This window comes from Sporosarcina sp. FSL K6-1540 (genome assembly GCF_038620285.1).
GTDB lineage: Bacteria > Bacillota > Bacilli > Bacillales_A > Planococcaceae > Sporosarcina > Sporosarcina psychrophila.
The window spans coordinates 4320386-4435728 of the sequence record NZ_CP152018.1 but is presented as its reverse complement, the minus strand read 5'-3'; the positions used below and the strand labels follow the sequence as shown (position 1 = coordinate 4435728).

General features: G+C 41.4%; 135 protein-coding genes and 1 other RNA gene (2 of these 136 running past the window's edge). 107 read left to right on the top strand and 29 right to left on the bottom strand.

Annotated features, from left to right (window positions below):
• From aroB to MKY15_RS21275, 13 genes are all read left to right on the top strand, one after another.
• Window positions 1–1031, top strand: partial view of a 3-dehydroquinate synthase gene (gene aroB, locus MKY15_RS21335; protein WP_342538531.1) — the 3' portion only. Its footprint begins 76 nt before the window's first position; 1031 of the gene's 1107 nt are visible here — the last part of the coding sequence; the start codon falls outside the window, past its left edge; its stop codon occupies window positions 1029–1031.
• Entirely contained in the window at window positions 1031–1393 is a 363-nt protein-coding gene (aroH, locus tag MKY15_RS21330; protein WP_067213969.1) for a chorismate mutase, read from the top strand. Before aroB ends, aroH begins: the two co-directional genes overlap by 1 nt.
• A gap of 28 nt (window positions 1394–1421) precedes the next feature.
• Window positions 1422–2522 carry a histidinol-phosphate transaminase gene (hisC, locus tag MKY15_RS21325; protein WP_342538530.1) on the top strand — a complete coding sequence of 367 codons (1101 nt, stop codon included), beginning with the start codon at window positions 1422–1424 and terminating at the stop codon, window positions 2520–2522.
• Window positions 2519–3619, top strand: a complete 1101-nt coding sequence (locus MKY15_RS21320) for a prephenate dehydrogenase (RefSeq protein ID WP_342538528.1) — start codon at window positions 2519–2521, stop codon at window positions 3617–3619. The genes hisC and MKY15_RS21320 overlap by 4 nt, the downstream gene beginning before the upstream one ends.
• Window positions 3620–3636: 17 nt before the next feature.
• The gene (aroA, locus tag MKY15_RS21315) at window positions 3637–4944 is read left to right on the top strand and encodes a 3-phosphoshikimate 1-carboxyvinyltransferase (RefSeq protein WP_340742313.1); all 1308 of its coding nucleotides are present in this window, start codon (window positions 3637–3639) and stop codon (window positions 4942–4944) included.
• Between the two features lie 38 nt (window positions 4945–4982).
• A complete protein-coding gene (locus MKY15_RS21310; RefSeq protein ID WP_067210357.1) occupies window positions 4983–6248 on the top strand; it encodes a tetratricopeptide repeat protein in 1266 nt (421 codons plus the stop codon).
• 1 nt (window position 6249) lies between these two features.
• Window positions 6250–6801, top strand: a complete 552-nt coding sequence (locus MKY15_RS21305) for a ReoY family proteolytic degradation factor (protein ID WP_187045126.1) — start codon at window positions 6250–6252, stop codon at window positions 6799–6801.
• Between the two features lie 57 nt (window positions 6802–6858).
• The gene (locus MKY15_RS21300) at window positions 6859–7308 is read left to right on the top strand and encodes a YpiF family protein (protein WP_342538527.1); all 450 of its coding nucleotides are present in this window, start codon (window positions 6859–6861) and stop codon (window positions 7306–7308) included.
• 147 nt (window positions 7309–7455) lie between these two features.
• Complete coding sequence (locus MKY15_RS21295) at window positions 7456–7959, top strand: ubiquinol-cytochrome c reductase iron-sulfur subunit (protein ID WP_067210351.1); 504 nt, start codon at window positions 7456–7458, stop codon at window positions 7957–7959.
• A gap of 23 nt (window positions 7960–7982) precedes the next feature.
• Window positions 7983–8657: a cytochrome b6 gene (locus MKY15_RS21290; RefSeq protein WP_067210348.1), complete on the top strand. Its 675-nt coding sequence runs from the start codon at window positions 7983–7985 to the stop codon at window positions 8655–8657.
• A gap of 41 nt (window positions 8658–8698) precedes the next feature.
• On the top strand, window positions 8699–9463 hold the full coding sequence (locus tag MKY15_RS21285) for a menaquinol-cytochrome c reductase cytochrome b/c subunit (protein ID WP_067210345.1): 765 nt from the start codon (window positions 8699–8701) through the stop codon (window positions 9461–9463).
• A gap of 248 nt (window positions 9464–9711) precedes the next feature.
• Window positions 9712–10311: a DUF1405 domain-containing protein gene (locus MKY15_RS21280; protein ID WP_338656369.1), complete on the top strand. Its 600-nt coding sequence runs from the start codon at window positions 9712–9714 to the stop codon at window positions 10309–10311.
• A gap of 71 nt (window positions 10312–10382) precedes the next feature.
• Entirely contained in the window at window positions 10383–11051 is a 669-nt protein-coding gene (locus MKY15_RS21275; RefSeq protein ID WP_342538525.1) for a zinc metallopeptidase, read from the top strand.
• A 712-nt stretch (window positions 11052–11763) separates the two neighbouring features.
• On the opposite strand, the gene MKY15_RS21270 is transcribed toward MKY15_RS21275, so the two are convergent.
• Complete coding sequence (locus MKY15_RS21270) at window positions 11764–12636, bottom strand: YitT family protein (protein WP_067210339.1); 873 nt, start codon at window positions 12634–12636, stop codon at window positions 11764–11766.
• Between the two features lie 106 nt (window positions 12637–12742).
• Between MKY15_RS21270 and MKY15_RS21265 the strand changes: the two genes are divergently transcribed.
• From MKY15_RS21265 to MKY15_RS21195, 15 genes are all read left to right on the top strand, one after another.
• Entirely contained in the window at window positions 12743–13081 is a 339-nt protein-coding gene (locus tag MKY15_RS21265; RefSeq protein ID WP_067210336.1) for a nucleotide pyrophosphohydrolase, read from the top strand.
• The gene (gene dapB, locus MKY15_RS21260) at window positions 13078–13878 is read left to right on the top strand and encodes a 4-hydroxy-tetrahydrodipicolinate reductase (RefSeq protein WP_067210334.1); all 801 of its coding nucleotides are present in this window, start codon (window positions 13078–13080) and stop codon (window positions 13876–13878) included. Before MKY15_RS21265 ends, dapB begins: the two co-directional genes overlap by 4 nt.
• A gap of 41 nt (window positions 13879–13919) precedes the next feature.
• Window positions 13920–15053, top strand: coding sequence for an N-acetyl-alpha-D-glucosaminyl L-malate synthase BshA (bshA, locus tag MKY15_RS21255; protein ID WP_338656373.1), 1134 nt, complete (start codon window positions 13920–13922; stop codon window positions 15051–15053).
• Complete coding sequence (locus MKY15_RS21250) at window positions 15050–16240, top strand: CCA tRNA nucleotidyltransferase (RefSeq protein WP_338656375.1); 1191 nt, start codon at window positions 15050–15052, stop codon at window positions 16238–16240. The genes bshA and MKY15_RS21250 overlap by 4 nt, the downstream gene beginning before the upstream one ends.
• The gene (locus MKY15_RS21245; RefSeq protein ID WP_067210327.1) at window positions 16218–17201 is read left to right on the top strand and encodes a biotin--[acetyl-CoA-carboxylase] ligase; all 984 of its coding nucleotides are present in this window, start codon (window positions 16218–16220) and stop codon (window positions 17199–17201) included. Before MKY15_RS21250 ends, MKY15_RS21245 begins: the two co-directional genes overlap by 23 nt.
• A 232-nt stretch (window positions 17202–17433) precedes the next feature.
• Window positions 17434–18279, top strand: a complete 846-nt coding sequence (gene panB, locus MKY15_RS21240) for a 3-methyl-2-oxobutanoate hydroxymethyltransferase (RefSeq protein ID WP_342538524.1) — start codon at window positions 17434–17436, stop codon at window positions 18277–18279.
• A gap of 1 nt (window position 18280) precedes the next feature.
• Entirely contained in the window at window positions 18281–19159 is an 879-nt protein-coding gene (panC, locus tag MKY15_RS21235) for a pantoate--beta-alanine ligase (protein ID WP_340742619.1), read from the top strand.
• Window positions 19134–19514, top strand: a complete 381-nt coding sequence (gene panD, locus MKY15_RS21230; RefSeq protein ID WP_187045118.1) for an aspartate 1-decarboxylase — start codon at window positions 19134–19136, stop codon at window positions 19512–19514. Before panC ends, panD begins: the two co-directional genes overlap by 26 nt.
• Window positions 19515–19766: 252 nt before the next feature.
• The gene (dinG, locus tag MKY15_RS21225; protein ID WP_338656379.1) at window positions 19767–22544 is read left to right on the top strand and encodes an ATP-dependent DNA helicase DinG; all 2778 of its coding nucleotides are present in this window, start codon (window positions 19767–19769) and stop codon (window positions 22542–22544) included.
• Window positions 22545–22614: 70 nt separating this feature from the next.
• Window positions 22615–23094 carry a DUF5590 domain-containing protein gene (locus MKY15_RS21220; RefSeq protein ID WP_067210318.1) on the top strand — a complete coding sequence of 160 codons (480 nt, stop codon included), beginning with the start codon at window positions 22615–22617 and terminating at the stop codon, window positions 23092–23094.
• 13 nt (window positions 23095–23107) lie between these two features.
• The gene (locus tag MKY15_RS21215) at window positions 23108–24301 is read left to right on the top strand and encodes a pyridoxal phosphate-dependent aminotransferase (RefSeq protein WP_255428446.1); all 1194 of its coding nucleotides are present in this window, start codon (window positions 23108–23110) and stop codon (window positions 24299–24301) included.
• A gap of 233 nt (window positions 24302–24534) precedes the next feature.
• Window positions 24535–25830 (top strand): asparagine--tRNA ligase, encoded by a 1296-nt coding sequence (gene asnS, locus MKY15_RS21210; RefSeq protein ID WP_067210314.1) that lies wholly within the window; start codon window positions 24535–24537, stop codon window positions 25828–25830.
• A 28-nt stretch (window positions 25831–25858) separates the two neighbouring features.
• A complete protein-coding gene (locus MKY15_RS21205) occupies window positions 25859–26572 on the top strand; it encodes a DnaD domain-containing protein (protein WP_067210312.1) in 714 nt (237 codons plus the stop codon).
• A gap of 10 nt (window positions 26573–26582) precedes the next feature.
• Window positions 26583–27236, top strand: coding sequence for an endonuclease III (nth, locus tag MKY15_RS21200; RefSeq protein WP_067210310.1), 654 nt, complete (start codon window positions 26583–26585; stop codon window positions 27234–27236).
• The gene (locus MKY15_RS21195; RefSeq protein ID WP_342538521.1) at window positions 27226–27573 is read left to right on the top strand and encodes a YpoC family protein; all 348 of its coding nucleotides are present in this window, start codon (window positions 27226–27228) and stop codon (window positions 27571–27573) included. Before nth ends, MKY15_RS21195 begins: the two co-directional genes overlap by 11 nt.
• 55 nt (window positions 27574–27628) lie before the next feature.
• On the opposite strand, the gene MKY15_RS21190 is transcribed toward MKY15_RS21195, so the two are convergent.
• The 3 genes from MKY15_RS21190 to MKY15_RS21180 form a co-directional block, all read right to left on the bottom strand.
• Window positions 27629–30274, bottom strand: coding sequence for a PBP1A family penicillin-binding protein (locus tag MKY15_RS21190; protein ID WP_187045114.1), 2646 nt, complete (start codon window positions 30272–30274; stop codon window positions 27629–27631).
• Window positions 30271–30906 (bottom strand): Holliday junction resolvase RecU, encoded by a 636-nt coding sequence (recU, locus tag MKY15_RS21185; RefSeq protein WP_067210303.1) that lies wholly within the window; start codon window positions 30904–30906, stop codon window positions 30271–30273. Before recU ends, MKY15_RS21190 begins: the two co-directional genes overlap by 4 nt.
• A gap of 369 nt (window positions 30907–31275) precedes the next feature.
• Window positions 31276–32124: a DegV family protein gene (locus MKY15_RS21180; RefSeq protein ID WP_067210300.1), complete on the bottom strand. Its 849-nt coding sequence runs from the start codon at window positions 32122–32124 to the stop codon at window positions 31276–31278.
• 885 nt (window positions 32125–33009) lie between these two features.
• On the opposite strand from MKY15_RS21180, the gene MKY15_RS21175 reads away from it, so the two are divergent.
• The 8 genes from MKY15_RS21175 (at window position 33010) to MKY15_RS21140 (ending at window position 43523) form a co-directional block, all read left to right on the top strand.
• On the top strand, window positions 33010–33381 hold the full coding sequence (locus tag MKY15_RS21175; RefSeq protein WP_067210295.1) for a YppE family protein: 372 nt from the start codon (window positions 33010–33012) through the stop codon (window positions 33379–33381).
• A complete protein-coding gene (locus tag MKY15_RS21170; RefSeq protein ID WP_342538520.1) occupies window positions 33378–35660 on the top strand; it encodes a DEAD/DEAH box helicase in 2283 nt (760 codons plus the stop codon). The genes MKY15_RS21175 and MKY15_RS21170 overlap by 4 nt, the downstream gene beginning before the upstream one ends.
• Complete coding sequence (locus tag MKY15_RS21165; protein WP_187045111.1) at window positions 35650–36936, top strand: ribonuclease H-like domain-containing protein; 1287 nt, start codon at window positions 35650–35652, stop codon at window positions 36934–36936. The genes MKY15_RS21170 and MKY15_RS21165 overlap by 11 nt, the downstream gene beginning before the upstream one ends.
• Window positions 36937–37017: 81 nt before the next feature.
• Complete coding sequence (gpsB, locus tag MKY15_RS21160) at window positions 37018–37314, top strand: cell division regulator GpsB (RefSeq protein ID WP_067210288.1); 297 nt, start codon at window positions 37018–37020, stop codon at window positions 37312–37314.
• A 48-nt stretch (window positions 37315–37362) separates the two neighbouring features.
• Window positions 37363–37747, top strand: an RNA gene (gene rnpB / locus MKY15_RS21155) — RNase P RNA component class B.
• Window positions 37748–37917: 170 nt separating this feature from the next.
• Window positions 37918–39045, top strand: coding sequence for a class I SAM-dependent RNA methyltransferase (locus MKY15_RS21150; protein WP_067210287.1), 1128 nt, complete (start codon window positions 37918–37920; stop codon window positions 39043–39045).
• Window positions 39046–39108: 63 nt separating this feature from the next.
• Window positions 39109–41019 (top strand): ATP-dependent DNA helicase, encoded by a 1911-nt coding sequence (locus tag MKY15_RS21145; RefSeq protein ID WP_342538519.1) that lies wholly within the window; start codon window positions 39109–39111, stop codon window positions 41017–41019.
• Window positions 41020–42023: 1004 nt separating this feature from the next.
• Window positions 42024–43523: a carboxypeptidase M32 gene (locus tag MKY15_RS21140; RefSeq protein ID WP_338656396.1), complete on the top strand. Its 1500-nt coding sequence runs from the start codon at window positions 42024–42026 to the stop codon at window positions 43521–43523.
• Window positions 43524–43586: 63 nt separating this feature from the next.
• Here MKY15_RS21140 and MKY15_RS21135 read toward each other — a convergent pair whose 3' ends face one another.
• Complete coding sequence (locus MKY15_RS21135; RefSeq protein WP_067210278.1) at window positions 43587–44042, bottom strand: chemotaxis protein CheX; 456 nt, start codon at window positions 44040–44042, stop codon at window positions 43587–43589.
• Window positions 44043–44206: 164 nt separating this feature from the next.
• Here MKY15_RS21135 and MKY15_RS21130 point away from each other — a divergent pair, with 164 nt between their 5' ends.
• From MKY15_RS21130 to MKY15_RS21120, 3 genes are read left to right on the top strand one after another with little or no spacing between them, the layout of a single operon-like run.
• Window positions 44207–47797: a dynamin family protein gene (locus tag MKY15_RS21130; RefSeq protein ID WP_342538518.1), complete on the top strand. Its 3591-nt coding sequence runs from the start codon at window positions 44207–44209 to the stop codon at window positions 47795–47797.
• Complete coding sequence (locus tag MKY15_RS21125; protein ID WP_342538517.1) at window positions 47798–48619, top strand: sulfurtransferase; 822 nt, start codon at window positions 47798–47800, stop codon at window positions 48617–48619. It begins immediately after the preceding gene.
• Between the two features lie 18 nt (window positions 48620–48637).
• Window positions 48638–49228, top strand: a complete 591-nt coding sequence (locus tag MKY15_RS21120; protein ID WP_342538516.1) for a metallophosphoesterase family protein — start codon at window positions 48638–48640, stop codon at window positions 49226–49228.
• 25 nt (window positions 49229–49253) lie between these two features.
• Here MKY15_RS21120 and MKY15_RS21115 read toward each other — a convergent pair whose 3' ends face one another.
• Window positions 49254–49643, bottom strand: coding sequence for a ribonuclease HI family protein (locus MKY15_RS21115; RefSeq protein WP_067210269.1), 390 nt, complete (start codon window positions 49641–49643; stop codon window positions 49254–49256).
• Between the two features lie 90 nt (window positions 49644–49733).
• On the opposite strand from MKY15_RS21115, the gene MKY15_RS21110 reads away from it, so the two are divergent.
• Complete coding sequence (locus MKY15_RS21110) at window positions 49734–49922, top strand: zinc-finger domain-containing protein (protein WP_067210267.1); 189 nt, start codon at window positions 49734–49736, stop codon at window positions 49920–49922.
• Between the two features lie 40 nt (window positions 49923–49962).
• Here MKY15_RS21110 and MKY15_RS21105 read toward each other — a convergent pair whose 3' ends face one another.
• A complete protein-coding gene (locus tag MKY15_RS21105; RefSeq protein ID WP_067210265.1) occupies window positions 49963–50172 on the bottom strand; it encodes a cold shock domain-containing protein in 210 nt (69 codons plus the stop codon).
• Window positions 50173–50317: 145 nt separating this feature from the next.
• Between MKY15_RS21105 and MKY15_RS21100 the strand changes: the two genes are divergently transcribed.
• Window positions 50318–50947: an HD domain-containing protein gene (locus MKY15_RS21100; RefSeq protein WP_067210263.1), complete on the top strand. Its 630-nt coding sequence runs from the start codon at window positions 50318–50320 to the stop codon at window positions 50945–50947.
• 216 nt (window positions 50948–51163) lie between these two features.
• Here the strand turns inward: MKY15_RS21100 and MKY15_RS21095 are convergent, their stop codons facing one another.
• On the bottom strand, window positions 51164–51733 hold the full coding sequence (locus MKY15_RS21095; RefSeq protein WP_067210260.1) for a YkoF family thiamine/hydroxymethylpyrimidine-binding protein: 570 nt from the start codon (window positions 51731–51733) through the stop codon (window positions 51164–51166).
• A gap of 187 nt (window positions 51734–51920) precedes the next feature.
• Complete coding sequence (locus MKY15_RS21090; RefSeq protein ID WP_187047908.1) at window positions 51921–53300, bottom strand: glycine--tRNA ligase; 1380 nt, start codon at window positions 53298–53300, stop codon at window positions 51921–51923.
• A 434-nt stretch (window positions 53301–53734) separates the two neighbouring features.
• Between MKY15_RS21090 and MKY15_RS21085 the strand changes: the two genes are divergently transcribed.
• The 9 genes from MKY15_RS21085 (at window position 53735) to MKY15_RS21045 (ending at window position 62927) form a co-directional block, all read left to right on the top strand.
• Window positions 53735–54373: a helix-turn-helix transcriptional regulator gene (locus MKY15_RS21085; RefSeq protein WP_067210255.1), complete on the top strand. Its 639-nt coding sequence runs from the start codon at window positions 53735–53737 to the stop codon at window positions 54371–54373.
• Window positions 54374–54383: 10 nt separating this feature from the next.
• Window positions 54384–55199, top strand: coding sequence for a pyruvate, water dikinase regulatory protein (locus tag MKY15_RS21080; protein ID WP_067210252.1), 816 nt, complete (start codon window positions 54384–54386; stop codon window positions 55197–55199).
• 269 nt (window positions 55200–55468) lie between these two features.
• A complete protein-coding gene (gene dnaG / locus MKY15_RS21075) occupies window positions 55469–57283 on the top strand; it encodes a DNA primase (protein WP_067210250.1) in 1815 nt (604 codons plus the stop codon).
• A gap of 34 nt (window positions 57284–57317) precedes the next feature.
• On the top strand, window positions 57318–58436 hold the full coding sequence (rpoD, locus tag MKY15_RS21070) for an RNA polymerase sigma factor RpoD (protein WP_067210248.1): 1119 nt from the start codon (window positions 57318–57320) through the stop codon (window positions 58434–58436).
• A 109-nt stretch (window positions 58437–58545) separates the two neighbouring features.
• A complete protein-coding gene (locus MKY15_RS21065) occupies window positions 58546–59097 on the top strand; it encodes a hypothetical protein (RefSeq protein ID WP_187045105.1) in 552 nt (183 codons plus the stop codon).
• A 92-nt stretch (window positions 59098–59189) separates the two neighbouring features.
• Window positions 59190–60329 (top strand): acyl-CoA dehydrogenase family protein, encoded by a 1140-nt coding sequence (locus tag MKY15_RS21060; RefSeq protein ID WP_067213966.1) that lies wholly within the window; start codon window positions 59190–59192, stop codon window positions 60327–60329.
• Between the two features lie 197 nt (window positions 60330–60526).
• Complete coding sequence (gene cccA, locus MKY15_RS21055; protein WP_067210244.1) at window positions 60527–60895, top strand: cytochrome c550; 369 nt, start codon at window positions 60527–60529, stop codon at window positions 60893–60895.
• 218 nt (window positions 60896–61113) lie between these two features.
• Complete coding sequence (locus tag MKY15_RS21050) at window positions 61114–61812, top strand: tRNA (adenine(22)-N(1))-methyltransferase TrmK (protein WP_187045104.1); 699 nt, start codon at window positions 61114–61116, stop codon at window positions 61810–61812.
• The gene (locus MKY15_RS21045; protein WP_342538515.1) at window positions 61809–62927 is read left to right on the top strand and encodes a Nif3-like dinuclear metal center hexameric protein; all 1119 of its coding nucleotides are present in this window, start codon (window positions 61809–61811) and stop codon (window positions 62925–62927) included. Before MKY15_RS21050 ends, MKY15_RS21045 begins: the two co-directional genes overlap by 4 nt.
• 112 nt (window positions 62928–63039) lie before the next feature.
• Here the strand turns inward: MKY15_RS21045 and MKY15_RS21040 are convergent, their stop codons facing one another.
• Window positions 63040–64017 carry a 4-hydroxy-3-methylbut-2-enyl diphosphate reductase gene (locus tag MKY15_RS21040; RefSeq protein ID WP_067210236.1) on the bottom strand — a complete coding sequence of 326 codons (978 nt, stop codon included), beginning with the start codon at window positions 64015–64017 and terminating at the stop codon, window positions 63040–63042.
• Between the two features lie 64 nt (window positions 64018–64081).
• The gene (gene vrrA / locus MKY15_RS21035) at window positions 64082–64597 is read right to left on the bottom strand and encodes a VrrA/YqfQ family protein (protein ID WP_340742241.1); all 516 of its coding nucleotides are present in this window, start codon (window positions 64595–64597) and stop codon (window positions 64082–64084) included.
• A 112-nt stretch (window positions 64598–64709) separates the two neighbouring features.
• On the opposite strand from vrrA, the gene MKY15_RS21030 reads away from it, so the two are divergent.
• Together MKY15_RS21030 and MKY15_RS21025 are read left to right on the top strand one after the other, a co-directional pair.
• Window positions 64710–66005: a DEAD/DEAH box helicase gene (locus tag MKY15_RS21030; protein ID WP_338656415.1), complete on the top strand. Its 1296-nt coding sequence runs from the start codon at window positions 64710–64712 to the stop codon at window positions 66003–66005.
• A complete protein-coding gene (locus tag MKY15_RS21025; RefSeq protein ID WP_067210228.1) occupies window positions 66002–66907 on the top strand; it encodes a deoxyribonuclease IV in 906 nt (301 codons plus the stop codon). Before MKY15_RS21030 ends, MKY15_RS21025 begins: the two co-directional genes overlap by 4 nt.
• 62 nt (window positions 66908–66969) lie before the next feature.
• On the opposite strand, the gene MKY15_RS21020 is transcribed toward MKY15_RS21025, so the two are convergent.
• Entirely contained in the window at window positions 66970–67218 is a 249-nt protein-coding gene (locus MKY15_RS21020; protein ID WP_067210225.1) for a hypothetical protein, read from the bottom strand.
• A gap of 102 nt (window positions 67219–67320) precedes the next feature.
• On the opposite strand from MKY15_RS21020, the gene MKY15_RS21015 reads away from it, so the two are divergent.
• From MKY15_RS21015 to MKY15_RS21005, 3 genes are read left to right on the top strand one after another with little or no spacing between them, the layout of a single operon-like run.
• Complete coding sequence (locus tag MKY15_RS21015; protein ID WP_067210223.1) at window positions 67321–68091, top strand: metal ABC transporter ATP-binding protein; 771 nt, start codon at window positions 67321–67323, stop codon at window positions 68089–68091.
• Complete coding sequence (locus MKY15_RS21010) at window positions 68088–68954, top strand: metal ABC transporter permease (RefSeq protein ID WP_338656420.1); 867 nt, start codon at window positions 68088–68090, stop codon at window positions 68952–68954. The genes MKY15_RS21015 and MKY15_RS21010 overlap by 4 nt, the downstream gene beginning before the upstream one ends.
• The gene (locus MKY15_RS21005) at window positions 68951–69367 is read left to right on the top strand and encodes a Fur family transcriptional regulator (RefSeq protein ID WP_067210219.1); all 417 of its coding nucleotides are present in this window, start codon (window positions 68951–68953) and stop codon (window positions 69365–69367) included. Before MKY15_RS21010 ends, MKY15_RS21005 begins: the two co-directional genes overlap by 4 nt.
• Window positions 69368–69714: 347 nt before the next feature.
• Here MKY15_RS21005 and MKY15_RS21000 read toward each other — a convergent pair whose 3' ends face one another.
• From MKY15_RS21000 to MKY15_RS20985, 4 genes are all read right to left on the bottom strand, one after another.
• Window positions 69715–70302, bottom strand: a complete 588-nt coding sequence (locus tag MKY15_RS21000) for a hypothetical protein (protein ID WP_067210218.1) — start codon at window positions 70300–70302, stop codon at window positions 69715–69717.
• Window positions 70299–71423 carry a flavodoxin-dependent (E)-4-hydroxy-3-methylbut-2-enyl-diphosphate synthase gene (gene ispG / locus MKY15_RS20995; RefSeq protein WP_067210215.1) on the bottom strand — a complete coding sequence of 375 codons (1125 nt, stop codon included), beginning with the start codon at window positions 71421–71423 and terminating at the stop codon, window positions 70299–70301. Before ispG ends, MKY15_RS21000 begins: the two co-directional genes overlap by 4 nt.
• 82 nt (window positions 71424–71505) lie before the next feature.
• On the bottom strand, window positions 71506–71844 hold the full coding sequence (locus MKY15_RS20990; protein WP_340742238.1) for a hypothetical protein: 339 nt from the start codon (window positions 71842–71844) through the stop codon (window positions 71506–71508).
• Between the two features lie 45 nt (window positions 71845–71889).
• Window positions 71890–72393, bottom strand: coding sequence for a DUF1189 family protein (locus tag MKY15_RS20985; protein WP_342538514.1), 504 nt, complete (start codon window positions 72391–72393; stop codon window positions 71890–71892).
• A gap of 199 nt (window positions 72394–72592) precedes the next feature.
• Between MKY15_RS20985 and MKY15_RS20980 the strand changes: the two genes are divergently transcribed.
• From MKY15_RS20980 to MKY15_RS20965, 4 genes are all read left to right on the top strand, one after another.
• The gene (locus tag MKY15_RS20980) at window positions 72593–74224 is read left to right on the top strand and encodes a Na/Pi cotransporter family protein (protein ID WP_338656430.1); all 1632 of its coding nucleotides are present in this window, start codon (window positions 72593–72595) and stop codon (window positions 74222–74224) included.
• Window positions 74225–74248: 24 nt separating this feature from the next.
• The gene (locus MKY15_RS20975; RefSeq protein ID WP_067210206.1) at window positions 74249–74731 is read left to right on the top strand and encodes a DUF456 family protein; all 483 of its coding nucleotides are present in this window, start codon (window positions 74249–74251) and stop codon (window positions 74729–74731) included.
• A gap of 98 nt (window positions 74732–74829) precedes the next feature.
• Window positions 74830–75432, top strand: a complete 603-nt coding sequence (locus MKY15_RS20970; RefSeq protein WP_342538513.1) for a superoxide dismutase — start codon at window positions 74830–74832, stop codon at window positions 75430–75432.
• A gap of 108 nt (window positions 75433–75540) precedes the next feature.
• Entirely contained in the window at window positions 75541–77688 is a 2148-nt protein-coding gene (locus MKY15_RS20965; RefSeq protein ID WP_067210201.1) for a penicillin-binding protein 2, read from the top strand.
• A 25-nt stretch (window positions 77689–77713) separates the two neighbouring features.
• On the opposite strand, the gene MKY15_RS20960 is transcribed toward MKY15_RS20965, so the two are convergent.
• Both MKY15_RS20960 and MKY15_RS20955 read right to left on the bottom strand, forming a co-directional pair.
• The gene (locus tag MKY15_RS20960) at window positions 77714–78205 is read right to left on the bottom strand and encodes a hypothetical protein (RefSeq protein ID WP_342538512.1); all 492 of its coding nucleotides are present in this window, start codon (window positions 78203–78205) and stop codon (window positions 77714–77716) included.
• Window positions 78202–78564 (bottom strand): hypothetical protein, encoded by a 363-nt coding sequence (locus tag MKY15_RS20955; protein ID WP_187045098.1) that lies wholly within the window; start codon window positions 78562–78564, stop codon window positions 78202–78204. Before MKY15_RS20955 ends, MKY15_RS20960 begins: the two co-directional genes overlap by 4 nt.
• A gap of 170 nt (window positions 78565–78734) precedes the next feature.
• Between MKY15_RS20955 and rpmG the strand changes: the two genes are divergently transcribed.
• From rpmG to MKY15_RS20930, 5 genes are all read left to right on the top strand, one after another.
• A complete protein-coding gene (rpmG, locus tag MKY15_RS20950) occupies window positions 78735–78884 on the top strand; it encodes a 50S ribosomal protein L33 (RefSeq protein ID WP_067210194.1) in 150 nt (49 codons plus the stop codon).
• Between the two features lie 61 nt (window positions 78885–78945).
• Window positions 78946–79509 (top strand): 5-formyltetrahydrofolate cyclo-ligase, encoded by a 564-nt coding sequence (locus MKY15_RS20945; RefSeq protein WP_342538511.1) that lies wholly within the window; start codon window positions 78946–78948, stop codon window positions 79507–79509.
• Window positions 79506–79694 (top strand): YqgQ family protein, encoded by a 189-nt coding sequence (locus tag MKY15_RS20940; RefSeq protein WP_338656436.1) that lies wholly within the window; start codon window positions 79506–79508, stop codon window positions 79692–79694. The genes MKY15_RS20945 and MKY15_RS20940 overlap by 4 nt, the downstream gene beginning before the upstream one ends.
• A 139-nt stretch (window positions 79695–79833) precedes the next feature.
• Window positions 79834–81732, top strand: a complete 1899-nt coding sequence (locus MKY15_RS20935; RefSeq protein WP_342538510.1) for an LTA synthase family protein — start codon at window positions 79834–79836, stop codon at window positions 81730–81732.
• Between the two features lie 235 nt (window positions 81733–81967).
• Window positions 81968–83065 carry a hypothetical protein gene (locus tag MKY15_RS20930; protein WP_342538509.1) on the top strand — a complete coding sequence of 366 codons (1098 nt, stop codon included), beginning with the start codon at window positions 81968–81970 and terminating at the stop codon, window positions 83063–83065.
• Window positions 83066–83246: 181 nt separating this feature from the next.
• Here MKY15_RS20930 and MKY15_RS20925 read toward each other — a convergent pair whose 3' ends face one another.
• Window positions 83247–83423, bottom strand: coding sequence for a DUF2759 family protein (locus MKY15_RS20925; RefSeq protein ID WP_082786602.1), 177 nt, complete (start codon window positions 83421–83423; stop codon window positions 83247–83249).
• Window positions 83424–83636: 213 nt separating this feature from the next.
• Here MKY15_RS20925 and MKY15_RS20920 point away from each other — a divergent pair, with 213 nt between their 5' ends.
• The gene (locus MKY15_RS20920; protein WP_067210180.1) at window positions 83637–84275 is read left to right on the top strand and encodes an MBL fold metallo-hydrolase; all 639 of its coding nucleotides are present in this window, start codon (window positions 83637–83639) and stop codon (window positions 84273–84275) included.
• 70 nt (window positions 84276–84345) lie between these two features.
• On the opposite strand, the gene MKY15_RS20915 is transcribed toward MKY15_RS20920, so the two are convergent.
• The gene (locus tag MKY15_RS20915; RefSeq protein WP_067210178.1) at window positions 84346–84588 is read right to left on the bottom strand and encodes a DUF2626 domain-containing protein; all 243 of its coding nucleotides are present in this window, start codon (window positions 84586–84588) and stop codon (window positions 84346–84348) included.
• A 321-nt stretch (window positions 84589–84909) separates the two neighbouring features.
• Between MKY15_RS20915 and comGA the strand changes: the two genes are divergently transcribed.
• Genes comGA through MKY15_RS20900 form a run of 3 tightly spaced genes read left to right on the top strand, consistent with a single transcriptional unit; the run spans window position 84910 to window position 87116 of the window.
• Window positions 84910–85917 carry a competence type IV pilus ATPase ComGA gene (gene comGA, locus MKY15_RS20910; protein WP_338656441.1) on the top strand — a complete coding sequence of 336 codons (1008 nt, stop codon included), beginning with the start codon at window positions 84910–84912 and terminating at the stop codon, window positions 85915–85917.
• Entirely contained in the window at window positions 85910–86965 is a 1056-nt protein-coding gene (comGB, locus tag MKY15_RS20905) for a competence type IV pilus assembly protein ComGB (protein WP_342538507.1), read from the top strand. Before comGA ends, comGB begins: the two co-directional genes overlap by 8 nt.
• A 13-nt stretch (window positions 86966–86978) precedes the next feature.
• Window positions 86979–87116, top strand: coding sequence for a hypothetical protein (locus tag MKY15_RS20900; protein WP_342538506.1), 138 nt, complete (start codon window positions 86979–86981; stop codon window positions 87114–87116).
• Between the two features lie 19 nt (window positions 87117–87135).
• On the opposite strand, the gene MKY15_RS20895 is transcribed toward MKY15_RS20900, so the two are convergent.
• The gene (locus MKY15_RS20895; RefSeq protein WP_342538505.1) at window positions 87136–88290 is read right to left on the bottom strand and encodes a tyrosine-type recombinase/integrase; all 1155 of its coding nucleotides are present in this window, start codon (window positions 88288–88290) and stop codon (window positions 87136–87138) included.
• 106 nt (window positions 88291–88396) lie between these two features.
• On the opposite strand from MKY15_RS20895, the gene MKY15_RS20890 reads away from it, so the two are divergent.
• Window positions 88397–88618 carry a hypothetical protein gene (locus MKY15_RS20890; RefSeq protein WP_342538504.1) on the top strand — a complete coding sequence of 74 codons (222 nt, stop codon included), beginning with the start codon at window positions 88397–88399 and terminating at the stop codon, window positions 88616–88618.
• On the opposite strand, the gene MKY15_RS20885 is transcribed toward MKY15_RS20890, so the two are convergent.
• From MKY15_RS20885 to MKY15_RS20865, 5 genes are read right to left on the bottom strand one after another with little or no spacing between them, the layout of a single operon-like run.
• Window positions 88587–89000 (bottom strand): hypothetical protein, encoded by a 414-nt coding sequence (locus MKY15_RS20885; protein WP_342538502.1) that lies wholly within the window; start codon window positions 88998–89000, stop codon window positions 88587–88589. The two genes, MKY15_RS20890 and MKY15_RS20885, sit on opposite strands and share 32 nt — an antisense overlap.
• Window positions 88990–89445: a hypothetical protein gene (locus MKY15_RS20880; RefSeq protein WP_342538501.1), complete on the bottom strand. Its 456-nt coding sequence runs from the start codon at window positions 89443–89445 to the stop codon at window positions 88990–88992. The genes MKY15_RS20885 and MKY15_RS20880 overlap by 11 nt, the downstream gene beginning before the upstream one ends.
• 53 nt (window positions 89446–89498) lie before the next feature.
• Window positions 89499–90248, bottom strand: coding sequence for an SHOCT domain-containing protein (locus tag MKY15_RS20875; protein ID WP_342538500.1), 750 nt, complete (start codon window positions 90246–90248; stop codon window positions 89499–89501).
• Between the two features lie 45 nt (window positions 90249–90293).
• On the bottom strand, window positions 90294–90740 hold the full coding sequence (locus MKY15_RS20870) for an ImmA/IrrE family metallo-endopeptidase (protein WP_342538499.1): 447 nt from the start codon (window positions 90738–90740) through the stop codon (window positions 90294–90296).
• Window positions 90741–90761: 21 nt separating this feature from the next.
• A complete protein-coding gene (locus MKY15_RS20865) occupies window positions 90762–91193 on the bottom strand; it encodes a helix-turn-helix domain-containing protein (RefSeq protein WP_342538498.1) in 432 nt (143 codons plus the stop codon).
• A 142-nt stretch (window positions 91194–91335) separates the two neighbouring features.
• On the opposite strand from MKY15_RS20865, the gene MKY15_RS20860 reads away from it, so the two are divergent.
• The 3 genes from MKY15_RS20860 (at window position 91336) to MKY15_RS20850 (ending at window position 92169) form a co-directional block, all read left to right on the top strand.
• Window positions 91336–91563 (top strand): helix-turn-helix transcriptional regulator, encoded by a 228-nt coding sequence (locus MKY15_RS20860; protein ID WP_342538497.1) that lies wholly within the window; start codon window positions 91336–91338, stop codon window positions 91561–91563.
• 147 nt (window positions 91564–91710) lie between these two features.
• Complete coding sequence (locus tag MKY15_RS20855) at window positions 91711–92001, top strand: helix-turn-helix domain-containing protein (protein WP_156476052.1); 291 nt, start codon at window positions 91711–91713, stop codon at window positions 91999–92001.
• A gap of 36 nt (window positions 92002–92037) precedes the next feature.
• Entirely contained in the window at window positions 92038–92169 is a 132-nt protein-coding gene (locus MKY15_RS20850) for a hypothetical protein (RefSeq protein WP_342538495.1), read from the top strand.
• On the opposite strand, the gene MKY15_RS20845 is transcribed toward MKY15_RS20850, so the two are convergent.
• Window positions 92166–92375, bottom strand: a complete 210-nt coding sequence (locus MKY15_RS20845) for a hypothetical protein (protein ID WP_342538494.1) — start codon at window positions 92373–92375, stop codon at window positions 92166–92168. The two genes, MKY15_RS20850 and MKY15_RS20845, sit on opposite strands and share 4 nt — an antisense overlap.
• Before the next feature lie 75 nt (window positions 92376–92450).
• Between MKY15_RS20845 and MKY15_RS20840 the strand changes: the two genes are divergently transcribed.
• The 21 genes from MKY15_RS20840 (at window position 92451) to MKY15_RS20740 (ending at window position 104573) form a co-directional block, all read left to right on the top strand.
• Window positions 92451–93158, top strand: a complete 708-nt coding sequence (locus tag MKY15_RS20840) for an ORF6C domain-containing protein (protein WP_342538493.1) — start codon at window positions 92451–92453, stop codon at window positions 93156–93158.
• A 197-nt stretch (window positions 93159–93355) separates the two neighbouring features.
• Window positions 93356–93631: a helix-turn-helix transcriptional regulator gene (locus MKY15_RS20835; RefSeq protein WP_067210138.1), complete on the top strand. Its 276-nt coding sequence runs from the start codon at window positions 93356–93358 to the stop codon at window positions 93629–93631.
• Window positions 93632–93641: 10 nt separating this feature from the next.
• Window positions 93642–93824 (top strand): hypothetical protein, encoded by a 183-nt coding sequence (locus MKY15_RS20830; protein WP_342538492.1) that lies wholly within the window; start codon window positions 93642–93644, stop codon window positions 93822–93824.
• Window positions 93825–94259: 435 nt separating this feature from the next.
• Window positions 94260–94511: a hypothetical protein gene (locus MKY15_RS20825; RefSeq protein WP_342538491.1), complete on the top strand. Its 252-nt coding sequence runs from the start codon at window positions 94260–94262 to the stop codon at window positions 94509–94511.
• A 101-nt stretch (window positions 94512–94612) separates the two neighbouring features.
• Window positions 94613–95620: a hypothetical protein gene (locus MKY15_RS20820; protein ID WP_342538490.1), complete on the top strand. Its 1008-nt coding sequence runs from the start codon at window positions 94613–94615 to the stop codon at window positions 95618–95620.
• On the top strand, window positions 95620–97776 hold the full coding sequence (locus tag MKY15_RS20815; RefSeq protein WP_342538489.1) for a hypothetical protein: 2157 nt from the start codon (window positions 95620–95622) through the stop codon (window positions 97774–97776). Before MKY15_RS20820 ends, MKY15_RS20815 begins: the two co-directional genes overlap by 1 nt.
• Window positions 97757–99568, top strand: coding sequence for a UvrD-helicase domain-containing protein (locus MKY15_RS20810; protein ID WP_342538488.1), 1812 nt, complete (start codon window positions 97757–97759; stop codon window positions 99566–99568). Before MKY15_RS20815 ends, MKY15_RS20810 begins: the two co-directional genes overlap by 20 nt.
• Before the next feature lie 34 nt (window positions 99569–99602).
• Window positions 99603–100430 (top strand): conserved phage C-terminal domain-containing protein, encoded by an 828-nt coding sequence (locus MKY15_RS20805; RefSeq protein WP_342538487.1) that lies wholly within the window; start codon window positions 99603–99605, stop codon window positions 100428–100430.
• Entirely contained in the window at window positions 100369–101217 is an 849-nt protein-coding gene (locus MKY15_RS20800; RefSeq protein ID WP_342538486.1) for an ATP-binding protein, read from the top strand. Before MKY15_RS20805 ends, MKY15_RS20800 begins: the two co-directional genes overlap by 62 nt.
• A gap of 11 nt (window positions 101218–101228) precedes the next feature.
• Window positions 101229–101465, top strand: a complete 237-nt coding sequence (locus MKY15_RS20795; RefSeq protein WP_342538485.1) for a hypothetical protein — start codon at window positions 101229–101231, stop codon at window positions 101463–101465.
• A complete protein-coding gene (locus tag MKY15_RS20790) occupies window positions 101462–101614 on the top strand; it encodes a pilus assembly protein PilO (protein ID WP_342538484.1) in 153 nt (50 codons plus the stop codon). Before MKY15_RS20795 ends, MKY15_RS20790 begins: the two co-directional genes overlap by 4 nt.
• Entirely contained in the window at window positions 101584–101757 is a 174-nt protein-coding gene (locus MKY15_RS20785; RefSeq protein WP_342538483.1) for a hypothetical protein, read from the top strand. The genes MKY15_RS20790 and MKY15_RS20785 overlap by 31 nt, the downstream gene beginning before the upstream one ends.
• Window positions 101754–101981 (top strand): hypothetical protein, encoded by a 228-nt coding sequence (locus MKY15_RS20780; protein ID WP_342538482.1) that lies wholly within the window; start codon window positions 101754–101756, stop codon window positions 101979–101981. The genes MKY15_RS20785 and MKY15_RS20780 overlap by 4 nt, the downstream gene beginning before the upstream one ends.
• Window positions 101978–102334, top strand: coding sequence for a YopX family protein (locus MKY15_RS20775; protein WP_342538481.1), 357 nt, complete (start codon window positions 101978–101980; stop codon window positions 102332–102334). The genes MKY15_RS20780 and MKY15_RS20775 overlap by 4 nt, the downstream gene beginning before the upstream one ends.
• Window positions 102331–102489 (top strand): hypothetical protein, encoded by a 159-nt coding sequence (locus MKY15_RS20770; RefSeq protein WP_342538480.1) that lies wholly within the window; start codon window positions 102331–102333, stop codon window positions 102487–102489. Before MKY15_RS20775 ends, MKY15_RS20770 begins: the two co-directional genes overlap by 4 nt.
• Entirely contained in the window at window positions 102486–102956 is a 471-nt protein-coding gene (gene ssb, locus MKY15_RS20765) for a single-stranded DNA-binding protein (protein ID WP_342538479.1), read from the top strand. Before MKY15_RS20770 ends, ssb begins: the two co-directional genes overlap by 4 nt.
• A gap of 14 nt (window positions 102957–102970) precedes the next feature.
• Window positions 102971–103342 carry a hypothetical protein gene (locus MKY15_RS20760; RefSeq protein WP_342538478.1) on the top strand — a complete coding sequence of 124 codons (372 nt, stop codon included), beginning with the start codon at window positions 102971–102973 and terminating at the stop codon, window positions 103340–103342.
• 57 nt (window positions 103343–103399) lie between these two features.
• On the top strand, window positions 103400–103741 hold the full coding sequence (locus MKY15_RS20755) for a hypothetical protein (protein WP_342538477.1): 342 nt from the start codon (window positions 103400–103402) through the stop codon (window positions 103739–103741).
• Window positions 103728–103889 carry a DUF6011 domain-containing protein gene (locus tag MKY15_RS20750; RefSeq protein WP_342538476.1) on the top strand — a complete coding sequence of 54 codons (162 nt, stop codon included), beginning with the start codon at window positions 103728–103730 and terminating at the stop codon, window positions 103887–103889. The genes MKY15_RS20755 and MKY15_RS20750 overlap by 14 nt, the downstream gene beginning before the upstream one ends.
• Window positions 103886–104368: a DUF1064 domain-containing protein gene (locus MKY15_RS20745; protein WP_342538475.1), complete on the top strand. Its 483-nt coding sequence runs from the start codon at window positions 103886–103888 to the stop codon at window positions 104366–104368. The genes MKY15_RS20750 and MKY15_RS20745 overlap by 4 nt, the downstream gene beginning before the upstream one ends.
• A 4-nt stretch (window positions 104369–104372) precedes the next feature.
• On the top strand, window positions 104373–104573 hold the full coding sequence (locus MKY15_RS20740) for a hypothetical protein (protein ID WP_342538474.1): 201 nt from the start codon (window positions 104373–104375) through the stop codon (window positions 104571–104573).
• A gap of 974 nt (window positions 104574–105547) precedes the next feature.
• Here the strand turns inward: MKY15_RS20740 and MKY15_RS20735 are convergent.
• Both MKY15_RS20735 and MKY15_RS20730 read right to left on the bottom strand, forming a co-directional pair.
• On the bottom strand, window positions 105548–105766 hold the full coding sequence (locus MKY15_RS20735) for a hypothetical protein (RefSeq protein ID WP_342538473.1): 219 nt from the start codon (window positions 105764–105766) through the stop codon (window positions 105548–105550).
• A gap of 69 nt (window positions 105767–105835) precedes the next feature.
• On the bottom strand, window positions 105836–106216 hold the full coding sequence (locus tag MKY15_RS20730; protein WP_342538472.1) for a hypothetical protein: 381 nt from the start codon (window positions 106214–106216) through the stop codon (window positions 105836–105838).
• A gap of 97 nt (window positions 106217–106313) precedes the next feature.
• Here MKY15_RS20730 and MKY15_RS20725 point away from each other — a divergent pair, with 97 nt between their 5' ends.
• From MKY15_RS20725 to MKY15_RS20660, 14 genes are all read left to right on the top strand, one after another.
• Window positions 106314–106478, top strand: coding sequence for a DUF6877 family protein (locus tag MKY15_RS20725; protein ID WP_342538471.1), 165 nt, complete (start codon window positions 106314–106316; stop codon window positions 106476–106478).
• A gap of 263 nt (window positions 106479–106741) precedes the next feature.
• Window positions 106742–106984, top strand: a complete 243-nt coding sequence (locus tag MKY15_RS20720) for a hypothetical protein (protein WP_342538470.1) — start codon at window positions 106742–106744, stop codon at window positions 106982–106984.
• 5 nt (window positions 106985–106989) lie between these two features.
• Window positions 106990–107280, top strand: a complete 291-nt coding sequence (locus MKY15_RS20715) for a hypothetical protein (protein WP_342538469.1) — start codon at window positions 106990–106992, stop codon at window positions 107278–107280.
• A complete protein-coding gene (locus MKY15_RS20710) occupies window positions 107244–107582 on the top strand; it encodes a helix-turn-helix transcriptional regulator (RefSeq protein ID WP_342538468.1) in 339 nt (112 codons plus the stop codon). The genes MKY15_RS20715 and MKY15_RS20710 overlap by 37 nt, the downstream gene beginning before the upstream one ends.
• 119 nt (window positions 107583–107701) lie before the next feature.
• Window positions 107702–107845 carry an XtrA/YqaO family protein gene (locus MKY15_RS20705; RefSeq protein WP_231885838.1) on the top strand — a complete coding sequence of 48 codons (144 nt, stop codon included), beginning with the start codon at window positions 107702–107704 and terminating at the stop codon, window positions 107843–107845.
• A complete protein-coding gene (locus MKY15_RS20700) occupies window positions 107842–108867 on the top strand; it encodes a DUF5677 domain-containing protein (protein WP_342538467.1) in 1026 nt (341 codons plus the stop codon). Before MKY15_RS20705 ends, MKY15_RS20700 begins: the two co-directional genes overlap by 4 nt.
• Before the next feature lie 151 nt (window positions 108868–109018).
• Window positions 109019–109750 (top strand): hypothetical protein, encoded by a 732-nt coding sequence (locus MKY15_RS20695; protein ID WP_342538466.1) that lies wholly within the window; start codon window positions 109019–109021, stop codon window positions 109748–109750.
• A 180-nt stretch (window positions 109751–109930) separates the two neighbouring features.
• Complete coding sequence (locus MKY15_RS20690) at window positions 109931–110449, top strand: sigma factor-like helix-turn-helix DNA-binding protein (protein ID WP_342538465.1); 519 nt, start codon at window positions 109931–109933, stop codon at window positions 110447–110449.
• A 143-nt stretch (window positions 110450–110592) separates the two neighbouring features.
• Entirely contained in the window at window positions 110593–111261 is a 669-nt protein-coding gene (locus tag MKY15_RS20685) for a hypothetical protein (RefSeq protein WP_342538464.1), read from the top strand.
• A 194-nt stretch (window positions 111262–111455) separates the two neighbouring features.
• A complete protein-coding gene (locus MKY15_RS20680; protein WP_342538463.1) occupies window positions 111456–112322 on the top strand; it encodes a terminase small subunit in 867 nt (288 codons plus the stop codon).
• Entirely contained in the window at window positions 112303–113613 is a 1311-nt protein-coding gene (locus MKY15_RS20675; protein WP_342538462.1) for a PBSX family phage terminase large subunit, read from the top strand. Before MKY15_RS20680 ends, MKY15_RS20675 begins: the two co-directional genes overlap by 20 nt.
• Before the next feature lie 12 nt (window positions 113614–113625).
• A complete protein-coding gene (locus MKY15_RS20670) occupies window positions 113626–115119 on the top strand; it encodes a phage portal protein (protein ID WP_342538461.1) in 1494 nt (497 codons plus the stop codon).
• Window positions 115120–115125: 6 nt separating this feature from the next.
• Window positions 115126–115305 (top strand): hypothetical protein, encoded by a 180-nt coding sequence (locus MKY15_RS20665; RefSeq protein ID WP_342538460.1) that lies wholly within the window; start codon window positions 115126–115128, stop codon window positions 115303–115305.
• 13 nt (window positions 115306–115318) lie between these two features.
• Window positions 115319–115343, top strand: the start of a protein-coding gene (locus tag MKY15_RS20660; RefSeq protein WP_342538459.1) for a hypothetical protein. The gene runs 194 nt beyond the window's last position; the window shows 25 of its 219 coding nt (coding positions 1–25); its start codon is at window positions 115319–115321; its stop codon lies beyond the right edge, outside the window.

The following is a 115343-nucleotide window of genomic DNA, read 5'->3' as shown; positions in this document are numbered from 1 at the left end:
CCACAGAATATGCTGAACTTCTAGGTACAGTCGACCGAATTGCTATCATTGCGGATGAGCGGGTAGCAGCTATCTACTTGCCGCTGCTACAAAAGTCGTTGCAGTCTGTAAACTGTGAAATTAGTGTAAAAACAGTCCCAGCTGGAGAAAGCTGTAAAACATCCGCTGTGTATGTCGATTGCCTATCTTTTTTGTTAAATGAAAAATTCACCAGGGATTCTCTCCTTATCGCATTTGGTGGAGGCGCATGCGGTGATCTCACTGGGTTCGTCGCTGCGACATTCATGAGGGGGATTAGGTACTTGCAATGTCCTACAACAATCTTGGCTCATGACAGTGCAGTGGGGGGCAAAACGGCAATCAATATGCCGGAAGGGAAAAATATGGTAGGCTCTTTTCATCAGCCAGTCGGAGTTCTATTCAACACAAGGCTCTTCGAATCGCTTCCGCCTCGAGAAATCAGATCGGGTATGGCAGAATTGTTGAAACACGCGCTTATTTCAAATGAGGAATGGACGCTTGAGCTATTGTCTACACCTTCCTTTTCTCAACCAAGCATTGAATGGTTATCACGCGAATTGTTACGGGGAATCGAAGTTAAAGCGAAAATTGTCTCAGAAGACGAATTTGAGCATTCGACTCGAAAGTATCTAAACTTCGGTCATACATTCGGCCATGCTGTAGAAGGTGTATGTGGTTTCGGTGGTTTAAGCCATGGAGAGTCGGTTATGATTGGCATGGTATATAGTCTTATTTTAAGTGAAGACACTGGCGCGGTTGATGAAGCGTTGACAATTCGATTCATCCAATTTGCAAATACGCATGGCTATACATTCCAACCGGTTCATGAACATGGAATCGATGTATTTATGAATTATATGGAAAAAGATAAAAAAGTCTCTTTCGGAAAGCTTAATTTTGTTTTGCTTGATGGGATAGGAAGACCCTATGTAAAAGAACTGTCAAAAGCACAATGCGAACAAGCATTCGATCAATTGAGACAAAGAACGAAAGGGGATGTGAAGAAATGATGGTAAGAGGATTAAGGGGAGCAACGACAGTCGAGAACGACGAAGAACAAGCTGTTCTTGAAGCGACGCAAGCGTTGGTCGAAGAAATGGCGAAAGAGAACAGTGTTTTACCTGGGGATATCATTTCGGTACTTATCTCTACTACGACGGACATCAAATCGACCTTTCCTGCAAAAGCAGTTCGGTCGATTGATGGATGGATATACGTACCGGTTATGTGTACGCATGAGATGGACGTCCCGGGAGCAATGCCATTATGCATCAGAGCGCTTATGCATGTGAATACTGATATTCCGCAACGTTATGTAAAACATATTTATCAAAAAAATGCAGTTAAGTTACGACCGGATTTACAAAAATAACCCATATCTATTGACCGGAGGGAATTTTATGAACTGGAAAAAAGCGCTTGATAGTATGCAACCTTATAAACCAGGTAGATCGATTGACGAAGCAAAACGAATATACGGTCTGGATGATGTTGTAAAACTTGCTTCAAATGAAAACCCGTATGGCTGTGCACCATCCGTCAGAGACTATTTGACATCAGCCGCAATCCAACATGAATTGTATCCAGACGGCTATGCGGGGGGACTACGGAAGAAACTTGCGGAGAAACACGGAGTTGACGAAACCTCTTTGTTATTCGGAAATGGCTCAGATGAAATCATTATGATCATTTCAAGAGCGCTCCTTGGCAAAGGAGTAAATACTGTTATGGCGACACCGACATTCCCTCAATATGCTCATAATGCAAGAATAGAAGGTGCCGAAATCCGGGAAGTACCGCTGAAGGATGGTCATCATGATTTGGATGGGTTCTTGGGAGCTATCGATGGTGAGACTGCGGTTGCTTGGCTATGCAATCCGAACAATCCGACTGGTAACTTGATTCCTAGCGACACGTTAAAAGGATTCCTTGAACAAGTTTCAGAAAATATCCTAGTCGTTCTTGACGAAGCGTATTTCGAATACATTACTGGCTCTGAGCATATCGACTCGATTTCATGGCTGGAAAAATTCCCGAATGTCATTATTTTACGGACGTTTTCCAAAGCGTACGGATTGGCTGCATTCAGAGTTGGCTATGCAATTGGTCACCCGGAGGTCATTTCTAATCTCAATAAAGTGCGGAGCCCGTTCAACAATAACTCGCTTGGTCTAGCAGTTGCGGAAAAAGCGCTCGAAGATGAAGCATTCATCGAACATTGTCGTAACCTGAATCATGAACAAAGGCTACGGTTTACACAGTATGCTTCGGACAATAAACTGCATTTATTCGATTCCGAAACAAATTTCGTTTTAATTGCAGTGCCAGGTGATGCAGATGATGCTTCAGAAAAGCTGTTGCAGCAGGGATTCATCATTAGAAGCGGAAATGCACTTGGAACCCCCGGTTATATAAGGGTGACAATTGGGTCAGAAGAACAGACTAGTAACTTCTTCAAAGCATTTGATACGTTGTTGCAATCCGAGGGTTCAGCCGTATGAAACCGAATATCGCGATAATTGGACTTGGCCTGATTGGTGGTTCGCTCGGGCTTGCTTTGAAACGTAACCCCGGTCTGCAAGTAACGGGGTACGACCGATCCTTCAGTACGTTGGAACAAGCCTTCCGTAGGGGGATCATTGATACAATTGCCACATCTATTGAGAATGCATGTGAACATGCGGATGTCATCATCTTTGCAACGCCGGTCAATACGACGGTTGCAATGATGCATCAAGCGGTCAACTGGAAATTGAGAACTGACGTTATTATGACGGATACGGGCAGTACAAAAGGTCCAATAATGGATGCTGCAAAACATTTGCTTGAACGTGGAATTACATTTATCGGTGGCCATCCAATGGCGGGTTCTCATAAAAGTGGAGTAACTGCGGCTAAAGAGCATCTATTTGAAAATGCGTATTACATATTGACACCAGATTCACAAACAGACAGTGCAAAGGTCGAACAGCTCCGCGTTCTACTTGGTCCAACGAAAGGGAAAATTGTCGTGCTCGATTCTGAAGAACATGATCGGATGACGGCAATCGTTAGCCATTTTCCACATCTCGTCGCTTCTTCGCTCGTTGGAAGGCTATCAGCACAACAAGAAGAGCAACCGTTTGTTAAAAAACTTGCGGCGGGCGGGTTTCGTGACTTGACTCGAATTGCATCTGCAGATCCCATCATGTGGCGTGATATTACGACGCAGAACAGGGAAGAGTTGTTAAAGCAACTGGACGGATGGCTTGAAGAGATGGAAAATGTTCGAAATATGCTAAAATCGAATGACCCCGACGAAATATATAATTATTTTGCAGGGGCGAAACAGTTCCGAGACGACTTACCGATTACGTCTCAGGGTGCATTCTATATGACATTCGATTTGCATATTGATATTCCTGATCACCCTGGTATCATTTCGGAAATCACAAAAAAACTTGCGGATGAACGGATCAGTTTAACAAATATCCGAATCGTTGAGACGCGGACGGATGTCTTTGGAATACTTGTTATCAGCTTCCAAACTACTGATGACCGGGAACGAGCAAAATCCGCTCTTTCCAAAACAATGAATTTTAGCATGTACATAGTTTGAATGGGGGGCTTTTCTTGGTGGAGACGAAACTAGTGGCGTTCAATAAACCAGAATTGAAGGGTAATGTGGTAGTTCCAGGTGATAAATCGATATCGCACCGGGCCGTGATGCTCGGTTCCATCGCCGAAGGTAAAACAAAAATTACCGGATTCCTGGACGGAGAAGATTGCCTACGAACAATTGATATTTTTCGACAACTCGGCGTATCAATTGAAAGGGATGGTACTAACGTCACGGTAGATAGCCCTGGAATGCAAGGGTGGCAAACGCCGTCTGAGGAACTTTATGCAGGTAATTCTGGGACAACAGCACGTCTAATTCTTGGAATACTTGCGGGCTCAACTATCAAGTCTGTTCTGACAGGCGATGAATCACTATCAAAGCGTCCAATGAATAGAGTTACACTACCCTTGTCGTCCATGGGAGCTTCTGTAGTAGGAGAACCAGATGGCAATCTCCTGCCACTCACAATTACGGGTGGACCGCTCTCTGCAATTGAATACGACATGCCTGTTGCCAGTGCCCAAGTTAAATCGGCTATTCTGTTTGCTGGTTTGAATGCGGAAGGGACAACTGTTATTAGTGAGGAGACAGTTTCGCGCGACCATACTGAACGTATGCTGCAGCAATTTGGAGCAGAGGTTCAGGTGGACGGAACTAAAGTTAGTGTCAAGGGCGGGAATGTGCTCCGGGGCAAAGATGTGTTAGTTCCAGGTGATATTTCATCAGCGGCATTTTTCATGGTTGCAGCTGCAATGATTAAGGGAAGTTCCGTTACGTTTACGAATGTCGGGCTTAATCCGACAAGGACGGGGATATTGGACGTGCTTACGAATATGGGTGCTTGTGTTGAAATCCTTGAAGAAGTTAACGGGGCTGGCGAACCGTATGGTACTGTAAAAGTATCCTACGAAGGTTTGCATGGTACTGAAATCAGTGGGGACTTAATACCAAGGCTTATCGATGAGCTGCCTGTTATCGCATTGCTCGCAACGCAGGCCGAAGGAACAACAGTTATCAAAGACGCCGGGGAACTACGGGTCAAAGAGACAGATAGAATTGCTGCGGTAACAACAGAGTTGAAAAAATTGGGTGCAAATATCGAAGCGACGGACGATGGGATGATCATTCATGGACCTACGGAACTCTCGGGTGGCACACTTGTTTCGTACGGCGATCATAGATTGGGTATGATGGCTGCAATTGCAGCACTTGTCGCCTCAGCTCCAATCCAAATCGAAGATCCGTCATGCATAGCTATTTCATATCCAGGATTTTTCACAGACTTGGAAAAGCTCGCTGTTTCTATAAATACAAAAGGATAACAGCTTGATGTATACATTTTGAAAGTTCAGGTGAAAATATGGGACAGTTAGAAGAAATTGAACGAACTATTTTAGAAGGTGATGTAGAAGTACTCACCGGTGTTATTGATCAGTTAACGGGGTCGACCGATTTCGATTTGCTCTATGAAGCGGCAGATTTATTTGCTAGTTATGGATTTATGGGGGAGGCTGATCGCCTTTTTGAAACGTTGCGCCTTCATTTACCGGATGAAGCCCAGTTGAAAATTGATCGCGCCGGTACATTACTGGAGCTCGGGGAAGAGGACGAAGCGCTTCTTCTTCTCACGGATGTGGGGCCGGACGACGAAGAATATGTCCAAGCCCTTTTAGCGTTAGCGGATTATTATCAGATGTCCGGAATGGCGGAAGCAGCTCTTGCGAAGATTAAGGAAGCTCATGAACTTGTACCTGATGAGCCCGTCATTCGGTTTGCGTATGCGGAATTGCTCCTTGATTCTGGGAAGTACGGAGAGGCTACACGGATGTATCTTGATTTGAATGATGAAACGGAAGAAATTGGCGGCATTCGTATTGTTTCAAGACTTGCGGAAACATATAGCGCTGGTGCTGCTTATGAAGAAGCAATACCTTACTACGAAGAAATGCTACAGGATAACGCCTTGCCAGATACACTTTTCGGGGCGGCATTTGCTTACTTCCAAAGTGGCAATGCAGAAAAAGCAGTCACATTGCTAGACGATTTAATTGAAATGGATCCAGATTACTTTTCTGCTTATATGCTGGCAGGACAGTCTTTGTCAGTTTTAGGTGATGATCAAAGAGCATACGATATGTTCAAAGATGGAATCCGCAGGGACGAATTTGATAAGGAACTGCAATTGACCGCTGGGAAATCAGCATTGAAATTAGGTATTCCAGAAAAAGCAGAAGAACATTTGAAAGAAGCATTGGCACTCGATCCAGAATACATTGAAGCACTTATTACGCTTGCCTCGCTGTACAATGAGAGAGAACAGAGCCCTGAGTTGCTCGATCTACTTACGTACTCACAAGATAATCAAGTTGACATACCTTTATTGGATGCGTTTATGGCCTATGCATATGAACGTGAAGAACAATATGAAGATGCATACACATCCTATGGTAAGGCATATATTGGGATGAAGGATGACCACAGTTTTCTTGGAAACTTCGCGAAATTCCTGATTGAAGAAGGAAAACGTGATGAAGCCCTCAAAATAGTCAAGGAATTGGTTGAACTTGACCCTGACGATGAGAATTGGAGAGCTTATCTGGAAGCACAAAATGACGAGGAGGTGTGACATGACGGCCATGGTTCCTGTCGCTGCTAAAAAGGACTTTGTGCGATGGTTCTTAAAGCGCTACAAATTGAAGCGCCGTGAATGTGTGTGGATTTTGAATTACCTTCTAAGCCACGAACAGCTTCTGCAAAACGTCCACTTTACGGATGAAGCACATTACTGTCCAAGGGCGATGGTGATGTCAACAACGGGTTCGGAGAGCATTCCGTTTCGTTTTTATAAAGGGAACTTAATGACTGCTGATGCCGAGAAGTCATTTCATGACTTAAGACTTCATCCAGATGATAAGATGTATATACAATTAAATTTTTCGAACAGCCACTCTTGCCCAGAATATGCGAGTGTTCGTGAGGAAAATCCTTTTCTTCCGGATTATTTACAGGTAAGTGAAGGCGATCGGGAAATTGCAGAACAATTACTGGAGGAAAGTGCTGCTTTAATGACCGTTGATATGCTTATGAAAAGGGTTGATGAGGCCCTCGATACAAACGATAAGGAACGGTTTATCGCATTATCTGCGCTGTTGAATGACATGAAGGTATCGAAGAACTAACGACTCCGCCCAATTTGGTGGAGTTCTTTATTGATTTTTCAAGGAGGTAATTTTGCAATGAACTGGACTGCACAAGATATGGATACATATTTGCAACAGAAAGAATATATCGATACACTTATTGTACCCTTACTTAAAGTAGAGACTGTGCCGGGGAATATGAAAACCAGCGCGTCATCTTCAGAGTTTCTGATGCACCTTACGACTTTCATCGAAACGCAATTCAAAGGGCGTATGATGCTAATGCCACCATTTGCTTATACGCAGTCAATGGATCTGACGGAGCTGGCTGCAACACTGTCTCGGGACTTTGCGGCGGCACCATTTAAACACGTATTTTTCTTGACGACTGATGTTACGTGGACAAGCCTTAAATTAGATGGTGAAGTGATCTGGTTACCGTCAATTCCGCTGGAAAGCATGGATCCACAATTAAGAAAAACAATCATTGAAGATCAGCTTCGACAGGTTTTACCACGCTTCACGGAAAAATGGTCGGAGCAGTAAAATTCGATATTTGTTCACAAACTTCCATCTGTTCGGAAAGCAGGATTGAATTTCCTTTAGTATTGATATATCATAGATATGTCCTAGTATTACAATTAGCAAAAGAATGTCCGTTGGACTGACCTTTAAGTAAGAGGAGGGAAATTAATGAGCAAGAAAGTGTCAAGACGCCAATTCATGAGTTATACACTTATGGGTGTTGGTGGATTCATGGCGTCAGGTATGTTGATGCCTATGGTCCGTTTTGCAATCGACCCTGTCTTGCAGAAGAAAGATGAAGGAGACTTCATTCCGACTCCGCAAAAAGTGGACGAGTTAACGGAAATACCAGTTCGTGTCGATTTCACTATCAAAGATCGTAAGGATGCCTGGTATAAATCTGACGTGTCAAACACTGCGTGGGTTTATAAAGAAGGCGATACGGTTATCGCGCTTTCCCCTGTCTGCAAACACCTTGGTTGTACAGTGAACTGGGGCGGCGATGAAAAGCATCCAGACCAATTTTTCTGTCCATGTCACGCAGGACGTTATATGAAAAATGGCGACAACGTAAAAGGAACGCCACCGCTTGGACCACTTGACGAATTTGATGTTAAAGTCGAAGGCGGATTCGTGTATCTTGGAAAAACAAAACCGAACACATTAGTTTAAAAATGTAAGGGGGTACGACCGAAGTGCTAAATAAAATTTATGATTGGGTTGACGAACGGTTGGATATCACCCCGATTTGGCGCGATATCGCTGACCACGAAGTACCTGAGCACGTAAACCCTGCACATCACTTTTCTGCATTCATCTATTGTTTCGGAGGACTGACATTCTTTATCACTGTCATCCAGATTCTTTCTGGTATGTTCCTTACAATGTATTACACACCGGACATTGAAAATGCATGGAAATCCGTTTATTACCTTCAAAATGAAGTAGCATTCGGTGAAATTGTGCGTGGGATGCATCACTGGGGAGCGTCACTGGTTATCGTAATGATGTTCCTACATACGCTGCGTGTATTCTTTACGGGCTCTTATAAGAAACCACGTGAACTTAACTGGGTTGTCGGAGTATTGATCTTCATGGTCATGCTTGGCCTTGGTTTCACTGGTTATCTACTGCCATGGGATATGAAAGCATTGTTTGCTACGAAAGTAGGAATCGAAATTGCGGCTTCCGTCCCGTTCATCGGTGAATCAATTAAAGTTCTCCTTGCAGGAGACTCAACGATTCTTGGTGCACAAACACTAACACGTTTCTTCGCGATTCATGTATTCTTCTTACCGGCTGCTTTGCTTGGGTTGCTTGCAGCACACTTTATCATGATCAGAAGACAAGGTATTTCAGGACCGCTATAAGATTGACTGGCGTCCAATGAAATTAATAAGGAGGGGACATTATGCACCGCGGAAAAGGGATGAAATTTGTCGGAGATTCGCGCATTAAGGCTAATAACAAGATGCCGAACGTCCCGAAAGATTACTCAGAATATCCGGGTAAAACGGAAGCATTCTGGCCAAACTTCCTCTTGAAGGAATGGCTGATTGGTGCAGTTTTCCTTATTGGATATTTAATATTGACAGTTGCTCATCCGTCCCCGCTTGAACGTCAAGCGGACCCGACGGATACGATGTATATGCCGGTTCCAGACTGGTATTTCCTATCTATGTATCAATTGTTAAAGTATCAATTTGCTTCAGGACCGTTTAATATTATTGGTGCTATTATCATGCCAGGTCTTGCAATGGGTGCCCTGATGCTTGTTCCATTTATGGATACTACAAAGGAGCGCCGTCCGTTTAAACGTCCGCTACCTACTGCATTCATGCTTCTTTCATTCGCAGCTTTGTTCTACTTGACATGGGAATCATACGTGAACCATGACTGGGATAAACAGAAAATACAAGGTGCGATTGTCGAAGAAGTTGAATTCGACACTGAATCTGAAGGTTATCAAATCTACGCTGGAGCGAGCTGTATTGGTTGTCACGGTGATGCATTCCAGGGTGGACTAGGTAAGCCCTTAGTAAATACTGGTCTGGCTGCCGATGAAATCGTGAAAATTGCTCATGATGGACAAGGCGACATGCCTCCTGGAACATGGGAAGGCTCAGATGAAGATTTACAAATACTTGCCGAATTTATTGAAGGCTTGAAAAACTAGTAACAAAAAAGAGTCAGGAAACTGACTCTTTTTTTATTACTTAGGAAACAATAAAGTTCGAGGATAGTGGGTAATCTAGGAGAGATGATAGTCCACGTCCAGACTTCAGCACCTATAGACTCGGATAGTCCACAGGATGTAGATCATGCAGCTGTTGTCACAGGAAATGGCGCACTTAGGTTGCGTTTATTAGTAACATGCGCTTACGCTTTTGTTGATACATATTAAGTTATTTTGGAGAGGTGCCCATGGGTTTATTTATACAGAAAATTTGGCTCGTGCTTTCTCATAAATCATTTCTTTGGATTCTGTTATTTATTAACTTGAGTGGAACGGTGTTCGGCTATGATTGGTATATGTGGCAACTTAAAATCACGGAGCCAAAATTTTGGGTTTTTGTGCCAGACAGTCCTACGGCCAGTCTGTTTTTCACGCTTGCCATCATCGGTTGGCTAATCGGTAGGAACTTTAAGTTAATCGAAGCGCTTGCACTTATAACGCTTGTAAAATACGGACTTTGGGCGGTCGTCATGAATCTATTGACGCTTGTCGAGACAGGTTCAATCGGCTGGATAGGCTGGATGCTTATCGGTTCGCATTTCGCGATGGCGCTTCAGGCAGTATTATACAGTCCGTTGTATAGGTTTTCATTTGTCCATATTGCAATTGCGGCGGTTTGGACACTTCATAACGATGTCATCGATTACGTTTACGGGCAAATGCCAATCTATTATGATTTGATGAAGCATATGGATCATATTGGTTACTTTACATTCTGGTTATCGATTGCCTGCATCGCACTGGCTTATTGGGTATTGAAGAAGAGGTCGGACACTGTTATATGGTAATAGTAAATAGTTGCGGATGAAGTGTGACCGCTATAGAATAGGTCATATAGAGAAAAGGGAGGAAGTTGACTATGTTCTGGATTTACTTGGGTGCAATTATACTATTGCCGCTTTATGCCCAATTCAAAGTGAAAAGCACATACAAAAAGTACTCTAAAGTGCGTTCTACATCTGGAATGACAGGTGCGGAGGTCGCGCGTCTTATCCTTGACCAAAATGGGTTACAAAATGTGCAAGTGATTGAAAGCCAAGGATTTCTGACTGATCATTATAATCCGGTTACGAAAGTTATTGCGTTATCCACACATAATTTCCGGGAGGCATCTGTCGCAGGTACAGCAATTGCCGCACACGAAGTTGGTCATGCAATACAGGACAAGGAAGCCTATTCATTTTTACGTTTCCGTCACCGTTTAGCGCCAGTTGCGAGCATCACTTCCAATGCATCGTGGGTTTTCATTATGATTGGTGTGATTTTCTCAAGCATGAATTCCTTGCTTGGAATCGGTATCGCGCTACTAGCAGTCGGGGTTCTGTTTCAAGTTGTTACATTACCAGTTGAGTTTAACGCATCTACACGTGCGATGAATCAGATTGTTACACTTGGTATTATTCGCAATGAAGAAGAGAAAAGTGCAAAAAAAGTATTGAGCGCAGCGGCGATGACTTATGTCGCAGCAACTGCTGTTGCAGTACTTGAACTGGTTCGTCTTATCCTGATTTTTAGGGGCAGAGACTAAGTAGAATATAAAAAATCCGTCCTCATATTTTGAGGAACGGATTTTTTTCGGTTACATTTAGTAGAAAAGAAAGTCACACGTGTTGATTAACCAAAAGCAACCAGAAAACAACTGAATCAAACACTAGGCGCTCCGAGTACAGTTGATTTAGATAGCTTTGGATTGAACGATTCCTATAGATTAAGATATCTCGGTAATCGTATGGTGGTCGTTCATCCGTCGCTTTGAAAAGGTACACGAAGTGCTAAAGCTTTTTTGGATGAAAGAATAGTCGGCTTCTTATCTGGATAAAAGCAGCAAAAGATACAATTTGGGCTGCTCACTCCTTCTCTATGGTTTTTCTTTTTTTATTTTAAGGAAGCGTTAACCTCTACAGGAAATCACATGAGGACAAGCGTGATTTTACTGAAAATAAGAAAGGCACGCATTGTAGAAAATGCAAAGGTGCCCGAAATTGTATCTTCGGGCACCTGTAACTTCTGTGGAAAGTCATCTATTCTTATTTTGCAAGCAACTTCAATATTCACTCGAACGTTGTAGGTACGCGACAGGCAACTAATCGGAACAGGATTATAGAAAAGAGGGTGGCTAGTAGTGACGAAGTCACTGCTAGCCACCCTTGTGCCTCGGTAACACTGTCGTGATTAGTTTAGCCGAAAGCGAGCTGGAAACATACTAGTCCAAATGAAGACTTTTGCGCTTTCCGCTTTACTTATCGCTCAAGCGGCTGTTTTTGTTCATCCAGCGTAAAGCCTTCACCCATTACGTCGTGAACATCGGTGAGTGAAACGAAGGCATGCGGATCGACTGACGTTATGATGTTTTTCAAACGAACAATTTCATTTCTTCCGACGACACAATAGAGAATTTCTCGATCAGATTTAGTGAAATGACCGTATCCTCTGAAGACGGTTACACCACGATCCATTTCTTCAGTGATTTTCGTTGCGATATCATCTTGGCTATCAGAGATGATGAAAGCACCTCTAGCTGCGTATGCGCCTTCTTGAACGAAGTCGATGACGCGGGCGCCAACAAACAGCGCAACAAGCGTATACATCATCGAGCGGTGGTCTAGATAGACAGCCCATGAAACGAGAATGACAAGCGCGTCGAATAGAAACATTGTCTTTCCCATACTCCAACCGATGTATTTATGAGCAAGACGTGCGATAATATCTACACCACCAGTTGTTCCGCCATATCTAAAAATGATACCGAGCCCGATGCCGATAAACACACCCGCGAACAGGGCAACAAGAAACATATCGTCTTTTAGATGGATATCAATTTGATAAATCATGAATACTTTAAGGAAAACAGACACAGCAATTGTTCCAATGACTGTATAGACAAATACTTTTTTCCCCAATAGTTTCCAACCGATAATAAACATTGGAATGTTCAAAATGAGGTTCATAATCGCTGGATCCCATTTGAAAGCGAACAGGAGAATCAGTGTAATTCCTGTAAAACCACCTTCGGCAAGTTCGTTTTGAATATTAAAATGGACGAGACCGAAACTGAAAATTGCAGCGCCAAGAATGATGAAAAAAATATTTTTGAATTTGATCCCGTCGAGCATGTAGCGCACACCTTTCTTTTTCAAGCAATATAACTATTATCAGCTATAATTTTTATTTTGACAATAGTGTTATTAATTTATACGATGGTAGAGGGAGTTGACGCAAATGGAGCAATCGCAGACGATGGAAAAACTACAACAAGAAGTAGATTTGTACATAAACGGCTTTAAAGAAGGTTACTTCCCCCCGATGGAACTGGTTGCCAGGTTGACTGAAGAACTTGGGGAATTGTCGAGAGAAGTACAACATGTATATGGCATGAAAAAGAAAAAATCGAGTGAGGCGATAAAATCACTGGAAGAAGAAACAGGAGATTTGTTGTTTGTTCTTATTTGTTTCGCCAATTCACAGGGAATTAGTTTGGAAAAGGCACTTTCAACAGTTCTTGATAAATTCAAGGATCGGGATGCCGACCGCTGGACAAAAAAGGAGGAAACGATATGACAATAAAAGTTGCAATTGCCGGAGCACGAGGCAGATTGGGGAGCGCGGCGTTAACTGCGATTATGAAGGCTCCAAATATGGATCTGGTTGCTGTTCTCGATTATAAGTATGAAGGTCAGTATTTACATGGAACTGAAGTGAATGATGATGCGAGCGGGATCCCGATATATACATCATTAGAAAAGTTGGCAACTGCCAACAAGCCAGATGTACTTCTTGACGTTACAGATCCAGATGCTGTTTTCAAAAATGTACATGATGCCATCACACTTGGAATCCGACCTGTCGTAGGGACATCCGGGCTTTCTAAGGATAATATTGCCCTTTTGACAGATTTAGCAGCTAAGAATCTGATTGGTGGGATCATTGCGCCAAACTTCTCAATCGGAGCGGTATTGATGATGAAGTTTTCGGCCATTGCAGCGCGTTACTTAGGTGATATAGAAATACTTGAAATGCATCATGACAATAAAGTCGATGCTCCATCAGGAACGGCAGTAAAAACAGCTGAAATGATTAGCGAGGTTAGGGACTCACATAGACAAGGACATCCAGACGAAAAAGAACATCAAGCCGGAGCACGTGGAGCGGATTTCGAAGGTATGAAAATACATAGCATCCGATTGCCGGGGCTACTTGCGCATCAGCAAGTGCTGCTTGGAGGCGAAGGTGAATTGCTAAGTATTCGCCACGATTCTTTCGATCGAAAATCATTTGCGCCGGGGATTCTTATGGCGATACACAATGTTATGGAACGTCTAGATTTGGTTTATGGACTTGAAAATATTATCGACTAATAGTGAGGAAATAGTACTGTAAGTCGAAAGGGGCACTGTTATTGGAAAAGTTGAAAGTCGGTGTAATCTGCTATCCCTCTCTAGGGGGGTCCGGGGTTGTAGCAACCGAGCTTGGAAAAATGATGGCAGATAAGGGCCATGAAATGCATTACATCACATCGAGTAAACCGTTCAGATTTCTGGATGCACACCAAAATATACAATTCCATGAAGTGAAAATCGATGGTTACTCGGTGTTTAAATATCCACCTTATGATATTGCGCTCGCCAACCGTATTGCGGAAGTAATCGAGACAGAAAAACTTGACCTTCTTCATGTCCATTATGCTGTACCTCACGCGGTATCGGCTGCACTTGGTAAAGATATGGCGAATTCCACGATTGGCGTCATCACGACGCTACATGGAACAGATGTAACTATTCTTGGACATGATCCGGGACTGCGAAACACAGTGCGTTATGGAATCGATAAATCTACGATTACAACAGCTGTGTCCGAATCGCTTCGATTAGAGACATTGGAATTGATTCAACCGAAAAAAGATCTGGTAACTATTTATAATTTCATCGATGAAAACAAATACCATCCGGTCAATCCTGGTACACTAAAAAGCGATTTTGGGATTAAGTCGGATGAAAAAGTGATTGTCCATATTTCGAATTTCAGGAAAGTGAAACGAATTCCCGATATTATTGAAAGTTTCAGGGGCGTATTGAAAGAAATCGATGCAAAACTGCTTCTTGTCGGGGACGGACCTGAAAAAGTGGAGATGGAAGCGCTCGTTATGGAATTAGGTTTGCAGGCTCAAGTTATTTTCACGGGAAAACGGGATGACTTACCTGAACTTCTAGCTATCAGCGATGTCATGTTTCATTTGTCGGAAAAAGAGGCGTTCGGCCTTGTTCTGCTGGAAGCGCTCGCTTGCGGATTACCTTCAGTTGCGACAGATGTCGGTGGAATTCCGGAAGTGATTGAAGATGGTGTCAACGGTTTTCTTGTCCAAGTAGGTGATACAAATGCGGCAACGCAAAAAGCGTTGCTACTACTGAAAGACGATGGCTTACGTGCTACATTCAGGGAAAACGGACTGATAACAGCGGCAGACAAGTTCCATTCATCTACAATCGTTAATCAGTATGAAAAACTTTATTATGAGGTGGCGGGTAATAAATGACGACATCATTCGGAACCGTGCCGAGCCGCGAAGTTATCCATATCCTTGAAAATGCAGGATATGAAGCTGTTTTTGTCGGAGGTGCGGTACGGGATCACCTTTTAGGGAAAACGGCGACGGATATCGACATTGCAACTTCTGCGGAACCTAAAGAAGTAAAAGCAGTATTTCCGACAACTGTAGATATTGGTACAGCACATGGTACGATCCTTGTGTTGATGAATGGTGAACCGATTGAAGTGACTACTTACCGGACAGAAGGCACGTATACAGATCATCGTCGACCGGATGAAGTTCATTTCGTCAAATCTTTACAGGAAGATTTACGGAGACGTGATTTTACGATAAATGCGCTGGCGATGACAAAAGATGGTGAGCTAATCGATTTGTTCGGTGGTAAGGCAGATATGGCTGAACGAATCATTAGAGCTGTAGGAAACGCAGCAGATCGGTTTAACGAAGACGCACTCAGAATGTTCAGGGCTATCCGTTTTACGGCTGTCCTTGGTTTTGATATAGAAGAACAGACACTTAAAGCGATTCGTGATAATGCTACGCAAATTCGTTACATATCCGTAGAAAGACTAAAAGCTGAAATGGATAAATTATTTGCAGGTGATTATGTAGTTAAAGCTTTTCACAACATACAAAATACAGGATTAAATTTACATTTGCCTCTATTTCCAACAGACACCGAAAAACTCAACCGTACTGTGCCATTCGAATCGGCAGTTGAAGGTTGGGCTTGTTTTATGATTGTAGGTAACTTTTCACCGTCGGATGTTGCAAGAGCGTATAAATTATCAAACGTTGAAAGAACATTTCTATCAACCGTAAAAGATGCTTATGCGAATCGAATGGATTGTCAATTTACGCTTGATGATTATTACAATTATGATTTAGCTACTTTGATTACAACTGAAAAATTGATTCGATCAATTCACGCTAATGTCGAAGCAATTTCATTTACGGAAATTAAAAAGATGAAACAGTCACTACCGATTCAATCCATAGCAGATCTTTCTGTAGACGGTAAAAAACTGATGGAGTGGACAAGCCAAAAGGGCGGCAGATGGATCGGTGAATGGATAGGGAAAATCGAACAAGCCGTCTTGCACGGGACATGTAAAAATGATCCAAACGACATAAAGGAATGGTTTCTATATGAATTCAATCGTGAAAAATGAATTGTTGAAAAGACTGTTCGAAGCAGAAGGCGAACCTGTCTCCGGACAAGAAATTGCTGATCAATTCGGGTTATCAAGGACTGCCATTTGGAAATACGTAAAAGAGCTCGAAAAGGATGGCTACGTGATTGGGACGATTCGAAAAAAAGGGTATTATCTTATTGAATCACCAGATCGGGTGAACGAAGCGAATGTACAAAAATATTTAACAACAAAAAAGTATGGTCAGCACATCCATTATTACGAAACGTGTAAGTCGACGCAGTTAATCGCGCATGATGAAGAACAGAACGGTGCGGCAGATGGAACTGTTGTTATAGCGGAAGAACAAACTGCTGGTAGAGGCCGTATGGCGCGTCCATGGAGCTCCACAGCGGGTAAAGGGATTTGGATGAGTGTAATTACACGGCCATCACTAACACCACAACAAGCCCCACAGATGACGTTAGTTGCAGCGGTCGCTGTAACACGTGCCATTCAGGAAATGACAGGAATTGATCCAGATATTAAATGGCCGAATGATATCCTGATTAAGGGAAAAAAAGTGACGGGTATTTTAACGGAGCTTCAAGCAGATCCAGATCAAGTAAAGGCAGTCATTCTAGGGATTGGCATGAACGTTAACCAGAACGAATCGGATTTTCCGGAGGAACTCCAAGGCATAGCTACATCACTAAAAATGCTAACCGGGAAGCCCATTGATCGTTCGCAATTGATTGCAAAAACGCTTGGATTTCTTGAAATATATACTGATCTCTATGTTAAACACGGATTTGGGCCGATCAAGATGTTATGGGAAGGCTACTCTAATACGACTGGGAAACGAATTCGAGCGGTTATGCTCAATGAAACGATTGTCGGGACAGCTCTCGGTATCTCTGAAGAAGGTGTACTCGAACTTAAACTTGATGATGGTACCATCCGAGGTATCTATTCGGCAGATATCGAACTTTCAAATTGATCGCTATACATGTAACTTCCAATTTGTTATAGTAGTTTCGAAGGGCGGTATCTAGTGTGAACTGCACCTGTTAGAAATTTCGGTAAACTTAAATTCAATATGATCTGCCTTGATCTTTACTAAAAGACAGGGACGGAGGAAACCATCACAAGATGATACAACCCTTCTGTCCATTTTTGGCGCAGAAGGGTTTTTATATCCGGTTTCTTCTCAAAGAGAGGGGAATAATACTATGAAAAGCACAGTTGATTTTATCAAAATGAAAAAGGCTAACGAAAAGATTGTTATGCTGACGGCTTATGATTATCCATCTGCAAAACTTGCGGAGGAGGCGGGAGTCGATATTATTCTCGTGGGTGACTCACTTGGCATGGTCGTTCTCGGCTATGATTCGACAATTGCGGTTACCACGGAAGACATGATCCATCATGGCAGCGCGACTAGAAGAGGGGCGAAGGAGACGTTTCTTGTTGTTGACATGCCATTCGGTTCTTATCACGGCAGCGCAGACAGAACATTAACAGATGCGGTTCGCATTTTTCAACAAACAGGTGCTAATGCATTAAAACTTGAGGGTGCAGGGAACGTGGTCGATACGATTCGCCTCCTAACTGGAACAGGAATTCCGATTGTGGCACATCTTGGTCTATTGCCTCAGTCGGCATCCGTTGTCGGCGGTTATAAAGTACAAGGGAAGACGGCGGAAGCGGCTCAGCAACTTATAGATGATGCACGTGCATGTGAAGCAGCAGGGGCATTTATGATCGTCTTAGAATGTATTCCTTATCAGCTCGGAGAACAAGTTGCTGCAGCAGTTTCGATACCAATAATCGGCATTGGTGCAGGAGCGGGAACGGATGGCCAAGTGCTTGTATACCATGACACTGTGAAGTATGGCAGTCATCACGTCCCGAAATTTGTTGAGGCGTTTGCGGATGTTGGAACAGTTATCCATGAAGGTTTGAAAAAGTATGTGTCGTCAGTGAAAGATGGGTCATTCCCGGCAGAACGCCATCGTTTTACGATGAAAGAGGAAGAATTAACGGCGTTATACGGAGGCAATACGGATGGCAATTGAAATGGCGGTCGTTCACTCGATTGAGACCCTGCAAGGTATGATTGATCGTAATAAACGCGAGGGTCGTACAGTAGGATTCGTGCCAACGATGGGGTTTTTACACGAAGGTCACTTGACGCTTGTGAAGCATGCAAGAGAGCACAATGATATCGTTGTCATGAGTATTTTTGTCAATCCAGCACAGTTTGGCCCTGGAGAAGATTTTGAAGCCTATCCTCGTGATGTAGAACGTGATGAAAGTCTGGCTAAAGAGGGAGGGGTCGACATTTTGTTCATGCCGACTTCAGAAGAAATGTACCCGCAAGACGGCGGTGTTCGCATCTTGCCGGGACCTCAGTCAAAAGTTCTATGCGGAGCATCCCGTCCCGGTCATTTCGACGGCGTTCTGAAAGTTGTCTTGAAACTTTTTAATATTGTTGACCCGGACCGTTCATATTTTGGTATGAAAGACGCGCAGCAACTGGCGATTATTGAGACGTTTGTTCGTGATTATAACTTGAGAACGTCAATTGAACGGGTTCCTATTGTACGCGAGAAAGATGGCCTTGCGAAAAGTTCTAGGAATGTCAATCTTACTCAGATGGAACGTGCAGAGGCACCAATTATCCAGCAAGCACTTAAAAAGGGTGTATTGTTGTTTAATGAAGGTGTTTCGATCAATGAAATTGAACGGGAAATCACAGCTTATATTACGGAAAATAGTTCGGGCATAATGGATTATGTTTCGCTGCTGTCTTACCCGGAACTTACAGAATACGATGATTCGTCAGACGAGGCGATTCTTGCATGCGCTGTGAAATTCGGAAGAACAAGGTTAATAGATAATACAATTATGTCAACAAAGGATGGTTATCATGTTCAGAATGATGATGAACAGTAAATTACACCGAGCAACTGTAACAGAGGCTGATTTAAACTATGTCGGGAGCATTACGATTGACGCTGATCTCCTCGACGCAGCAGGTATGTTGCCAAATGAGAAAGTACATGTAGTTAACAACAATAATGGTTCACGCTTTGAAACGTATATCATTGCAGGGGAACGCGGGAGCGGTGTTATTTGCGTCAACGGCGCGGCTGCACGACTAGTGCAGCGTGGCGATATCGTTATCATCCTATCTTACGTCTATGTGACGGATGAAGAAGCGCGTACGCATGAACCGACCGTTCTTATCATGGATGAAAAAAACCGAGTGAAAGAAATTATTCGCGAAAAACAAGGTATGACTATCTAATTAAAAAGGGCTCATTTTGAATCGGTACGCATGATTCCGAATGAGCCTTTTATATATCTTGTCAATTTGTATATATTGAAATAAAGTACTTCATTGAATTTGCCGCCGCTCTCGGCTGACCCTTATAAGGTGTCTTGGTTCAGTTGATAGAAGTATTCATTTGTTCAACATATATATGGGCTTAGTACCGACTCGAAAGCCAGAATGTGATACAATCTGCAGTAGTATGTTAAACAGGAAGTTGATGATTGAATGCACAACAAAACGTATGCAGTCGTCGATCTTGAAACAACCGGCCATTCACCGGCTAAAGGGGACCGGATGATTCAAATCGCGATTGTGTTTATAAAAGATGGAATAATTGGGGAGAAGTATGTCCGTTTTGTAAATCCAGGACAAAAAATCCCAGCTTTCATCCGTCAATTGACGGCTATTTCCGATGAAGACGTGAAAGACGCACCGTTTTTTGATGAAATTGCGGCAGAAGTTGCCACCCTTTTGGAAGGGACGGTATTTATAGCACATAATACTGACTTCGACTTGTCTTTCCTCCAAAGTGAGTTTGCGAGATGCGGTGTTGGTAAGTGGGCAGGGAAGAAAATCGACACGGTTGAACTTTCTAAAATCTTAATCCCATCCGCTCCAAGTTACAGGTTACAAGATATTACTGAAGAGCTTGGGATACCGCTAGGGTCGGCCCATCGCGCTGATGATGATGCAGAAGCAACTGCAAAGCTGTTTCTTATTTGCATGACTAAATTGCATACATTACCAGAGGATACGCTGAATCTTCTGCACCGTAGATCGTTTCGATTGAAATCCGATCTTTCGACTCTTTTCTACGAAGCGCTAAAAATGGCGCGGATGAAAAAAATAAGCCCGGATTATTCATTTTTCCGGGGAATCCCTTATCGGAATATGTCCATTGCAAGGGATAATCACTTTGATCATCCTGTGTACCCAATTGACAATCAGGAGAAAACGGCTCAATTGAAAAAAGCTTATCCTGATTTTGAGCGAAGGGAATCGCAATTTGGGTTTATGGATACAGTGTGGCTTGCATTGTCTGGACAATCAGAAATTATTGCAGAAGTGCCGACTGGAATCGGAAAAACCATGGCTTATCTCTTACCAGCAGCAATTCATTCAATAGCGATTGGGAAACCAGTGGTTATCAGTACATACACCAATCATCTTGCTGATAAAATATTGGACGAAGAACTAGGTAAAGCCAGACTAATACTTGGATTTGATGTGACTGCGACCGTATTGAAAGGTAGAGAACAATACATTTCACTTGGTAAATTCGAGGAACTGCTACGAATTGCTGATGAGTCGTACGATGAAACGTTTGCCATCATGCAAACGCTTGTCTGGCTTACGGAAACTGTGTCCGGTGATTTGGAAGAACTGAATGTATCGGGTGGAGGCCAGCTGTTTGTAGACCGAATTCGAAAGCGGTCCAATGTGCTTGCAAAAGATGAACAAGTTGCTGATTATCATTACAGGTTGCTGGAAAGATGCGGACATTCAAATTTAATCATTACAAACCATTCCATGCTCCTTTCTGATATGAATAGAGAGCAAAAGATTTTCAGCTCACTCGCTGGACTCATTGTCGATGAGGCCCATCAATTTGTTCAAGCGGCAACATTTATGAATGAAACCGTATTTTCCTACACGAATTGGAAGTATGTAATGGGACAAATAACGTCTGATGCGACGGGACAACTGTTGCATCAGGTTGATAGGCTTAATACTCAATTCGGAACAAATCAATCTCGCAGTAGAGCTCAGTTGGATTCTGCATTCATGAAGTTTTTGACATTGTTCGATTATGCGGTAGGCATCTTGACTACATTTAACCCTGCAAAGCGCAAGAAGCAACAGGGCAACAGAATCATTTATTCGTTAGCTGAACTGAACTATGGTAGAAACGATTTTTCAAAAGTTGCTGAAGCGATGTCAGACTACATTCATCAAGCTGAATTGTTCACAAGTGGCTTAGCAATTCATCTTGACAATATGACCAAGAATGAACAGGCACTACTTTCGGAATGGGATTTTTGGGTCCGTGAAATGACCATCAAAGCGGGAGAATGGGTTGAAGTCTTTGTAGATGAAAATTTAGATGATTTTACAGTTTGGATGGAAAAAGATATGCGCAGTATTCCGGGGAGTCTAACTGTTATCAAACGTTCACTAGATGGATCTGGGCTGATTCGTGCGCTCATTGACAGGCTGAAGGATGAACAAACCGGCATTGTGTGGACATCTGGAACACTTGCGATTCCGGAAAATGAGCGTTTCATTGCAAGACAGCTGGGTATCACTGATTCTATACCACTCTTAACATTTGATGCGCCTGCCCATTTCTATGAAGGTGCGGAAGTATTCATTGTTAATGATATGCCTGATATTCAGCAAGTCAGTCAATCAGATTATATCGAAGCCGTTACAGATGCGGTCGTTCAGACTGTCTTGGCCACGGGCGGAAGGCTCTTTGTCTTGTTCACTTCACAAGATATGCTCAGAAAAACCTATGATCTAATATCGGAAAGTCAGCAGTTAGAGGATTATACGTTGTTTGCACAAGGAATTAGTTCAGGTAGTCGGATCCGATTATTGAAGTCTTTCAGGCAGTTTACTAATTCCGTTCTATTTGGAACGAACAGCTTTTGGGAAGGTGTTGACGTACCTGGGGATGCGTTGGCTGCCGTTATCGTCGTCAGGCTACCGTTTTCATCCCCAGAAGAGCCAGTTTACAAGGCGAAGGCGGCTAAGCTGACGGCTTCTGGGCTGAATCCATTCACTGAGCATGCATTACCAGAAGCGGTTATGCGATTACGGCAAGGTTTCGGCAGACTCATTCGTTCATCTTCAGATAAGGGCTTTTTCATTATTTTGGATAGGCGGATTGAAACAAAGTCGTATGGCCCGCGTTTCTTGGAGGCATTTCCAAATGTACCTGTGAAAAAAGTGTCACTCGAACATATGGTTAATGAACTCGAAAATTGCTATAATGAATAGGTATCTTAAAGGAAGCGAGTCATAATGATTCGAAAAAAACATTTTTACGACGTACAGGACGTGAAGATTTATGCTGAATTGGATTAAATTCATCGTCGTCTTCCTTATAATGTTAACTTCGGTCATCACCGTCATGGTTTTAGTTAATGCCGAAAAACCTTTTTCGGCGGCTAAAAAGGCAGCAATCGAATCCGCGGTTCAATCGGGACAACTCGCATCAGTAAGTTCTGCTGATGTTTTCAATGGTACAATTCCGACTGTAACGGTATTCGGTGTGGACGCGGATGGCAAAGAAAAAGCGGTCTTCGTTGATGAAAACTCAAAAGATGGTTTTAAAGAAGTGAAGTTGACGGATGGGATTTCGGCAGAAAAGGCTGTTGCAAACGTCAAAAAGGAACTGGATGTAAAAAAAGTTCTTCATGTAAAGCTTGGCCTAGAGGAAGAGGGCCCAGTTTGGGAAGTCGCATTTAAAAGTGATAACGGAAAACTTAATTACGTTTATGTGTTTTTCGAGAACGGTCAATGGTGGAAACGAATATTGAATCTCTAAGGGAGCGATACAATTGACGAAATCATTAGCATCCAGGGTGAATACTCTTTCGCCATCAACGACGCTTGCCATAACGGCAAAAGCGAAAGAAATGAAGGAATCAGGTATAGATGTAATTGGTCTTGGAGCGGGAGAGCCTGATTATAATACACCTGCTAACATTATTGAAGCGGCGTATACATCGATGAAAGAAGGCAAGACGAAATATACGCCTGCCGGTGGTCTGCCTGCTCTAAAAGATGCCATCATTCAAAAGCTACAAAAAGACCAGGGATTAGACTATTCTAGAAAAGAAATCATGATTGGGATTGGTGCAAAGCATGTACTATATACTTTGTTCCAAGTTATTCTCAATCCGGACGATGAAGTAATCATTCCATCGCCTTATTGGGTCAGTTATCCAGAACAAGTGAAGTTAGCAGGAGGAGTTCCTGTACATATCGAAGGGACTGCGGCAGCACAATTTAAAGTGACGGCCCAGCAAATCCGTGACGCGGTTACATCTAAAACAAAAGCAGTCATCATCAACTCGCCGGGAAATCCGACAGGCATGATTTACTCAAAAGAAGAATTACAGCAAATTGCCGATGTTTGTCAAGACAAAGACATCTGGATCATTTCGGATGAAATTTATGAAAAACTTGTATATGATGGGGCAAAACATGTTTCCATTGCCCAGCTCTCCGATGACGCGAAAAAAAGGACACTGCTTATTAATGGCGTATCCAAATCACATTCAATGACTGGCTGGCGGATTGGTTATATAGCGGGTGATGCAGAAGTTGTTAATGCGATGACAGATCTTGCAAGTCACTCGACGTCAAATCCGACGACAACTTCCCAGTATGCGACAATCGAAGCCTATAACGGGCCGCAAGATGCAGTTGAAACGATGCGTAAAGCTTTTGAGTCTCGTTTGGAACAGGTCTATCCGCAACTATCGGCTATTCCTGGGTTTAACGTTATTAAGCCGCAAGGCGCTTTCTATCTTCTTCCGGATGTATCAGAAGCAGTTAAGAACACAGGGTTTGCGAATGTGGATGATTTCGCAGCAGCATTATTGACGACAGCAAATGTCGCTGTAATCCCTGGATCTGGTTTTGGTTCTCCGGATACTATTAGGTTGTCTTATGCAACATCAATCGAATTACTTGAAGAAGCAATTCGACGTATTCATGCATTTGTAGAAGCAAATTGGAAAGAATAAGAAAAGCACAAATGCCTTGGTAGATCCGACAAGCGCTGGAGGGCCTTAAAACTTAAGGCCTGAAGCGACAGTAGTAGGCATCTTAGGATCGCGACATCCTGTCGCAACAGCTACATAACCCACGTCCTGTGGGCCAAGGGGCTGGACGCTGGAGTCTGGACACTACTCCAGTTGAAAAACTTATACTTTCATGTCTTTTAAAAAATAGAGAAGTTTAACTTTCGGAGGTTATTATGAAAACAATCATGATACATGAAATGCCAAACCACGCTGGTGAAACAGTTCGTATCGGTGGATGGCTTGCCAATAAACGCTCTAGCGGAAAAATTGCTTTCCTACAGCTACGTGACGGTTCGGGATTCGTCCAAGGAGTCGTAGTTAAAGAAGTTGTTGGCGAAGATATTTTTGCAAAAGCAAAATCAATGACACAAGAAAGCTCTCTTTATATTACAGCAGAAGTAACTGTAGATGAGCGTTCTACATTTGGTTATGAACTACAAGTGAAAGAAATTGAAGTTATTCATGAAGCAGTCGATTATCCAATCACACCGAAAGAACATGGAACAGAGTTTTTGATGGACCACCGTCATCTATGGCTCCGGTCTCGTAAACAGCATGCTGTTATGAAAATCCGCGACGAAGTAATTCGTGCAACGTATGAGTTTTTCCATATGAACGGATTTGTTAAAGTAGATCCTCCCATTTTGACAGGTTCTTCACCAGAAGGGACATCTGAACTGTTCAAAACAAAATATTTTGATGAGGACGCATTTCTTTCACAATCAGGTCAGCTCTACATGGAAGCTGCGGCTATGGCACTTGGAAAAGTGTTCTCATTTGGGCCGACATTCCGTGCAGAAAAATCAAAAACACGCCGTCATTTGATTGAGTTTTGGATGATTGAACCTGAAATGGCTTTCGTTGAGTTTGAAGAAAGCTTGGTTGTACAGGAGCAGTATGTGACGCATGTTATTCAATCAGTGCTACAAAACTGTCCAATTGAACTAGAAAGACTTGATCGTGATTTGTCTAAGCTTGAAAAAATTCAAGCGCCATTCCCACGTATTTCATACGATGATGCCATCAAATTCCTGAATGATAACGGCTTTGATGACATTAAATGGGGAGAAGATTTTGGAGCGCCGCACGAAACAGCGATTGCTGAAAGTTATGATATGCCAGTATTCATCACACATTACCCAATCGGCATCAAGCCGTTCTACATGCAACCACATCCTGACCGAGACGACGTTGTCTTGTGTGCGGATTTGATAGCTCCTGAAGGTTACGGAGAAATCATCGGTGGTTCTGAACGAGTTCATGACTATGAGCTGATGAAACAACGAATTAAAGAGCATAACCTAGATGAGTCTGCTTATGAATGGTACTTGGACCTTAGTAAATATGGGGCAGTACCGCATTCAGGATTTGGGCTCGGACTTGAACGTACTGTCGCTTGGATTTCCGGTGTAGAACACGTACGTGAAACGATTCCGTTCCCACGTCTATTGAACAGATTGTATCCTTAATACCTAAATAGAAGAGAGGAGTTCGGACATGCAACACGAAGAACGGCTCCGAATTTGGATTGAGCAGGGGAATGTAAACATTTCCCAGCTCTTTTTTCACAATTATAAAAGTCTCGGGATCAAAGATTTGGACGCAATGCTAATCATGCATATGACAGCATATAAATCCGAGGGCAATCATTTCCCAACTCCTAACGAGTTTGCAAGTCGTATGGATTTAACGGAAAATGAAGTATCCATGGTTTTACAACGTTTAATGCAACACGGTTTACTCCGAATTGGTCAAAGTGAAGATCAAAAAGGGGTTTTACATGAAACTTTTTCTTTGCAGCCATTGTGGGATCGATTAGTCGATCAGATTGCATTCGCAACGAATGAGGCTGAGGAAGAGACCCATAAGAACGCGGAAGGAGAAATTTTTTCGCTGTTTGAACAAGAGTTTGGACGCTTTCTGTCACCAATGGAGTGCGAATCAATCACGATGTGGCTGGATGACGATGGACATACAGTCGAAATTATCCGTGCAGCATTAAAAGAAGCTGTCATAGCGCAAAAATTAAGTCTCCGGTATATCGATCGGATTCTTTTTGAGTGGAAAAAGAAAAATGTTAAGACATTGTCTGATGTTGAACGTCAAACAAAGTCATTCCGGACCGTAGGGACACGTCCGTCACAGCAACCAGAAAAAACTGTTTCGGTAAAACGTGTTCCTTTCTATAACTGGCTGGAAGAACGGGATTAGGTGGGAGTACATGCTGACAAAAAAACAATGGGAATTTTGCCTTGAACAATTTGGCGAAATGTTCCCAGATGCACATTGTGAACTGGTGCATGACAATCCTTTTGAATTGACAATAGCAACGCTGCTATCTGCCCAATGTACGGATGTTCTCGTGAATCGGGTGACGGCGGAGCTGTTTAAAAAATATAAAACACCTGAAGATTATCTAGCGGTTGATGTCGAGGAACTACAAACGGATATCAGGTCGATTGGATTATTCCGCAATAAGGCGAAAAATATTCAAGCCCTAAGTCAAATGCTTATTGATAATTTTGATGGGGAAGTACCGGCTAATCGTGACGTTATGATGACGTTACCAGGCGTTGGCCGTAAAACGGCGAATGTTGTCGTATCGAATGCATTTGGCATACCTGCTATTGCTATCGATACACATCTAGAGCGTGTAGCGAAGCGACTTGGTATGAACAGGTGGAAAGATTCAGTGCTAGCTGTTGAAGAAAAAATCATGCGCTGGACACCAATGGAAAAATGGACAGATACGCATCATCAAATCATTTTTTTCGGAAGGTATCATTGTAAAGCGCAAAATCCCGGATGTAATGTTTGTCCCCTCCTGCCGTTATGCAGGGAAGGGAAGAAGAGGATGAAAGCAAATGCCAAATGAAGTAAATCGTATAAGTAAGGAGCTACTGGCACCTTATTTTGATCAATGGGAAACAGTACGGGATCAAATTGAAGCTTTTTATGACCAAAAAGATCATCAAGCAGTTGAGTTGATGAATGTGGCGATTGACAATTATAGTGAATTACTTGAACAAGGTGGGAAAGTGTTAGATGACCGTATAGGAAAGGTTGTTTATACGTTACTTCCACTGAATGGCATAGAACGTTTCGATTTTGTGAAAGATAAAATAACGAGCCATTACGCTCATGTTCAACTGGATGCTCTATTTACAGAAACCAAAAAGAAAGTTGCCAGATTGGCGATACAAAAGAAATAAAAAAGCAGAAAGCGAAATGCTGATTAGGCATTTCGCTTTCTGCTTTTTAGTTTAGTTACGGGGAACCAGTACCGTCATCAGTAGTGGTTCCATCAGTCCCGGTTCCTGGTTCTGGTGGAACCGGGGTGCCGGTCCCATCATCGGGGGGCGTACCCTCGTTACCGCCATTACCATTGTTGCCGTTATTACCGTTATTACCGTTGTTGTCATTGTTACCGTTATTGCCATTGTTCCAGTCGTTACCGTTATTGCCATTGTTCCAGTCTTCACCATCTGGGTTTTCAGTATCAATTTCTTCATCAGGTACTGGGACTTCTTCGGTAACCTCTTCAATCTGAACGGTCGTAGTAGCTGGACTACTAACTAAGTCGTCGAGTTTAGCAACGACGGAGAACGTATATTTCCGACCAGCTTCGGCTCCTGAGAATGTAACTGACGTGTCTGTTGTCGTTGTCATTTCTTGCATATCGCTACCATCCACACCCACTAATACGGTGAACTCTACATTGCCTATGATAGCTTCCGAAACTGGAGCATTATGGGACCAGTTTAAATCAATAGAACTCGTTTCTTCATTATATTGAGCAGCCAAACTATTTGGTGCTTCAAGTTCGATAATTTCTTCTTCAGCAACTTCTACGGGCGCAGTTCCTCTGACGAATAGTTCTGTACGCTTCCTATTGCTAGGTGTCGTCCGACTTGCTAAAACAAGTGGATTTGAACCGTATTCAATCGTCGCTTCCTCCACAGAGTCAGGTTTTTGGAACCGTGATGTATTTTTCCCAGCAGAAATGTCACTCATGACCATGCGAAACAGATTTTGAGGGACATACCTGCCTTTATCGAATGTAGTGATAGGTGTTGCATATTTCTCGTAACCACCCCATACGGCAATTGTGTAATCTGTCGTATAGCCAGCAAACCATGAATCGGGAACGTCTGAATTTTTCAAGCCGTTCTTTGTTATGATTTCAGATGGATAGTTTGTTGTCCCGGTTTTACCGGCAATATCCAGACCTGAAATAGCTGCTTTGGTTCCTGTTCCGGCTGTTAATACTTCACGTAAAATGTCCGTTACCATATATGCAGTCGAATCTTTCATGACTGTTTCTGATTTTGGTGTCATGTTAGGTGCTTTTTTTCCATCTCTAAAAATAATTTCCTTGATGGCATACGGTTTTGTGTAATTCCCACCGTTACCAAAGGCTGAATAGGCTCCTGCCATTTGAAGTGTAGAAAAATCATATTCTCCGCCGCCAAGTGCATTGGAAGAATTCAATTTATCAAACGGAAGTCCGAGCCCTTTCGCAAAAGCGCCTGCCTTTGCAGTTCCGACCTCTTCAAACACTTTTACTGCAGGAATGTTGCGGGATTTGTATAATGCTTCTCGAATTGTCATGGTCCCTTGATATTTACCGTCGACGTTCCGAATGGCTTTATCTGTCCCTTTATAGTTGTAAGGTTCATCTACGACCGTATTTCCTGTTGACCAGCTAAGGTTTTCGATGGCTGGGCCGTAAGAGAGAATCGGTTTAATCACCGATCCGGGTTGACGTTTTTGGTCTGTAGCAAAGTTCCAGTCCGTTCCAGAATAATTACGCCCTCCACCGACTGCAACGATTGCACCCGTTTTGGTATCAAGAACGGTCATTCCGGCTTGCATTTTTTCGGATTCATATAAATCGTTCGTATTTAATGCATTCTCCACAGATTGCTGAGCTGCAGGATCCAAATTCGTTTGAATTTTTACGCCTTCAGCAAGCAAGTGTGACATACCCGCTTCTTCCAATTCAGAGAGCACAAGATCGACATAAGCTGGGTATTTTGTGTTGCTAACCTGTCTTTTGTCGTCAGCCAGTAATGTTCCTGTGACTGGCATCGCCTGTGCTGCTTCCATTTCGACTTTAGTAATTTTTTTATGCTGGTACATTAGCCCAAGTACGATATTGCGTCGTTTTTTAGCACGAGCCGGGTTTTTATAAGGATTGTATCCGTTTGGACTTTGTGGAAGTCCTGCTAACATAGCGACTTCGTGTAGTTCAAGTTCATTCAGATTTTTACCATAAAAGTATTTTGAAGCTGTTCCAAATCCGTAGTTATTTCCGGACATCAGAATCTTATTAAAGTACATTTCAAAGATTTCTTCTTTTTCATACTTACGTTCAAGCTGGAAAGCGAGCCATGCTTCTTGTGCCTTCCTTTTTAACGTTTTCTCTTCTGACAGGAATGAGTTCTTAATGACCTGTTGGGTAAGTGTGCTCGCTCCTTGAGAACCGAAACCACTTCTAAAGTTCGCGATGACTGCACCACCAAGCCTCCAAAAATCCATCCCGTGGTGGGAATAGAAACGGACGTCTTCCGTTGCAAGTATTGCATCTTGCATCGGGTCCGGGATTTCAGCGTAGGGAACGAACTCCCTTTTTTCAGCGCCCGATTTCATGAAGACATCACCGTGGATATCAAGTAAATCAGATGATAAGGGGTCTTTTAAAAGGTTTTCGTCGAGATCAGGTGCAGAACTTGCATAAAAAGCGAATAAGCCCGCGCCGCCAACTAGTATGGCAACTCCGATGGCGACGATTGCCAGAACTATCTTCTTAATGATGCCTTTTCCCTTATTCGTCTTTTTACTTTTTTTCTTTGCGCGTTCTGCCTCAATGTTTTTCCGGCGTCCAGCTCTTGAATTTATATTATCGCTCATACATCTTCCTGCCTTTCAGTTGCATTGTTTGATGTCGTTGTCATAATAGACACCGCTTTTAAATAATCGAGCCTTGGATTGAAACGTGGTAGAATCTCCAAGGACATGGTCTCAAACTCTATAAGTGTGATCGATTTTCTTCCACCTTTTTTCATTCTTTCCCAATATTTCTCAAAATTATCATAAGGGACGATAAAATAGCGGTCAAGCGAAGTGAATTTGACAATGAAAAAAACAACTCCACCTTGCTTTGACACAGATTGCATATGTTCCACTTGATGGTCATGAATATTTTGCAATGGAAAAGATGTCGCACTCTTGGTTTCTTTTGCTTCGAAATCAATATAGTTCCCTTGCCATACTCCGTTAAAGTCAGTTGTAGACGGTGTCCTAAAATAGGCTTCGGTTATGACAGCGGCACTTCGCTCCGGATAATTCACGTTTACGACTTGGATTGGAACGGGTTTCTTATGGATGACAGCAATGCCGCGACTTAAATAGAACTCATTCGTTTCATTCAATTCATCTTCCAATGACTTCCCTCGGTTACTGAATGAAAGATCGACTTTTTTTTGATGGCCTATCTTCTGAATGGGTATATATTTCTTGCCGTTCGGATAGCGTATTGTCATAGGTATCACCTCGCATCTCACTATCATACCATATCAATTGGACGGATTAGTGCTCGGAAAGTTGCAATCTAATGTCCAGATATTGAACAAGCTTAAACCTATTCAATAAATCGGAAATAATTATTTATCATATAGGGCGTAAAAAATGTGGCGATATAGATAATGAAGGCTACTAATTAGGACAGCCGATAAGAGTAGAAAGGGGAGTGGATACAAGAAAGGGAACAAGGTATGTGAATAAAATGTAACGATAAAGCTGTTATATCATAGAAGAATGGACATCCAATTACAATCCAAAATAAGCCGATTGCCGACTAGTACAAGGCAGTCAGCTTATTATTTTCGTAAACATAATCTAGTTCCTACATTTTAATACCTCACCCAACTTAGCCCAGTAGTACCTTCACCTGCATGTACGCCCACACAGACGCTGAGGGGGAGAACTTGTACTTTCAAGTTTGGGAATTCCTGCAATAGCTCTTCTTTCCAACTTTCAGCATTCATTACATTGTTACAGTGGATCACTGCGATTTCTGGGATGCTGCTATTTTCCATGTCGCTGCGCAGTAAATCTGTCACATTTATTTTAGCTCGTTTATTGGCACGAACTTTTTCTTTCATCACTGGTTTTCCATCTTCAAACGAGATGACCACTTTAATATTTAGCAAATTACTTAGAAATGCTTGTGTTCCAGAGACACGACCGCTTTTATGGAGCTGATTTAGATTAGCAGGTATGAAGGATAATTTGGAATTTTCCGTCATTTTTTTGATGGCTGCAACGACTTCTTTAATGTCATGTCCCTGTTCTAGTAGTTCATTGCCAATTTCAATCATTTTGATCATCGGATAGGAGCCGATTTTCGAGTCAATTGGATAGACCTTGAAGTCTACCATTTGTGCAGCTGTTTGCGAGCTATCAAATGTGCCGGATAGGCCGCTAGACACATGCAAGGCAATTGCGCAATCATAGCCTTGCTCCTGTAGTTTTTCATAAAGGGCAACCATTTCACCAATAGCGGGTTGGGATGTTTTGGGGGGATTTTTGGCAACACGTAATTTGTCGTAAAACTCTTCCTGTGTCATATCGACTGTTTCTTTAAAAACAACATCAGCAAATACGATACTCAATGGTAATATATGTACGTTATGTTTTCGTATAAAAGATTCGTCTAGTTGTGCAGCTGTATCAGTAATCCAAGCGATTTTCGTAGCCATTAACAAAGTTCTCCCTTAATGATGCATATTTTAACGTTGAAACAAGCTATCTATTATCGTTAATGTACCTTACACGTTAAAGGAGCACTAGTATTAGTTGTCATATAGAGAAGAAGTTTTAATTTCTGTGACATAATTTGAACATAATTATGATGTACACTTGTATCAAAGACGTTATTCTGCTAGGGAAAAGTGGAGATTACATTTAGTCCTGTTGAAAATTAACTATATAGATTGAGCTAAATGATTCCATTCAATAACGCTTCGGCGCTTCAGGGATGCCTTCCGCGATAAACTAAGGCACTGAAAAAGTACGATTTCCTTCAATCCCGTTGATTTCCGTTCCGAGCGGACGCTTTCCGCGGGCACGGCTTCAGCCAATCGAACAGCAGAGGGTTCGATTTGCCGTATTTCTGCGTTCTTTGCAGAAATTAAGGCATTCTTGCCCCGTGCTCCCAACGCTAGCGCTTTTGCTCGCAAGAGCCGTTCTTCGTAACGGCTCTTGCCCCGTGCTCCCAACGCTAGCGCTTTTGCTCGCAAGAGCCGTTCTTCGTAACGGCTCTTCCTGCGGGGTCTTCAGCTCGCGCTGTTCCCGCTGGAGTCGCCGCTCTTCACTACAATCAACTAGTTCTTACTATAAAAAAGAACTTTTTCAGTGCCCTCCCATAAGCCTGACAAGCTTCGCTGCCAGTCTTATGGTTCCAGCTGCCCCCTTGTAAGGCGCCTGCGCTCAGTTCATATGACGTATTCAATACTTCAACCTAAATAGCACTTTATCTAGTAATGAAGGATTAGTAATACCAAGGAATATACGTTCCTATGAATTTGGTGCATCTCGGTCATATCTGTTAAAATAAAAGAAACGTCCGGAAAGGGTGTATCATTATGAATCTACAACAAAAAACTGAAGCGCTACTTGCTGTTTGTAAGGAATGCTTCGAGCGCCATGCGCAGATGAGAGAACTCGATCGGGAACCCGACTTTTTCATAGAAGTAAAACCATATGCAGATCAATATCATACGTTGCTTGATGAATGGACCGAGGAAGTATCTGAATTCATCAAGACAGCCAAGCCGAAATATGTTCATCCAATTCAAATTGAAACACTGACTGACTCTATGAAGCAATTCATCGTCCAGTCATTTTATCAAAAGACAGGTAAAAAACGTTTTATCTTATCGATTAATTCAGCTGAATATACGTTAAAAACAATTTTGGACGCACTACGTCTTGAACAAGAAGGCGATGTACGATGATAAAGAAGAAAGCGGTTCACGAAGTGTTAGAAAAACTGCGCACTGACGCCTCTTTTTCCGCTAACGTCATCCATACTAAAACGATTGCTGAGAAAGAAGCAATCTACGCCGAATTTCCGGGAAAACTCCATCCATCGATTATTAAAGCACTTGCATCCAAAGGAATTGATAAATTATATAGCCATCAAAGAGAAGCCTTCGACCTGGCATCATCCGGAAATTCTATTACCGCCGTTACACCGACAGCTTCCGGAAAATCCCTTTGCTATCATTTACCTGTTATGCAAAGTATCCTCGAAGATGATACATCGAGAGCCATTTATTTGTTTCCAACAAAAGCACTGGCCCAAGATCAGCTGGCGGACCTCCATGAGCTGATTGAAGCGAGTGGGGAAACCATCCTCAGTTATACATACGACGGGGATACTGCACCTGGCTTGCGTTCTAAGGTTAGAAAGTCGGGTCATATCGTGCTGACAAATCCCGATATGCTGCATTCAGGTATCTTGCCACATCATACAAAATGGGTGTCGTTATTCGAGAACTTAAAATACATCATCATCGATGAATTGCATACGTACAAAGGTGTTTTCGGCAGTCATGTCGCACATGTGCTGCGAAGGTTGAAACGAATCTGCAACTATTATGGCAGTGATCCAGTGTTCATCTGCACATCTGCGACAATTGCAAATCCGCAAGAACTAGCGGAGTCGTTGATAAATGAGGACGTTCAAGTAATCATCAAAAATGGAGCACCCGCCGGAAAGAAACATTTTGTCTTCTATAATCCACCGGTCGTTCATCCAACGTTTGGTATTCGAAGAAGTGCTGTACTTGAAGTGCGAGATATCGCCGCGCTTTTATACCGGGAAGGCATCCAAACGATTATCTTTGCAAAAAGCCGAGTACGAGTTGAAATGCTTGTCACGTATATGAAAGCATTGACGAAAAAGAAACTGTTCGATGAAACAGTAATGGGCTATAGGGGAGGTTACCTACCTTCAGAACGCCGGAAAATTGAAAAAGGGCTTCGGGATGGAGCTATCCGTACGGTTGTTAGTACGAATGCACTTGAACTTGGCATTGATATCGGGCAACTACAAGCGTGTATTATGACGGGTTACCCGGGAAATATTGCGAGTGCATTTCAACAGGCAGGGCGTGCGGGAAGACGGCGAGATGAGGCGCTCATTATTTACGTCGCCCAATCCCTGGCTCTCGATCAATATATTATTGAACACCCTGATTATCTTCTTGGCCAATCACCGGAAGAAGCACGGATTCATCCGGATAATATGTTTATCTTAATGGATCATCTTAAATGTGCTTCATTTGAGCTGCCATTTTCTTCGACAGAAACATATGGTGAATTTGACGTACAAGAATTACTCGCGTTCCTTGAAAGCGAAGGAGTTTTGATAAAGACTACAGACAAATGGCATTGGATGACAGACAGTTTTCCAGCAAGTGAAGTGAGTCTTCGCTCTGCAACACAGGAAAACGTCATCATTATTGATAAAACGTATCCAAAAGAAACGAAGGTCATAGGGGAGATGGATCGTTTTAGTGCGATGACGCTCCTCCATGAAGAAGCAATTTATATCCATCAAGGAACCCAGTTCCAAGTTGAGCAATTGGATTGGGATGAAAAGAAAGCCTATGTCACAGAAGTCGATGTCGATTACTTCACGGATGCCAATCTTGCAGTGGAACTGAAAGTGATGAATGAAGATATCGCCGAACAGTTCGGAGATAACAAGGCCGCTTATGGTGATATCGCTGTACTTGCAATCCCGACGATTTTCAAGAAAATCAGATTCGATACACATGATAATATCGGTTCTGGTCCGATTTCATTACCCGCAGAAGAATTACATACGTCTTCCACGTGGTACACATTCGACATACCTGAAGGATGGACGGGCGCTGGACTGACGGATGCGATGACGGGTGCAGCCTATGCGATCCAGTCATTTATCCCGTTATTCGTCCGCTGCGATAAAACGGATATCCATGTTGTGCCGCAAGTGAAAGCTGTTCATACCGGAAAGCCAACTATTTTCATTTACGACAGTTATCCAGGCGGAATAGGTCTGAGTGAAAAGATTTTTGAACGGTGGGATGAGCTGTTGCAAAAAGCAGCCGATCATGTGTCCACCTGTCGCTGCGAGTCGGGTTGTCCGGTTTGTATCGGTGCGCAAGAAGCTGGTATGGGCATGAAACGGGATGTCGGATCCCTTCTTAAGACGCTAGCGGGAGGGGAAAGAAATGTCATATGAACAGAAACTGATGCAAATGAAGAAGTTGTTGAAAAAAACAACTTCTAAAGTGGTAGCTGAAGATGTGCCAGAAGTTGTAAAACCCGTTGCAAAAGTACCTGTCTATGAACAGCAGTGGCTGGACGCGGGTTTGACAAAAGCCGTAAATAAACATGGCATCGTCTATAAACGTATTGTTGAATACGACACTGACCATCAGCACGGAAACATTATTCTTTCGGGTTTGAAGTCAACGATCGATAAATGGAAGAAGTCCGGTGAAGTGCATCCACTGTCTCCGGATTTTTCAAAACCGCTTGTTTTCTTTGATACAGAAACGACAGGTTTAAAAGGAGCAGGTACACTGATATTCCTCATGGGGTTCATTGAACAGACGGCATCATCTTTTAAAATGACGCAGTATGTCCTTCCGGGTCCTGATCACGAAGCGGCATTCCTTTATGCAACTGGATTATGGGAAAAGCCGTCGACAATCGTTACGTATAATGGCAAAAGTTTTGATATCCCAATGGTGGAAACACGATGGACGATGAACCGTAAAGAATTACCGCCACTTCTCAAGCATACCCAAATCGATTTGTTGCATGGTTCCAGACGTATTTGGAAAGGTGAGATGGCAACGTTTCGACTACCTGCAATTGAGGAGGAACAACTTGGTTTCTTCCGACAAGGAGATATCCCAGGGCATATGGCGCCAATCATCTACCAAGATGCTGTTAAGAATGGTCGCGCGGAACTATTAATGAAAGTTCTCGTCCATAATGAATGGGATATCCTTTCACTAGTTGCGCTTTATATACGGTCAACCGATTTGCTATTGAAAAGCGATGTCCGAGAATCGGCCGTGACCCATACGAATATTGGGAAATGGTTTGGTGATTTAAAGTCGCATGACCGTAGTAAACAAATCTTTGAAAGTGTCATTGCCGAGTATGGGATCAATCATCCTGCGACACATTTTCACTTCGGGTTCATCTTGAAAAAGGAACAGGCTTACGAGGACGCAGTCTCTTCATTCAAGATAGCGGCAACAGGTCTTACCGGACGTGAACGAATTATCGCATTAGAGGAATTAGCGAAGCTTTACGAGCATAAGCTGAAAGAGTTAAACAAGGCATTAGACTCCACGAAAGAGGCGATTAAGCTCCTGAAGGCGGATTCCTACTTGGCGGAAAGATTTCGGGCACGTTCGAGAAATGATTTCTTGAAAAGGGAAATAAGGATAACTAGAAAATTATTTCCCAGGCAAGCGCACGAAGCGACAAAAAACGGTTGAAAGTCGGCTTTAGTAAGACAAAGTCGGACAATATATGTTATAATCAACGGTATGTAAACAGAGACGGAAGGGCGATTTTTCATGGACACTAAATTGGATACAAAAACGATTCTTGAGAAGGAATTCAAAACGGGCCTTCGCGGCTATAATCAGGAAGAAGTAGATCTCTTCCTTGATGATATTATTCATGACTATGAAGCTTTTAAAAAGACGATTACAGAATTGCGTACCGAAAATGAACGCATGCAAAGAGAACTTGAATCTGCACAAAAACGCCCTGCGGCTGGAAGTGCTGGAACAACGAACTTTGATATATTGAAGCGAATTTCAAATCTGGAAAAGCATGTTTTCGGAAGTAAACTCTTCGACCAAGAATAATATATTGTAAATGAAACATAAGTACGGTATACTAAAAATATCATAGTGGAATTTAGGTAATCGCTGCAACATCCTATGTTGTAGAGGAAAGTCCATGCTCACACGGATCTGAGATGACCGTAGTGTTCGTGCTCGGCGAAAGAATAAGCCGTGGCTTCGCGTATAACGCGTTGACGGCGGGAATAAATCCTAAGTCTTCGGATATGGATGAGGTTCCCTGAACAGTGCCACAGTGACGTAGCTGTCTCGGAAACGGGGCAGATGGAACGCGGTAAACCCCACGAGTGAGAAACCCAAACTATGGTAGGGGCACTCTTCCGAGGGAAATGAACTGTAGGAAGAGACAGGTGTATACCTGTAGATAGATGATTACCACCCTAAGTACGAGGCGTGAGCCGTTTGAGTACACGGGAACAAAACATGGCTTATCGAATTTCCTATGGTATTATTTTTAAATTGATTGCTCTCCAATAAGATGGGGAGCTTTTCTTTTGGAGAATTAAAGTGTGAAAAAAATATGGTTATATTGGCAATACTATAAAAAGTTAACCCTTGATGAATTCATGGAAATGATTGATGGTATAGAATTGGAGTTGGAAATGCATGACTGAATTTAAACTAGTGGCAACATCTGCAATGGGGCTTGAATCACTTGTGGCAGATGAAGTAAAAGCTCTTGGTTATAAAACGACTTCGGAAAATGGGAAGATTTATTTCCAGGGCGATGAATTGGCGATTGCAAAAACGAATCTATGGCTCCGAGTAGCGGACCGTGTTCGTATTGTTGCAGGTGAATTCGAAGCTACGACGTTCGATGATTTATTTGAACAGACAAAAGCGATTCCATGGGAACGTTTTTTGCCAGTTGACGCAGAGTTTCCAGTTGCGGGTAAATCAGTGAAATCTACTTTGTACAGCGTGCCTGATTGCCAGGCCATTGTAAAAAAAGCGATTGTTGAACGCTTGAAGATTGCTTATAAACGAATTGGTTTCTTTGATGAATCAGGTCCTTTATTCAAATTGGAAGTATCGATTTTAAAAGATAAAGTAACATTAACGATCGATTCAAGTGGAACGGGACTACATAAACGCGGATATCGACTTGCACAAGGGGATGCACCGTTGAAAGAGACACTTGCAGCAGCGCTTGTGAAAGTGTCACGTTGGAATCCAAATCGTCCTTTCGTTGACCCGTTTTGTGGTTCAGGTACAATCGCAATTGAAGCTGCGATGATCGGGCAAAACATTGCACCTGGATACAATCGTGAATTTTTAAGTGAAGAGTGGCCATGGATCAATAAAAATATTTGGGATCAAGTTCGTGAAGAAGCGGAAGACCTCGCAAAATACGACCAACCACTTGATATTTCAGGATTTGATTATGATCCCCGAATGATTAAAGTGGCACAAGAGAATGCGGCAGGAGCTGGATTCATGGATTTGATCAAGTTCCAAACATGTGACGTGCGGGACTTGACGTTAGAGGGCTTGAACGGAGTTATGGTGGGGAATCCGCCATACGGTGAACGTCTTGGTGAGGTAGAAGAGGCTGAAGAAATTACGCAGGAACTTGGCCGTATAATGAAAAACTATCCATCATGGTCTGTTTATATGTTGTCTTCATTGGAAAATTATGAAAAAATGTACGGACATAGAGCAACGAAGAAAAGGAAATTATTCAATGGTTTTATTCGTACTGATTTGTATCAGTTCTGGGGCCAACGTCAATAATTGATAGAATGCGGAAGAGGGAAACTCCTCTTCCTTTTGCATGTAATAAGGAAGGGGTAAACGATGAAGAGCAAGATGCCATTCCCGTTATCAAAAGATAAATCGTTCTATGAGTCACTGAACGACTGGATAGGGGATACGTTATACGATGAACTGACTGAAAAAGGATTTGAATGCCGTGATGAACAAATCTATATGGCGTTCCAAATTGAACAAGCACTGAAAGAAAAGAAAGTTCTTTTTGCGGAAGCGGGTGTAGGGACAGGTAAAACAATTGCTTATCTACTTCCTGCAATCGCTTATGCTCGCTATACTGGCAAACCGGCTCTCATTTCATGTGCGGATGAGACACTGATTGACCAGCTTGTAAAAGAAGACGGTGATATCCGGAAAATTAGTGAAGCGCTCGGTCTTGATATCGATGTTCGACTTGCTAAATCACGTGACCAATATTTATGCTTGAAACGATTGGAAGAGGCGGGTAATACGATTGACGAAGACTATGTTGATGTTGTGGCAGATGAACTACCTGAATTCGTTTACGGTTCCGGTTCATTGCAATCGATTTTTCCTTACGGAGAACGTTCGGATTATCCAAATTTAAGTGATGAAGAGTGGAAAACAGTGAACTTCCATCCCATCCAGCAATGTGCTGCGTGTGATGTTCGTAATCGATGTGGTCAGACAATTCACCGAAATCATTATCGCGAATCGGTCGAACTCGTTATTTGTTCTCACGATTTTTATATGGAGCATATTTGGACAAAAGAATCCCGTAAAAGACAGGGACAATTACCATTATTACCAGAACCGTCAATGATTGTCTTCGACGAAGGCCATCTTCTTGAGTATTCGGCTCAGCGTGCTTTGACGTATGAGGTACAAAATAGTACATTGCTAAATCTGCTTGAACGAATTATGGTCGATGGAATAAGAGAGTCGACACTTCAACTGATGGAGCGCCTAATTGATTCGCATGAAGCATTTTTTAAATTACTCGATGCGCTTGCGGATACAACGGAGAATGAACGGAAAGCGATTGAGAAAACACCTGAACTTCTGGCAATTGGAAAAGAGGTTGTGAAAATCTCGAATGCGCTTCTTGAAGAATTTGTTTTTGAAGGTGAACTCTATATCATTCCGGCATATGATTTGAGAATGGTCGAGGAATATCTGGATCAATACATTTACTCAATGGACCTCTTCACCTCTCAAAATGATGCAGTCGACTGGCTTGAAGGTCGCGAAGGCGAATCCACACTGGTTATCATGCCACGTCTAGTGACGGACATTTTAAGAGAGAAACTGTTTTCATCCAACACGCCAATCGTCTTTTCATCCGCTACATTATCAGTCGGTGAAACGTTTACTTATTTGGCAGATGGTCTTGGTATCCAAGATTACTTGTCATTCTCAGTGGAATCTCCGTTTGATTATGATGAAGTGATGGAAGTATTTGCGACGGATATAGAAGCCGGTGGCAAAGCGAAGCGAGCGCTTGAACTTTTAGAAGATGGAGAGCAAACACTGATTCTCTTCAAGTCAGAACGAGCGATGAACCATTTCAAAGAGCGCGTTCCTAGCGAGTGGCAAGACCGTATCGCTTTCGAAGGTGAACGAGAATTGTCTTCTATCGTGCGTGACTTCCAACAGAAGAAAGTACCAGTTTTATGCTCTTATCACTTATGGGAAGGGCTCGACATTCCCCAAGATGCATTGACACGCGTCATTATTTACGATTTGCCATTACCACCATCGGACCCGTTGTTCGACGCGAGACGTCAGCACGCTAAGGATCCTTTCCGTGAAGTAGACTTACCATTCATGCTACTAAGGCTACGCCAAGGTGCAGGACGACTCATACGGACGTCAGCCGATTCTGGAACAGTACATCTTTTACTAGAAGGTAAAGAACAGGAAATGAAAGCTGAAATTGAAAGTATTTTCCCTGTTAAAATGAAAATGACAGTTTAATTATAATTTGTAAGGCTCTCCTAGTAATATTGGGAGGCCTTTTTGTATTTCTGAGGGAAACGCTATTATTTAGGACTGTCCAGCTCGTGCTGTTTATACAAGAAATGTATAAATGTTGTGAAGGACAATAAATAAAAAACACTTATTAAGGGTCTGAATAGGTCCTATAAAAAAGATTCAGTCATGCACATCTAATTTGGGGTTCTACATTAACTCACATGTGTTGATTAACCAAAAACAACCCGTAAATAACTTAATCAAACAGCAGACGCTTCATGTACATTATATTTGGATCGCTTTGGATTGAACGGCCTCTCTACGATTATCGAGATTTCTTGATGTTTAGAAATGTGACTTCATCGCATCCCTAAACATCTTTTTCGATAATCGTATGGTGCTTATTCATCCGTCGCTCTCCAAATGTATACGTACGCAAAGTGCTTAAACTTTTCGGAACGAAAGAATAGCGGAACTTTTTATTTGGATAATAGCCGCCAAAGATACAATTTTGGCGGCTGAAGTCTTCTCCATAGTCTTGTCTTTTTTAGTTAAGGAAGAGTCACTTTCTTATAGTACATCGCATGATAATACGCGTAATCTTTACTAAAAGTAAGCAAGGAACACCTTGTACAAAGTACTAGAGTGCCCGAAATTGTATCTTCGGGCACTTACAACCTTTATAAAGAGTCATCTACTCTTTTTTTCAAAAGTAGCTGTATTTTTCACTTAAACGTTGTAGCCGCACTCGCCCCTCGGTAAAGTTGTCATGACTATTTCGCTGAAAGCGGACCGGAAATGATCAAGTTAAAATGGCGTTTTTCAAGCCTTTCTTACCTGCTTTTTATGCAAGAAAATGGTTAATCAGCAGACGTGACATTAGCTAATTGTTTTATTTCAGCATAGTTTAATTACTGAAATAAAACTGATCTCCTACTAGGAGACTATATGAGTTGCCCGAATTATGTTAAAATAAAGACCAGTATAGTAAGTAAGGGGGAATGGATATGTCTACAGAAGAGAATTTCGTAGCTTTGCTAAAGAAAATGAGTGCATACTCAGAAGCCGTTTCAATCATGTATTGGGATATGCGTACGGGCGCACCGAAAAAAGGCATTCCGGCAAGATCGGAAGCGGTCGGTACATTGTCGACTGAACTATTTAAAATGAGTGTCTCAGAGGAAATGGGTGGCTATCTCGAGGAACTAGGCAATAGGAAGGACACACTTAACCCAATTTTGTTGAAAACAGTTGAAGAAGTAAAAAAAGAATATGACTTAAGCAAAAAAATTCCGGCGGAGGAGTACCGTGAATTTGTCGTTCTGACTTCTCAATCGGAATCAGCATGGGAAGAAGCGAAAGAGAAAGCTGATTTTGACATGTTCCTTCCATATCTTGAGAAAATCGTGGCAACGACTAAAAAGTTCATTGGCTATTGGGGAGAAAAAGATGGCAATCCGTACAATACATTGCTCGATCAATATGAACCGGGGATGACAACAGACATCATCGATGAAGTTTTCGGCCAATTGAAAGAGACAATCGTGCCACTTGTGAAGAAAATTTCAGAATCAGGTAACCAACCCGATACGTCATTTTTATTCAAAAAATTTCCGAAAGAAAATCAGAAAGCATTCAGTCATGAGATATTGAAGCAACTTGGTTATGACTTCGATGCAGGTCGATTGGATGAAACCGTTCATCCATTTGCCACTGGCATCAATATAGGGGATGTCCGAATTACGACGAAATACGATGAAAATGATTTCCGTTCTGCCGTTTTTGGAACAATTCATGAATGCGGACATGCACTTTACGAACAAAATATTGATTTAGAACTTGAAGGATTACCAGTAGCAGATGGTACTTCGATGGGGATTCATGAATCGCAGTCATTATTCTATGAACAGTTTGTCGGACATAATGAAAACTTTTGGACGTATAATTTTGATTTATTAAAGAGCCAATCACCTGAACAGTTTGAAGGCGTAGCGCTCGAAGATTTCCTTCGTGCAATCAATGTGTCAAAACCATCGCTTATACGGATTGAAGCAGATGAACTGACGTACCCACTTCACATTATGATTCGTTATGAAATTGAAAAAGGGATTTTTAACGGCGATTATGAAGTGGTAGACCTTCCTGAAATTTGGAATGATAAATATGAGGAATACCTGGGTATCCGTCCAAAAAATAACGGTGAAGGTATTTTACAAGACGTTCACTGGGCTGGCGGATCCTTCGGTTATTTCCCGTCATATGCACTTGGCTATATGTACGCAGCTCAATTGAAAGTGGCAATGTTAAAAGACCTACCTAATTTTGATGAACTTTGTGGAAATGGTGATTTTGGCCCGATTCTTGACTGGTTAACTGAACATGTTCACAAATACGGCAAGATGAAACAGCCACTTGAAATTATTAAAGATACGACAGGTGAAGGATTGAACGCCAAATATTTAGCAGATTACTTATCTGAAAAATACACGAAGTTATATAACTTATAAAAAAGTAAAAAACAGTCCCGTGAACCCGAAATAATCCAGGGAAGGGACTGTTTTTAGTGAACTTTAATTTTCATCAATTGTTAACAGGACAGTCAACATTCCGCCGCCGTCGATCTTGACTGGCAATTTAAATGCCTGTTTGAAACCATAAAATTTCGTTGTTCCCGTCATCACGGTAGGGGGGGAAATATCAAGGATGAGGCCGTCTTTTTCGAGTATTGTACATAAGTTTCCAGCAACCATATTGCCAAGCTCGCCTGTGAATGATTCAATCATTTCACCTTCGATTGACATGCCAAACATTGCTTGTCCAATCGTATTAATGGCGTCTAAAGATGCATCAATGATAAGCCTTCCTTTTATGCCTCCGACAAGTCCAATTAAGACGCTTATCTCTTTTTGTTCATACGGTTGAACTGTAATCGACGGAGCAAGGACATCCAATTTGACCGGAATAACAGTTGATAGTGAAGAGATTGTCCCATTTAAAATCATTTGTACATTCTTCGAAGTGCTCATTTTAGCTTCCGCCTTTCAAAAATATAACGATAGGTCGATTATATCATGACGAAAGGTAGAATAAACAAAAAACGACAAAATATGCACAGAAAAATTTGTTGATAATTCGAACGCCGATAAATGGTATGATAAAAAGAGCAATTGACGAAGGGATCGAAAGATAAATGCCAGAATTAGATAACTTATTACAACAAGCCGCGACATACGGCCTACTTTTCCAAAAAAATGATGATGAAGACCGCTTTAAGAAAACGGCGTTATTCGCCAAAAAACTCATAGATAAAGAATATACGATTGGATTTTCCGGTCATTTTTCCGCAGGTAAATCGTCGATGATCAATGCGCTAACAGGCCAAGACTTACTGCCGTCAAGCCCGATTCCGACAAGTGCTAACATTGTGAAAGTGCGGAAAACTGAAACGGATTTTGCTATTATCCATCATACGGACGGTACCGCAGTGAAATACGGCGGGCACGGATTTCCGGCTGCCGTTAAGTCGTTTAGTAAGGATGGTGCGGCCGTTTCACTCGTTGAAATTGGTCATACGGAATCGAATTTACCAGAAGGAATTACCGTTATGGATACACCCGGTGTGGACTCAACGGATGATGCACATCGTCTTTCGACAGAATCCGCACTGCATCTCGCGGATCTCGTCTTCTACACGATGGATTACAATCATGTGCAATCGGAATTGAATTTCCGTTTCACGAAAGAATTGATGCGTTACAACGATAACGTTTATTTGATTGTCAACCAAATTGATAAACACCGTGACAGTGAGTTACCATTTGTGGAGTTCAAAAAATCGGTTGAGGATTCATTTAAAATGTGGGGTGTCGTACCGAAAGGGATTTTTTATACCTCATTGAAAGATTTAACGCACCCGCATAATGATTTTAGTGCCGTGAAAGCGATTGTTGATGGGTCGATGGAAAACTGGCAAGAACGATTCGTCGACAATGCTGAGATGACGTTAGTAAAACTGAAGGATGAGCATAGCCAATTCTTGTCTGATGAAATCGTGGAACGAAAAAACACATTCTCCGAAATTGTTTCAGAAGATGAATGGACAAAGCAAGTTGAGCTTCAAGAAGAGGCTTTAGAATCTAAAAAAATGCTGAAGCTTCTCTCGGGGGATGCATTTTCTTTAACATTTGAAAAAGAACGAAATGACCTATTGCAAGGGGCGGCAATTACACCATATGAAACACGTGAACTGCTGAAAAACTATTTGGAATCGCTGTCGTCTAGATTTAAAGTTGGTATTTTGTTCGGTGCGAAAAAGACGGCAGAAGAAAAGGCACGAAGGAAAGATGCACTTGCTGACAATATGGGCAAACTTGTTCATGCCCAAATTGAAGTCCATCTAAAGACGCTTATGAAAAAATCGTTGAAAGAAGCGGGGATTTTAACGGATGAGCAATCACTAGTGATTGACGAAATCAACTTAACGATCCCATTTTCTGATATAGAAAAAGAGTTTAATGTATCTGATACCATAACTGGCGACACCGTCCTCAACTATTCTGAACGCATGAGAACAACGATTCAAGCCACGTTTAGGCGAATGACCGAGGATTGGAAACACGCAATGTCCGAAATTGCATTAGTAGCGGGGAATGACAACGCTGGTATTCTTGAACAAAAAGTGTACCGATTGGATGAGAAGTTACATGCAATCCAACAGGTCAGTGAAGTGGAAGTTCAATTGGCAAATCTCGAACATGAAATTATAGGCTCGACTGCGGAAGTCAATGCACTTCTTCAACAGTGGAAAGTACAGAAAACGCTACAATTAGTCGAATACAACGAAGCGGAAGAAGTACTTATCCTAGAGAATACCTCTGACCACACGGCAGAAGTCGAGCAAGTTCAGCGAGAAGTAGCTACTTTGGATTCAGATTCAGTGGTTAAGCACGCTATTCGTATCGCGAATTCGGTTGAAGCGATTCCAGGTTTTATGGAAACAGCAGACTACCTTCGAAAAAAAGCTGACCGACTAGATGGGCAAGAATTCACTGTTGCACTATTCGGTGCGTTTAGTGCAGGGAAATCATCTTTTTCCAATGCATTAATTGGTGAAAATGTCTTACCGGTTTCTCCAAATCCAACTACTGCAGCCATCAATCGAATACGTCCGATTTCAGTGGGAAAAGAAGATAAAACGGCCGATATTTTATTGAAAACAACAGACCGGATGACAGAAGATGTTTTCCGCTCTTTTGAAGCACTTGGTGTTGGCGCAACATCGTTGACTGATGCTTTTCAAAAAGCAGATGATGCACTAAATACAGAATTGACGGATGAGAGTCTCCATATCCATAAAGCATTTATTGCCGCATTCAAGAGAGGGTATCCTCTTTATCATGAAGCACTTGGCACAATTATTAAGGTCGGGCAGGAAGAATTCGTTAAATTTGTTGCTGAAGAAGACCGAAGCTGTTTCGTCGAATCAATCGACTTCTACTATGATTGTGAATTGACTAGGAAAGGAATCACCCTCGTTGACACACCAGGGGCCGACTCCATTAATGCGCGTCATACCGATGTTGCATTTGAATATATCCGAAATGCGGATGCGATTCTTTTCATCACGTATTATAATCATGCATTTGCGAGGGCAGACAGGGAGTTCCTAGTCCAGCTTGGTCGAGTGAAGGATGCTTTCGAGCTTGATAAGATGTTTTTTGTTGTCAATGCAATTGACCTTGCATCTGACGCGGAAGAGGCGGAAGCAGTTAAAACGTTCGTAGGGGATGAACTACGGAAGTTTGGTATCCGTAATCCTAGAGTTCATGGCATTTCAAGTTTGCAGGCACTCGAGGCGAAAGTGGATAATCGGATGGATCCATTTATGGCGCCTTTTGAAGAAGAATTCCATCATTTCCTTGAACACGATCTAAAAGGACTTGCTGTTCAGGCACTCGAAGAAGAGGCGTTAAAAACGATTGAACGACTCTCGTCACTTATTAGCCGGACAGAAACGAATCGAACTCGTAAGGCAGAAAGATTGGACGAATTGAACAAACTTGAAGGAGAAGTGCGTCAACATTTCGCACATAAGTTTACACAAGTGCTAACAAAAGCGACTCATGATGAACTAAGCGAACTTGTCTATTACATTTTACAACGTGTATTTTTACGTTTTGGTGATTTCTTCAAAGAGGCATACAGTCCATCTGTTTTCGTTAACAATTCAGCAGACCGGGCATTGAATGGTGCACTCGCTGAAACCGTGCAGATGATTGGATTTGATTTGACACAAGAGCTTAAGGTGACAAATTTACGGATGCTAAACTTCATGAAAAAGCAGTTGACAAATCGGCAGCGTTTAGAAATTTCGGGGTTATATGAAAAAGATAACTCCATAGCACCTTCACCGTATGAACCACAAGATGCTGATATGTTGTCTTTCGGAGCTCCATACACTGATTCTAATAAATATAGAAGTGTCAACCGATTGTTCAAAAATCAGAAAGCATTCTTCGAAAAGGGAGAGCGCGATATCTTGAAAGCACGACTGGAAGAATTATTGAAGACAGATGCATCAATCTATCTTGGGCTTGAAAAAGAACTGCTTGAAAAGTGGGCAGACCGTTGGATTGACAGTGAAGCGGAAGGGCTTAGACAGCACTTGTTGAAAGAGAGTTTGAATCAGATTGCCTCTGAGCGAACACTTCTTCAAGGAACGGAACAACTAAGCGAATGGCGTACAGTATATGAGAAACTACAAACTGAGGAGTGGGTTTGATTGGCTACCGTTTTTGTTTCGATAAAAGATATTGATCATGCTAAATTCAAATGGGTAGATACACGTTTTTCATTGCAAGATGCGGATGAAGGCAAGCAGAAATACACAAAAAGCCATGTAACAGGGGCAGTGTACTGGGATCTCGAACATGATTTGTCCGACATGACGAAATCAGAAGGAAGACATCCGATGCCAGAGAAGGCGACTTTGACCGAGCTCTTCAGAACGAGTGGACTTTCAATTGACGACCAAATCATCGTTTATGATGACGGTGGAAGCCCTTTTGCAACTCGTGCTTGGTGGCTATTGCAATATGCTGGGTTTAACAATTCATATATCGCACTTGAAGGATTCCAGACAATGAAAGAAGTGGGTTTACCTTTAGATAATCGTCCACCGGAGCCACTGAGGACTTCAGTTACTCCTCAGTGGGATGAAACAATCTATGCCCCTAGAGAGCACGTTGAAGAAATAGTGGCCGGTAAAACAGCGAGTGTCCTGCTAGATGCCCGCTCAGCAGAGAGATACCGGGGGGAGAAGGAACCAATCGACCCGATCGCTGGACGGATTCCAGGAGCGCTAAACTTTGACTGGGAGCAATTAAAAAAAGGAGGCACCTTCAATTTGGATGGTGCTGTAAGAGAGCAATTGCATACTGTGGTGGAACCGGCAGAAGAAGTAACGGTTTATTGTGGTAGCGGTGTAACAGCAGCCCCATTATATGCTTTACTCAAACACAATGGCTATGAGAAGGCCCGTCTGTATGTCGGAAGCTATAGCGACTGGATATCACAACAAGGGGTCAAAGTCGAAAAAGATTGACTTTCAGGAGGCTTATAAATGCATTATGCACTTCTTGGTGACATACATTCCTCTAAAGAGGATTTAGAAAAAGTACTCATGGATATTTCGGAGAAGTATCCGGAAGCAGTCCGTGTCGGGACGGGCGATCTGTTTGAATGCATAATTAGTAAAAAGAATATTACTGATCAGAAGTTTACGAAACTTAAAGACGTTATGATCATTCCAGAAGGGTTTACCGAGCTATTAACATTCTTGACGGTTAGCGGCAATCAGGAAGACCGAATAATGATGATTACAGAAACAGACGATCCGCTTCGAGAAAAACTGGGCACTATGCCGGAAATGCTGGACATTGCGACGGCTAAAATAATCCATGGTCATCAGTGGAAATGGGGCGGTGAACCGTGGGCGCTTATTCAAGCGGACGTGGATGAATCTCCCGTGTTTTATGGGCATAGTCATACGTCCAAATTATCCCGAAATGGTGTGAATGAAGCAATTGAATTTGGAATTCCATATGATGTAAGTGGTGACAAGGTCCTCGTGAATGTAGGGGCAGTCGTCATTGATCGAGAATGGGCGCTGTATAATGTATCGGAGAATACGGTTACTTTTATGAAAGCCTAACAAAAAAGACTGAACAGATAACTGTTCAGTCTTTTTTGTGAATTGCTTCTCGTGCAAGTGCGTCTGCAGCGCGGTTATCTACATCGGGAATCCATTTGATGAAAAAAAAGTCAAACGTGTCTGCAAACTCAAGTATTTTTTTCAAGTATTCTTTATATGCTTCATTTTTCACGAATTTCTTTTCCACGGCCATGACAACGATTTGGGAATCAGAACGAGCTGATACCATGCCAGTCGTCAGTTTGGATGTTTCTTCCAAGCCGCGTAACAGTGCTTGGAATTCGGCAGAATGATTATCCGTAGGTTCGATTTTTTCGGATAACTTTATTGCATGTCCCTCACCTTTTATGAAAATTCCAATACCACTTTTCCCGGGATTTCCTGCACTTGCGCCGTCTACGTACAACTCAATCATTTGATTTAGCACCTCGATTTAATTGGATTGTTGCACCAGTGTTCAAATAGTATTAGAATATATGAATCGTGTCTTTTGGGGGTAGTCATTATGAATAAAACAATCATTATGAATGAAATAGATGGAATTCTAGATGCCTATTGCGATGGCTGCTTCCTGAAAACACAGCTGTCAAAAGACAAAGGGAAGTCGGGATCACATAAGTTTTGTATTACCGTGTGTACGATCGGAGAGCAGCTTCGGTTTCTAGGCCAGGAAATGAATAAAAACACAAAATAATATCCCGCTGGAAATTGCATCAGCGGGATTTTGTGTTCGATCATTCATCTCCAAGTTTTAAGACATTCGCTGCCTGAGGACCGCGATTCCCTTCGATGATTTCGAAGGATACGGATTGTCCTTCATCAAGCGTTTTAAAGCCTTCAGATAGAATACCGGTAAAGTGGACAAACACATCTTCCCCGTCATCCGCTTCGATGAAACCATAGCCTTTATCATTACTGAACCATTTGACTTTTCCCTGGTACATGTATATTCCTCCTCGGCGATTCGATGTCCCATCCATTAGATACATGGATGCATCAACTATACATGAATCGACATTGTGCGTCAACGATATGCCTAAATATTCAGACGCATTTTCACATAAAAAATCTTTTTATAGGAGTGATTATATGATAAAAACGATTGAAAAATGCATGCAGATAGTCATTGGAATTTACAATAAGTTCGATGCAAGTCATGATTTCGCTCATATCCAACGCGTAATGAAAAATGCGGAAGAAATCTTGGTTCGGGAGCCTTCAGCGAATGAGGAAGTTGTCCGTCTTGCTGTTTTGTTGCATGATATCGAAGATGCTAAATATAAATCAGATGACAACCCATCCATCCTAGACATTTTACAGGAAATTGGTCTCGAAGATGAATTAACTAAGAAAGTAGTAGCGTGTATTGAAAGCGTGTCATTCAGTGGTGGTAATGCGAAGGACATCACGTCCATCGATGGAGCCATTGTGCGCGATGCAGACCGGCTTGATGCAATCGGTGCTATTGGGATTGCACGCACATTTGCGTTCGGCGGTGCAAGGGGAAGGAAGCTATACGATACAGACGAGATGGTTCGTGTTAATATGTCTGAAACAGAATACCGTAGCAAGGAAACGGCATCAGTTACACATTTCTATGAAAAGTTGTTGCTGTTAAAAGAGTTGATGGTGACAGAAGAAGGGAAGCGGCTCGCGGAGCAACGACATGACTATATGGAAGGTTTTTTGAAACAATTAGATCGTGAAATCGGTTCTTAATGATAATGAAAATGTAACCCCTTGTTCAATAAGAGACAAGGGGTTTTTGAATGATTTCAGTTGGCATGTTTTAGTAATTCTTTCTCAATGATTGCCTGGAGTTGATCAGTGCCGATTGCACCGCTAGAGAACGCTTTGCTTTTAACCCAAAATACGGTCCTCATCATTGTGCATCAGTCAATCGAAATTCGATGTATGGCCGATTGTCACCTAAAATTAAACGTTCTTATGCGAGGGACTATTCACACTCATATTCACGGTCATGATTACATGTGACTGAACACTTGAAAAACTATCCTCTAAGAATAAAAATACTGGGTGAACATCGCCGTGTAAACCACTACCATTTTTTGAAGTCGCATTGTACAAATCACTGTTTTTCAACCGGCTAATTTCGGAGCCTATACTATCCATATAATCAGGTTGACCCAAAGGATATAAATTGAACTTAGCGGAAACATATTGTTGAAATGGAGCGTATGATTCTTGATTAATACGGAATTTTTGTTCGGAAGGTTCATGGAATTCATGAACTACCGAAGGACATCCCGAGGAAAACGTACCATTGAATGCTATATGAGTTCCACTTTTTGAGGCGTGAATTATCATCGCTTTCACAGCGTCAAAGACAGCTTCCTGCTCGCCAATCATAGTTGAAGCTACGTCGTCTGTAGACATTGTCACATTTGAAGTGTTGACTCCTTGGAGTGCACCTTTTATGATTTCGATAAAGTTGTTAGTCATCGGATGGATGGAAAATTGGAGAGTGATCAAATTTTTTTTCATTTCAACGTCCCCCTTATTGGTCAAATTGACATTTGTACCTGTTATTTTTTATAGTATCAAAGTGGTAAAATATATATAATTATTCCCTTAGAAATACGAATTTGAATAAAATAAAACCACTTGACACCAAATTCATTGGTGGCAGGTGGTTTAGTCTTTCATCTGAATTTTTTCACGTTAGGATAGATTAAAATTCAAGCTGTTTTGCAATATAATCTTTCACTTCTGAAATAGGCATACGTGTTTGTTCCATTGAATCGCGGTGACGAACTGTCACTTGACGATCTTCTTCGGAATCAAAATCATACGTAATACAAAATGGTGTTCCAATTTCATCTTGACGACGGTAGCGTCTACCGATTGATTGTGCATCATCGTATTGAACGTTGAAATGTTTACGCAGTTCCGCATAGACTTCATCTGCGCCTTCCGCGAGTTTTTTCGATAATGGCAGAATCGCAGCTTTTACCGGTGCAAGCGCTGGGTGGAAACGAAGAACAGTACGTTTGTCGTCGCCTTCTAGCTCTTCTTCATCAAATGCATCGCATAGGAACGCAAGTGTCACACGGTCCGCACCAAGTGAAGGTTCGATACAATAAGGTACAAATTTCTCGTTTGTGATAGGGTCTAGGTAGTTGAAATCCTCACCGGAATGTTCCATATGACGTTTCAAATCGAAATCAGTACGGTTCGCAATGCCCCATAGTTCACCCCAACCAAACGGGAATTTGTACTCGATGTCAACAGTTCCTTTTGAGTAATGCGAAAGTTCGTCTTCATCGTGTTCACGTAAGCGCATATTGCCTTCTGTCAAACCAAGGTTCAATAACCATTGTTTTGAGAATTCACGCCAGAAAGCATACCATTCCATATCTTCGCCAGGCTTACAGAAGAATTCAAGTTCCATCTGTTCGAACTCACGCGTACGGAATGTGAAGTTTCCAGGTGTAATTTCATTCCGGAAGCTTTTTCCGATTTGTCCAATACCAAATGGCATTTTCTTTCTCATCGAACGCTGTACGTTTTTGAAGTTTACGAAGATACCTTGTGCAGTTTCAGGGCGAAGGAAAATTTCATTCGCTGATGAATCTGTAACACCTTGTGATGTTTTAAACATTAAGTTGAACTGACGAATATCTGTATAGTCCATAGCGCTACAAGTAGGGCAGACAACGTTATGTTCGTTGATAAGTTCTGCCATTTTATCGAAAGATAGACCATCGACAACCATTTCGATACCTTTTGCATCAAGTGCATCTTCAATTAGTTTGTCAGCACGATGACGTGTGTTACATTTTTTACAGTCAATCATCGGATCGTTGAAGTTTCCGATATGACCTGAAGCTTCCCATACTTTCGGGTTCATGAGGATAGCCGCGTCAAGACCGACGTTATACGGCGATTCTTGAATGAATTTCTGCCACCAAGCTTTTTTGATATTATTTTTTAATTCAATCCCAAGTGGGCCATAATCCCACGTATTTGCAAGACCTCCGTAAATATCAGAGCCTGGGAAAACAAAACCTCTTTGCTTTGCTAAGTTAACGACTTGTTCCATTGACATAATAAATCCCTCCAATTATTAATCAAATACGCCTTGGCGGATTTGCGTCCAGATTTTGAATTGAGCTTGCTCAAATAATTCCCCTCAAAATCTGTGACATCCGCCGGAGGCTTTAATTTTGTTCAGCGGGGGCTTATGCTGAAACAAATTAAAAAGCACCCATCCCTGGACATATGTCCAGGGACGAGTGCATGATTACCCGCGGTTCCACCCTAATTGGCTGACGAACAGCCCTCTTTAATAGTGCATTAGCTCCAGGTTGCCGTTTCATGTCGGTACGGGCTTTCACTATCCCCGCTCGCTTCAATTTGACATTACTCATAGACCTATCTTCGCCTATTCAATTCTAACTTAGTTTAGCATGGTTCCGATTTCTTCGCAATAGCTCGCGTCTTCGTATATAATAATCAAGGATAAACAATTGAACGCTTAGGGCGGTGACATATATGGAACTGAATAAGCGTCAGACGGAAATCTTTGAAATCGTTAAAGCAGATGGCCCAATTACTGGCGAACAGATCGCGGAGCGGCTTAAGCTAGCGAGGGCTACAATCCGTCCTGACTTAGCTATTTTAACAATGGCTGGCTTTTTGGATGCAAGACCTCGAGTAGGCTATTTTTATTCGGGAAAAAGACCTGCCCAATCAGTTGCTGACAGTATGACCGGCATGAGGGTGCGTGATTTTCAGTCAATTCCGGTCGTTGTGGAAGAAAATATTTCGGTTTATGATGCAATTTGTCAAATGTTCCTAGAAGATGTTGGGACATTATTCGTCGTCGATCAATCTTCATTTCTTACCGGAGTTCTTTCGAGGAAAGACTTACTAAGAACGAGTCTTGGGAACAATGAATTGGAGAAAATTCCGGTCCATGTCATTATGACGAGAATGCCAAATATTACGTATTGTGATAAGCAGGATACGCTCCTTCATGCGGCGAAGAAAATGATAGACCAGCAAATTGATTCGCTACCTGTTGTCGTTGACAATGGGGAAGGGCTTGAAGTTGTTGGTAGGGTAACCAAAACCAATATTACTGCAGCCTTCCTATCACTTGCGGATGATCACGAATTATGAGGGGGATACTATGAAGAAGCTAATTTTGTTCATCGTTTCTGACTCAGTCGGTGAAACGGCCGACCTTGTTGCAAAAGCAGCGGCAAGTCAATTCAGACAAGGGCTAGAAACCGTATTAATTAAAAGGTTTTCACATGTAGAGGATGAATCGCAACTTGATGAAATCGTCTATTTAGCGAAACAGCAAAATGCAATCATTATCTATACGCTTGTGAAAAGTGCAATGTGTCAAAAACTAAAGCAAGAATGTCGAATTAAAGAAATTCAGTGCATCGATCTCCTTGGGCCAATTATCGAACGGATAGGTATGGAACTTGGTGAAAAGCCATTAGAAGAACCTGGACTTGTGCGGCAACTTGATGAAGATTATTTCAAAAAAATTGAAGCAATTGAATTCGCCGTTAAATATGACGATGGTAGGGATCCGCGAGGTATTTTGAGAGCAGATATTGTTCTAGTAGGTGTTTCAAGAACGTCGAAAACACCCTTATCGCAGTACCTTGCACATAAACGTTTTAAAGTGGCGAATGTTCCACTAGTACCTGAAGTCGAGCCGCCGGAAGAACTATTTATGATTGACCCAGCTAAATGTTACGGACTTGTTATCTCTGCGGAAAAACTAAACTTCATCCGCAGAGAACGTCTCATCGCACTTGGTTTAAAAGATGATGCGAATTATGCGCGAGTTGAGCGGATTGAAGCTGAAATTACGCATTTTAATAATGTCGTCTCGAAAATCGGTTGCAATGTTATCGATGTAACAAACCGGGCTGTAGAGGAAACTGCAAATGTTATACTAAGTGAGCTTACGAATCGTCATTCGTAAGCAAGAAGTGGGAGTTACTGTTAATCCTGAGGTGGAAGGGTATTCATAATCAGGACACAGTGATGTAGAAGGACCGACCGCTAATACGGGTTGGTTCTTCTTTTGCGGATGAAGAATTTTTTTTTGAAATATGAGGTTCATATAGAGATAAAGCTTTACTATTAGTGTAGTATGAAAGATTCCGAGCATAATCGAAAATATTTTGTCGAAAATGAAGGGTTTTTGAATACTATCTCGAATTTAATCTTGATAGAGTGGTTGGTGATAGGATGACGAGAATACCAGAAGAGACTATAGAAGCCGTCCGATCAAAGACTGATATTGTAGATTTAATTGGAGAATATGTGCAACTTACAAAAAGAGGAAAGAACTGGTTCGGGCTTTGCCCGTTTCACGATGAAAGTTCACCTTCTTTCTCAGTTACAGAAGATAAACAACTCTTCCATTGTTTCGGATGTGGCGCTAGTGGAAATGCGATTACCTTCATTATGGATATTGAAAATAGCCCTTTCACCGAAGCCGTTGTAAAGCTCGCTGAACGAACTGGTATTGAAATCGATGCTACAGTGGGTGAAGGATCCGGAGCAAAGCAGCATAATGAATTTAAATCTATGATTGAAGCGCATGCTCTTGCTGCAAACTTTTATAGTCATCTACTCCTAAACACTGTAGAAGGTGAAGAAGCACTAGAATATCTTGAAAAAAGAGGGTTTACGAGAGAGAGTATCGAAAAATATGGAATCGGGTGGTCGCTAAATGATAATGAAGCGCTGTCGGGTCTACTAAAGCGTAAGAGTTTCGATATGAGGGATATGGAACGTGCTGGGCTTTGCATCATGAAAGACGATGGGACTGGCTATTTTGACAGATTTCGAGCACGTATCATGTTCCCGCTTCATGACGACAATGGTAACGTTGTAGCATTTTCTGGACGTATACTTACCGGTTCAAAACAGGAAGCCAAATACCTAAATAGTCCCGAAACCCCAATATTCGAAAAGAGTCATATTCTGTACAATTTTCACAATGCACGTCTTAACGTCCGGAAAACGGGTAAAGTAATACTGTTTGAAGGATTTATGGACACGATATCGGCTGATCGTGCTGGTGTGACGAATAGTGTTGCCGTAATGGGCACATCTTTATCAGATACACATCTGCTGAAATTAAAAAGAATTGCTAAAGATCTTATCATTTGCTGTGACGGAGATGATGCTGGATGGGAAGCGGCAAAACGATTCGCAGACATGGCCACCCAAAAAGGGTTGGATGTTAAAATCGCGTTGTTGCCTGGAAAGATGGACCCCGATGACTACATCACAGAGCATGGCGGTGATGCATTTCGCGAAAAGGTCATCGGTAATCCCCATTCATTCATGTCATTCATAATGGCATATGCAAAGCGATCAAAGAACCTATCTTATGAAAACGATGTGTTGCAATATATCCATGAAGTATTGGAAGAATTAGCGAAGCGTTCATCGCCAGTAGAGCGGGATCTTTATTTCCGGCAGCTTTCAACCGTGACTGGTGTATCAATCGAAGCCATTAATCAGCAGTTTATAAAAATGGCGGGACATCAAGCGAAGAAAGCAAAAACAGAACCAAAGCATGGGGAAACTATGCGTCCTCAACCTACTGTTCCAATCAGAAAGAAGACCGGTACTGAGCGTGCAGAGCGATTGTTGCTCTTTCACCTGTTAAGTGATGGGGAATTGTTTGATCGAATACGATTGGACAAGCAAAACCTGTTCGTTCGAGAAGATTATGTTGCCATCTTCATTCGGCTCGCTGGGTTTTATGAACAACACGGAATACCTGATTTCCACAGGTTTGCGGAATCGTTGGAAGACCGAGAACTTAGAAAAATTGTATTAGAATCTGCAATGGTGGAAAGAGATCCTGAACACGCTGCGGAAGAAATAGCTGATTGTATCAGTCACCTTGAAAAATATAAAATTAGTTTGACAATCCATGCAAAGATCCATGAATCGAAAGAAGCAGAAAAAATAAATGATCATACCCGGGCGCTGGAGCTGGCCAGGGAAATTATACAGCTCCGGAAATCATTGACGACATTGTAGTCGTTTTCCGGTGTACTTAGGAGGAACGGGTAAGATGAGCAAAAAAGAACAAACAGAAGATATGGAAATTGAAATGACTGTTGAAGAAGTGAAGGCAAACCTGTTGGAGGCCGGAAAGAAAACAGGTGAACTTACGCTCGATGAGGTAACTGAGAAGTTATCTGTGTTTGAAATGGAACCTGAACAGTTCGAAGAATTCCTTGATTTGATTGAAGTACAAGGAATTGAAATGGACCGCAAAGCCGATGAAGAAGCCGGCGATGAGGGGAAAGTAGTGGCAGAAGAAAAGTTCGATTTGAATGACCTCAGTGTCCCACCAGGTGTTAAAATCAACGATCCTGTAAGAATGTACTTGAAAGAAATTGGGCGTGTTGATTTACTGACAGGTGCGGAGGAAGTTGAACTTGCAATTCGCATCCTGGATGGCGATGAAGAGGCGAAAAAGAGGCTTGCAGAAGCCAACTTGCGTCTAGTCGTAAGTATTGCAAAGCGGTATGTCGGACGTGGCATGCTGTTCCTTGATTTAATTCAAGAAGGAAACATGGGGCTCATTAAAGCAGTCGAGAAATTCGACCATACGAAAGGCTTCAAGTTCAGTACGTACGCAACGTGGTGGATACGTCAGGCAATCACCCGTGCAATCGCGGACCAAGCCCGTACAATCCGGATTCCAGTTCATATGGTTGAAACCATCAATAAGTTGATTCGTGTTCAGCGTCAATTACTACAGGATCTTGGTCGTGAACCATCTCCAGAGGAAATTGGAGAAGAAATGGATTTAACTGCTGAAAAAGTACGTGAAATCCTAAAAATTGCACAAGAACCTGTATCACTTGAAACGCCAATTGGGGAAGAAGATGATTCTCACCTCGGTGACTTCATAGAAGACTCAGAGGCTCAGTCACCGTCTGATCATGCAGCATATGAGTTATTGAAAGAACAACTGGAAGACGTACTCGATACGTTGACAGACAGGGAAGAAAACGTGCTTCGTCTGCGTTTTGGTCTTGATGATGGTCGTACAAGAACACTTGAAGAAGTCGGTAAAGTGTTTGGCGTAACCCGTGAACGAATTCGTCAAATCGAGGCAAAAGCATTACGCAAACTGCGTCACCCATCTAGAAGTAAACGACTAAAAGACTTTCTTGAATAAAAAAGGGCATCGGCATAATTTGTGCCGATGCTTTTTTCACTGTTAAGCAACAGGGCAGCTGATTGGCGCTCTCCGATTTACCTACACTTTTCAAGGAGCGATTTATACTATGAATCCACAGCGAAAACGAATGATTATTTCGGAAATAAAATATTGGAAGCAGAATAAGTTGTTGCCGGAACATTACTGTGATTTTCTAATTACTCTCTATGCTCAAGGGCAGGATGAGAAGGAAGTGAAAGCCACCGAAGCCATTCTTGTCAAGGAAAAAAAGAAATTGGAACGGAAAATTGTTTTGATGACCATACTAGCGATAATCGTTAGTGGAGGCATGTTCGTATTTACCCAATACCCAGGGTGGACACTTACCTTGACGGCTGTTGTTTTGTTCTCGTTTCTCCTGTTGACGATGCGTAAATCAATGATTCAAATGGGAATAGCACCTATTTTATACATACTGGCATCCTTAATGTTGTTATTAATGTCACTGAAGCTATGGGTTGTCTTTTTCGATGGGCATACGATGTTACTAATCGGATTACTTATGTTGAACTGTGCGCTCTGGCTATTTGCAGGACGTATGCTAAAATTACAGTATTTCACAATCTCTGGTGCAGCTGGGCTACTATTAATCATCGTATTTTTACTTGTTTCGTTCTGAATTCTCCTATTCTTTCAGTAATAGTTGTGAAAACGGTAGACAATTCGTTATAATTGAAATTGTAAGCGTTCACAACAAAGGGGATGAAGATGTTGAATTTCGATTTGACAGAAGAACAACAGATGATTAAAAAAATGATTCGGGAATTCGCAGATGAAGTTGTTGCACCAGGTGCAATCGACCGCGACCGGACAAAAGAATTTCCAGTACAGGTGTTTAAACAGCTCTCCGAAATGGGAATGATGGGTTTACCGTTTTCTGAGGAATATGGGGGCGGAGGAGCCGACACAGTAAGTTTCGCAATTGTTACGGAAGAACTGAGCCGGGCATGTGCATCAACAGGAATTACATATTCGGCGCATATTTCTTTGGGAGGGGCACCGCTCAACCTATTTGGCACTGAAGAACAGAAACAGAGGTATTTGACGCCAATTTGTACAGGGGAATCATTAGGCGCATTTGGATTGACAGAATCGAATGCGGGCTCGGATGCGGGGGGGACGCAAACGACAGCAAAAGAAGACGGGGACGATTATGTCATCACCGGTTCTAAAGTGTTTATCACGAATGCGAGCTATGCCAAGCACCTTGCAATTACTGCTATCACTGGGAATGAAGACGGAAAGAAAGAAATTAGTGCAATAATCGTTCCGACTGATGCAGAAGGCTTCACGGTTATTGATAACTATGAAAAAATGGGGCTAAATGCTTCTAATACGACAGAACTTGTGCTTGACAACGTCCGAGTACCAAAAGAGAACCTGTTAGGGACTCAAGGTAACGGTTTCCGACAATTCCTCGTAACGTTAGACGGTGGACGTATTGGGATCGGTGCTATGGCAGTAGGAATCGCTCAGGCGGCATTTGACCGGGCACTCCGCTACTCTAAAGAACGTAAGCAATTCGGCAAAACTCTTTCTGAATTCCAAATAACACAATTTAAGCTGGCAGATATGGCGATGAAAATTGAGCTTGCACGCAATATGGTCCATAAAGCAGCATGGCTGAAAGATCAAGGACGTCCATTCTCGAAAGAAGCTTCCATGTGTAAACTATATGCATCGGAAATTGCTATGGAAGTAGCGAGTGAAGCAATCCAGATTCATGGCGGTTATGGCTATATGAAAGAATATGAAGTCGAACGCTATATGAGGGATGCCAAGCTTCTTGAAATTGGAGAAGGAACTTCGGAAGTCCAAAGAATGGTCATTGCCAGACTAATTGGCTGTTAACAATAAAAGCGTCTTGCACCCGCTTAGACCCGAGCATTTGGTGCCTGTAGCTAGATAATAATAAAATATTTGTCGAAATTGTCACAAACACCGAAAAGATCATCGTTAACCCTTTCAGTTTTCTATTGAATACAGTACAATAATAGTTGTGTACTGTATTCATTACAGAATAGATCCTGATAAAGGAGGGTAATTCAATGGGAAAAAATCCAATAATTCCTTATATTCTTATTTTTGCGCTTGGAATCGGTCTTATTTTCTTCATGTCCCTTTATGGACTTGAACAGAAAAGTGAAATCGCTGAACAAGGCGAAGAGGGGGTAACTGAAGAAGCTCCAAGTTCTGCGGAATTTGATGCTGAAGCAGTTGCTCAAGGGAAATGTATCGGCTGTCACGGTGGAGACCTTACAGGCGGAATGGGACCAGGACTGGTTGGAACTAAACTGTCTAAGGATGAAATTAAAAACATCATAAAAGACGGTACTGATGGCGGAATGCCAGCAGGACTCGTTTCGGATGATGCCGAGCTTGACGCTATGGCAGATTATATTTTATCACTTAAATAATCCTTAATTAGGAAGAGCTGTCAGTTAGCAGAGCATTTCTGTAAACTGATGGCTTTTTCTGTTTTTTATGTTGAACAATTGAATACTTATATAAACAAAGCGAAGGTTACTCTTAGCCCCGCTGCGAATTCAATAGGATTCTTAATTTCAACAAATAGGATAAAGTGCAAAATACGACAAAATCCAATACAATAAAAGTATTGAAAGGCGGCGATCAATTGAATTCCGAACGATTATCTAACAGATTGAAGGCGGTTGCTTCTTTCGTTGACGAGGGTGCAGTCGTTGCAGATATCGGCAGCGACCATGCTTATTTGCCATGTTTCCTCATTCATACAAAGAAAGTGAAGAGGGCAGTCGCAGGAGAAGTAGCCAAAGGGCCATTTGAGTCTGCGGTTAAAAATGTGAGACGTGAAGGTTTTTCCGATGCGATTACCGTGCGATTGGCAGATGGTTTATTCGCTATCGAAGAAAATGATGCTGTCGATACGGTGACAATCGCGGGGATGGGTGGACCGCTCATCGCTACAATTTTGGAGAGCGGAAAAGACCGTCTTTCTCAAGTGAAGCGAATCATCGCACAACCGAATATATATTCTAGAGCAATCCGAGAATGGGCCGTTTCTAACGGTTGGAAAATAATAAAAGAACACATTTTGAAAGAAGACGGCAAAATATATGAAATTATCGTGATGGAAAAAGGGCAAGCGGTCTATGAGGAACTAGAATTAATGGCAGGACCTTTGTTATTGACTTCAAAAACCGACGTATTCATTGAAAAGTGGGAAAGTGAATTGTCGGAATGGAATCGCGTACTTGATTCCCTCGAAAAAACAATTGAAACAGAGGCAATAAAAACGAAAAAAGTACAGTTGGCACGTCATATTGCGTTAGTTAGGAAGGTGTTGACAACGTGAAAAAAGTGAATGGTCATGAAATTATTGCGCTTTTTGAAAAGTGGTCCCCAAAACGATTTGCAATGGATGGAGATCCAGTCGGTCTTCATATCGGGCAATTGAATCGAACTGTAGAAAATGTGCTTGTTACATTGGATGTCAATGAAGAAGTGATTGATGAGGCGATTCGAAAAGGTGCCAACCTTATTATCGCGCACCATCCACCAATCTTCAGGCCGTTGAAAAGCCTATTAACAGACACGCCGCAAGGTAGCATGATCGAAAAGTGCATTAAAAATGATATAGCTGTCTATGCGGCACATACAAATCTTGACGTTGCACCGGGCGGAGTGAATGATATGCTCGCTGAAAAACTTGGTTTGGTTGACACTAAAATAGTTGAGTCGACGCATTCTGAGTCACTTTATAAACTGGTTGTCTTCAGCCCCGCAACACATGCGGATGACATTAGACAAACGCTGGAAAAAGCGGGTGCTGGTGCAATTGGCGATTATGTCGGATGCAGTTTTAGCGCATCAGGTATTGGGCGTTTCACACCTGTCGAGGGGGCTGAGCCGTTTATTGGTGAAATGGGTAAAAGTGAGGCGGTTGAAGAGGAAAGAATCGAAGTGGTTGTCCCTGGACCTATTCGCAGTAAGGTACTAAAAGCGATGTTAGAAGTCCATCCATACGAAGAACCTGCGTATGATTTAGTCGTTCTTGATCAACAGTCAACTGACTATGGTCTTGGTCGTGTTGGGAAACTTTTAGAAAAGACAACGCTTGGACAATTTGCGGAACTTGTAAAAAAAGCTTTTGATGTCCCGGCACTTCGATTTGTGGGTGATCCAAACAAGCAGATTCGAAAAGTTGCTGTCTTGGGCGGAGATGGGAATAAATATATAGGAGCTGCTAAACGAAGCGGAGCGGATGTTCTGGTAACCGGGGATTTGTATTACCATGTTGCACATGACGCAGAAGCGATGGGTATTGCTGTCATTGACCCGGGGCACAATATTGAGAAAGTGATGATTGAAGGTGTTGCAGACTATATGCAGGCAGCTTGCGCGCAGGCTAGCTATAATGTCTCGTTTATCGAATCGGAAATTGTCACAGAACCGTTTACTTTCATTTGATAATGTTTGACGAAAAAAACCAGCCTCTGTAAAAGAGGCTGGTTCATTTTAAAGATGAAAATATGTTTTTCAACACGGAATAGTGTCTAGCTCTAAGCGCCAGAAGCTTATCTTAAGTTGTTGTGTACGGTTCAATTCGTATCACAGGTGTAGGGTTTTTAATTTTAGGTAGAATTTTTTCTACTAGGAATTTCCGTTCTGGAAGATGTGTAGAAGTATCTTCAGGATCGAACTTCTCAAGGAAAGCAATTACTTCACGAACAATCAAAGTTGGTGTCGAAGCACCCGCAGTGACAGAGACAGTTTCAACACCTTCCAACCACTTCACATCGAGTTCCGAAAGATCCGAGATTCGGTATGATGGGGTGTTGGCAATTTCGACAGAGACTTGTGTCAGGCGATTCGAGTTGTTGCTCTTCGGATCTCCTACGACGATAAGAAGGTCTGATTCCCCGGCATGCTGTGCGACGGCCTCCTGCCTTACTTGAGTAGCAAGACAAATTTCCTTATGAACTTCGATATGTGGATATTTCAGTTTAAGTGCGTCCATAATGTGAACAACATCCCATTGGCTCATTGTTGTTTGGTTTGTGACAAGCAATTTAGGGTTCTGTACAGTAAGATTTTCGACATCCTTAATCGTTTCTATCAAATGGACCGCGTGAGGTGCCACACCGATTGCACCTTCTGGTTCTGGATGATATTTTTTTCCGATGTAAATGATGTCGTAGCCTTCTGCAGTTTTTTCCCCAATCAAGTCATGGGTGACAGTTACATCAGGACAAGTTGCATCAATCGATACAAGGCCTTTTCTTTTCGCAAGCTCCCGCACTTCAGGAGAAACACCATGTGCTGTGAAAATCACTGTACCCGTCTCAACTTTTTCAAGAATTTCTAGACGATTTTCACCATCAATCGTGATGATGCCATCTTCTTCAAACGCATCGGTAACATGTTTGTTATGGACAATCATTCCCAATATATAAATGGGTCTCGGCAATGTTTTGTCGAGTGCCGCATTTCTTGCGATGATCATTGCATCGACAACCCCATAGCAATAACCTCTAGGGGTAATCTTTAATACTTTCATGTCGTTTCACTCCTCTAATAGGATCTACCATCCATTATAACGGAGTTGGACGGCGGATTCAAAATTATCGGATGGGCGGCTGAAAAATACGGGGGGCTGACAGTCCGGAAGTGACATTAGCAACTGACCGTGCGGCAGCTGCTCCACTTGTAGGTAAACTAGCGGCACCAGCTACCGGAAGTGATTGAAAGCCTTTGTACAATCTCCACATTGCGGGCAAGTTTTGAACCATTGGCGCGAATTGTTGGACCACAGGAGCGAATTGCTGGGCTGTGTTTAAGAATTGGTTTGCCGTTTGCATATACGATTCCATTTTTGATGGAATTGGTTGCTCTCCTGGACCACCCATAGGGCCACCACCTAATGGATTGTTCTGCGGGCCATTCATTTGAGCACCTAATGGATTGTTCTGTGGACCCCCCATAGGGCCACCAAATGGATCGTTCTGTGGACCATTCATGAATGGTTGTATAGGTGCCTGCAATTGCCCCATTTGAGGAGGTGGTCCGAAGTTCATTTGTCCCATAGGAGCCGGTGGCGGTTGTTGTCGCGCGAATGGATAAAAGGATTCATATCTCATAATTATCTCCTTTCAATAAATCAGAATGGACTTTCACATAGTATACTATGCGAAAATCGCATACGGCGGAACGAAATCGTGTTATAATAGGTGTACATTAGGAGGGTTACGAATGTCTAAATTTACAGACTATCAATTTAAACCGTTTTTACGGGAAGCAATCGGGAGGCTCGGCTTTGAAAATCCGACACCGATCCAAAAGGAAATCATACCGCTTATTCTGAAGGGTACAAATGCAATCGGACAAGCACATACAGGAACGGGGAAATCCCACAGTTTCCTTATACCGATATTACAACGGACAGATGCAACTGTCGATGAACTGCAAGCAGTTATCACGGCCCCGACAAGAGAGTTGGCGACGCAACTGTACAATGAACTTGCGAAGATGACAGAAGGCACGGAGGTGCGCAGTTCGCTGCTCATAGGTGGTACGGACAAGCAGCGGTCTATCGGGAAATTAAAATCGAATCCGCATATTATCGTTGGAACGCCAGGACGAATTAACGATATGTCCGAAAATGGGGCACTTGTAATTCATACAGCAAAAATCTTGGTTATAGATGAAGCGGACCTTGCATTCGACATGGGCTTTATTGAAGATATCGATAAGTTCGCAGCAAAAATGCCTGCTAAACTTGAAATGTACGTATTTTCTGCAACGATTCCGGAAAAGCTAAAACCGTTCCTAACTAAATACATGGAATCACCTGTTCATGTAAAAATTGGTGAACGCAAACCATTGACGGAAGGGATGCACTACTCCCTAGTACCTGTTCGCAGTATGAGTAAAAAGAAAAAGTTACTGCAAGTAATGGAAGGGATCAATCCTTATTTGGCAATCATCTTTATGAATACAAGACAAAACGCTGAAGGACTCGCAACTTACCTTGCAGAAAGCGGCATTAAAGTCGGAAGAATTCACGGCGATTTAACACCGCGTGAACGGACACGAATGATGAAGCAAATCCGGGATCTAGAATTCCAATATATAGTAGCGACAGACCTTGCGGCACGCGGAATTGATATTCCTGGTGTCAGTCACGTTATTAACTTCGAACTTCCTGATGACCTTGAATTTTTCATTCACCGCGTGGGACGTACTGCACGTGCTGGGCTTAAGGGAACGGCAATTACACTGTATGAACCTTCTGAAGACGATAAAGTAGTCAGAATTGAAAAGATGGGTATTCCATTTGTTCATGAAGAAGTAAAAAATGGTGAGTGGGTTGAAGTAAAAGAGCGTCATTCAAGACGAAATCGAGTAAAAGAAGTAGATGATATTGACCGTAAAGCAATCTCATTCGTACCAAAGCCGTCGAAAGTGAAACCAGGCTATAAAAAGAAAATGGCTCAGCAAGTAGAGAGCTTCAAAAAGAGAGAAAGGAGACTGAAACGTAAAAAATGACAAATGATAAGCCACTATTGCTTGGCTCCCATGTTTCGATGAGCGGAAGCAAAATGTTGTTAGGCTCAAGCGTGGAAGCTGCAAGTTACGGAGCAACTACATTCATGATTTATACCGGTGCACCCCAGAACACACGGAGGAAGCCGATTGAGGAACTGAATATTGCAGCGGGCCATCTTAGTATGGAGGAAAATGGTCAGTCAAATATCGTCGTCCATGCTCCGTATATTATCAATATTGCTAATACGTTAAAGCCCGAGACATTCAGACTTGGTGTCGACTTCCTTCAAAGTGAAATCGAGCGCACAGCTGCACTTGGCGTTGACCAGATTGTTCTTCATCCAGGCGCGCATGTTGGTGCTGGTGTTGACCTAGGGATCGCGAAAATTATCGAAGGACTAAATGAAGTGCTTTCCCAGGACTATCCCGTCCGCATAGCTCTCGAAACGATGGCGGGGAAAGGGACTGAATGCGGTCGTAACTTTGATGAAATTGCCGCGATTATCGATGGAGTCACACATAACGAGCGTTTATCGGTTTGTTTTGATACTTGTCACGTTCATGATGCGGGCTATGATATCGTTGGTGATTTTGAAGGAGTGCTAAACGAGTTCGATAAAATTGTGGGCATGGACAGAATATCTGTTATTCATGTTAATGATAGTAAGAACGAGCGCGGTGCAATGAAGGACCGACATGAAAATATAGGTTTCGGCCATATCGGCTTTGAACCACTTTCTTATATTGTCCATCATGAAGGATTCCAATCGATTCCTAAAATTCTTGAAACACCATTTGTGGGTCTGGATCCAAAGAAAAAATCGGCACCTTATAAATTTGAGATAGAAATGTTTAAGGCGAAATCGTTTCAACCAGATAAGATTGATCTGCTAAGAATTTAAATAGAAAACCCGCCTGCAAAGTATATATACGCAGGCGGGTTTTCTTCTTTTAAATAAATTTATCACTTGGTGGAGTCTAAATACTTCTTGAATAGGATTTCAGTCTTTCTATCACCAATAGCTCCACGGATTTTATTGATAAACGTTTCAGGAACACCGGTGAAAAGCCAATGGAAAGAAATTTCATCAAGCAATGGTCGAAGTGCCCTTATTTCTGTCTTAGAAAAGTCAATTCCATATTGCTTTGCAATGATTTTCACTTCATCATCACTTCTCATTTTGACTTCATTCAGTAGTTGAGCATAATCCACTAATAATCCCTTCTTTCTTAAATGGTTGTATCCGGTCGTGTCATGGTTTATAATTTGACGAGGGAATCGGAATGATTCCTGTTTCAAAGAAAGGATAGTAAAATGACAAATAATCTTATTCAATTGGACGATGTCAGTTTCAATTATGAACAGTCAATCGCCCTTGATCATATTTCTCTTGAGGTAGGAGAGGGTGAATTTTGGGCGTTGATAGGGCCAAATGGTTCTGGTAAATCAACACTCATCAATATTATTCTCGGTCTCTTACAACCAACGAGTGGAACAGTAAAGCTTTTCGGTTCGGAAATAGAATCATTTAAGCACCGGGAACGGATTGGCTATGTTTCACAGAAATCCAATTCTTTTAACTCTGGTTTCCCAGCAACCGTTCTTGAAGTTGTGCGGAGCGGATTAACTCGGAAAGTAGGAATGTTCAAAAGCTTTTCAAAAAAAGATGAGCAGCGAACATTAGAAGCGCTTAGCATAGTCGGTATGGACACTTTCGCACAACGGAATATGGGCGAGCTCTCCGGTGGCCAGCAGCAGCGTGTGTTCATTGCAAGAGCGCTTGCAGGAAAACCAGATCTTCTTATTATGGATGAACCGACAGTTGGTATTGATCAGCAAAATGTCGCGTCGTTTTATTCTATGCTCAATACATTAAATCGTGAGCACGGAATTGCGATTTTACTTGTGACACATGAAATTGACCTTGTTACTGATCTCGCAACCCATGTGGCTTGTTTGAACCGAACAATTCATTTTCACGGTAAACAATCCGATTATAAAAAGATGGAAGATGATGACGTTTCTAGATGGTATGGACACCCAGTTCGCCGCGTCCATCAGCACACGGATGAGGTGGAACGATGATTAATGATATTTTATCGTATGAGTTTTTGCAAAATGCATTTCTTTCCGGCTTAATCATCGGTGTCATCGCTCCTTTACTTGGCTTGTTTATCGTCGTCAGACGTCTTTCCCTGATTGCGGATGCGCTCAGTCATGTTGCACTTGCGGGAATCGCTGGAAGCCTTTATTTAAGCCAGCAAGTGCTCTTCTTTGCTGCGCTGAACCCAGTTTACCTTGGGATCGCATCTGCAGTAGGTGGGTCACTACTGATTGAGAAGTTGCGGGGGGCATACCGTCATTATGAAGAACTTGCAATTCCGGTTATTTTGTCGGCAGGTATTGGCCTTGGCGCTATTTTCATCTCATTATCGAAAGGCTATGGCTCTGATTTGATTGGCTATTTATTCGGTTCAGTGTCAGCGGTTAGCAGGCAGGATCTTTTCGTTGTTATCATCATTGCAATCATTGTCATCACTTATATCCGATTTCTTTATAAAGAACTATTTGCCTTATCATTCGATGGGGAGTATGCCAAGGTTTCTGGTATTAATTCACGCTATATCCAGATGGTGTTCATGATCATTGTAGCGCTTGTTATTGGGGCTTCTATGCGGATTGTCGGTATTTTACTTGTATCATCACTTATGACGATTCCGGTAGCGGCAGCTATCCAACTTGCGAAAAGTTTTAAGAGCGCGATGATTTACTCCATTATTTTCGGTGAGTTAGCGGTTATCATTGGACTTGTTTCTGCCTATTATCTTGATATTGCTCCGGGGGGAACGATTGTCGTCACATCGATAGTTATTTTGTTAGTGGTACTCGCTTGGAAGAAAATACAAGGCGGACGTAATGCCCGTACAGTGAAGGGGGAGTTGGTATGACACTCGATGAGGCATGGCGGATTCTTCAGGAAAATCAATTTAAACGGACGAAAAATAGAGATACAATTTTACAGTTCTTTTCGCATAAAGACCGCTATTTAACGGCTCTTGAAGTGAAGAATTTCATGGCGAAGGATAACCCTGGAATAAGTTTCGATACAATTTATCGAAACTTGACGACGTTTTCTGAACTCGGTATTCTGGAAGAAACCGATTTGAATGGGGAACGAAATTTCCGTATGCAATGTGATCCAGGCATCCACCATCACCATTTCATCTGTACTGCATGTGGTAAGACGCGCAGCATCCCGCATTGCCCTATGGAAATGATTACTGTTAATTTACCCGACTATGAAGTGGAAGGACATAAATTCGAAATCTACGGAAAATGTCCGCTATGTGTGGAACAATGAAAAGCGGAAGGCGCCTTCCAGATGCGACAGGCATAAGTCGATCCAGCGACGTGGCGATCTTTGCCACATAGCTGGATTGCTTATGACCAGAGCGGCTGGCGCCTAAAAGGAACGCAGCATAAGTGCGCCACTTAAGAGGAAGCGGTCTTAAAACCGTGACGTCCTGTCGCGACAAGGAGGGATGAAGTTCAATCCCTCCCCACTACGTACCCAGCAGCCTTGCAGGTACGTAGTGGCGTCTCTACAAGGCTTGAAGCGACTCGAGGGTCTAGGGCGCTGAAGCTAAACATAATTCTAAGTCGAAAAAACGGTGTGAAACTCTATCATGAGAGTTTCACACCGTTTTTTTAATTAAATGAAGGTTCTTCTATAGGAAATAACTTCTTGATCCAACTATTCGCTTCTTGCCAATCGTAGACTCGGATGACGCCTTCAGGAATCGGCATCCTGTTATACGGTGTGTCAAATAGTATGACAGGAATGTCGAGTTCTTCATGGATTTCAACCGCGTTGTCATGCTTGTCTTCAAAAAATGCATGAACACCGAACTTTTTCGCGGTCTCAATTTTATAATGACTTCCGACAAGTTCGATATGATCGTACGGGATTTCCTGTTGTTTGAACCAGTCCAGCGTGGAGTCATAGACATGATGGCCACGGGCAGAAATGTAATACAGTTCAAACTGCGCTTGAAAGCTAGTTAAAATGTCTTTGGCATATTGTTGTGCGGGAGACGTTTTGTAAATATGTGCCTCCGCACCTTTATACCACTCGTAGAATGCTTTTTCATCTACTGTAAATGCTTTTGTTAAGTCATATTCTTTAATATCATCAAGGACAAGATTACATCCGAACTGTTCATTGATATGCGGCAAGAGAGAAGTGGGGCATGTCACTGTACCATCAATGTCGATGCCGAAGCGGAGGTTTCTCATTCCGCTGTCTCACCTTGCAGGAGGAGTTCTTCCTGTCTTTTCTTTTCGAAATACTCTTCCGCAAGCTTGTCGATTTCGATTTTTAACTCTTCAACCATCGTTGCTTCCGGTACTTTGCGGACTGTTTTTCCTTTCATGAAGAGAAGGCCTTCGCCACGTGCACCCGCGATTCCAATATCCGCTTCACGCGCTTCGCCGGGACCGTTGACTGCACAGCCAAGCACTGCCACTTTAAGTGGAGCTTTAATATGCGAAATATATTCTTCAATTTCATTTGCGATCGTAATAAGGTCAATTTCAATTCGTCCGCATGTAGGGCATGAAATAAGTGTCGCGGCGTTTGAGGAAAGACCGAATATTTTTAGCAACTCCCTTGCCACTTTAACCTCTTGGACAGGATCGGCACTCAGTGATACACGCATCGTGTTGCCGATGCCTGCTGATAGAAGGGTGCCGAGACCCGCAGAGCTCTTAATAGACCCCGAAAACAACGTCCCAGACTCTGTAATGCCGAGGTGTAAGGGATAATCGAATGCTGCCGCAGCTTTTTGATACGCTTCGACCGCTAAATTTACATCGGAAGCTTTTAACGACACGATGATATCGTGGAAATCAAGGTCTTCCAATATTTTAATATGATGCAGAGCACTCTCTACCATTCCGTCGGCAGTTGGATAGCCATATTTTTCAAGAATTTTTTTCTCAAGTGAACCGGCGTTGACACCAATTCGAATCGGAATACCTTTTGCTTTAGCTGCATTGACGACAGCTTCGACTTTTGCCTGTCTTCCGATATTACCAGGGTTAATCCGAATTTTGTCTGCCCCTTGTTCAATAGCGATCAACGCTAATTTATAGTCGAAATGGATATCGACGACAAGAGGAATGTTGATACGTTTTTTGATTTCACCGATAGCATATGCCGCGCGCTCATCTGGACACGCAACACGGACAATTTGGCATCCGGCATCTTCTAAACGCATGATTTCTGCGACTGTTGCTTCGACGTCATGTGTCTTGGTCGTTGTCATACTTTGGATGAAAAGCTCATCACTTCCGCCGATTGTCAGGTTACCAACTCGTACAGGACGTGTGTTTTTTCTGTTTATCATAGCATTCATTTATTTCGCTCCTTAGTCGGCATTAGCCTCATAACTATAACTATTTTAGCAATCTTCATAGCAAAAAGACAAGGGACAACCCTTATCGATTAGACTCTATGCATTTTTCCGTTTGCATAACGGTAAGTGGGAGTACGATTTTCTCGCCTCCAATAATCTGTTGATTTTGAAGATGTGGGTTCAATGAATAGAAGGAAGCCAATCTATCAATGAAGCCAGATTCGGGATCGGGATACAATGAGAATAGTGTTTCAATCGTATCTCCATCAACTGTTGTGACAGGTATCGTCTTGACTTGTTCTTCTTCACATGCAGGCTGTTCTTGAACAAAAGAAGCAAGCGGGATTGTGCCTTCCATTAAATCGAGTCGGATGAAATGAACGGTTACGAATAATAAGGCTGCGAGTAGTAGTATTCTCATGGAAATTCCCCCTTTCGCCACTATATGCACGAAAAGAGGAAGTATTCATCGAGGTATTTTGGGATAGTACTTAGCAGCCACCGCAATATAAGCGAAGTGGACAAGGGATGTAATACCTGTACTAACGTTTTTCATTGCCGGAAAGAAATCAAGTCCGATGGTCAGAAGAATAGGGATGGTAATCGCGATAGCGGAAGTTCTCCACATATGACGGTATTCTCCTCGTCTTTTCATCAGTTTTAACAACAGGATTCCCACGTAACCAAAAATACTGATTCGGATGAAGATATAAGTCGTACTGATAACGAGCTGCAGAAGAAATGCAATTGGATAAATGAGTCCACCGATTGTTTCTCCGTGTTCGAGCAGTTCTGGCGATGATTCGAATAAGACTGCATCTCCTGCTATATAACGGGTGAATGATAGCAATGTGAACAACGCAACGAAAATGAAAACATAGCGAAACACTTTGCCGATAGGTAATAGGCGAAAGGCTGCTAATTTTTTAGGTTCATGGATTGCTGCTTTGACTAGTTGGTGGAACTTCACTATAAAACCCCCTCCATCAATAACAGTCTATCATTTTACGACGCAATTGTGCGCGCTACTATTTTCGACAGAATGATGACGTTTCGTAAATCAATTGTAAAGGGAATGTAAAGATTCGACTACTACTATTTACAATTTGGGGTGACTATCCTCATAATGAGATGCAATACATAAAGCATAATGAGGGGTTGACTGCGTAATGGAGGTAAACTGGCAGGAAATGCTGTTTCAGTTTCTTGGTGGACTCGGAATTTTCTTGTTCGCTATAAAGTATATGGGAGATGGCCTTCAAAAAGCGGCGGGTGATAGGCTCCGCGCAATCCTTGACCGATTCACGACGAATCCGTTCATGGGTGTACTTGTCGGAATTATCGTCACAGTCTTGATTCAATCGAGTTCTGGGACGACTGTTATTACCGTAGGACTTGTGAGCGCAGGTTTCATGACGCTTCGTCAAGCGATTGGCGTCATAATGGGAGCGAATATCGGAACGACTGTTACTGCTTTTATCATCGGATTAGATGTAGGAGCCTATGCACTTCCGATTATGGCGTTTGGGGCGTTCCTAATCTTTTTCATTAAAAAGAGTTCAATTAGAAATATAGGTGAAGTTATTTTTGGATTTGGTGGCCTGTTTCTAGGACTTGAATTAATGAGTGGTGGGATGAAGCCGCTTAGGGAACTAGAAACGTTTACAGATCTAATGATATCGATGAGTGACCAGCCTATGCTCGGCGTCGTGGTTGGAACGGTATTTACTTTGATTGTTCAAAGCTCCAGTGCGACAGTTGGTATTTTGCAAGGGCTTTATGCAGAAAATCTCGTCGATATCAATGGAGCATTACCAATTTTATTCGGAGATAATATTGGAACAACGATTACAGCTGTGCTTGCTTCAATCGGAGCATCGGTAGCGGCAAAGCGTGCTGCCGCAGCACACGTATTATTTAATGTTGTCGGAACGGTCATATTCATGCTACTTCTTATACCCTTTACTGCGTATGTCGAGTGGATATCAGGGGTATTGGCCCTTGAAAATAAAATGCAAATTGCATTTGCACACGGTTCGTTCAATATTGCCAATACAATCATCCAATTCCCTCTAATTGGAGCATGGGCTTGGTTGGTTACAAAAATGATCCCAGGTGAAGATGTATTAATAGAATACAAGCCGAAGCATTTGGACAGGCACTTTATAGAACAATCACCTGCAGTTGCAATCGGACAAGCGAAAGAAGAAATTATTCGTATGGGTGAATTCGGTGTCCGTGGTTTACAGGAGTCTTTCGAATACTTGAAAACGGGTAATAAAAAACACGCAGAGACTGCTTATCAAATTGAAGATGCCATCAATAACTTGGACCGCAAGATTACGGACTATCTTGTTGAAATTACTTCAGTTAGTATTTCGCCAGTTGAATCTGCACGTCACTTTATGCTTATGGATACGGTTCGTGATATTGAACGCATTGGTGATCATTTCGAAAATATCATTGAACTCATTGACTATCGTGATGTTAACCGCGTAAAATTGACGGAAGATGCGATGAATGATTTGACGGAAATGTTCACGCTAACGATTGAAACCGTTCAGAAAGCTGTTGACGCACTCAATCAAAATGATATGGAAATGGCAAGAACGGTTGCTGAAAAAGAAGTTCTCATTGACAAGATGGAACGGAAATTTAGAAAAAATCATATTTTGAGGCTTAATGAAGGTCGTTGTACAGCACAATCTGGAATGGTATTTGTCGATATTGTTTCTAACTTAGAGCGGGTCGGTGACCATGCCGTAAATATAGCCGAAGCAATTCTTGGAAACAGAGCATAATCGTTCGAATAAGGGGATGATTTTATGGAAGTTATAGGTTGGATTATTGCGATTGCCATGTTTATTATTGCTTTTGCCGGACTCGTATATCCGATCATTCCAACGGCTCTTTTCATTGTAGGAGGTTTCCTTCTATATGGACTCATCGATACATTTGAAGGGATGACTATTTGGTTTTGGATCATTCAGGTATTATTCGTTATCTTGCTGTTCGGTGCAGACACACTATCGAATCTCGTCGGTGTGAAAAAGTTCGGTGGCTCTAAGGCGGGGATGTGGGGAAGTACAATTGGACTTCTTATCGGTCCTTTCGTCATTCCGGTTGCTGGTATTTTAGTTGGGCCATTTTTAGGTGCGGTCATTGCGGAACTTGTCGTATCTCGGTCCGGAGTGAAGCAGTCTGTAAAGACAGGCATTGGTTCGCTCGTTGGATTTCTCACTTCGGTTGTGACAAAAGGACTTGTCATGGTTGTGATGATTGCAGTCTTTATTTTCTTTATCAAATGAAACGTTCCTAAATAGTCCATTTTATTTGAACGTTATTCATAATTTTGATAATGTTGAAAGGTAGCATATTTATGAATCTCTTGAGGAGGAATGGACAAATGACTTACAAATTACCAGAACTACCTTACGCTTATGATGCACTTGAACCACACTTCGACAAAGAAACGATGAACATTCATCACACTAAACACCATAATGCATATGTAACGAACTTGAATAACGCTCTTGAAGGAAATGAAGAACTTCTAAACAAATCTATCGAAGAACTTATTGCGAACCTTGATGCAGTACCTGAAAGCAAACGTACGGCTGTCCGTAACAACGGTGGCGGTCACGCAAACCATTCACTTTTCTGGGAACTTCTATCAGCAGAAGGTGGCGGCAATCCATCAGGCGCACTTGCTGAAGCAATCGACAACAAGTTTGGTAGCTTTGATGTATTTAAAGAAGAATTCGCAAAAGCGGGTGCAACTCGTTTTGGATCAGGATGGGCTTGGCTAGTACTGAATGGCGGAGAACTTGAAATTATGTCAACTCCAAACCAAGATTCACCAATCATGGAAGGCAAAACGCCTCTACTAGGACTAGACGTTTGGGAGCATGCTTACTATCTAAACTATCAAAACCGTCGCCCTGACTATATTTCAGCATTTTGGAATGTTGTTAATTGGGACGAAGTTGCAAAACGTTTCGGTAAATAAATTTATAACTTTATCTAGAAGGAACCAAGCACACATCTTGTTCGTCAAGATGTGTGCTTTTGTTGTTTTGAGTGTTATAATTCAAAATGATTAACGAGGGGGGACATTATGAAAAAACAGGTGCGTAAGGCGGATCAGGCTAAAATACGCCAACGAAAACATATCGCATTCCGAATGAACTTCCTATTCTTTTCAATCTTTGTCCTATTTTCATTGCTCATTTTTCGCCTTGGTTATTTACAAATCGTTAAAGGGGAAGAATATTCCCGCGAGTTGGAAAAAAAGGAAGAAATCCCTATCAATACAAGCGTGCCAAGGGGGAAAATATTTGACCGCATGGGACGCGTTCTTGTTGATAATGATCCGAAAAACGCCATTACATATACGAAAATGACGTCGACGACTTCAGCAGATATGCTAAAAGTCGCTGAGCAACTTGCGATCTTGATTGAACAAGATACGAAAAGGATTACCATTGGGGATAAGAGAGATTTTTGGATTTTAAAGAATTCTGAGGCTGCGTTGAAAAAGGTTTCTATAAAGGAACAAGAGGCGCTGGAAAAGGATAGTACACTTTCACGGACGGAATTGCAGAAGGAGATTAATAGGCTTACACGAGAACGAATTACGGACGAAGAAATTGATTCTTTTACGGAAGAGGAGCTAGAAGTACTTGCGATTTACAGAGAAATGATGTCGGGCTATGCGTACTCCCCACAAATCGTTAAAAGTGGGAATGTGACGGACGAAGAATTCGCAACTGTATCTGAACGTCTAGGAGAGTTACCGGGCGTGGATACAACGACAGATTGGGAGCGTGTGAGGAAATCAGACAATACGATTCTAGGGACCACCACGAGTCCCATTGAAGGTATTCCTAAATCTCGTGAGAAGTATTTCCTGGCACGGGATTATTCAAGAAATGACCGTGTTGGAAAAAGTTATATTGAGCAATATTATGAGGATTTGTTAAAAGGGCAAAAAACAATTGTGAAAAATATTAAGGATCGTAGCGGGCGTGTCGTCGAAACGAAAACAATCCGACAAGGCGAACCTGGCAAGGATCTTATTCTGACGATTGATAGCGAACTGCAAGAGACACTTGAAAATATAGTTTCGGATAAACTGTTGGAATTAAAAAGAAAACCAAATACCGGAGAATTGGACAGGGCTTTCTTAGTCATGATGAATCCGAATAACGGTGAAGTTCTATCACTTGTAGGTAAGCAGGTTGTTACGAATCCAGAAACAGGCAAGCTCGAAATATGGGACTATGCATTTGGTACGTTCACTGCACTTCACGAGGCTGGATCAACAGTGAAGATGGCGACTCTTCTTACAGGGTATCAGGAAAATGTGGTACGTATCGGCGAAACGAAGATAGATGAACCAATTAGAATCGGTGGTATTACAAAAAGATCGCTGTTTAATCAAAACTCTAGGGTTGCTGTAACTGATATTGAAGCAATCGGTAGGTCTTCGAACGTATACATGTTCCGTATTGCATTGGCCTTGGCGAATTCTAACAATAGCTCTGAAGACTCGGCACTTATTAGAAAAAATGCATTCGATACGTTCCGGCAATCTTTCGCTTCTTTCGGACTTGGAACAAAAACCGGCATTGATTTACCGGGCGAGTCAGGCGGGCTGATTGGGGATAGTAATTCAATCGGTATTTTATTGGATTTGTCCATTGGACAGTACGATACTTATACAACACTACAACTTGCTCAATACGTCTCAACAATTGCAAATGGTGGTTATCGGGTGGCTCCGAAAGTATTAAAAGAAATTCGCGAACCATCTGAAGACGGTAAAATTCTTGGTCCCCTTATTCAAGAAACAGAGGTCAATATCTTAAATAGGATCCAGAATACTGATGCGGAAATTGCTCAAGTGAAGCGTGGAATGCACTACGTGTATTACGGGGCTAAAGGGACGGCCCCGAATTTCTTTGCTGGAAAAGAATATGATGGAGCCGGGAAAACGGGGACGGCGCAGGCATTTAGCTCTGGAAAACCGACAATCAACCTATCACATGTCGGTTTTGCGCCTTATGAAAACCCAGAAATAGCTTATGCAGTCGTCATTCCTAATATCTCTACAGTTCCGCGTGGCTACACATATGCAAACAATCAAATTGCAGAACAAGCTGTGGATGAATATTTTAAATTGAAAGCAAAAAGAGCTAAAGAAGAAACGTCCACAGCGGCTAAACAACCTATCATACAAGCACCTAAAGTAGAGTCCAATTAAAAAGTAGGAAAACCATTTGGTTTTCCTACTTTTTTACTGTCGTAATTTCTTTGGCGATTGTTTTGAAATTCATTGAAGAATCGACTTGGTGTTCACCAATCTGTATTTTGCCTGTTAAGTTATATTCTTCAAGATATGACTCGAAGATGGCTGCATTCTCGATAATACCCAATTCCTCTAGGGTTGCTGAGACAACTGTCGAATTCGAACCATTTTCAATTGTTAAAATGGTTTTAACAATCGCATCGGAGGAGGGGTTACTTTTGGCTGCGTCATCTTCCTTGCTAACGGCTTTCTCTGCATCTGTTTTTGGAACATTTTCTTTAACTGAAGATGTAGTCTGTGCAGTAGCTAATAGCTCTTTCGTTTTAGCAAGTTCACTTTGGAGTTTCTCAACATTTGCCTGCAATTGTTGCGTGTCATTGTCTAAAGGAACCATACTATCAATGGTGAAATAAAGGATTCCCGCGGCAAGAATACAACCAATCCCGACTGCCCGTAAAATTTCACGGATCATGTAATCACGCCTTTCGATTGTAACACTGCGATTACATCGTCGTTTGATAAGGAGGAACGTACAGCGATATCACTGATAGAATAACCTTGGGAATGCAATGATAGAATTTGATTGACAATGATTACGTGAACAGGTTTTGCAGTTGTTTGCGTTTTGCCGACTGTAGTTAGCGGACCAACACCAATCATTAACTCTTCTTCAACAGCCTTCAATCTTTTCTTTAAGCCATTCGTTTCCTGATGAATACTAATTGAAACCTGTTCCAATTCATCGGCGTAGCTGGATGAAGAATTGCCGAGGAAAAATGAAGTTATTATACATATAAGTCCAATAATAATCAGTATTATCGTGATGTCCATTTTACCACTCCTCTGGTGAATCATTTTGCTACTATTTTATCATAAGAAAGCTGTTGTGGAAATTATGGTTTTTTTAGTGGACATTTGCTGTTGATGTGGTATACTTGATAGGTCGTATAAGTTATGCTCATATAAAACTTTACATTCTTGATGAGTGGGAGGGACCAACAATGCGCGTAAATGTTACACTTGCTTGCACAGAATGCGGTGAACGCAACTATATTTCTAAGAAAAACAAACGTAACAATCCAGAACGGATTGAAATGAAAAAATATTGCTCACGTGAAAAGAAACAAACTTTGCACCGTGAAACGAAATAATCGCTCAGGCCAAAACCTTCACCGGTTTTGGTTTTTTCATTTCAGAACGGGGGGATACTAAATGAGTAAAGAGATTTTTAGGAATCAAGTGTTAGTTACATTGAATAATATAAATCGAACTGAACATCTAAAAAAATCTTTGAAGATTACAGACAGGGTAATTGCATCAGATGAATTTCGAAGTGCGGATACAATCGGGGTAACGATTTCTCGTTACCCCGAAGTGGACACACGCCCGCTTATCGAAGCGGCTTGGGCAGCTGGTAAACGAATTGCTGTACCTAAATGCATCCATGCAACCCGGAAGATGGATTTTCGTCTTATTACATCATATGAAAGTTTGGAAACGGTCTATATGGGCCTTTTTGAGCCGATAACTGATGAAACACTGTCGGTTGAGAAAAACGAGATTGATTTGCAAATTGTACCTGGGCTAGTCTTTTCTGACGAAGGATATAGGATTGGTTTTGGTGGAGGATATTATGACCGCTACATGTCGGATTACAATGGTGCTACATTGTCGTTAGCATTTGTAGCTCAAACGAGTCATAGGATACCTGTTGAAAGTCACGATATTCCTGTTAGCAAAATAGTTACAGATGAAAAAGAGATTGTCTGTATATGAAAGACTATCTGGGTGTCCTCCAATTGCTGAAGCGTTTCGGGATTTATGTCTATACGGGGAATCGAAAAGATGACATCGATATGGTGCAATCAGAAGTGAAGGATCTTTATGACAATGGACTGCTAATGAAAGAAGACTATTTGAAAGCGGTGCTAATCTTGCGTAGTGAAATAGCAAAACTATGAGGATAGACCCAGTATCATCGTTCATTTGGACTTGTTTTGGTAATTAGTGAAACTTTTCTTCAGCTACCCCGTCTATTATGTAGTAAGATTTAGTTCGAACGTTTTTTATGTGAATCTATTTTCGAAAGGAAGAGATGGAGTGAACAAAATAGTATGGTCAAAACATTCCGTACTCGTAGTAGCAATAGTGGCGACTTGGTTGACAACATATTTCGGTTATCTTACAAGCTTCAATATGAAAATCGATAATATAATGCAGGAATTCATTCTTTTTCTGAATCCTCTTAGTTTCCTTTTATTTGTTTATGGTATTGCACTATTCATCAAGAGTACGAAAAGACGCAACATTTATATACTGACAATAAGTGTGATGACTTCAATTGTTATGTTTAGTAATGCAGTTTTCTATAGATTTTTCAATGATTTTATTACCTTGCCAGTCTTGTTCCAAACGAGTAACTTCGGAGATCTTTCATCTTCAGTTACTGCTAATCTAATGGTCACGGACATATTCTTTTTCACAGATGTGTTCATAATCTTTTTGGCAATCAAATTTATACCTAAGACTGATCGGGTGGAACAATCAAATAAAATTGGACGTAAACTTTACTTCGTTATGACTGCTGCAGTTATTATGGTAAACCTTGGTCTAGCCGAAATGGAAAGACCACAACTATTAACACGCAGTTTTGATAGAGAACTTCTTGTGAAAAATATCGGAACATATAATTACCATATTTACGATTTGTTCATTCAATCCAAATCTCATGCTCAACGTGCGCTTGCGGATGGCAGTGAACTAGTAGAAGTAGGTAACTATATTAATGCGAATTACGCTGCTCCAGATCCTGAGATGTACGGAGTTGCAAAAGGTCGTAATATTATTGCAATCTCGCTTGAATCCTTGCAGTCGTTTGTCATTAATGAGGAAATGGATGGACATGTCATTACGCCATTTTTGAATGAATTAACGAAGGACCCGGATACATTCTATTTCTCTGATTTTTATCACAATACTGGTCTAGGAAAGACATCGGATTCAGAGTTTATCATTGAAAACTCACTGTACCCGAGAAATGGTAGTGCTGTATTTTTCACGCATAGTGGAAACACTTACCAATCGATGGCGGCTCAGCTAGGTGAAAATGGCTACTTCACGAATGTAATGCACGCAAATAACCGAAGTTTCTGGAACCGCGATATCATGTACGGTGCACTCGGTATCGATAAGTTTTATGATCTTGAAAGTTATACAGTCGGAGAAGGAGAAGCGGTCAACTGGGGCATGAAAGATATCCCGTTCATTGACCAATCGGTAGAGTTGATGAAAGAAATGCCGCAGCCTTTTTATTCAAGGTTGATTACATTGACAAACCATCATCCATTTGACTTGGATGAAGAAGATAAGCTTATTCCTGAATATACATCAAATTCAAATACGTTGAATAAATATTTCCAAACGGTACGCTATATGGATGAGGCAATAAAAGTTCTTTTCGAAGACTTGAAAGCAAGCGGTTTGTATGACAACTCGATTATTGTTATGTACGGAGACCATTATGGTATATCCGAGAATCATAACAAGGCAATGGGCATGTATTTAGACAAGGAAATTACCCCTTATGATAATGCGAAATTACAGAGGGTTCCATTGTACATTCACATTCCTGGCTATGGTAAAGGGAAGACAATGGATGAAGTATCGGGACAAATCGACTTGAAGCCTACTCTCCTACATTTAATGGGGCTTGAAACAAAAGACGATATGTACCTTGGTTCAGACATATTCTCGCCTGATCATGAACCGTTTTCTATTTTCCGTGATGGCCGTTTTGTAACTGATAAAAATGTTTACGCGCAAGAGGTCTGTTATGATAGTAAAACTGGTGAAGAAACTGATATGGCTGAATGTGAGCCGTTTATCGAACGGGCTGCCACTGAGCTAAATTATTCCGATATGATCATTAATGGAGATTTACTTAGATTCAAGGCAGAACAGGAACAATCACCGAAATTAAACAGTAAAAGTAAAGAATGATAAGGTTCTGCACGGAACTTTCCGTGCAGCCTTTTTTTTTAAGATAAAGTATAAGTTTTTTAACAGGGACAATGTCAAGCTCCAGACGCTCTGGCTATAAGTCAAGCCAGCTAGGAAGAAGGATTGAACTGTGCATCCTTCCCGGGCAAAAGATCGCCGGTCTGTCTTATGCCTGTCGTATCTGGAACGGGACCTTGCGCTTTACTCAGTTTAAATACAGAAAGGGGGAGGCGCGGTGAGAAAAAGAATATTCATCTTTTGTGTAACAGTCATGTTACTAATGGGCTGTTCAAAGAAGACGAATGAAATTATCGATGGACCAACTGCCGTTGAACAACCAGGGAATAACGAACTGATTAAAGAGGAAGTAACTAAAACGTTAGTTGCTGATCCTTCGAAGTTCCATTTCGTTGCAGACTGGTTAACCGAGTCAAAAGTTATCTACGTCGAAAAGGTAAATGGGCATTATCAAGTGAATAGTTTTGATTTTGAATCAGGTCAGACAGACACGTTATATGAGGATGAATCTATAATCATCGACCTCCTCATTCATCCTTCAAAAAAATATCTATTATTACATACTAGTGATAATGCTGCATCTGCAACAATTAAAATCGTGACTATGGATGGTGCGGTACAAGATGAAGTTATAGTTGCTTCAACAGAGTTGGCGATTGAATGGAACGATACTGACCCCTCACTTATTCTTCTCACGGCTTTTCATCAAGATTGGACTTTTGATTTATTTATTTATAACGGAAAAGTAGAGAGTTTGGACCTGCTTGCGATTGAAGATCCATTCCCGAAATGGCTAGGTGAGGATAAAATTGCTGTAGGATATGTCGAAGGCCACGTACTTGATGGTGGAGAGATACATACATATGAACCACTTACTAAAAAGTGGGGGCAGCTAGATATTAGCGGTGTTGTTTACTTTGATACATATGAAGATACGCTACTCGTTGTGCGAATAAATGGAGACAAGGATGCGCACTACACCATCATGGGACAGGATGGGATGATTAGCTCGGAATGGACAATGCCCGTCATTAGTAATTATTCAGAGTGGGTAATACCTGATGTTGAATGGGGTTCAAGTGAAACCGTGTTCATACCCGCTCCTGACGAGGGGGGGCAACTCGATGAACTCCTATCACCATATCGACTTATTCGCGTTATAGAAGGACGTCAAGACGTTGTAGCAGATGATATCACGGCGGGTGTTCTTCGATGTTCACCGTCGGGGCAAAAGTGTTTAACTGGTTACTCCGCGGAAAAATTGATTGATATAAAAAAGAAAACGCAGACGACGTGGTTAACGTTTCCTGAGTAAAAATAAAACAAGCTTAGATGAGGCAAGGAGCAAGCTGCTGGATCTAGCTGTGAAATCATCTGCTAATTGTTACTCACAGCTCAAGACTTTATCAACTTTAAGGAAACAAAAAAACACCCTTTGTGTATAAATACACAAAGGGTGTTTTTGGTTGTCCAAATTTAGACTTACACTTTCTCGATTATAGAGTTGGTGGGAATCCTTGGAAAACAAGTGTAGCAATTGTGAAGCCTCCAAAAACGACTGCAGCTCCAAGATTGAACAGAATACTTAAAACGTTGCGTTCTTTGAATGCTTGGACCGTACCGACCACCGCTAAAATTGCAATGAGTCCAAAAATAATCATCAATAAGTTCATAGGGAAGACACTCCTTTCAATAGGAACTTCTGCTAAAACCGCTCACGATCTGTTGTGAGCAATACAGAAGTCAGCACATACTGTGCAAGTCCGATTTAGCGCTATTCCTCTTCTATTGTACTGTTTGCAATCAAATTTGTCGAGGGATATTAGTGACGATTGTTTGAAATCGTATTTCACATTGCGTAATATAAGTTGTAGGAGGTGCCGACCATGTTGAAAGTTAATACATATCCGCTCGGACCAATCCAGACAAACTGTTACATCATCAGTGACGAATCAGGGAATTGTCTAATCATGGATCCAGGTGAAGAAAGTGGACGTATTATTAATAAAGTGAAAAGTAAAGAGTTGACTCCTGTCGCGATTTTATTGACACATGCGCATTTTGATCATATTGGGGCGGTTGACAGCATAAGGGACCGTTATACTATTCCGGTCTATATCCATGAAGAGGAGCAAGACTGGCTGTCTGATCCGAGATTAAACGGTTCTGCCAAGTATCAAGGATTACCTGACGTCCGCATTAGAAAAGCCGATAAGCTTATCAGCGATGAGGGAATGATGACTGTGGGCCCGTTCGAGTTTGAAGTGAGGCATACGCCCGGTCATTCTCCGGGGAGTGTTTCGTATATCTTCGGACCATCTCGTTTTGCCGTTGTTGGCGATACACTTTTCCAGCAGGGAGTCGGAAGGACAGATCTACCGGGGGGGAATACAGGGGTTTTGCTGACATCTATCCATGATAAGTTGCTTTCCCTAGATGATGATTTTATCATCTATCCAGGTCATGGACCGTCTACAACTCCAGAAGAGGAAAAAGATTCGAATCCATTTTTGAATGGATTTTGACCAATATAAGTATAGAAAAACAAAAAAACAGCCAATAAAAAAAGGCTGTTTTTTTGTATGTACTTTTCTTTTAGTGGCCAGCGCCTGGTACGTGTATAAACGTTGTGTAGTAGCTGAATCCGACCATAAATATCATCAGATATGCTCCAAATAAGTACATGTACATCCGCTCTGTTAGGTTCAAATATCCAAGTAGCAGGAAGAACCCAGTGTTCGCAACAAAAAGAAGTGCGGCTGGCAGCATGTCTCCCATATAAAACATAACTGCGAATATGCCTGTCCAGAAGCCCATCAACTTGAACATGTTATCCATGTGTGCGTCCCTCCTTAATAAAACATTACAATAAGCTCCCATTCATTATAAGGGATAACGACAGCAGATGTAAACTCCAATCGTTCTTTCATTGTGACAAACACGTGTATAAGGGTGATTGTCACGAAAAATGATATTTGCTGTCGAAAAGTGGCGCGAATTTCAAGTATCGCCCTCTTTCTGGGGATACACAATTCGACTTTGAGGGAAAGTATTCCAATACGTATTTGTAAGTCGTATACTGTGCCCAAGGATGAATTGCGATTTATCCGACTGGGTTGGATTGAACTTCACTCAACCCAAAAGAAAGAGGGGTGTTCAATGATTAAGAATGATAACGTCGTAGAACAGAAAAGTTTTCGACTATTAGAGAAAGCGATTAAGTACGAAGCGACTGACATTCACCTTGTTCCTATGAAAGAAGGATATGATGTGTCATTCAAAAAAGATTCAAGGCTGAACCGGTCCGGTATTCTTCCCCCACAGTTGGCGGGCCGCATGATTTCATTTTACAAATTCCTATCCTCACTCGACATTAGCGATAAGCGTAAACCCCAAAGTGGTTCTTTTCATAAACAGATACGAGGTGAGAATTATTCTTTCCGAGTTTCAACAATCCCTTCGATTCAAATGAAAGAAAGTGTTGTTATAAGATTGCAAAGGCATGACCAAATCGTTTCAATCGATGAATTATGCATTGAAAAAGAGTGGGCCGATAAATTACGCCAGGCTGTATCAGAGCCGCAAGGGTTAATTATACTGACCGGTCCGACCGGATGTGGAAAAACGACCACTATATACTCTTTAACAGCTCATTGCGTCAATCATCTAGAACGGCATGTAATCACATTGGAAGATCCTGTTGAAAATAATCATTCACATCTGCTTCAAATTCAAGTAAACGAACGGTCCGGTATGACGTACTCGGCAGGTCTAAAGGCGATATTACGTCATTCACCGGATGTCATCATGATTGGAGAAATACGTGATAGTGAAACGGCAAAAATTGCAATTCAAGCCGCCTTGACTGGACATTTAGTACTGACATCCGTGCACTCTAAAGATCCAGCAGGCTGTTTTTATAGGATGATAGATTTTGGTATTTCTGCCGAAGAATTAAGACAAACCATTGTCTGTATTTCAGCGCAGCGTCTCATTCGCAGTGCTTCCGGAAAAAGGGGAGCGGTATTTGAAATTATTCAAGGAGACACGCTTAATCGAATGACGGACACCATCATGAAAGGTGAAAGAGTAATTGTTCCTGAGGAACATAAAGTGGAGTCGCTTTTTCAGAAATATAACAGGCCAAGTGTGGTGCAAGATGGATAAATCAAAAAAACGATTGTTATTTCACAAAAAAGAAAAATTCCAAAATCGACCGGTATTTCTAGAAAGACTTTCTGTGTTATTAACTGAGGGATACACATTTCATGATGCAGTTACTTTGTTAGTACCACATCATTTGAAAGATTATAATCCTATGCTGGAAGCAATGAATAAAGATTTTAAGGAAGGGTTCGGTGTCACTCATATCCTTGCTAGTTTTGGGTTCTCATCCGGAACGCTTCTTCCTATCGCGATTGCTGAAGTGGACGGGCGAGTCGCGCAGGCTTTGAGGGGCATGGCTGTTCGTATGAGAAAAGCAGAAGAAAAAAGGAAGAAGTTAAAAAATCTACTTATTTATCCTGTGGTTCTTTTTATTCTGATTGCCGCATTGCTTATGGCCTTCCGAAGGTACTTTTTACCTAACATGGAAGCGTTAGCGATATCTAGAAAAGGTCAAGGGGATGGATTTGTTTCGTCATTACCCTCGCTTGTGACGAGAATCCCCGATTTCATCATAAGTATGGTGTTAGTCTCTGCATTACTAACGGTATTATGCACCATTATCTACAAAAAGTTTGCGCCTGCAACAAAAATTCGCGTATTAATGTCCATCCCTGTCGCTAGTACATTCTTTTCGATAGTAAAGACTCGCGACTTTTCTAGTGAAATTGGGGGATTGCTTCAGTCGGGCCTATCCTTGCAAAATGCTTTGGATGTATTAATTGATCAAAATTTGGATCTAGTGTTAAGTGAAATTACGAAAAATGTCAAAGAGCAGGTAGTTTTTGGAGATTCACTCCACACCGCGATAAGTAGGACAGAAGGATTGATGGACCAACTGGCTGCATTCGCCAAGCATGGTGAAGACAGCGGTTATCTACCGAAAGAACTTCAGATTTACAGCGAACATCTAAGTGAAGCGATTGATGAGAAGCTAGCGAAGGCATTGGCGCTACTTCAGCCAGTTTTATTTAGTATCATTGCAATCTGTATTTTGGCAGCATATCTCGCTTTGCTTTTACCGGTTTACGGAATGATGGATAAATTATGAGGGGGAGAATTTGATGAAATTTATTCATAATGAAAAAGCGTTCACGCTAATTGAAATGATGATCATTCCAAACATATTAAAGCTGAAAGGGTACAACCGCAGTGTTTTCAAGCGTTCAAAGGCGGTTGCGATAAACGGAAAATCACATTAAAACCACATTTATTTTCATTTTAGATAAATTGGCGGAAATACTCATTAATTTTATCATCACTTTTTTTCAGCATCTTTTTAGTCACGTGCGCGTAAATTTCTAACGTGATGTTTATATCGGAGTGACCAACTCTCTCCATAATAACAGGTAAATCAACTTCAGCCTCGACTAACATCGTGATGTGAGTGTGTCTCAAAATATGAGTGCCACGTGCATCTTTAACGTCATAGGCTTTGTAATTCTTATTAAACACAGCTCCAATTGTGGAAGCACGAACGGGTTGAGTACGTATTCCTGTAAAGACTAAGTCACACCATTGTGATTTATCGTCTCTTATCCCGATTAATTTCTCTTTATTGTATTGTGCCTTCATTTTCTTAAGCGTAACGGCCAGATCATCGTTAAAAGAAACAAGTCTATCCGAGTCCTCTGTTTTCGGCGGAGTAAATTCAAATCCACCTTCATCAGCATCTTTCTCAAACAACGTCTTGTCGACCTTCAGCACCTGCTTTTTTAGGTCGATGTCTCCCCAAGTGAGTGCTAACACCTCGCCGATGCGCAAACCCGTAGAAAGCATTGTGAGGGCGATTGAATAGGCGTTTCTTCGTCCGGATGATTTCACACCTTTAAGAAATTCTTGAATTTCTTCTTTTTCCAAATACTTCTTTTTAGATTTCGAAAAGCTTTGCGACTCTTTAGTGGCTTTTGGCGTTACGGTATCCTTGACGATATTTTTCTCAATGTAGTCGTTTCTTTTTGCAAAATCAAACATCAAATTTAAAGCGGTACGAGTTCCTGCAATGTGATGTTTTGATATGCCTGTATCACGTCTTTCTATCAAAAAAGCTTGAATATCATTGATTTGCAGTTTTCCGATGAGGTGCTTCCCGTGCTTGTCGATAAATGGTTTCATCGCTACCACTCTAGTTTTCACCGACGATGCTTTAACAGTTTCTTTATAGACATTCAGCCACTCGTCATAGACTTCCTGCACGACTCTTTTCGTCGTTTGGCGCTCTTTTGATAATTCATCAGCCGCAAGTTGCGCCCTGCGCACGGCTTCCTTTTTTGTATCTCCACGACGTGTTATTTGCCGGCGTAGTCCAGTTAGCGGATCCGGCGTAGCATCTGTAGTACATGACCACTTACCGTTTTTTAATGTTCTGCAATACATGGTTATTACCTCCTCGAATGTATGTTCTTTTGTTGATTAAAAGAAAAGCCCTAGGTAGGGCATACGTTCTTGTAATTTGATATTATAAGTAAAAGGGGTGAATTCATTGAATAAGAAAACACTTAAATTTTTCGAAACCAACGAAAAAGTATACAATGAATTAGCTGAAAAAAGAACTATTGAAATACTAGGGTTGACTGACAAAGAAATTGTCTACGCGAAGGCTTTCGAAACTACTAAAACTGTCGAGTTATCTAATATTAAAAATGAAATTCTGAAGCAGCAGAACGAAAAACTTACTCTTTGGTCTGTTTTGTGGAGGATTTAATTAACCGTACAGAATCACCTATTCGAATCGGTTCGTCAGACTCTCTAAGACCTCCTGTAACTTGTTCCAAATCAATGTTTAACTTTGCTTGTCTAGGAGCGAAAGAAGCTTCATTAATTGAAGCAGTTAGAGACGCGTATATCGAAGCTTGAAAGGGAGTAGTGCAAAAAGACATTTTCTCATGAACTTCAGATGCGTTTACAGTGTCTTTAATTAAATCGAGGTAGCCTAAAACCTCATCTGTGTCGGGGTCTTTAACTTCGCTCCCTTTTTTATCAAGTATTTGAAATTTGTCGCCAACTTCAATACCTTGGTTAAATCCTGCGTTTATTATCACGGTGTATTCATCAATTATTTTTATTATTTTATAATTATTTTTCACTCTTAATCACTCCATCGGATTCAATTCTTAGTGCTTGCTTCACAATACTCTGTTCCGGTTTTTCACTTGCATATAATAGGCTAAACATCAGTACTCCCTGCGCTTTCAATGTTGCTAAATCATTTCTGTGAGCATCAATCTCATTATTTTTTTCTTCCACCATTTTTTTTAAGGTATTTCTATTGTCGTTTGCCTCGTGCAATTTTTTGGATTGTATATTATATAAGTTTATCGCTTTTCTTAGACGCGAAAAAATTATTGTTAAATAAACAATCAAGGTAATAATTACGAGTCCCAATATTAATATCGTTAATTTAAGACCGTTATATGATCGTAATACTAGATAAATTGTGATTGCTCCACTAACAACCCCGAATATCCCTAGCATTACTTTCCACGGGAATATCTCGTACCCTAACTTCTCAGGTAAGTTATTATCACCCAACGTTATCACCAACTTTGCTTTGTGTTTACTTCGTATTTATAGGGAAGGGGGAGTCAAAGTCCCAACAACTCTTTTTTCTTAGCGTCGAATTCTTCTTGCGTAAGAATCCCGTCATCTAATAGTTCCTTGAATTTCTTAATTTCGTCAGCGGTAGAGAAGGAGTAAGTAGTAGTTTCTTTTTCTTCACCTTTTTGATTGTCACAAATTAATTGTAATGTAGACATGCATTCCTGCGCTTCATGATTAGCCACTTTGTAAGCATTACTGTCCGTTTTAGTTTTTGTTTGTATAAATGAGATGTAAACAATTGGTTGACTCATATTATTGACCGTCAGTTTTATTCCCATGTTATTGCACACGCCTTTGTTCTTCCTGCCGGTCACAGCGCCTACAACGGCTCCCGCGCCACCAAACAGTACACCACCGACCGCGGCACGTCTTAACCCTCCGCTAGTTACCACTTCATCATCCTCTAAAAGTTCGTAGGAAACAATGTCGTTGTAACTAAAGATATTATCCCTACCGAATTGACCCGGAATGAGCATCTTCTTGTTTTCGTCATCGAACTGAATGGCCGTACCTATTACCTTAGTTGGTATGAAGTTCATCACTGCTTCGCCAACGGAAACCGTTATAGATTGCCTAATTTCGTCAGCGCTAACGGTTTTCAATTTTATAATTTGTTTAATTGTAAGATTTTTCGCCTTTTTAAAGCAATCCTCACACACAACTTCTCCATTAGCTATTTTTCTTCTTAAAAGAAATGTGGTTCCATTGTTGCAAATTGCACATAAATTAGACATCAACTCTCACTCCTTGATTTTTTTCAACTCTTCTTAAATTAAATATCATCGAACATTCCGTAAATTCTTAAGGTACGTAACCTCTTCTGGTACGCAATACAAGCTAGCAATCTCATTCAGTGTCATACCTACATCTCTATGTTCGTAAATCGCTTTATCAGGTAGTAGTAATTCAACCGCAAAAGTATTCGCCTCTACTTCAATCCTATCAATAGAAAGTAAGGTCTTCTCTCTTAAAAAGGGAGTATTAACTCTCGGATGCAGTTCAGCGTGGCCCAATTCGTGAGCGCAAACGAACTTTTGGTTTGCTTCATGCAAATTACCGTTGATAACAATGTATTTATTTCTTTTATCATATTTATAAAAGCCTTGTATCTCATGATGCAAATCGTGATAGATTACATGTATCTTTTTTAAAGCTGCCAACTCATAGGGGTCAGCAGTGTTATTGCGATTTATTAAATCTCCCACTATGTCTTTTATCCACGTCAACGAAATCACCCCAAGGTTATATTAGTCTTCGTCTTGTCTATGCTTCTTGGGAATGAATTTCTTATTAATGCGTTGCGTTTGACGGAAAATGTGATCCATTGCTTCTATTAAGGACTCTTTCGCATCTTCACTCATAGGTTCACCAGAGAAGTTAAGACCATCAGAACTCGTGAGGTCTTTTTTAAATTCCTCTAAACGCTTCGCAATGTCTTTCTCGTCTTTGTTTTCACTTTTCGAATGATTCGGATTATCAGTCATACCTAACAAATAGTCAGTAGAGACATTGTAGAAAGTAGCTATTTTTTGAAGTATCTCATAATCAGGTTCTCTGTGACCTTGTTCGTACATCGCGTAAGTTGTTCTGGCTACTTCTATCTTTTTGGCGAACTCGGATTGCGTGTAATTCGTTGTTGCGCGTAACTTTCTAAGTTTATCGGAAAGAATGAAATTCAACCCCCTTCTAATTTAATTATAACTACACAATTAGTGTATTCAATAGGGTTACACGAAATGCGTAAATAATAGTTGACTATACTCATAACGTGTAGTATATTTAATTCAAGAACTACACGAACTGTGTAATGGGGGTGAGGAAATGAGGGAATGGTTGAAACAGAGACGTCTCAAAGCCAGGTTAACTCAGGAACAAGTGGCGGAGAAGTCCGGTATTGCTAGAACAACATATGCTATGTATGAACAAGGAGAGAGAGACCCGAGTGTTGGGGTCGCCGTGAATATCGCGGACGTATTGAAATTTAATTGGACTCTTTTTTTTGAAGATAAAGTACGCAAAGTGCGTAATGAAGAAAGAAAAGTTATTTAACATCAAAACCTCACACCCAGCAATGAAAGTTCGAACGAGCGGAGTCGGCCAAGATCTTCTTCTATAGAAGGGAGCCACGCCAATTGGTTACGCCAAGACTTCGAACTTTGATTGGTGGGTGTGGCGGAAATGATTGGAGGGATAAGGATGTCAGAAGTGACTCTAGTAAACGCGAAAGACTTAAAAGAAATCATTGGCGACGAAGTAAGAAAAGCGGTCGGTGAAGCATTACGAGAACGTCAACTACCAATCTTACTATCATTGCAAGATGCGGCGGACTTGTTGGGTGTTAGTCATACGACAGTGTATCGAGCGACGAAGATTCAAGGTTTCCCAGTCACTCATGATTTTGGACATGCAAAGATTGTGACGGATCAGTTGCTTCAATGGATTAAGAGTCGGAGCAATTATGATTTGGTTTACAACTTTGGTAGTTAGCTAGATTCACGAATCGACTATATAGGAGGGAAACGAATGAAGGACTTATTAATACATTGCACGGATTTCAAACAGGTCAATTCACTATTGAATACCGGTTGGAAACTGAAAGGTGTTAGAAGCTCAACTCCAACCGGTTATGGATTTGTTTATGTCCTTGGGTGTTAGAAGTTTATACCGTCTGAATACACTTTCGGTTTCAAAGATGCAGCAACATCTTTTGGTAAACCTAAAGAATAGGAATGGTAATCATAACCCGGAACTTCTCCTTCACAAAATCCAACTGAAAGAAGTACCCAACCTGACTCTAACAATTTATTTGCATCTATCTGTCTTCGACATTCCTGAACTTCAACAATATTCATTAGCTCCATAAAATTTCAACCTCCCTTCATCTGACTCTATTCGACAGGTGGGGACGGAATACCTACTAAAAGGAGGAAGTGTAAATGAATGATTTAAAAGTAGTATCTATTAACGGTCAACTAGTTACAGATAGTCGGGAAGTCGCGAGGATGGTAGACCGCGAGCATAACGCATTAATGAAGAGTATTAGGAGTTATGTTGAATATTTAGGTCAGGGCGGTTTCGCCCACACCGAGTTCTTTGTTGAATCCGAATACGAAGATATGCAAATGAAGAAAAGACCTAGCTTCCTAATCACTAAAAAAGGTTGCGATATGGTTGCCAATAAAATGACTGGTGAAAAAGGTGTTCTATTTACAGCAGCATATGTCACTAGATTTGAAGATATGGAAAGACAACTAACCCAACCGAGTAATACAAAACTTCTACTACAATCAGCGCTCGAGCAAGAAGAACGCTTAGAAGTATTCGAAACGGACGTGAAGTACTTGAAAGATCACATGCGGATTAATGGACCACAAGAGCAGCGTATCGGCGCAAATGCTCGCGGCAAGGTAATGCAATGTCTGGGTGGCATCGAATCGGCAGCATACAAGGAGATTGGCAGAAAGGCATTTCAGCAATTTTGGAGAGACTTCAAAAAGTACTTTGAGATTCCCAGATACGGAGAGTTACCGAAAGTGAGATTTGAAGAATCATTGCAATTTATTCAAGAATGGTCGCCGGACGCAGCTTTGAGGTTAGAGATTAAAAAGCTAAATGGCCAGCAACATTTGAGGTTGGCTGAATAAAACGAAGAGGGGCGGGAAAGCCCCTTAGTTCTGAAGGGTGTAAATCGAGGTTGCAAGGAGGGGTATCCTGCAATGTTGGTGAGTTCCTTCATTAACTATATTACTAGATTCACGTTGTAAATACTGTCGTAATTCTGCAACGAATGTGCGGATTCATTAAAGGATGTGCAGATTCAGCACAAGGGGAGAGAGAAAATATGATGTTCGGTCCAATTTTAAAAACAACGAGACTGGTTGCGGGATTAAGCCAAGAAGATATGTCAGAAAGAACGCATCTGTCTCGCAGCACCATATCGCGTTTAGAGAACAACAAAATGGAGTTGAAGGCAGCCGATTTAATTAGGTGGTTGCAAGCTACACAAATACATGACGTGTCTGTTGCGGCTGTTGCTGTAATTTCAGGAGTGGATTTAGTGGCACTGACTCAAATGCTAACGACGTTGGTTGGCGGATTTATAAATTTCTTAATCTAGGAGGTTCATAGTGGACAATATCAAAATCGAATTAAATTTCATCCGTCTAAATTTACTACTAGTCGAAAAGCATCTGAATAACAACGATGTAGAGCTAGCTGCAAACCGATTACAAGCTGCATTGAAACTATTGGAAGAATTACAAGACACAAAAAAACCGACAGACACTGGAATGTCAATCGGCGGAATTTGAAACTATCTCTTAACAACATTATAGCACAGATACGGAGCCTTGGCTCCTATCAAAAAGCGTCGGGGGTACGGCAAATAATTCCTCCTCTTAGCTTCCGGCGCTTTTTGATGGGATTCACCCATCTATTAACAGAAAGGAGAATCAGAATGCTGACATTAGCGGAAAAAGGTCAGATCGTACTCTACTTTGCACCAGTTCTTGCGTTTGTACTTGGGGCTATGTGGCAATATGCGACATGGCAATTGGAGCAGGGTGATAAGGAATGAAGAAATCACTCAGCAAGTACTGCGGTGAATGTAAGAAAGATTTCGTGCCAGGTGAAATTGTTTACTTCACTTGGTTAGAGAATCATTCATTCTGCGGCAATTGCAAACGGAAATTGGTTCTAATCAATGATTGGGAAACAAGGCAGATACCGAAGCGAGGTGAGGAGTAATGGATCATCCAGACATCTTAAGCGCAATGCAATTCGGTTATCCAACAAACGATTACTTGGAACACGAACGTGATTACAACAGCGTCAATCATCCAGTAATTGACGGTCATCCCAATGAAGATATATTCGGTTCTGAGATCAAGAACACTTCATCTTACTTCATGGATGAAAAAGGACAAGCGGTCCACGTCGAAAACATTCGGGACTATCTAACAGAAGTGGTCGGAGTTGTATTCTACGAAGCAAAGTAAAAAGACCCGCTGTAGGGCAGCGAGTCAAATGTGGTCCCTGTGAAATTCTATTACTCACATTGTACATAGGGACCGCAAAAAACACAAGGGAGGCAACAATCATGTCGAACGAATTACAGGTAAACCAGCAAGCATACGAACAAGCATTACAAACGATCGCTAACTTAAGAAAACAACAAGCAGTGGACTTAGGTGATGGCAAAGTATTCGTAAAAAAAGTAAACGGTGGTCAAATTCAAAGTGTAAAAGGGACGATTACCCTGAATGAAAAGAACGGTGAAATTGCAACAATCCAAGGTAAGACAATGACAACAGCCAAAGGGTTTAACACGTTGAATCAGATTGCCGGATTGTCGATTATCACTCCAGATAAGTTAACTTTGCCGGATGGTCAAATCGTTGTTAATCCATATCCGATGATTGATCCGGAATCGGGAACAATTGCGAAGGTTTGGGTCAAAAAAATAGCGATTGGTTACAGCCCGATTGGAAACCTTGTTATAACAAGCGCCACACTCCTTTACGACATCAAGATGTATTTCATTCAAGACTTATCCAAAAAGGTTGGATACAGCAGAGAAGCCGGCAGAGTGTGCATGGAACAAATGCTAACGGAAGACGAAAAAACAAATAGCATCTTCTTGAAAATTGACGGTTTCCTTGGAATAGCTGCAAACATCCAACACAAAGATGTATTAAAAGCGATTGATACCTTCATTAATAAAAAACAGTTTGCTGAACGTAATGCACAATCCATCTGTGAGAGATTGGTAATGAGTAAGCACCCAGCTCTTGCTAGTGCGGCGTATGTTACGAAGCAAGGCGAGATTGCAAGAGTTCCAGTTGTCGGCTATGTTCACGACTTTAACCGTGAAGAACTACTAGATATTGCTGATAAGGCTGAACGCGGTGAAGAGATTGAGGTCGGCAATCAGAAAGTAGAGATTATCGAGGCGGTTGTTGAAGCGACAGCAGAAGATATCGCCACCGATACAGATGACGAGGAAGTCGCTCAAACTTATGGACCCGAAAATCCCTTAGTTTCAGAATTTGTAGAACGAACAGAACCGTCGGCTAACCTATTCAACCAAGAAGGAGGTCGATTCTAATGATTACAGAAATTCAGATGGAAAATATCAAGGGGCAAAGCACGACACAGTCTCTTACTGGTAAAAACATCTTCATTGGTCGTAATGGATCCGGTAAAACAACTCGGATTCAAGCGCTAGGACTTGCGATGCAAGGGTCCATACCAGGTCGAGGGAAAACAACGGCTGAAACAATCAAATTCGCCACAGATGAAAGTATGACGGTTGGACTTAAAACAACTGACTTTGAATTTACCCGTAATTTTACAAGAGACGAAAAAACGAACGGGAAAACCGGTGAAACAAAGATCAGCATTAAAGAGACTCTGAATGTCTCTCCTGGTAAAGGAGAACGTACGGCAACGGAAAAGAAAGCACGAATACAAGATGAAATAGGGAATTTCCCTGTAGCGCTTGATTTCAACGAATTTCTTTCTTTATCTGATGCAAAGCGTAGGGATTTCATTTACTCCTTGTCTCCAATAGATAGCGACTCTTGGGGTAAAGAGAAATTGTCTCACTATCTACAAGGAAGAATGCTTACAACTGAATTAGAAAAAAACAACAAAGAGCAATACGAAATTACGAAACAACTCATTGGAGATGCGCTTGCTGAGTACCGTGACAAGCAAGATATACATGATGGATTGATTTCGATGATTGATTGGGTGGCGAAAGAATCAACATTCTGGAAACGTAAACAGGCAGACTCACAGGGCACGGTGCGACAAATGGCTGACATGAAAAATGAGTTAGCTGAAACAGATCGTAATATCGCTGAAACGAAAAAAGAATTAGAAGAACTTCAACATAAACTGATTGAAATCGAGAAAAAAGTTGCTGCTGACACTGAAAAGAAACGAACAATCGACAACCGGTTAAATCGCATCGATGAATTGAAAGCGGAAATAAAACTTGTAAACGAAACGGAAATCGACATAGATACCACAGTACTGGATAAGGACCTTGCAGGATTAATTGCTTCAATGCCTTTGCCGTTTGACTTGGAAAGCAAATTGTTACCGTTCGATAAAGAGATTTTTAAACTAACTGAACTAGCGAATGAGCAACGAGAAGCCTTACACAAAGTACAAGAAGAAATGATGAATGTTCGGGCAAATGTTCAAACGCTTGATGGTACTTTCAAAAAAGTCGGAGAATTAGCAGGAGTTTGTGTCATTAGTCAAATGATTTCTTGTAATAAAGATTTCACTGGATTCGATGATTACGTTGCCGAAAAGAAAGCACAATCTGAACAGGCGTTAATGGAATTGACAGTTCAACATGATGAATTAAAAAAGCGTGCAGGGGCATTAGGGGTCCTCATAACCTTACAAGAAGATGGTAAAAAAGAAGTATTCTCGGCAGCGCAAGAAATCCAAGCTAAACGTGAAGCGTTATCTCAACAGATGAAAGTGAAAGAATCGGAATTACAAAAAAAGGAATCCCTAAAAGAACGTAAAGAAGGAAAGTTATCATTACTGGAAACGGAGTTACAGAAATTGGTACACGAAAAAACTGAACCAATTGGCGATATTAGCATCATGGAAAAACAAGCAATCGGCACAAGAGCAAGAATTGAAGAATTAAAAGTGCAGGTTGATGAAAAGGATAAATCAAAACAGACACTCGTTCTAATGAATGAAAACGTATTACAAAACCATGAAGCAGAGTATAAATCAAACGCGTTGAAAGTACTTAATGAATCACTTGGCGCTAAGGGCGTACAGGGTGAATTGGTAAAAGAAATATTAGAGCCCATTCGTTCACAGATTGAAGAGAATTTAAAATTAATGGAATTTGAACAAGTGCCTTACTTCCAAACTGAAAGTGATACAGGAAAAGAATTGTTTGAATTCGGCTGGGTGAACGAGCATGGTCACGAAGTGAATTTTGACGCCCTATCTACCGGACAACAGACAGTATTCTTGGCAGCTATGATGATGACAATTATCGATAGAGCACAACCAAAATTACGGATCCTCGTCATGGACAACTTAAATCACTTGGACAAGCAAAACTTTCAGCTACTCATAAACGGTTTGGACAAACTATCCGACAAAGTAGACAACATCATTTTGGCGGGAGCATTAGAGTACACCTTTACTACTGACGGTTGGCAAGTGGATGACTTATCAGCAATGGGGGTCGGTCAAGATGCAAGCAAAATTGCTTGAAGGATTGAACGCCAAGCAACACCAAGCTGTTATTTCTACAAGCGAAACAATCCTATGTCTTGCAGGAGCCGGTAGCGGTAAAACTACTGTACTAACTACAAGAATTGCTCACCTCTTTGACAATCGTGTAGGGACTAGCGATATGCTAGCCCTCACATTTACTCGGCTAGCGGGCAAGGAAATGAAAGAACGCGTCATACGGCTTATCGGAGAACGCGAAGGAAAGAAATTGTTTTGCAATACCTTCCATGCATTCGCAGTCCACGTCCTGAAAGATTGGGGCCATTTAATCGGTATCGATAAGAATTTCACGATTTACGATCAAGAAGACCGTAAATCCGTCTTAGAAGCGGTTATCAAAGAGTTAGGTAGCAAAGCGACAATTACTAAAATAACTAAAGCGTACGAAGATAACGACGGAAGCGATTACGAGATCACGAGAATTCTTAAAGAATATAAATACCGGTTGCGCCAAAACAATGCGCTTGATCTGGATAAATTAATTTCGGTTGTCAATGAACTTTGGAGCAAACATCCAGAAGCACTTAATTTCTACAAGCAAATGTACTCTCATGTGTTTGTAGATGAGTTCCAGGACAGCAGTGATGACCAAATGGACATGTTCCGACTGCTAGCACCTAAAAACCTATTCGTTGTAGGAGACGACTTCCAAGCGATCTACGGATGGCGCGGCGCGAAGGTGGAATACATTCTCGATTTCCCGAACGAATATCCAAATTGCGAAGTCGTGAAACTTGAAGACAATTATCGTTCAACAAAAGAAATCGTAGCAGCGGCAAATAATCTAATCTCGCACAATATGAATCAATCTGAGAAGACGTTGATTGCTCATAAAGAAGGTCCACGAGTCACCGTTTCAACAACTGGTGACGAGAGGACGGAATACGAACAAGTGCTAGACAAAATCAGGAATTTATACGAGTCAGGTACACCATACAAGGGCATTGCAGTGCTTTCTAGAACGAACATGCAACTTAAGAGGATGCAGGAGCAATTAGAACAAAACGGCATCCCGAATATCGCTCTCGGGCGCAATGACATCATGAGAAATAGGGATATGCTGTTTATCGTTTCTTGGTTGCAAGTCATTGTAAATAACAAGGATGGCAGAGCGTTCAATCGCGCATTGAGTTATCCAGAACCTTTCTTAAGCGAAAGGGAACAACAGGTTTTGCGTCTGGAAGCTTTAAAGCAAGACAAATCGGAGTTGGCCATGTTCCAACAGATGGATTTCAGACAGTCGAAACGATTCTTTGAGTTAGGTTCGAAGATTTCTGCACAATATTCAGAAGGTGCCAGCGTAGCGGATCTAATTCTCTACACGGCAGAAGTGCTTGGAGTTATTCAAGACTACAAAGAAAAAGGTCTTGAAAACAGAATTGAAGCCCTAGAAAACGGCACAAAGTACATTGAAGCGTGGCAAAAAACAAAGGAAACATTAGGTGAAGATAACAGCCTTTCCGCATTCTTGAGATGGCTTAAATACCGTGATATTCAAGAAAAATTAATCGATGAAAAAGATGCAGTTAAATTGATGACGATGCACGGGAGTAAGGGGCTTGAATTCGACGTCGTTTTCCTAGTTGGGTTAGTAGAGGGCACATTCCCTTCAAAACGCGGTGACATTGAAGAGGAAAGGCGTCTAGCCTATGTCGGGGTTACGAGAGCGAAAAAGCAGTTGTTCCTATCTCACTCTTTAATGAAGCAAGAGTGGAATGGTTCGATGGTAGAGGTAGAGAAAAGCAGGTTTTTGGATGAGATAAAGGGCTAATTCATCAGGAAATTAACGAAAGGAGACAACGATTGTGAGCGTATATAGACAGGTACACGTAAGTTTTTGGCAGGACGCATTTGTTTTGGATTTAACACCAGAAGAAAAATACTTTTATGTCTACCTAATGACTAATAGTAAAACTTCGCAAATCGGCATCTACGAATTACCTAAAAGAGTGATTGAAATGGAGACAGGTTACAACCGAGAAACGGTCGAAAAACTCCTTCAAAGATTTAAGGATTACAAAAAAATCGACTACAACGAATCGACAAGGGAGATTATTTTACTCAATTGGCCGAAGCACAACTGGAACAATAGCCCAAAAATTGTAACACGGATTGAGAAAGAATTACGGAATGTCAAACATTTACCATTCGTAACCATATACCTCACAATCGCTGAATCTATCAAGTCTGATGACGTATCCATACAGTATCAATACCCTATGGATACAAAGAGAACTAATAAAGAGAAAGATAAAGATAAAGAGAAGAAGAAAGAGAAAGAGATAGTGTCCGATTCTCCGAATCAGGACGATGCCCCTCTTCCGTATTCTGAAATCATTTCTTACTTGAACACAAAATGCATTAAGAGATTCCGAGAAACGACTGATAAAACCAGAACGTTAATTAAAGCGAGATTCAAAGAAAAATTCACTCTTGATGATTTCATGAAAGTCATTGACAACAAATCAGCAGAATGGCTTACAGACGAAAAGATGAATAAATTTCTTAGACCAGAAACATTGTTCGGAACAAAGTTTGAATCTTACTTGAATGAAAAAGGAGGGACAAGCCATGCAAGCGATAGGGGAAGTAATCAGCCGACTAAACAATACGCGGATGGGATCAACTTCTGAAATCTGCTACGAGCACACGGTACAAGCGAACGGAAAAGAATACACGAAAGAAATTAAGAAAATAACGTTCGATGGCGAAATCTTCTGCCCGATTTGTGAGAGGGATCGCACCACACAGGAATTGAGCGACGAAGAAGACTTGAAAATTGAGCTTGCAATGGGTCGACGCAAGTACAACGTATTCCACAACCAAAGCGTACTGACAGACGAAGACTTGTTTGATGCATCTTTCAAGACATATGCAGCTACTAAAAAAGAAGAGATTCACAACAAGGAACTAGCATCCAAGGCGTTCACTAGTTACAGAGACGGCGGAACTTTCACAACGTGGTTTGCAGGCGAACCAGGAGTCGGGAAAAGCCATTTGGGTATGTCGATTCTCCGAAACTTAAATGAATCAGGAAAAAAGAACAAGAGTTGCTTGTTTATCAGCGTCGATGAAATGTTTTTGAGGATACGTGACAGCTTCGACAACAAAGATAGCCGCTACACAGAACTCTATTTCGCGAATCTGTTAACTGATGTTGACTATCTGGTGCTTGATGACCTCGGAACCGAAACAGGCGGTTCAGGCACAAAGAAGACAGCATCCGACTTTGTAATGCGCGTTCTCTATGCGATTACAAACGGGCGTCAAAACAAATCGACAATCGTGACAACGAATTTGACGAGACAAGAATTAGAGAAAATGTATGACCGCAAATTGGTTTCTCGGCTCATGAAAAATATATACGTAATCAATTTCGAGGATACGACAGATAAACGGATTAAAAAATATGAAATTTAGGAGGAATCGGAATGACGGCTCACATTCACCAAGAAGATTTAGATTTTCTTGAAGAAGCAAAGGTTGCTCTGAACGGGAATTCAAGATGGGAAACATACATGAACGACGGTGAAACACACATTGCATTACGTTACGGGGTGGATAGGGATTGTGTTTGGGTTTACCGGTTAAGCACCGAGGTCATGTTTTCTCACAACGTGTTAAATAAAGCGCCGAAATTGGTTGTTGAAGGAGAGGAATCAGAATGACTAACTGGATCAACGGCGGTGGATTCTACTTAGTGCAAGCGACTGAACCCTATGACGCGGACAAGCTCAAACGTGAAATGGATGAGCTCGAAGCGGGAATCCAAACGGCTGAACGCTATTGGGCCGAAAGAAAGGCGATGACGGCATGACTGAAGCGGAGAAGAACTACATCATCATGCAATTGGAAGTCGTCCACTTCGTTCACAGAGGACGGAGCGGTGAACTGTTGTCCAGTATGGACTATCGGTCTCTTGTTAGTTTACTAGCGGTGCGAGAAGCGGTGAACTCGTGAGCTTCTACGTTTATGAAACTCAAACGATTCCAAACGAATCCGCAAGAACTTGCATTAAGTGCGGATGGGGAATGGACGAGGGGTTTCTCCACGAACCAAGTGGTAGCACATATTGTTCGGTTGCTTGCTTGGATAACGATATCTCGCTTGCTCAACAAGAAGAGATGACGCTCGATGATCTGTTCTGGACTGATTGGCATAACGAAGTGGAGGTGGCGGAATGAGGGAAATTAAGTTTCGGGCTTGGGACGGTAAAGAAATCCATGAAAACGTAGTAATTGTTGACGGAAGAGCTTTTAAAAATGAAAAATTCGCCGGAAAGCCAATGCAATACACCGGCTTGAAAGACGAGAATGGTCAGGAGATTTATGAGGGGGATATTGTCCGAAGAGAACTGAGCCGTCCATGGGAGATAAAACATTTTGGACAAGTGATAACAGGAGTAGTTAAGTACCTTGATGATTCTTATTGGATTGATTTCGATGTGGACGCCACAAATCTTTTTTGTGAAATAGATCCGGTTGAAATCATCGGCAACAATTATGAGAATCCAGAGTTGCTGGGGGTGGCGGAATGACGTGGGAAGAGTTGCAAATATTGAAACAAGCGAAAGAAGCATTTGAGAATATCGCTCGAACAATGAGATGTCATGTTAATGACCTAAGAGGCCCTTATGAAAGTGCATATAAAGGCTTGTGTGAAGTTATAGAACGATGGGAGACGAAACCATGATTAACCGAGTCGTTTTGGTCGGCAGGCTCACAAAAAGCCCTGAGTTGAAGTACACGCAAACTGGCGTGGCTGTTACACGATTCATACTCGCGGTCAACAGAGCATTTAAAAATGCAGCTGGCGAACAAGAAGCCGATTTCATCAGTTGCGTCGCTTGGAGAAAACAGGCTGAGAACGTTGCGAACTTCTTGAAGAAAGGCAGTCTGGTCGGAGTTGATGGTCGTATCCAGACAGGCAGCTTCGAAGGTTCGGATGGAAAGCGCGTCTACACAACGGAAGTCGTAGCGGATTCCACTCAATTCTTAGAACCCCGTAGCAGTTCGTCAGAGAGTGGACAAGCAGCGAGAGATACGAATACTCCAAGTTACACGCAAGACGCTCAGAATCGAGCGGAAACGACATCAGAAGATCCATTTTCGACGGATGGCGGACCTGTAGAGGTATCGGATGATGATTTGCCATTTTGAAAGGAGGTTAAAAAGTGATTACCTGTAAAAATTCTGATGACGCTAGAAATTATTTTGCTGAAAAAGGTTTGACTTATAAGGACGTTTCTGAGGGCGATATTGGCGTTTTGTTCATCTTGCTTAACAAGCACGTTAAACGAGCCAATAAGGCAGGCGGAATGTCCACAAACACTATGAGAATGAGTCAAAAAATAAAAAGCAAGTACAACACAAATGGAATTGTGAAGGAATGTTACTTCTTCTTGAATAGTCATTACTTTACTCAACGAGAAGCGATCAGCTTTAATTCAGACGGCTTTATAGGATTTGCCGGTTGCGCGGACGCTGGTAACAAATCACCTTTAATGGGTGCGTTTGTGGAATGGGTAGATGCGATATCTAGCTAATTAACGGCATGACAAAAGCGTGTAGTAAATCTATGAAACTATGAAAGGGTGAGTACTGTGAACATTGAATGGCATTGGCAGCAGGAAAACGCAAAGTTACGAATAGAAAATCACGAGCTAAGGAAAAAACTCGAACTTTTTTCTGGTAATCGATTGATCACGGAACAGGCGCCAGTTATCGCTAAAAAGAATCGGTGGACTGACGAAGAACGTGAAATTGCAAAGAAAAATGGGTTGTCTGCAAATCATATGAATCTCGTTAGCGCTCGCATTGGCAAAGGGTGGACAAGAGAAGAAGCGTTGAACACTCCTAAGATGTCGTTGGAAGAACAAGCGGAACGCATTGGGGAAGGTACTAGGGCTTATCACGAACGGAGGAAAAAGAATGAGTGCATGTAATCGTTGCGGAAGAAAGCTTAAAACGCAGAAATCGATTGATGATGGTTATGGTCCTGTCTGCAAGAAAAAACAAGCTGCTGAAGATGCGGAGTTTGAGAAAATTCAAATCACGCTTGAAGAGGTTGTGGAATCGGAGGTGGCGGTTTGAGGAATGTTCAGAGGGCACCTAGTAGACCAAGGGCGCCGAAACAACCGCGTCAATACAATTCAAAGACTACTGTAATCGACGGCATTACGTTCGATTCATTGACCGAGGGAGCTTATTACGTTCACTTGAAAAAAGATCAGTCTATCAAACTGATTGAGGTTCAACCGGAATTTCAGATTATCAAACCGTACAAGGTTGCATGTAAACGTTGTACAGGGACTGGCAGGCGTCCGAGTCCTAAAACGGGTAATCCTATCAATTGTGATTTATGCAACGGGAAATGCAAGCGTGTGAAGTCTGGCGCTAAGTATACTGCGGACTTTAGGGTTACTTACTTCGATGGGTTTGTTGAGGTGATTGATATTAAGGGTGGACCTGTTGGTCGGGATTTTCCTTTGCGACAGAAATTGTTTGAGCTGAAAACTGGTATGGAATTAATTGTTATACGGTTGAAAAATAAGGAATGGGTGAGGGAGTGAGATTATGAAAAAGCTCAAAGATGTCGGTTATGTCCAACGAGGGATGGTACTTGTGCAAGGGGAGAAAGAGTTTGAAATTACTAAAGTTATGAGTATAGATGGATTTGGCACTTATGTTCATGTGAATGGTGATGAAAGTGTGGCAATTCCGTTTACCGGTGCTCCTACTCGTGATGACGTATTCGTGAAAAGCTTCCCGTTATGAACGGCGTGTGGCGATTGTTGTATCGGTGGGAGAAAGATCAGCGGGTTTGGTTGTACGAACCTCTGTTGCAAAAGGAATTGTATGACAAGAGGCAAGAGGGATGGAAGTTGTGGAAGTGAAATGGTTGACGCGCTATGTATGTGTACTTTGCATATCTTTATTTAATTGGTAGACCAATGCACGTTCACACGTACACATTGGTTGGTTCTTTACCGTTTTACCTCCTTATCGAAAAACTTCTTCCTTGGTGGTATCTGCAATCTAAAGAAACGTCTCTCTGAATAACAAGAAGATCTTAATTAAAAAAATAATTAATTTTTCTTGCATTCAAATCACCACCCTCCAAACATAGGCATGTTTCTAGTGTGAGTCAAGATTTTCAGAACTATGCATCGATATGCAGTTGACACATATTGCGCAGTAAAAAAGACCGCTATTTCTCTCCGATTGGAGAGAAGCGGTCAAAGAATTAACTTTTCTACATTCTATATTATTACTTTTTAGGTGTAAGGAAGCAAAGAGAATTTCTCTTTAACTCCCAAACACCGCAACCTGTTAAAACTAAAAAAACGCTTGAATGAAATCGTACAAATAAATTGCTAGGACACCAGCAATAATGCCTATTAGTAAAGGAATTAGAATTTTTGAAATAACATTCTTCATATCCTTCACCCCCGATCTTCTAAGATCAGGTGCGGTAAAACTAGCATACAAAATACAATTGATTTTTGCAAATGTAATTTTAGGAAGTTGGTGAGATTTTCGGATGAATTATGCGAAGAAAGAGGTGGGAATATGCATTGGGAATGCAGATATTGCGATTTAGGATTTCCGGCAATTTCTGAAGGAGATATAGTTTGTGCTTTTTGTGGCGCTGAATGGGAGGCAGCCAAAATTCTTGTTGAGGATGATGAAGATTAGTTCGCATACCGAACATAAAACGCAATAAAAAAAGTCCTTAATAAGGACTGTAATTACTGGTTTCCGAACAGTGTCAAGGCGATTTCGGCATCTTGCTTGCTGATTTGGAATATCGATTGGATCCGTTCGATTGATGGTAATTCACCATGATCTTCTCGATATCCAGTCACGAAAGCTTTTAGTTTTACTTTCAAAGGCGCATCGATGATTTGGACATTCGGGTTTGATATATCGATTTTAGTTTTTGGGTAAACAATAAACTCTTTTTTCACAGGAAACATCCTTTCTGGTGACTTATTATCTCATGAAAGTGTTTTGATTAACAGTCGAGAAACGCCGGCTCAAATATGCTTCCAAGTTTTGTTCAACACGATGTCTGAAATCGTTGGGCGCTTAACGCCATAATCATCCGCTAACAAATATTGCGCCTGTGTTTTTGTAAAAGTGCCTTGAAGTATTAGATATTGTTCGCGAATAGCGAGTACATCGGATTCCGAGAGTTTCGCTTGAGCATTCTTTTCACCAAGTTTCGTTTTTCTAATGGAATCACTGTATTCAGGAGAAGATCTAAGTATTGTTCCCTCTTGGATGGTGCGAGGTCCGTCCATTTCGTGTAGGCGCTCTATAACAAAGGTTTTACTTCGGTCGATAGATTTGGCCACCTGGCTCGCAGACAATCCGTTTTCGTAATATAGTCGATAGATTTCTTTAAGTTCCGGCATGTAATACCCCCCTTTTCTATATTTACAATCTATCAAATAAAAGTTTTGGTGTGAAGATTCTGGTAAAAAAGTGACGTGCAACTAGAGGAGTGATCAAATGACCGCATATCAAGAAATAATCAAGCTTTTACCTCAATTACCGTTTGAAGTGCTGAAAGACATTGAAAGGCGTACCGGGGACTGGATGTGGAGCGGTGGCAATGAGGATGATTCGTATATTTGGCAGCAGTTGAGGTATGCCAAGAGATTTGTGAAGGAGTGAAAATGCTAATGAATATAGACGATTTCATTAAAAACGGAATTAAAAGACCTGTGCAGAAGGAAGACAAAGTTTATGTGTATAACGGTAACGATAAACTGACTAATATTTATTCGACGATAGAGCTAGGTAGAGAATTCTTTTCCATGAGCAACGACGCTTTCCATAGAATATACCGCTTTAACTTCGTTCCAAAGGGTAGGTGGTTCGAGTTATCCAAAAGGGCAGCAGGAAAGTTGTAGTTCAGAAAATGAAGGAGTGACGACATGGTACAGCAACTCACAATTTTTGATGCAGTGCCAGTAAAAGAAGCGTTTGCCATTGGCGACTTGGTTGAAGTCGTTGTAAACGTGGAGGAAAAAGAAGTTGAAGATTATTACTATCTCAAATTGTATGAGGGGTCGAAGGGGCGGATTGTGAAGTTTTTACCTAAACGGCAGTATGAGGTTTTGTTTGCGAAGTCTAATCAGATTAGGATATTTCGGCATGGTGAATTGAGGAGGGGATGAATCGCATGAATGAAACAGTCGAAGAACGGTTAAAGCGAATTACTGACTATGTGGCAATGTGTACGGTTCCTAATCCACCGCTTTATGGCGATGACTTGAATTGGTTGATTGCTAGGGCTGAGTTGGCGACAGTGCAAGCGGCTTATATCGACGGGCATGCGCTAGGGGGGGAATCCGTCACAGTCTACACGGATCAGATTAAGGACGAAAACAAGCGGTTACGTGAAGAAATAGAGCAACTAGAAGGGGAGTTGAAAGAATGGGCGGATTTGATAGAGCCGACGTTGGATGTGTAAGGGTGAATGAAACTGCTGAGGATAATCGCAAGATCCAACATATCGCCGAAAAGGTGAAATTCCTCAGAACGCATGAAGGAATGAATCTGAAAGACTTGGCAGCAGGATTGAAAATGTATCGTGAACGCATTATGAATTTAGAAATTGGCGTCGAAAGGGCAGATTTACAAGACGTCATTCGGTATTGCGATTACTTTGGATTGGATTATGAAGGGTTTTTGTTTGATGCTTTTCCGGAGTTTAAAGCGGCTTATGTAGCGGATGCGGAGAAGATGATGAGGGCTATTGGGTATAAGATTTGAGCAAATAAAAAAGACAGGATTCCTCCCGTCTAGGCAGACTGATTATAACACAAGGAGGGGTCCTGGTGAATAAAGATATTACTTTTAATACAGATGCATTATTGTTAGGAATTGGTATAATGGAACTACCAATGAACTGTGTGGTGGTTATTTCGGAGGGGATTGCGAAAGTGAGGGAGCTTCCGGAGCATGGTGAATATAGGATTGTTACGCATCAGGGAAAGATCAAGCGGATGCGGAGGGAAGAGGGCGAAGAGTTTTGAGTAAAGAATTATTTTTGATAAATAAAATGGAGGAAATAATTCAAGAAATTTATTCTGAAATAAGAGAATCAGATGAAGGAATACCTATTAACAAGGTAATGCCGTTATTACTTTTTCGGAAACTTATAGAAAAAATTGATGCGATAAATATTTTATACAAAAACAAATCTGGTTCACCGGCGTTATCACTTGCCAGAGGAGTTATAGAAAACTATTGGTACTTTATGTTTATGGTCGAAGAGGATTCGGATTTTAGAGCTCTCTCATACTACTACCACGATAAAAGAGATGCTGCAACAAAAAGTTTAAAAGAATTAGATTATCAGATTGGAGAATCTCTAAAATACAAGAAACTTAGAAAAGCAGAAATAAATGATTATCAAAATCAGATAGATTTTTTCATACATCAACAAAACAAAAATATTTCCCGTAAAGTTGTAGCGATAAAAATACTTGAGCAAATGCAGAAAAAGATGGTAACTCCTTACGATAAACTCATTGAGGATTATGAAGAAAGAATTCGTGGGACTGAAGTGGAGATAGAGAAACGAAAAGCTATGGTTTTAAATTTAAGAAAAAATATTAAAGAAGCATATAATAAAAAAACTGAGTATCAAGAAGTTATTAAACGTCTTAATCAAGATCCTCGGTTTAAAGATGTTCGTGATGAAATAAAGGCGGCAAGAATAAAATACGCGAGTTCAAATGTTGTATGGTATACACTGAGAACTGGTCTGTTAAGCATCAGAGAACTTTCTGTTAATTTGAATTTCGAGCAAGAATATAGACCATATTCATCTTTGTCTCAAGAGGTTCATGTTTCAAATGCGACAAATCAGATTAATGTCGATGAAGATGGGCTAGTATTATCAGATTTAAGGGATGAAAAGGGAAGCGAGTTGGCACTTGCGAATGCCACGAGTTTTTTATCATATGCTATAAAACCTTTTTTAATATTTTATAATAAAGAAAGGTATTATGCAGAGATAAGTAAACAAATGAACTATTACATTAATAAATAGTCCCCCTGGCCAACCAGAGGACAATGATTGATTACAGCATTGCGCTGTGTCATTTGTTGTTCTCAGGAACATCGGTAGTATAAGATTGTGACGCATCAAAGCAAGGTTATTCGGATGCGGTGTGAGAAATGGGGGAGGAATTTTGAACTTTTTGAAGAATAAAAATTTATGGAAATATGTCGGAAAATATGCGCTTGTGTTATTTGTTTGCTTCGGACTTATGATGTTAGGTGCTTTTTTTAAAGAAATATCAGATGTCATCATCGCTACTACATCTAGTTTAATAATTTTAGTTATTGCATTTGATCTATTTATTTTATTCTTGTTTTATGAAAAAAACTTAGAACGTAAAGAAGTAGCTAAAAATAGCGAAGATATTGATGAGATTCTATACTTTTGGTCTGGTAAATCTGGAGTAACAGGGAAATTTATTTATGATTTATTTTCAAAAACTGAACCGGAAAAATCAATGGCAAACCTAATTACATTAAAAAATAAAGTTAAGATAGCTTGCTCAGGTGATGATATTAATCTGTATTTGTTTAAAAGTTATATCGAATTAGAATTAAAGAATAGCAAAAGGAATAAGTTTTGGTCTGCAATATTAGTTGCTATTATTGGAGTTATCACAACGTTTATTACTAAGGGAGCTTTAGATATCTCGACCTTATCTTTCTTACACAATTTTATAAATGATTCTACGGGTGTATTAAATAATTCATCCGTGATTACGTATATTAAGTATTTCACTTTTGGATTATTAACATTTATGACTTTTCTGGTTCTCGGACAAGTGATTACTAAAACAAAAAATAGATTAAGGTTGATTTCTATCGTTGTGGATAGTTGTATAATGGAATTAGAAAAAAATAAGGAAAATTAGTTTCGTAATGGCCGAAGAAAAAATTGAATATTTTTTTAAATAGTCCCCCTGGCCAACCAGAGGACAACGATTGATTACAGCATTGCGCTGTGTCATTTGTTGTCCTCTTTTTTGTCGCCTTTTAATGATTACAACTTTTGTACCTAAATATCGAGATTTTTACAATCAGGAGGGGATTTCATGTTGAGTTGGGTGGATAAATTGGTACCGGAGTATATCGAGGGCAGGCAGGATATGAAGAAGCGGGCGGATCAAGTGGACAGAAGCAACCCGATTGAAATGAATGATTTGAAGCAGTTCAACAGCATGATTGATAGTATGACCTATTCGCTTGAATGGATGACTACTGGACGGCAGCCGAATACTTATCGAGGAATGGATGAGAAGTCGGTATACCAAAAACGTTCATACGAGAATATTGATTTGATTCCAGATATAGCGGAACAATTGGAAGAAAACGATATCAATAAAAAGCACTTGTTTATGTCTCGGGAAGAGAAGGTTATTCTAGCGGATATTCTTTCTTCTTTTTCATTGAGAGAACGACAGTGTTACATCCTTCACGTTGGACAAAAGAAGAGTATGTCAGAAATTGCATACGAGTTAGGAGTCAGTAAAAGCATGGTCCAACAATCCATACGCAGAGCCAAAAACAAGGTTGAAGAAAGAATGGATAAAAAATCTATGATATACGCTTGATATACGAAGTCTATGTATATGAGGGGGAGAATAAAAGAGGGGGTGCGTGCGAGCGACATGACCCCTCTTACCAGCCCCGATACATACGAGTGATTGTTTTAGTTCTTTCCTCCTGATATCCTTGTTAGAAGGAGGGGAAAGAGATGTTTAAAAACTGGACGAATCGTGATTGGTTTTGGTTACTTAGTTTTCTTATAGGTATAATAATTTTAATGATAGCAGGTTTTTATAATAGTAATAGAGTTGAATTAAATTTTTCGATAATTTCTAGTGCGGTTTCGATAGCTTTGGCATTGGTAGCCATATCTATTTCCATAAAGCAGGATAGCGATAACCAGGTTGTAACTAGGGAAACTTCGAATGCGTTGATGAAGATTAGAGGGAAAATTGAAACTGTGGATAATAAAATTGATCGATTAGATCCTAATTCAGTAACAAAACCTGCTGAAAATCAATTGATTAAAGAAGTCAAAAGTATATTTGAAAGCAAAGAAGAAGATGCTCAAAAGCTTGAGGAAATAACAAAAACCATAAATAGTAAGTTCGAAAATATTAATAACCAATTAAACAGACATTATAACAATCAACATAACTATAAAGCGCTTTTTGATATCACGTCTAATACCCAAGATGTAAAAGAATTTCTGGTTGATTTTATGGAATTATATAATTTATCTACTTTGGGTCATGAGGTTAAAGGGAATGTCTTAAAGTTATCATTCAATAGGGATTCTTTAATAAAACTGGAATCAATTGAAAATATATTAAAGAAGTACAACTATCACCTAATTGATGTTGGACTAAATTTATAATTAGACCGCAAAAAACGACGGGGTATATACCTAAAAATAAAAGAGTGCATCCAATGGGCAATTTAATAATTACTTGGATAAAATTTTAGACTCTTATTTATTAAAGGGCATTATGGTATTCCGTACAAAGGATTTGTCTAATAGTGGGTAAGTGATTCGTGAAAATTATTACTAGGAGTGGATGGTTGATGTAGATGCCTAATTGGGAGGAAATAAGAAGAGATTGGGAAACAACGAAAATAACGTTCGCTGCCTTGGCAGACAAGCACGATGTGAAACTCGGTACTTTGAAGAGTCGAAGAAGTCGTGAAGGTTGGTCGAGAAATAAAGATGCAACTAAAAAGAAAAAGGATGCAACCATTTCGAAAAAGATGCAACCGAAAAAAGAGCGAATTGAGCCTATTGTGGAGTCGGATGATTTAACCGATAAGCAGAGGCTTTTTTGTATTTACTACATTAAGAGCTTCAATCAGACGATGGCCGCAATCAAGGCAGGGTACAGCAGGAACAGCGCCCATGTAGAAGGTAGCAGGCTGATAAGAATTCCTAAGGTTGCCGAGGAAATCAGAAGGCTAAAGGGTGAAATGCAACAAGGTATCTTCATTGACGCGATGGATGTGCTGAATAAGTACATTCAAATAGCATTTGCGGATATTACGGACTTCGTTGAATTCGGAAGTGTTGAGATGGAACAACGGCACCCAGAAACGGGCAAGGTAATGTTGGATGCTAATTTCAAGCCGATCACTTACAAGATGAGTCAAGTTGATTTTAAGAATGACGACATAGTAGATGGTTCTCTTATTTCAGAAGTCAAACAGGGTAAAGACGGCGTGTCTGTCAAACTGCTCGATAAGATGAAAGCCTTGGACATGCTATCCAGATACTTCGATGTCCTATCCGACAACGATAAGAAACGATTGCAGGAAGAGAAGTTAAAAGCTGAAATCATAAAGGTTAAGGCTGAAACAAACACCGATGAACCTGGTGAAAGCAAAACAATTATCGTAACCGGCGAAGACGAAATGAGGAGGGTCCTTGATGGCAAATCCTCAGACTAACGTCGTTAACATTCTTGATTTGATTAACACGAATTTCTATTCCTTTTGGTTGAACAACATACCACACAGCATATTGAGTGGTGGACGTTCTTCCATGAAGTCATCTGTTATCAGCTTGAAACTGGTTATCGACTTCCTTAATGATGATCAGGGCAATGTCGTTTGCTTACGTAAAGTAGGAAAGTACCTAGCGGGTTCAGTATATGAGCAAATCAAGTGGGCCATTTATATGCTGGGTGTCCAGGATGAATTCATTTTTGGAAAGTCACCGTTAATCATCAAACACAAACGAACAGGTACAGGCTTCTATTTCCACGGCGTTGACGATCCATTGAAGCTAAAGTCTATGAACATCGCACAAGGGTATTACATGGCACTGTGGTTCGAGGAATTAGCTGAGTTCGCAGGCGTGGAAGATATTGACGTTGTCGAGGATACGTTCATTCGTCAGGATTTAGGCGATAAGAACGTTAATGTCTATTACTCTTACAACCCACCTAGAAACCCTTATTCGTGGGTAAATGAGTGGAAAGATAGTAAGGTTGCCAGCGACAATTACTTCCTGCATCACAGTACTTATTTAGATGATGAAAAAGGCTTCTTATCCAAGCAAATGATAGAGAAGATTGATAACTACAAAGAAAATGACGAAGACTATTGGAATTGGATGTATGGCGGTCTGGTCATAGGAATGGGCGACAACATCTACAATATGAACCACTTCCAACCGTTGCAGGAACTACCAAATAATGATCCAGTCATATTAATTGATACCGCAACAGATTCCGGGCATCAGCAGTCGGCAACTACTCACGGGGCGTTTGCACTGACGGCTAAGAAAAAAGTAATCCTACTGGATACGTACTATTATTCACCGGCGGGCAAGGTTGTTAAGAAAGCGCCTAGCGAACTGTCGGATGAGTATAAAGAATGGCTAGATGAAGTTAGAAAGGCATATAAAAAACCAGTAGATATGACATCTATTGACTCAGCTGAGGGTGCCTTGCGTAATCAGTTATTTAAAGACCACGGAATTAGGCTGCATCCGATTGCCAAGGGCAAAAAACTAGATATGATTGATTACGTTTACGACCTGTTAGCTCAAGGTCGTTTTTATTATTTAGAGACAGCAAACAATCAAGTTTTTATTGAAGAGCATCGAAAATATCAGATGGATGCTGATTCACTGAGAACGGCTAATCCAAAGGTTGTTGAGATTGATGATCATACTTGCGACATGTTCCAGTATTACGTTATGGACAACAGGCAGAAGCTTGGATTGAAATTCTGAGGTGGTGAGTGAATGTTTAAAGGAATCATTTCGAAGTTAAAGGCGGTGATGCAGAAAATGGGGCTTGTTAAAAACATCAAAAGTGTATCGGATATAAAAGCAATTCCAATCGACGATGAGTTTTATCAGCAAATTGATACGTGGAAAGCGTTGTACCAAGGTTATTTCAGCGATTGGCATGACGTTCATTACCAAACTATCAATGGGAGGAAGAAGCGGCGTATGGCTACGCTGAACATGCCTAAGGTGTTGTCAGAAGAAATGGCAACATTGATTTTCAATGAACGGTGTGAAATCAACATTTCTGATAACGGACTAAGTGAAAATATTGGTGAGTTACTGAAAAAGAATAAATTCACCAAGAAATTTCAGAGTTACCTGGAATACCAATTCGCACTTGGCGGCATGGTTGTTAAGCCGTATTTCGAAGACAACCAAATCAAGCTTTCATATGTCACAGCAGATTGCTTCATACCCGTCTCGTGGAACAACGAGGGAATACTCGAAGCGGTGTTCACTAATCAAACAAGAAAAGGCAAGAAGACATACACGCACCTTGAATGGCATCTGTGGGAAGGTACAACGTATGTCATCAAGAACGAATTGTACGAAAGTGAAAACACGTCGGACCTTGGAAAGAAAGTGCCTCTTTCGACACTTTATCCAGACTTGGAAGATGAAGTCCCTATCGAAAATCTAAAGCGCAGCTTATTCGTTTATTTCCATCCAAACATAGCTAATAACATCGACATGACAAGTCCCTTAGGTATACCTATTTTCGCTAATGCGCTAGATACATTACAAACACTGGATATCGCTTATGATTCGTTTCAAAGAGAATTCAGATTAGGTAAACGTAGAATCATCGTACCTGCATCTGCTGTCAAATCAGTGGTGGATGAACATGGACAATTGCAACGGTATTTTGACGCTGATGATGAAGTTTACCAAGCTATGGGCAGCGGAGATATGGATAACAATAAAATCCATGACAATACCGTTGAATTACGCGTCGAAGAACATATCGCGGCTATCAATTCGCTTCTCAATTTGTTATCCATGCAGACGGGATTCAGCAGTGGTTCATTTGCATTCGACGGGAAGAGTATGAAAACAGCAACCGAAGTTGTCAGTGAGAACTCCAAAACATTCCGTACCAAGCAGTCTCATGAAAACGTGATTGAAGCCGGATTAACGGAGCTTATCGAAGTCATTGTTCAACTGGCGGAACTATACGACGTGTTTAGTCGCCCCGAAGACGGCTATGAGGTTACTGTTACTTTCGATGATTCGATTGCACAAGACAATGCTGCAGATATTATTGAACAGATGCAACTGGTGGCTGGTGGTCTTACGTCGAAGAAGAAAGCAATCATGAAGTTGCACGGATTGACCGATGAAGAGGCTGAGACACTTTTGCAGGAGATTTTCAATGAAGAAAGGCGTCAGTCTCCGGAGATGAAAGATATTAAGAGTGAAATCAGCTTGTTTGGTGAAAGGGAGTGAGAAAAGATGGACTTAGACGAAATCGTTGAACAACTAGAAAAGTGTAGGTTTAAATGTGAGGCTGGCCCTTTGGAAAACAACACCGCATTTATCGCATTGAAAGAACTAGCTGAATCAGAAGAAGATAGAATCCTTCAGGATAAAGCGGACGGCGCACTTGAGGAATATTTAGATTCACTTGATTAAAAGGAGTGATCAAATGCTGAAGAAATGGAAAGCGTTAG

Coding starts and splice junctions, on each gene's coding strand:
- aroH (WP_067213969.1), top strand. CDS start 1,031: ATGGTAAGAGGATTAAGGGGAGCAACGACAGTCGAGAACGACGAAGAA.
- hisC (WP_342538530.1), top strand. CDS start 1,422: ATGAACTGGAAAAAAGCGCTTGATAGTATGCAACCTTATAAACCAGGT.
- MKY15_RS21320 (WP_342538528.1), top strand. CDS start 2,519: ATGAAACCGAATATCGCGATAATTGGACTTGGCCTGATTGGTGGTTCG.
- MKY15_RS21310 (WP_067210357.1), top strand. CDS start 4,983: ATGGGACAGTTAGAAGAAATTGAACGAACTATTTTAGAAGGTGATGTA.
- MKY15_RS21305 (WP_187045126.1), top strand. CDS start 6,250: ATGACGGCCATGGTTCCTGTCGCTGCTAAAAAGGACTTTGTGCGATGG.
- MKY15_RS21300 (WP_342538527.1), top strand. CDS start 6,859: ATGAACTGGACTGCACAAGATATGGATACATATTTGCAACAGAAAGAA.
- MKY15_RS21295 (WP_067210351.1), top strand. CDS start 7,456: ATGAGCAAGAAAGTGTCAAGACGCCAATTCATGAGTTATACACTTATG.
- MKY15_RS21285 (WP_067210345.1), top strand. CDS start 8,699: ATGCACCGCGGAAAAGGGATGAAATTTGTCGGAGATTCGCGCATTAAG.
- MKY15_RS21280 (WP_338656369.1), top strand. CDS start 9,712: ATGGGTTTATTTATACAGAAAATTTGGCTCGTGCTTTCTCATAAATCA.
- MKY15_RS21275 (WP_342538525.1), top strand. CDS start 10,383: ATGTTCTGGATTTACTTGGGTGCAATTATACTATTGCCGCTTTATGCC.
- MKY15_RS21270 (WP_067210339.1), bottom strand. CDS start 12,636: ATGCTCGACGGGATCAAATTCAAAAATATTTTTTTCATCATTCTTGGC.
- MKY15_RS21265 (WP_067210336.1), top strand. CDS start 12,743: ATGGAGCAATCGCAGACGATGGAAAAACTACAACAAGAAGTAGATTTG.
- dapB (WP_067210334.1), top strand. CDS start 13,078: ATGACAATAAAAGTTGCAATTGCCGGAGCACGAGGCAGATTGGGGAGC.
- MKY15_RS21250 (WP_338656375.1), top strand. CDS start 15,050: ATGACGACATCATTCGGAACCGTGCCGAGCCGCGAAGTTATCCATATC.
- MKY15_RS21245 (WP_067210327.1), top strand. CDS start 16,218: ATGAATTCAATCGTGAAAAATGAATTGTTGAAAAGACTGTTCGAAGCA.
- panB (WP_342538524.1), top strand. CDS start 17,434: ATGAAAAGCACAGTTGATTTTATCAAAATGAAAAAGGCTAACGAAAAG.
- panC (WP_340742619.1), top strand. CDS start 18,281: ATGGCGGTCGTTCACTCGATTGAGACCCTGCAAGGTATGATTGATCGT.
- panD (WP_187045118.1), top strand. CDS start 19,134: ATGTTCAGAATGATGATGAACAGTAAATTACACCGAGCAACTGTAACA.
- dinG (WP_338656379.1), top strand. CDS start 19,767: ATGCACAACAAAACGTATGCAGTCGTCGATCTTGAAACAACCGGCCAT.
- MKY15_RS21220 (WP_067210318.1), top strand. CDS start 22,615: ATGCTGAATTGGATTAAATTCATCGTCGTCTTCCTTATAATGTTAACT.
- asnS (WP_067210314.1), top strand. CDS start 24,535: ATGAAAACAATCATGATACATGAAATGCCAAACCACGCTGGTGAAACA.
- MKY15_RS21205 (WP_067210312.1), top strand. CDS start 25,859: ATGCAACACGAAGAACGGCTCCGAATTTGGATTGAGCAGGGGAATGTA.
- nth (WP_067210310.1), top strand. CDS start 26,583: ATGCTGACAAAAAAACAATGGGAATTTTGCCTTGAACAATTTGGCGAA.
- MKY15_RS21195 (WP_342538521.1), top strand. CDS start 27,226: ATGCCAAATGAAGTAAATCGTATAAGTAAGGAGCTACTGGCACCTTAT.
- MKY15_RS21190 (WP_187045114.1), bottom strand. CDS start 30,274: ATGAGCGATAATATAAATTCAAGAGCTGGACGCCGGAAAAACATTGAG.
- recU (WP_067210303.1), bottom strand. CDS start 30,906: ATGACAATACGCTATCCGAACGGCAAGAAATATATACCCATTCAGAAG.
- MKY15_RS21180 (WP_067210300.1), bottom strand. CDS start 32,124: ATGGCTACGAAAATCGCTTGGATTACTGATACAGCTGCACAACTAGAC.
- MKY15_RS21175 (WP_067210295.1), top strand. CDS start 33,010: ATGAATCTACAACAAAAAACTGAAGCGCTACTTGCTGTTTGTAAGGAA.
- MKY15_RS21170 (WP_342538520.1), top strand. CDS start 33,378: ATGATAAAGAAGAAAGCGGTTCACGAAGTGTTAGAAAAACTGCGCACT.
- MKY15_RS21165 (WP_187045111.1), top strand. CDS start 35,650: ATGTCATATGAACAGAAACTGATGCAAATGAAGAAGTTGTTGAAAAAA.
- gpsB (WP_067210288.1), top strand. CDS start 37,018: ATGGACACTAAATTGGATACAAAAACGATTCTTGAGAAGGAATTCAAA.
- MKY15_RS21150 (WP_067210287.1), top strand. CDS start 37,918: ATGACTGAATTTAAACTAGTGGCAACATCTGCAATGGGGCTTGAATCA.
- MKY15_RS21145 (WP_342538519.1), top strand. CDS start 39,109: ATGAAGAGCAAGATGCCATTCCCGTTATCAAAAGATAAATCGTTCTAT.
- MKY15_RS21140 (WP_338656396.1), top strand. CDS start 42,024: ATGTCTACAGAAGAGAATTTCGTAGCTTTGCTAAAGAAAATGAGTGCA.
- MKY15_RS21135 (WP_067210278.1), bottom strand. CDS start 44,042: ATGAGCACTTCGAAGAATGTACAAATGATTTTAAATGGGACAATCTCT.
- MKY15_RS21130 (WP_342538518.1), top strand. CDS start 44,207: ATGCCAGAATTAGATAACTTATTACAACAAGCCGCGACATACGGCCTA.
- MKY15_RS21120 (WP_342538516.1), top strand. CDS start 48,638: ATGCATTATGCACTTCTTGGTGACATACATTCCTCTAAAGAGGATTTA.
- MKY15_RS21115 (WP_067210269.1), bottom strand. CDS start 49,643: ATGATTGAGTTGTACGTAGACGGCGCAAGTGCAGGAAATCCCGGGAAA.
- MKY15_RS21110 (WP_067210267.1), top strand. CDS start 49,734: ATGAATAAAACAATCATTATGAATGAAATAGATGGAATTCTAGATGCC.
- MKY15_RS21105 (WP_067210265.1), bottom strand. CDS start 50,172: ATGTACCAGGGAAAAGTCAAATGGTTCAGTAATGATAAAGGCTATGGT.
- MKY15_RS21100 (WP_067210263.1), top strand. CDS start 50,318: ATGATAAAAACGATTGAAAAATGCATGCAGATAGTCATTGGAATTTAC.
- MKY15_RS21095 (WP_067210260.1), bottom strand. CDS start 51,733: ATGAAAAAAAATTTGATCACTCTCCAATTTTCCATCCATCCGATGACT.
- MKY15_RS21080 (WP_067210252.1), top strand. CDS start 54,384: ATGAAGAAGCTAATTTTGTTCATCGTTTCTGACTCAGTCGGTGAAACG.
- dnaG (WP_067210250.1), top strand. CDS start 55,469: ATGACGAGAATACCAGAAGAGACTATAGAAGCCGTCCGATCAAAGACT.
- rpoD (WP_067210248.1), top strand. CDS start 57,318: ATGAGCAAAAAAGAACAAACAGAAGATATGGAAATTGAAATGACTGTT.
- MKY15_RS21065 (WP_187045105.1), top strand. CDS start 58,546: ATGAATCCACAGCGAAAACGAATGATTATTTCGGAAATAAAATATTGG.
- cccA (WP_067210244.1), top strand. CDS start 60,527: ATGGGAAAAAATCCAATAATTCCTTATATTCTTATTTTTGCGCTTGGA.
- MKY15_RS21040 (WP_067210236.1), bottom strand. CDS start 64,017: ATGAAAGTATTAAAGATTACCCCTAGAGGTTATTGCTATGGGGTTGTC.
- vrrA (WP_340742241.1), bottom strand. CDS start 64,597: ATGAGATATGAATCCTTTTATCCATTCGCGCGACAACAACCGCCACCG.
- MKY15_RS21030 (WP_338656415.1), top strand. CDS start 64,710: ATGTCTAAATTTACAGACTATCAATTTAAACCGTTTTTACGGGAAGCA.
- MKY15_RS21025 (WP_067210228.1), top strand. CDS start 66,002: ATGACAAATGATAAGCCACTATTGCTTGGCTCCCATGTTTCGATGAGC.
- MKY15_RS21015 (WP_067210223.1), top strand. CDS start 67,321: ATGACAAATAATCTTATTCAATTGGACGATGTCAGTTTCAATTATGAA.
- MKY15_RS21010 (WP_338656420.1), top strand. CDS start 68,088: ATGATTAATGATATTTTATCGTATGAGTTTTTGCAAAATGCATTTCTT.
- MKY15_RS21005 (WP_067210219.1), top strand. CDS start 68,951: ATGACACTCGATGAGGCATGGCGGATTCTTCAGGAAAATCAATTTAAA.
- MKY15_RS21000 (WP_067210218.1), bottom strand. CDS start 70,302: ATGAGAAACCTCCGCTTCGGCATCGACATTGATGGTACAGTGACATGC.
- ispG (WP_067210215.1), bottom strand. CDS start 71,423: ATGAATGCTATGATAAACAGAAAAAACACACGTCCTGTACGAGTTGGT.
- MKY15_RS20990 (WP_340742238.1), bottom strand. CDS start 71,844: ATGAGAATACTACTACTCGCAGCCTTATTATTCGTAACCGTTCATTTC.
- MKY15_RS20980 (WP_338656430.1), top strand. CDS start 72,593: ATGGAGGTAAACTGGCAGGAAATGCTGTTTCAGTTTCTTGGTGGACTC.
- MKY15_RS20975 (WP_067210206.1), top strand. CDS start 74,249: ATGGAAGTTATAGGTTGGATTATTGCGATTGCCATGTTTATTATTGCT.
- MKY15_RS20970 (WP_342538513.1), top strand. CDS start 74,830: ATGACTTACAAATTACCAGAACTACCTTACGCTTATGATGCACTTGAA.
- MKY15_RS20965 (WP_067210201.1), top strand. CDS start 75,541: ATGAAAAAACAGGTGCGTAAGGCGGATCAGGCTAAAATACGCCAACGA.
- MKY15_RS20960 (WP_342538512.1), bottom strand. CDS start 78,205: ATGATCCGTGAAATTTTACGGGCAGTCGGGATTGGTTGTATTCTTGCC.
- MKY15_RS20955 (WP_187045098.1), bottom strand. CDS start 78,564: ATGGACATCACGATAATACTGATTATTATTGGACTTATATGTATAATA.
- rpmG (WP_067210194.1), top strand. CDS start 78,735: ATGCGCGTAAATGTTACACTTGCTTGCACAGAATGCGGTGAACGCAAC.
- MKY15_RS20945 (WP_342538511.1), top strand. CDS start 78,946: ATGAGTAAAGAGATTTTTAGGAATCAAGTGTTAGTTACATTGAATAAT.
- MKY15_RS20940 (WP_338656436.1), top strand. CDS start 79,506: ATGAAAGACTATCTGGGTGTCCTCCAATTGCTGAAGCGTTTCGGGATT.
- MKY15_RS20925 (WP_082786602.1), bottom strand. CDS start 83,423: ATGAACTTATTGATGATTATTTTTGGACTCATTGCAATTTTAGCGGTG.
- MKY15_RS20920 (WP_067210180.1), top strand. CDS start 83,637: ATGTTGAAAGTTAATACATATCCGCTCGGACCAATCCAGACAAACTGT.
- MKY15_RS20915 (WP_067210178.1), bottom strand. CDS start 84,588: ATGGATAACATGTTCAAGTTGATGGGCTTCTGGACAGGCATATTCGCA.
- comGA (WP_338656441.1), top strand. CDS start 84,910: ATGATTAAGAATGATAACGTCGTAGAACAGAAAAGTTTTCGACTATTA.
- comGB (WP_342538507.1), top strand. CDS start 85,910: ATGGATAAATCAAAAAAACGATTGTTATTTCACAAAAAAGAAAAATTC.
- MKY15_RS20900 (WP_342538506.1), top strand. CDS start 86,979: ATGAAATTTATTCATAATGAAAAAGCGTTCACGCTAATTGAAATGATG.
- MKY15_RS20895 (WP_342538505.1), bottom strand. CDS start 88,290: ATGTATTGCAGAACATTAAAAAACGGTAAGTGGTCATGTACTACAGAT.
- MKY15_RS20875 (WP_342538500.1), bottom strand. CDS start 90,248: ATGTCTAATTTATGTGCAATTTGCAACAATGGAACCACATTTCTTTTA.
- MKY15_RS20860 (WP_342538497.1), top strand. CDS start 91,336: ATGAGGGAATGGTTGAAACAGAGACGTCTCAAAGCCAGGTTAACTCAG.
- MKY15_RS20855 (WP_156476052.1), top strand. CDS start 91,711: ATGTCAGAAGTGACTCTAGTAAACGCGAAAGACTTAAAAGAAATCATT.
- MKY15_RS20850 (WP_342538495.1), top strand. CDS start 92,038: ATGAAGGACTTATTAATACATTGCACGGATTTCAAACAGGTCAATTCA.
- MKY15_RS20845 (WP_342538494.1), bottom strand. CDS start 92,375: ATGGAGCTAATGAATATTGTTGAAGTTCAGGAATGTCGAAGACAGATA.
- MKY15_RS20840 (WP_342538493.1), top strand. CDS start 92,451: ATGAATGATTTAAAAGTAGTATCTATTAACGGTCAACTAGTTACAGAT.
- MKY15_RS20835 (WP_067210138.1), top strand. CDS start 93,356: ATGATGTTCGGTCCAATTTTAAAAACAACGAGACTGGTTGCGGGATTA.
- MKY15_RS20825 (WP_342538491.1), top strand. CDS start 94,260: ATGGATCATCCAGACATCTTAAGCGCAATGCAATTCGGTTATCCAACA.
- MKY15_RS20820 (WP_342538490.1), top strand. CDS start 94,613: ATGTCGAACGAATTACAGGTAAACCAGCAAGCATACGAACAAGCATTA.
- MKY15_RS20815 (WP_342538489.1), top strand. CDS start 95,620: ATGATTACAGAAATTCAGATGGAAAATATCAAGGGGCAAAGCACGACA.
- MKY15_RS20810 (WP_342538488.1), top strand. CDS start 97,757: ATGCAAGCAAAATTGCTTGAAGGATTGAACGCCAAGCAACACCAAGCT.
- MKY15_RS20800 (WP_342538486.1), top strand. CDS start 100,369: ATGCAAGCGATAGGGGAAGTAATCAGCCGACTAAACAATACGCGGATG.
- MKY15_RS20795 (WP_342538485.1), top strand. CDS start 101,229: ATGACGGCTCACATTCACCAAGAAGATTTAGATTTTCTTGAAGAAGCA.
- MKY15_RS20790 (WP_342538484.1), top strand. CDS start 101,462: ATGACTAACTGGATCAACGGCGGTGGATTCTACTTAGTGCAAGCGACT.
- MKY15_RS20775 (WP_342538481.1), top strand. CDS start 101,978: ATGAGGGAAATTAAGTTTCGGGCTTGGGACGGTAAAGAAATCCATGAA.
- MKY15_RS20770 (WP_342538480.1), top strand. CDS start 102,331: ATGACGTGGGAAGAGTTGCAAATATTGAAACAAGCGAAAGAAGCATTT.
- ssb (WP_342538479.1), top strand. CDS start 102,486: ATGATTAACCGAGTCGTTTTGGTCGGCAGGCTCACAAAAAGCCCTGAG.
- MKY15_RS20750 (WP_342538476.1), top strand. CDS start 103,728: ATGAGTGCATGTAATCGTTGCGGAAGAAAGCTTAAAACGCAGAAATCG.
- MKY15_RS20740 (WP_342538474.1), top strand. CDS start 104,373: ATGAAAAAGCTCAAAGATGTCGGTTATGTCCAACGAGGGATGGTACTT.
- MKY15_RS20730 (WP_342538472.1), bottom strand. CDS start 106,216: ATGCCGGAACTTAAAGAAATCTATCGACTATATTACGAAAACGGATTG.
- MKY15_RS20725 (WP_342538471.1), top strand. CDS start 106,314: ATGACCGCATATCAAGAAATAATCAAGCTTTTACCTCAATTACCGTTT.
- MKY15_RS20720 (WP_342538470.1), top strand. CDS start 106,742: ATGGTACAGCAACTCACAATTTTTGATGCAGTGCCAGTAAAAGAAGCG.
- MKY15_RS20715 (WP_342538469.1), top strand. CDS start 106,990: ATGAATGAAACAGTCGAAGAACGGTTAAAGCGAATTACTGACTATGTG.
- MKY15_RS20710 (WP_342538468.1), top strand. CDS start 107,244: ATGGGCGGATTTGATAGAGCCGACGTTGGATGTGTAAGGGTGAATGAA.
- MKY15_RS20705 (WP_231885838.1), top strand. CDS start 107,702: ATGGAACTACCAATGAACTGTGTGGTGGTTATTTCGGAGGGGATTGCG.
- MKY15_RS20690 (WP_342538465.1), top strand. CDS start 109,931: ATGTTGAGTTGGGTGGATAAATTGGTACCGGAGTATATCGAGGGCAGG.
- MKY15_RS20685 (WP_342538464.1), top strand. CDS start 110,593: ATGTTTAAAAACTGGACGAATCGTGATTGGTTTTGGTTACTTAGTTTT.
- MKY15_RS20680 (WP_342538463.1), top strand. CDS start 111,456: ATGCCTAATTGGGAGGAAATAAGAAGAGATTGGGAAACAACGAAAATA.
- MKY15_RS20675 (WP_342538462.1), top strand. CDS start 112,303: ATGGCAAATCCTCAGACTAACGTCGTTAACATTCTTGATTTGATTAAC.
- MKY15_RS20670 (WP_342538461.1), top strand. CDS start 113,626: ATGTTTAAAGGAATCATTTCGAAGTTAAAGGCGGTGATGCAGAAAATG.
- MKY15_RS20665 (WP_342538460.1), top strand. CDS start 115,126: ATGGACTTAGACGAAATCGTTGAACAACTAGAAAAGTGTAGGTTTAAA.